The 109657-nt window shown below is 73.2% G+C and carries 118 protein-coding genes, 1 tRNA gene and 1 pseudogene (1 of these 120 cut by a window edge); 59 read left to right on the forward strand and 61 right to left on the reverse strand.

Annotation, left to right across the window (positions count from 1 at the left end; translation table 11 throughout):
- From ABT299_RS10500 to ABT299_RS10535, 8 genes are all read right to left on the reverse strand, one after another.
- On the reverse strand, positions 1–416 hold a 416-nt coding region (locus tag ABT299_RS10500), incomplete at its 3' end, for an STAS domain-containing protein (RefSeq protein ID WP_500250477.1).
- Between the two features lie 71 nt (positions 417–487).
- On the reverse strand, positions 488–955 hold the full coding sequence (locus ABT299_RS10505) for an ATP-binding protein (protein WP_500250478.1): 468 nt from the start codon (positions 953–955) through the stop codon (positions 488–490).
- A gap of 81 nt (positions 956–1036) precedes the next feature.
- A complete protein-coding gene (locus ABT299_RS10510; RefSeq protein ID WP_190850402.1) occupies positions 1037–1264 on the reverse strand; it encodes a hypothetical protein in 228 nt (75 codons plus the stop codon).
- 85 nt (positions 1265–1349) lie between these two features.
- The gene (locus tag ABT299_RS10515) at positions 1350–1730 is read right to left on the reverse strand and encodes a hypothetical protein (RefSeq protein ID WP_190850404.1); all 381 of its coding nucleotides are present in this window, start codon (positions 1728–1730) and stop codon (positions 1350–1352) included.
- 61 nt (positions 1731–1791) lie between these two features.
- Positions 1792–4038: an acyl-CoA dehydrogenase family protein gene (locus tag ABT299_RS10520; protein ID WP_500250479.1), complete on the reverse strand. Its 2247-nt coding sequence runs from the start codon at positions 4036–4038 to the stop codon at positions 1792–1794.
- Positions 4038–4679: a carboxymuconolactone decarboxylase family protein gene (locus ABT299_RS10525; RefSeq protein ID WP_190850428.1), complete on the reverse strand. Its 642-nt coding sequence runs from the start codon at positions 4677–4679 to the stop codon at positions 4038–4040. Before ABT299_RS10525 ends, ABT299_RS10520 begins: the two co-directional genes overlap by 1 nt.
- The gene (locus ABT299_RS10530) at positions 4663–5244 is read right to left on the reverse strand and encodes a VOC family protein (RefSeq protein ID WP_500250480.1); all 582 of its coding nucleotides are present in this window, start codon (positions 5242–5244) and stop codon (positions 4663–4665) included. Before ABT299_RS10530 ends, ABT299_RS10525 begins: the two co-directional genes overlap by 17 nt.
- A 14-nt stretch (positions 5245–5258) precedes the next feature.
- Positions 5259–6782, reverse strand: coding sequence for a class I adenylate-forming enzyme family protein (locus tag ABT299_RS10535; protein WP_500250481.1), 1524 nt, complete (start codon positions 6780–6782; stop codon positions 5259–5261).
- 138 nt (positions 6783–6920) lie between these two features.
- Between ABT299_RS10535 and ABT299_RS10540 the strand changes: the two genes are divergently transcribed.
- The 5 genes from ABT299_RS10540 to ABT299_RS10560 all read left to right on the forward strand — a co-directional run bounded on the left by ABT299_RS10540 (position 6921) and on the right by ABT299_RS10560 (position 12171).
- Positions 6921–7574, forward strand: coding sequence for a TetR/AcrR family transcriptional regulator (locus tag ABT299_RS10540; RefSeq protein ID WP_500250482.1), 654 nt, complete (start codon positions 6921–6923; stop codon positions 7572–7574).
- 23 nt (positions 7575–7597) lie between these two features.
- Positions 7598–8008 carry a nuclear transport factor 2 family protein gene (locus ABT299_RS10545; RefSeq protein WP_190850436.1) on the forward strand — a complete coding sequence of 137 codons (411 nt, stop codon included), beginning with the start codon at positions 7598–7600 and terminating at the stop codon, positions 8006–8008.
- Positions 8005–9336 carry a phosphotransferase family protein gene (locus ABT299_RS10550; protein WP_500250483.1) on the forward strand — a complete coding sequence of 444 codons (1332 nt, stop codon included), beginning with the start codon at positions 8005–8007 and terminating at the stop codon, positions 9334–9336. Before ABT299_RS10545 ends, ABT299_RS10550 begins: the two co-directional genes overlap by 4 nt.
- 69 nt (positions 9337–9405) lie before the next feature.
- Entirely contained in the window at positions 9406–10350 is a 945-nt protein-coding gene (locus ABT299_RS10555; protein WP_190850441.1) for a hypothetical protein, read from the forward strand.
- 234 nt (positions 10351–10584) lie between these two features.
- Entirely contained in the window at positions 10585–12171 is a 1587-nt protein-coding gene (locus ABT299_RS10560; protein ID WP_387024332.1) for a purple acid phosphatase family protein, read from the forward strand.
- 133 nt (positions 12172–12304) lie between these two features.
- On the opposite strand, the gene ABT299_RS10565 is transcribed toward ABT299_RS10560, so the two are convergent.
- The 3 genes from ABT299_RS10565 to ABT299_RS10575 all read right to left on the reverse strand — a co-directional run bounded on the left by ABT299_RS10565 (position 12305) and on the right by ABT299_RS10575 (position 15033).
- A complete protein-coding gene (locus ABT299_RS10565; RefSeq protein WP_387024334.1) occupies positions 12305–12907 on the reverse strand; it encodes a cysteine hydrolase family protein in 603 nt (200 codons plus the stop codon).
- 121 nt (positions 12908–13028) lie between these two features.
- Complete coding sequence (locus ABT299_RS10570) at positions 13029–14003, reverse strand: GlxA family transcriptional regulator (protein WP_500250484.1); 975 nt, start codon at positions 14001–14003, stop codon at positions 13029–13031.
- A gap of 94 nt (positions 14004–14097) precedes the next feature.
- Positions 14098–15033 (reverse strand): hydroxymethylglutaryl-CoA lyase, encoded by a 936-nt coding sequence (locus ABT299_RS10575; RefSeq protein ID WP_500250485.1) that lies wholly within the window; start codon positions 15031–15033, stop codon positions 14098–14100.
- Positions 15034–15056: 23 nt separating this feature from the next.
- Between ABT299_RS10575 and ABT299_RS10580 the strand changes: the two genes are divergently transcribed.
- Together ABT299_RS10580 and ABT299_RS10585 are read left to right on the forward strand one after the other, a co-directional pair.
- Positions 15057–15710, forward strand: a complete 654-nt coding sequence (locus ABT299_RS10580; protein WP_190850450.1) for a GntR family transcriptional regulator — start codon at positions 15057–15059, stop codon at positions 15708–15710.
- Positions 15707–16897 carry a CaiB/BaiF CoA transferase family protein gene (locus ABT299_RS10585; protein WP_500250486.1) on the forward strand — a complete coding sequence of 397 codons (1191 nt, stop codon included), beginning with the start codon at positions 15707–15709 and terminating at the stop codon, positions 16895–16897. Before ABT299_RS10580 ends, ABT299_RS10585 begins: the two co-directional genes overlap by 4 nt.
- 46 nt (positions 16898–16943) lie before the next feature.
- On the opposite strand, the gene ABT299_RS10590 is transcribed toward ABT299_RS10585, so the two are convergent.
- Positions 16944–17366, reverse strand: coding sequence for a lamin tail domain-containing protein (locus ABT299_RS10590; RefSeq protein ID WP_500250487.1), 423 nt, complete (start codon positions 17364–17366; stop codon positions 16944–16946).
- A gap of 193 nt (positions 17367–17559) precedes the next feature.
- Entirely contained in the window at positions 17560–18489 is a 930-nt protein-coding gene (locus ABT299_RS10595; protein WP_500250488.1) for an NADP-dependent oxidoreductase, read from the reverse strand.
- Positions 18490–18573: 84 nt separating this feature from the next.
- Here ABT299_RS10595 and ABT299_RS10600 point away from each other — a divergent pair, with 84 nt between their 5' ends.
- Complete coding sequence (locus tag ABT299_RS10600; RefSeq protein ID WP_500250489.1) at positions 18574–19143, forward strand: TetR/AcrR family transcriptional regulator; 570 nt, start codon at positions 18574–18576, stop codon at positions 19141–19143.
- Positions 19144–19197: 54 nt separating this feature from the next.
- Here ABT299_RS10600 and ABT299_RS10605 read toward each other — a convergent pair whose 3' ends face one another.
- Entirely contained in the window at positions 19198–19959 is a 762-nt protein-coding gene (locus ABT299_RS10605) for an SDR family NAD(P)-dependent oxidoreductase (RefSeq protein ID WP_500250490.1), read from the reverse strand.
- Positions 19960–20036: 77 nt separating this feature from the next.
- Here ABT299_RS10605 and ABT299_RS10610 point away from each other — a divergent pair, with 77 nt between their 5' ends.
- From ABT299_RS10610 to ABT299_RS10620, 3 genes are read left to right on the forward strand one after another with little or no spacing between them, the layout of a single operon-like run.
- Complete coding sequence (locus tag ABT299_RS10610; RefSeq protein ID WP_190850464.1) at positions 20037–20621, forward strand: hemerythrin domain-containing protein; 585 nt, start codon at positions 20037–20039, stop codon at positions 20619–20621.
- 29 nt (positions 20622–20650) lie between these two features.
- Positions 20651–21421: an SDR family NAD(P)-dependent oxidoreductase gene (locus tag ABT299_RS10615; RefSeq protein WP_190850467.1), complete on the forward strand. Its 771-nt coding sequence runs from the start codon at positions 20651–20653 to the stop codon at positions 21419–21421.
- A 59-nt stretch (positions 21422–21480) separates the two neighbouring features.
- Positions 21481–22902, forward strand: a complete 1422-nt coding sequence (locus ABT299_RS10620) for an MFS transporter (protein WP_500250491.1) — start codon at positions 21481–21483, stop codon at positions 22900–22902.
- Between the two features lie 55 nt (positions 22903–22957).
- Here ABT299_RS10620 and ABT299_RS10625 read toward each other — a convergent pair whose 3' ends face one another.
- Positions 22958–23269 (reverse strand): hypothetical protein, encoded by a 312-nt coding sequence (locus ABT299_RS10625; protein WP_387024353.1) that lies wholly within the window; start codon positions 23267–23269, stop codon positions 22958–22960.
- Between the two features lie 88 nt (positions 23270–23357).
- On the opposite strand from ABT299_RS10625, the gene ABT299_RS10630 reads away from it, so the two are divergent.
- From ABT299_RS10630 to ABT299_RS10640, 3 genes are all read left to right on the forward strand, one after another.
- Positions 23358–23846: a S1 RNA-binding domain-containing protein gene (locus ABT299_RS10630; protein WP_387024355.1), complete on the forward strand. Its 489-nt coding sequence runs from the start codon at positions 23358–23360 to the stop codon at positions 23844–23846.
- 11 nt (positions 23847–23857) lie between these two features.
- Positions 23858–24370, forward strand: a complete 513-nt coding sequence (locus ABT299_RS10635; protein ID WP_387024357.1) for a GNAT family N-acetyltransferase — start codon at positions 23858–23860, stop codon at positions 24368–24370.
- Positions 24371–24519: 149 nt separating this feature from the next.
- On the forward strand, positions 24520–25848 hold the full coding sequence (locus ABT299_RS10640) for a carbohydrate-binding protein (protein WP_500250492.1): 1329 nt from the start codon (positions 24520–24522) through the stop codon (positions 25846–25848).
- Between the two features lie 49 nt (positions 25849–25897).
- On the opposite strand, the gene ABT299_RS10645 is transcribed toward ABT299_RS10640, so the two are convergent.
- The 4 genes from ABT299_RS10645 to ABT299_RS10660 form a co-directional block, all read right to left on the reverse strand.
- Positions 25898–26482, reverse strand: coding sequence for a DUF305 domain-containing protein (locus ABT299_RS10645; protein ID WP_500250493.1), 585 nt, complete (start codon positions 26480–26482; stop codon positions 25898–25900).
- A 72-nt stretch (positions 26483–26554) separates the two neighbouring features.
- Positions 26555–26947, reverse strand: a complete 393-nt coding sequence (locus tag ABT299_RS10650; protein WP_190850477.1) for a DUF6153 family protein — start codon at positions 26945–26947, stop codon at positions 26555–26557.
- Between the two features lie 57 nt (positions 26948–27004).
- Positions 27005–28570, reverse strand: a complete 1566-nt coding sequence (locus tag ABT299_RS10655) for an outer membrane protein assembly factor BamB family protein (RefSeq protein WP_190850479.1) — start codon at positions 28568–28570, stop codon at positions 27005–27007.
- Between the two features lie 3 nt (positions 28571–28573).
- Entirely contained in the window at positions 28574–29476 is a 903-nt protein-coding gene (locus tag ABT299_RS10660) for a hypothetical protein (protein WP_500250494.1), read from the reverse strand.
- Positions 29477–29740: 264 nt separating this feature from the next.
- Here ABT299_RS10660 and ABT299_RS10665 point away from each other — a divergent pair, with 264 nt between their 5' ends.
- Both ABT299_RS10665 and ABT299_RS10670 read left to right on the forward strand, forming a co-directional pair.
- Entirely contained in the window at positions 29741–31207 is a 1467-nt protein-coding gene (locus ABT299_RS10665) for an MFS transporter (protein ID WP_500250495.1), read from the forward strand.
- Between the two features lie 155 nt (positions 31208–31362).
- On the forward strand, positions 31363–31965 hold the full coding sequence (locus ABT299_RS10670; protein ID WP_500250496.1) for a dihydrofolate reductase family protein: 603 nt from the start codon (positions 31363–31365) through the stop codon (positions 31963–31965).
- 8 nt (positions 31966–31973) lie between these two features.
- On the opposite strand, the gene ABT299_RS10675 is transcribed toward ABT299_RS10670, so the two are convergent.
- Positions 31974–32585: a TetR/AcrR family transcriptional regulator gene (locus ABT299_RS10675; protein ID WP_190850489.1), complete on the reverse strand. Its 612-nt coding sequence runs from the start codon at positions 32583–32585 to the stop codon at positions 31974–31976.
- A gap of 111 nt (positions 32586–32696) precedes the next feature.
- Here ABT299_RS10675 and ABT299_RS10680 point away from each other — a divergent pair, with 111 nt between their 5' ends.
- A complete protein-coding gene (locus ABT299_RS10680; protein WP_500250497.1) occupies positions 32697–34178 on the forward strand; it encodes an amidase in 1482 nt (493 codons plus the stop codon).
- Between the two features lie 60 nt (positions 34179–34238).
- Here the strand turns inward: ABT299_RS10680 and ABT299_RS10685 are convergent, their stop codons facing one another.
- The 4 genes from ABT299_RS10685 to ABT299_RS10700 all read right to left on the reverse strand — a co-directional run bounded on the left by ABT299_RS10685 (position 34239) and on the right by ABT299_RS10700 (position 38952).
- Entirely contained in the window at positions 34239–36059 is a 1821-nt protein-coding gene (locus ABT299_RS10685; RefSeq protein WP_500250498.1) for a S9 family peptidase, read from the reverse strand.
- A gap of 204 nt (positions 36060–36263) precedes the next feature.
- The gene (locus tag ABT299_RS10690; RefSeq protein WP_500250499.1) at positions 36264–37010 is read right to left on the reverse strand and encodes a hypothetical protein; all 747 of its coding nucleotides are present in this window, start codon (positions 37008–37010) and stop codon (positions 36264–36266) included.
- A gap of 89 nt (positions 37011–37099) precedes the next feature.
- Positions 37100–38023 (reverse strand): RNA polymerase sigma-70 factor, encoded by a 924-nt coding sequence (locus tag ABT299_RS10695; protein WP_190850499.1) that lies wholly within the window; start codon positions 38021–38023, stop codon positions 37100–37102.
- A complete protein-coding gene (locus ABT299_RS10700) occupies positions 38020–38952 on the reverse strand; it encodes an NAD-dependent epimerase/dehydratase family protein (protein ID WP_500250500.1) in 933 nt (310 codons plus the stop codon). Before ABT299_RS10700 ends, ABT299_RS10695 begins: the two co-directional genes overlap by 4 nt.
- A gap of 214 nt (positions 38953–39166) precedes the next feature.
- Between ABT299_RS10700 and ABT299_RS10705 the strand changes: the two genes are divergently transcribed.
- From ABT299_RS10705 to ABT299_RS10720, 4 genes are all read left to right on the forward strand, one after another.
- Positions 39167–39658: a cupredoxin domain-containing protein gene (locus tag ABT299_RS10705; protein WP_500250501.1), complete on the forward strand. Its 492-nt coding sequence runs from the start codon at positions 39167–39169 to the stop codon at positions 39656–39658.
- 357 nt (positions 39659–40015) lie between these two features.
- Entirely contained in the window at positions 40016–40579 is a 564-nt protein-coding gene (locus ABT299_RS10710; protein WP_500250502.1) for a COG4315 family predicted lipoprotein, read from the forward strand.
- Positions 40569–41072, forward strand: a complete 504-nt coding sequence (locus ABT299_RS10715; RefSeq protein WP_500250503.1) for a COG4315 family predicted lipoprotein — start codon at positions 40569–40571, stop codon at positions 41070–41072. The genes ABT299_RS10710 and ABT299_RS10715 overlap by 11 nt, the downstream gene beginning before the upstream one ends.
- Positions 41053–41532, forward strand: coding sequence for a hypothetical protein (locus ABT299_RS10720; RefSeq protein ID WP_190850512.1), 480 nt, complete (start codon positions 41053–41055; stop codon positions 41530–41532). Before ABT299_RS10715 ends, ABT299_RS10720 begins: the two co-directional genes overlap by 20 nt.
- A 56-nt stretch (positions 41533–41588) precedes the next feature.
- Here the strand turns inward: ABT299_RS10720 and ABT299_RS10725 are convergent, their stop codons facing one another.
- Together ABT299_RS10725 and ABT299_RS10730 are read right to left on the reverse strand one after the other, a co-directional pair.
- Positions 41589–42104, reverse strand: coding sequence for a hypothetical protein (locus ABT299_RS10725; RefSeq protein ID WP_190850515.1), 516 nt, complete (start codon positions 42102–42104; stop codon positions 41589–41591).
- A 78-nt stretch (positions 42105–42182) separates the two neighbouring features.
- Positions 42183–42569: a winged helix-turn-helix transcriptional regulator gene (locus ABT299_RS10730; RefSeq protein WP_190850519.1), complete on the reverse strand. Its 387-nt coding sequence runs from the start codon at positions 42567–42569 to the stop codon at positions 42183–42185.
- Between the two features lie 103 nt (positions 42570–42672).
- Between ABT299_RS10730 and ABT299_RS10735 the strand changes: the two genes are divergently transcribed.
- The gene (locus tag ABT299_RS10735; protein ID WP_190850522.1) at positions 42673–43296 is read left to right on the forward strand and encodes an NAD(P)-dependent oxidoreductase; all 624 of its coding nucleotides are present in this window, start codon (positions 42673–42675) and stop codon (positions 43294–43296) included.
- A 40-nt stretch (positions 43297–43336) separates the two neighbouring features.
- Here the strand turns inward: ABT299_RS10735 and ABT299_RS10740 are convergent, their stop codons facing one another.
- Positions 43337–44509, reverse strand: coding sequence for a sporulation protein (locus ABT299_RS10740; protein ID WP_500250504.1), 1173 nt, complete (start codon positions 44507–44509; stop codon positions 43337–43339).
- A 207-nt stretch (positions 44510–44716) separates the two neighbouring features.
- Here ABT299_RS10740 and ABT299_RS10745 point away from each other — a divergent pair, with 207 nt between their 5' ends.
- The gene (locus tag ABT299_RS10745) at positions 44717–45520 is read left to right on the forward strand and encodes an NUDIX domain-containing protein (RefSeq protein WP_500250505.1); all 804 of its coding nucleotides are present in this window, start codon (positions 44717–44719) and stop codon (positions 45518–45520) included.
- Between the two features lie 29 nt (positions 45521–45549).
- Here ABT299_RS10745 and ABT299_RS10750 read toward each other — a convergent pair whose 3' ends face one another.
- On the reverse strand, positions 45550–46647 hold the full coding sequence (locus ABT299_RS10750; RefSeq protein ID WP_500250506.1) for a winged helix DNA-binding domain-containing protein: 1098 nt from the start codon (positions 46645–46647) through the stop codon (positions 45550–45552).
- Positions 46648–46651: 4 nt separating this feature from the next.
- Positions 46652–47077, reverse strand: a complete 426-nt coding sequence (locus ABT299_RS10755; RefSeq protein WP_500250507.1) for a VOC family protein — start codon at positions 47075–47077, stop codon at positions 46652–46654.
- A 112-nt stretch (positions 47078–47189) separates the two neighbouring features.
- Here ABT299_RS10755 and ABT299_RS10760 point away from each other — a divergent pair, with 112 nt between their 5' ends.
- The gene (locus ABT299_RS10760; protein ID WP_500250508.1) at positions 47190–48191 is read left to right on the forward strand and encodes a helix-turn-helix transcriptional regulator; all 1002 of its coding nucleotides are present in this window, start codon (positions 47190–47192) and stop codon (positions 48189–48191) included.
- A 21-nt stretch (positions 48192–48212) separates the two neighbouring features.
- Here ABT299_RS10760 and ABT299_RS10765 read toward each other — a convergent pair whose 3' ends face one another.
- Entirely contained in the window at positions 48213–48818 is a 606-nt protein-coding gene (locus ABT299_RS10765; protein WP_500250509.1) for a LysE family translocator, read from the reverse strand.
- Positions 48819–48952: 134 nt separating this feature from the next.
- Positions 48953–49867, reverse strand: coding sequence for an NmrA family NAD(P)-binding protein (locus ABT299_RS10770; RefSeq protein WP_500250510.1), 915 nt, complete (start codon positions 49865–49867; stop codon positions 48953–48955).
- A gap of 125 nt (positions 49868–49992) precedes the next feature.
- Between ABT299_RS10770 and ABT299_RS10775 the strand changes: the two genes are divergently transcribed.
- The 3 genes from ABT299_RS10775 to ABT299_RS10785 all read left to right on the forward strand — a co-directional run bounded on the left by ABT299_RS10775 (position 49993) and on the right by ABT299_RS10785 (position 53717).
- Complete coding sequence (locus tag ABT299_RS10775) at positions 49993–50412, forward strand: MerR family transcriptional regulator (RefSeq protein ID WP_500250511.1); 420 nt, start codon at positions 49993–49995, stop codon at positions 50410–50412.
- Positions 50413–50514: 102 nt separating this feature from the next.
- On the forward strand, positions 50515–51252 hold the full coding sequence (locus ABT299_RS10780; protein ID WP_190850561.1) for an ABC transporter ATP-binding protein: 738 nt from the start codon (positions 50515–50517) through the stop codon (positions 51250–51252).
- A complete protein-coding gene (locus ABT299_RS10785) occupies positions 51249–53717 on the forward strand; it encodes an FtsX-like permease family protein (RefSeq protein WP_500250512.1) in 2469 nt (822 codons plus the stop codon). The genes ABT299_RS10780 and ABT299_RS10785 overlap by 4 nt, the downstream gene beginning before the upstream one ends.
- Positions 53718–53745: 28 nt before the next feature.
- Here the strand turns inward: ABT299_RS10785 and ABT299_RS10790 are convergent, their stop codons facing one another.
- The 4 genes from ABT299_RS10790 to ABT299_RS10805 all read right to left on the reverse strand — a co-directional run bounded on the left by ABT299_RS10790 (position 53746) and on the right by ABT299_RS10805 (position 57973).
- Positions 53746–54522, reverse strand: coding sequence for a DUF4097 family beta strand repeat-containing protein (locus ABT299_RS10790; RefSeq protein ID WP_500250513.1), 777 nt, complete (start codon positions 54520–54522; stop codon positions 53746–53748).
- A gap of 3 nt (positions 54523–54525) precedes the next feature.
- A complete protein-coding gene (locus ABT299_RS10795) occupies positions 54526–55167 on the reverse strand; it encodes a response regulator transcription factor (RefSeq protein WP_190850567.1) in 642 nt (213 codons plus the stop codon).
- Entirely contained in the window at positions 55155–56429 is a 1275-nt protein-coding gene (locus ABT299_RS10800; protein WP_500250514.1) for a sensor histidine kinase, read from the reverse strand. Before ABT299_RS10800 ends, ABT299_RS10795 begins: the two co-directional genes overlap by 13 nt.
- Before the next feature lie 89 nt (positions 56430–56518).
- Positions 56519–57973, reverse strand: coding sequence for an MFS transporter (locus ABT299_RS10805; RefSeq protein WP_190850569.1), 1455 nt, complete (start codon positions 57971–57973; stop codon positions 56519–56521).
- Between the two features lie 147 nt (positions 57974–58120).
- Here ABT299_RS10805 and ABT299_RS10810 point away from each other — a divergent pair, with 147 nt between their 5' ends.
- Complete coding sequence (locus tag ABT299_RS10810; protein WP_190850570.1) at positions 58121–58447, forward strand: ArsR/SmtB family transcription factor; 327 nt, start codon at positions 58121–58123, stop codon at positions 58445–58447.
- A 28-nt stretch (positions 58448–58475) separates the two neighbouring features.
- On the opposite strand, the gene ABT299_RS10815 is transcribed toward ABT299_RS10810, so the two are convergent.
- Positions 58476–59273 carry an endonuclease/exonuclease/phosphatase family protein gene (locus tag ABT299_RS10815; RefSeq protein ID WP_500250515.1) on the reverse strand — a complete coding sequence of 266 codons (798 nt, stop codon included), beginning with the start codon at positions 59271–59273 and terminating at the stop codon, positions 58476–58478.
- 111 nt (positions 59274–59384) lie between these two features.
- Complete coding sequence (locus ABT299_RS10820) at positions 59385–60413, reverse strand: hypothetical protein (RefSeq protein WP_500250516.1); 1029 nt, start codon at positions 60411–60413, stop codon at positions 59385–59387.
- 119 nt (positions 60414–60532) lie between these two features.
- Between ABT299_RS10820 and ABT299_RS10825 the strand changes: the two genes are divergently transcribed.
- Both ABT299_RS10825 and ABT299_RS10830 read left to right on the forward strand, forming a co-directional pair.
- Positions 60533–60985 carry an NUDIX hydrolase gene (locus ABT299_RS10825; RefSeq protein ID WP_500250517.1) on the forward strand — a complete coding sequence of 151 codons (453 nt, stop codon included), beginning with the start codon at positions 60533–60535 and terminating at the stop codon, positions 60983–60985.
- 170 nt (positions 60986–61155) lie between these two features.
- Entirely contained in the window at positions 61156–61476 is a 321-nt protein-coding gene (locus tag ABT299_RS10830; protein ID WP_500250518.1) for a hypothetical protein, read from the forward strand.
- Between the two features lie 59 nt (positions 61477–61535).
- On the opposite strand, the gene ABT299_RS10835 is transcribed toward ABT299_RS10830, so the two are convergent.
- Positions 61536–62390, reverse strand: a complete 855-nt coding sequence (locus tag ABT299_RS10835) for a helix-turn-helix transcriptional regulator (RefSeq protein WP_500250519.1) — start codon at positions 62388–62390, stop codon at positions 61536–61538.
- Positions 62391–62515: 125 nt separating this feature from the next.
- On the opposite strand from ABT299_RS10835, the gene ABT299_RS10840 reads away from it, so the two are divergent.
- Complete coding sequence (locus ABT299_RS10840) at positions 62516–63511, forward strand: aldo/keto reductase (protein ID WP_387024424.1); 996 nt, start codon at positions 62516–62518, stop codon at positions 63509–63511.
- Positions 63512–63584: 73 nt separating this feature from the next.
- A complete protein-coding gene (locus tag ABT299_RS10845; RefSeq protein ID WP_500250520.1) occupies positions 63585–64373 on the forward strand; it encodes a TSUP family transporter in 789 nt (262 codons plus the stop codon).
- Positions 64374–64390: 17 nt separating this feature from the next.
- Here the strand turns inward: ABT299_RS10845 and ABT299_RS10850 are convergent, their stop codons facing one another.
- Together ABT299_RS10850 and ABT299_RS10855 are read right to left on the reverse strand one after the other, a co-directional pair.
- Complete coding sequence (locus ABT299_RS10850) at positions 64391–65047, reverse strand: response regulator transcription factor (RefSeq protein WP_387024428.1); 657 nt, start codon at positions 65045–65047, stop codon at positions 64391–64393.
- Positions 65044–66240, reverse strand: a complete 1197-nt coding sequence (locus ABT299_RS10855; protein WP_500250521.1) for a sensor histidine kinase — start codon at positions 66238–66240, stop codon at positions 65044–65046. The genes ABT299_RS10850 and ABT299_RS10855 overlap by 4 nt, the downstream gene beginning before the upstream one ends.
- Before the next feature lie 86 nt (positions 66241–66326).
- Here ABT299_RS10855 and ABT299_RS10860 point away from each other — a divergent pair, with 86 nt between their 5' ends.
- Entirely contained in the window at positions 66327–67844 is a 1518-nt protein-coding gene (locus ABT299_RS10860) for a hypothetical protein (RefSeq protein ID WP_500250522.1), read from the forward strand.
- An 83-nt stretch (positions 67845–67927) separates the two neighbouring features.
- A complete protein-coding gene (locus ABT299_RS10865; RefSeq protein ID WP_500250523.1) occupies positions 67928–68440 on the forward strand; it encodes a hypothetical protein in 513 nt (170 codons plus the stop codon).
- A gap of 36 nt (positions 68441–68476) precedes the next feature.
- On the opposite strand, the gene ABT299_RS10870 is transcribed toward ABT299_RS10865, so the two are convergent.
- Positions 68477–69139, reverse strand: a complete 663-nt coding sequence (locus ABT299_RS10870; RefSeq protein WP_500250524.1) for a response regulator — start codon at positions 69137–69139, stop codon at positions 68477–68479.
- Positions 69136–70614 (reverse strand): HAMP domain-containing sensor histidine kinase, encoded by a 1479-nt coding sequence (locus ABT299_RS10875; protein ID WP_500250525.1) that lies wholly within the window; start codon positions 70612–70614, stop codon positions 69136–69138. Before ABT299_RS10875 ends, ABT299_RS10870 begins: the two co-directional genes overlap by 4 nt.
- A gap of 109 nt (positions 70615–70723) precedes the next feature.
- Here ABT299_RS10875 and ABT299_RS10880 point away from each other — a divergent pair, with 109 nt between their 5' ends.
- Genes ABT299_RS10880 through ABT299_RS10900 form a run of 5 tightly spaced genes read left to right on the forward strand, consistent with a single transcriptional unit; the run spans position 70724 to position 74740 of the window.
- Positions 70724–71233 carry a hypothetical protein gene (locus ABT299_RS10880; RefSeq protein ID WP_500250526.1) on the forward strand — a complete coding sequence of 170 codons (510 nt, stop codon included), beginning with the start codon at positions 70724–70726 and terminating at the stop codon, positions 71231–71233.
- 1 nt (position 71234) lies between these two features.
- Positions 71235–72332: a peptidoglycan-binding protein gene (locus ABT299_RS10885; RefSeq protein ID WP_500250527.1), complete on the forward strand. Its 1098-nt coding sequence runs from the start codon at positions 71235–71237 to the stop codon at positions 72330–72332.
- Complete coding sequence (locus tag ABT299_RS10890) at positions 72319–72984, forward strand: ABC transporter ATP-binding protein (RefSeq protein WP_387024444.1); 666 nt, start codon at positions 72319–72321, stop codon at positions 72982–72984. Before ABT299_RS10885 ends, ABT299_RS10890 begins: the two co-directional genes overlap by 14 nt.
- Entirely contained in the window at positions 72981–74162 is a 1182-nt protein-coding gene (locus ABT299_RS10895; RefSeq protein WP_190850610.1) for an ABC transporter permease, read from the forward strand. The genes ABT299_RS10890 and ABT299_RS10895 overlap by 4 nt, the downstream gene beginning before the upstream one ends.
- Positions 74163–74209: 47 nt before the next feature.
- Positions 74210–74740, forward strand: coding sequence for a hypothetical protein (locus tag ABT299_RS10900; RefSeq protein ID WP_500250528.1), 531 nt, complete (start codon positions 74210–74212; stop codon positions 74738–74740).
- 65 nt (positions 74741–74805) lie between these two features.
- Here ABT299_RS10900 and ABT299_RS10905 read toward each other — a convergent pair whose 3' ends face one another.
- A complete protein-coding gene (locus ABT299_RS10905; protein WP_190850614.1) occupies positions 74806–75393 on the reverse strand; it encodes a TetR family transcriptional regulator in 588 nt (195 codons plus the stop codon).
- Positions 75394–75464: 71 nt separating this feature from the next.
- On the opposite strand from ABT299_RS10905, the gene ABT299_RS10910 reads away from it, so the two are divergent.
- The 4 genes from ABT299_RS10910 (at position 75465) to ABT299_RS10925 (ending at position 78422) form a co-directional block, all read left to right on the forward strand.
- A complete protein-coding gene (locus ABT299_RS10910; RefSeq protein WP_500250529.1) occupies positions 75465–76673 on the forward strand; it encodes a cytochrome P450 in 1209 nt (402 codons plus the stop codon).
- 26 nt (positions 76674–76699) lie between these two features.
- Positions 76700–76933 (forward strand): hypothetical protein, encoded by a 234-nt coding sequence (locus ABT299_RS10915; RefSeq protein ID WP_500250530.1) that lies wholly within the window; start codon positions 76700–76702, stop codon positions 76931–76933.
- A 537-nt stretch (positions 76934–77470) separates the two neighbouring features.
- A complete protein-coding gene (locus tag ABT299_RS10920; RefSeq protein WP_190850620.1) occupies positions 77471–77914 on the forward strand; it encodes a hypothetical protein in 444 nt (147 codons plus the stop codon).
- Positions 77915–77996: 82 nt separating this feature from the next.
- Positions 77997–78422: a hypothetical protein gene (locus ABT299_RS10925; RefSeq protein ID WP_190850623.1), complete on the forward strand. Its 426-nt coding sequence runs from the start codon at positions 77997–77999 to the stop codon at positions 78420–78422.
- Here the strand turns inward: ABT299_RS10925 and ABT299_RS10930 are convergent, their stop codons facing one another.
- Positions 78423–78806 carry a GntR family transcriptional regulator gene (locus ABT299_RS10930; protein ID WP_500250531.1) on the reverse strand — a complete coding sequence of 128 codons (384 nt, stop codon included), beginning with the start codon at positions 78804–78806 and terminating at the stop codon, positions 78423–78425.
- Here ABT299_RS10930 and ABT299_RS10935 point away from each other — a divergent pair.
- From ABT299_RS10935 to ABT299_RS10945, 3 genes are all read left to right on the forward strand, one after another.
- Complete coding sequence (locus ABT299_RS10935; protein ID WP_500250532.1) at positions 78784–79170, forward strand: FtsK/SpoIIIE domain-containing protein; 387 nt, start codon at positions 78784–78786, stop codon at positions 79168–79170. The two genes, ABT299_RS10930 and ABT299_RS10935, sit on opposite strands and share 23 nt — an antisense overlap.
- Positions 79167–79394 carry a hypothetical protein gene (locus ABT299_RS10940; protein ID WP_500250533.1) on the forward strand — a complete coding sequence of 76 codons (228 nt, stop codon included), beginning with the start codon at positions 79167–79169 and terminating at the stop codon, positions 79392–79394. Before ABT299_RS10935 ends, ABT299_RS10940 begins: the two co-directional genes overlap by 4 nt.
- 416 nt (positions 79395–79810) lie before the next feature.
- Positions 79811–80176, forward strand: coding sequence for a tyrosine-type recombinase/integrase (locus tag ABT299_RS10945; protein WP_500250534.1), 366 nt, complete (start codon positions 79811–79813; stop codon positions 80174–80176).
- 89 nt (positions 80177–80265) lie between these two features.
- Here ABT299_RS10945 and ABT299_RS10950 read toward each other — a convergent pair.
- Positions 80266–80339: transfer RNA gene (locus ABT299_RS10950), tRNA-Gly, on the reverse strand.
- A gap of 90 nt (positions 80340–80429) precedes the next feature.
- Between ABT299_RS10950 and dcd the strand changes: the two genes are divergently transcribed.
- From dcd to ABT299_RS10970, 4 genes and pseudogenes are all read left to right on the forward strand, one after another.
- Entirely contained in the window at positions 80430–81005 is a 576-nt protein-coding gene (dcd, locus tag ABT299_RS10955; RefSeq protein ID WP_190850633.1) for a dCTP deaminase, read from the forward strand.
- A gap of 186 nt (positions 81006–81191) precedes the next feature.
- On the forward strand, positions 81192–82469 hold the full coding sequence (locus ABT299_RS10960) for a betaine/proline/choline family ABC transporter ATP-binding protein (RefSeq protein ID WP_190850635.1): 1278 nt from the start codon (positions 81192–81194) through the stop codon (positions 82467–82469).
- A 76-nt stretch (positions 82470–82545) separates the two neighbouring features.
- Positions 82546–83358, forward strand: a pseudogene (locus tag ABT299_RS10965) (ABC transporter permease); the annotation flags it as partial.
- Positions 83359–83477: 119 nt separating this feature from the next.
- A complete protein-coding gene (locus ABT299_RS10970) occupies positions 83478–84359 on the forward strand; it encodes a glycine betaine ABC transporter substrate-binding protein (protein WP_500250535.1) in 882 nt (293 codons plus the stop codon).
- Positions 84360–84508: 149 nt separating this feature from the next.
- On the opposite strand, the gene ABT299_RS10975 is transcribed toward ABT299_RS10970, so the two are convergent.
- The gene (locus ABT299_RS10975) at positions 84509–85276 is read right to left on the reverse strand and encodes a ZIP family metal transporter (protein WP_387024467.1); all 768 of its coding nucleotides are present in this window, start codon (positions 85274–85276) and stop codon (positions 84509–84511) included.
- A 129-nt stretch (positions 85277–85405) separates the two neighbouring features.
- Positions 85406–87553, reverse strand: coding sequence for a heterodisulfide reductase-related iron-sulfur binding cluster (locus tag ABT299_RS10980; protein ID WP_190850641.1), 2148 nt, complete (start codon positions 87551–87553; stop codon positions 85406–85408).
- Positions 87554–87867: 314 nt separating this feature from the next.
- Here ABT299_RS10980 and ABT299_RS10985 point away from each other — a divergent pair, with 314 nt between their 5' ends.
- The 3 genes from ABT299_RS10985 (at position 87868) to ABT299_RS10995 (ending at position 90901) form a co-directional block, all read left to right on the forward strand.
- Complete coding sequence (locus ABT299_RS10985; protein ID WP_500250536.1) at positions 87868–88458, forward strand: TIGR03086 family metal-binding protein; 591 nt, start codon at positions 87868–87870, stop codon at positions 88456–88458.
- Positions 88459–88586: 128 nt separating this feature from the next.
- Complete coding sequence (locus ABT299_RS10990; protein WP_500250537.1) at positions 88587–89834, forward strand: NAD(P)/FAD-dependent oxidoreductase; 1248 nt, start codon at positions 88587–88589, stop codon at positions 89832–89834.
- Between the two features lie 125 nt (positions 89835–89959).
- Positions 89960–90901, forward strand: a complete 942-nt coding sequence (locus ABT299_RS10995) for a TIGR01777 family oxidoreductase (RefSeq protein WP_500250538.1) — start codon at positions 89960–89962, stop codon at positions 90899–90901.
- Here the strand turns inward: ABT299_RS10995 and ABT299_RS11000 are convergent, their stop codons facing one another.
- The gene (locus ABT299_RS11000) at positions 90902–91546 is read right to left on the reverse strand and encodes a DUF2867 domain-containing protein (protein WP_500250539.1); all 645 of its coding nucleotides are present in this window, start codon (positions 91544–91546) and stop codon (positions 90902–90904) included.
- Between the two features lie 62 nt (positions 91547–91608).
- Here ABT299_RS11000 and ABT299_RS11005 point away from each other — a divergent pair, with 62 nt between their 5' ends.
- The gene (locus ABT299_RS11005; protein ID WP_387024477.1) at positions 91609–92172 is read left to right on the forward strand and encodes a TetR/AcrR family transcriptional regulator; all 564 of its coding nucleotides are present in this window, start codon (positions 91609–91611) and stop codon (positions 92170–92172) included.
- Here ABT299_RS11005 and ABT299_RS11010 read toward each other — a convergent pair.
- Together ABT299_RS11010 and ABT299_RS11015 are read right to left on the reverse strand one after the other, a co-directional pair.
- A complete protein-coding gene (locus ABT299_RS11010) occupies positions 92169–92732 on the reverse strand; it encodes a dihydrofolate reductase family protein (RefSeq protein ID WP_500250540.1) in 564 nt (187 codons plus the stop codon). The genes ABT299_RS11005 and ABT299_RS11010 overlap by 4 nt on opposite strands.
- 76 nt (positions 92733–92808) lie before the next feature.
- Positions 92809–93069, reverse strand: coding sequence for a GntR family transcriptional regulator (locus ABT299_RS11015; protein WP_387024479.1), 261 nt, complete (start codon positions 93067–93069; stop codon positions 92809–92811).
- 169 nt (positions 93070–93238) lie between these two features.
- Here ABT299_RS11015 and ABT299_RS11020 point away from each other — a divergent pair, with 169 nt between their 5' ends.
- Positions 93239–93529 carry a hypothetical protein gene (locus tag ABT299_RS11020; RefSeq protein ID WP_500250541.1) on the forward strand — a complete coding sequence of 97 codons (291 nt, stop codon included), beginning with the start codon at positions 93239–93241 and terminating at the stop codon, positions 93527–93529.
- A gap of 123 nt (positions 93530–93652) precedes the next feature.
- Here the strand turns inward: ABT299_RS11020 and ABT299_RS11025 are convergent, their stop codons facing one another.
- The gene (locus ABT299_RS11025) at positions 93653–94309 is read right to left on the reverse strand and encodes a class I SAM-dependent methyltransferase (RefSeq protein WP_500250542.1); all 657 of its coding nucleotides are present in this window, start codon (positions 94307–94309) and stop codon (positions 93653–93655) included.
- 35 nt (positions 94310–94344) lie between these two features.
- The gene (locus ABT299_RS11030) at positions 94345–95877 is read right to left on the reverse strand and encodes a nitrilase-related carbon-nitrogen hydrolase (protein WP_500250543.1); all 1533 of its coding nucleotides are present in this window, start codon (positions 95875–95877) and stop codon (positions 94345–94347) included.
- A 134-nt stretch (positions 95878–96011) separates the two neighbouring features.
- Here ABT299_RS11030 and ABT299_RS11035 point away from each other — a divergent pair, with 134 nt between their 5' ends.
- Both ABT299_RS11035 and ABT299_RS11040 read left to right on the forward strand, forming a co-directional pair.
- Complete coding sequence (locus ABT299_RS11035) at positions 96012–97211, forward strand: sensor histidine kinase (protein ID WP_500250544.1); 1200 nt, start codon at positions 96012–96014, stop codon at positions 97209–97211.
- The gene (locus ABT299_RS11040) at positions 97208–97906 is read left to right on the forward strand and encodes a response regulator transcription factor (RefSeq protein ID WP_500250545.1); all 699 of its coding nucleotides are present in this window, start codon (positions 97208–97210) and stop codon (positions 97904–97906) included. Before ABT299_RS11035 ends, ABT299_RS11040 begins: the two co-directional genes overlap by 4 nt.
- On the opposite strand, the gene ABT299_RS11045 is transcribed toward ABT299_RS11040, so the two are convergent.
- Entirely contained in the window at positions 97903–99111 is a 1209-nt protein-coding gene (locus tag ABT299_RS11045; RefSeq protein WP_500250546.1) for an acetyl-CoA C-acetyltransferase, read from the reverse strand. The two genes, ABT299_RS11040 and ABT299_RS11045, sit on opposite strands and share 4 nt — an antisense overlap.
- Positions 99112–99236: 125 nt before the next feature.
- Here ABT299_RS11045 and ABT299_RS11050 point away from each other — a divergent pair, with 125 nt between their 5' ends.
- The gene (locus ABT299_RS11050; RefSeq protein ID WP_500250547.1) at positions 99237–100790 is read left to right on the forward strand and encodes a 3-hydroxyacyl-CoA dehydrogenase; all 1554 of its coding nucleotides are present in this window, start codon (positions 99237–99239) and stop codon (positions 100788–100790) included.
- Between the two features lie 66 nt (positions 100791–100856).
- On the opposite strand, the gene ABT299_RS11055 is transcribed toward ABT299_RS11050, so the two are convergent.
- From ABT299_RS11055 to ABT299_RS11065, 3 genes are all read right to left on the reverse strand, one after another.
- Positions 100857–101879, reverse strand: a complete 1023-nt coding sequence (locus ABT299_RS11055; protein ID WP_500250548.1) for a CU044_5270 family protein — start codon at positions 101877–101879, stop codon at positions 100857–100859.
- A 2-nt stretch (positions 101880–101881) separates the two neighbouring features.
- Positions 101882–102454, reverse strand: coding sequence for a sigma-70 family RNA polymerase sigma factor (locus ABT299_RS11060; protein ID WP_190850691.1), 573 nt, complete (start codon positions 102452–102454; stop codon positions 101882–101884).
- Between the two features lie 87 nt (positions 102455–102541).
- A complete protein-coding gene (locus tag ABT299_RS11065; protein ID WP_500250549.1) occupies positions 102542–104050 on the reverse strand; it encodes an MFS transporter in 1509 nt (502 codons plus the stop codon).
- Positions 104051–104161: 111 nt separating this feature from the next.
- Between ABT299_RS11065 and ABT299_RS11070 the strand changes: the two genes are divergently transcribed.
- Positions 104162–104896, forward strand: a complete 735-nt coding sequence (locus ABT299_RS11070) for a TetR/AcrR family transcriptional regulator (protein ID WP_190850696.1) — start codon at positions 104162–104164, stop codon at positions 104894–104896.
- A 62-nt stretch (positions 104897–104958) separates the two neighbouring features.
- Here ABT299_RS11070 and ABT299_RS11075 read toward each other — a convergent pair whose 3' ends face one another.
- From ABT299_RS11075 to ABT299_RS11095, 5 genes are all read right to left on the reverse strand, one after another.
- Complete coding sequence (locus ABT299_RS11075; protein WP_500250550.1) at positions 104959–106284, reverse strand: hypothetical protein; 1326 nt, start codon at positions 106282–106284, stop codon at positions 104959–104961.
- Entirely contained in the window at positions 106281–106895 is a 615-nt protein-coding gene (locus ABT299_RS11080) for an RNA polymerase sigma factor (protein ID WP_500250551.1), read from the reverse strand. Before ABT299_RS11080 ends, ABT299_RS11075 begins: the two co-directional genes overlap by 4 nt.
- A gap of 155 nt (positions 106896–107050) precedes the next feature.
- Positions 107051–108271 (reverse strand): CU044_5270 family protein, encoded by a 1221-nt coding sequence (locus ABT299_RS11085; protein ID WP_500250552.1) that lies wholly within the window; start codon positions 108269–108271, stop codon positions 107051–107053.
- On the reverse strand, positions 108268–108837 hold the full coding sequence (locus ABT299_RS11090) for an RNA polymerase sigma factor (protein ID WP_433145629.1): 570 nt from the start codon (positions 108835–108837) through the stop codon (positions 108268–108270). The genes ABT299_RS11085 and ABT299_RS11090 overlap by 4 nt, the downstream gene beginning before the upstream one ends.
- 146 nt (positions 108838–108983) lie before the next feature.
- Positions 108984–109657: the 3' portion of a CU044_5270 family protein gene (locus ABT299_RS11095; RefSeq protein WP_500250553.1), read on the reverse strand. 508 nt of this gene lie beyond the right edge of the window; 674 of the gene's 1182 nt are visible here — the last part of the coding sequence; its start codon lies beyond the right edge, outside the window — the gene reads right to left on this strand; its stop codon occupies positions 108984–108986.

A 109657-nucleotide genomic window follows, 5' to 3' on the forward strand; every position in this document is an offset into this window, starting at 1 on the left:
CCCTCCGGCCGGCCCCCCCGGCCCCGCCCCGGGCCCCCCCCCCCCCCCGGCCCCCGCCGGCGGCCCCCCCCCCCCCGGCCCCCCCCCGCGACCGCCTGCTCCACGGTCCCGTACATGTCGAACACCCTCGCCAGGTGAGTGACGTCGAAGACCTCCCGCACCCCCGGCGGGCCGCCCGCGAACACCAACTCCCCGTTCAGCGCGCCCAGCCGGCGCGACACCCCGATGAAGACGCCGAGGCCGGTCGAGTCCAGGAACGTCGCCCCGTCGAGATCGATCACCAGCCGCCGCGCGCCGTCCTCGACGAGCCCGAGCAGGAACACCCGCAGCCCCGGACTGCTGCCGACGTCGACATCGCCCGACACGGCCACGATCGTCTGGTCGCCGTAACGGCGCCGGTGCACATTGAAGTCCACCGTATTTGCCTACCAGACGCGCTGCACCGGCCGAAGCGACCCGGCCGTGCGAATGGCGCGGAAATTCCGCGTCAGCCCGCGAACGATTTCTCGAAATGCACGATGGCCCCGTTGCGCTGGACGCGGTCGAGAATGCGGACCTCCTCCGTGCACGCCCGCATCAACTGCAGCCCGCGGCCGTGCTCGGCGCTCGGCGGCGCCGGCGGCGCCGGCGGCGCGTCCCAGACGGCGCGCGTGGCACCGTCCCGCCATCCGGTGTCACCGGTGTCCGCGGTGCTCGCGGCGGTGCTCACGACGGCCCCGCCGTCGATCACCTCCACGACGCACTTCGTGCCGTCCATCCGGGCCCTGACCTCGTAGTCCTTGCCCGCGGTGGCGTGCTGGATGACGTTCGCGCACGCCTCGCCGAGCGCCAGCGCGATATCGGCGCGCACCTCCGGCGGGACGCCGAGACCGCGCAGAGAGGCGTCGAGCGTATGCCTGACCAATGGAGCGCTCTCGGCGTTCCTCGGCAGGGTCATCTCGAGGACGACCTCCATACCATGCGCCTCCGTTCCCTCGCTAGTGGCAAGAATTCCCAGTACCGCACTCCGGAAACTCCGGCCATCCGGCAAGAGTCGCTAGTCGCCCATCGCGGCCATCACCTTCGCGCCCTCGCCGGCCAGCTCGTCCAGCGGGAACCGGGCCAGATCGTGCCGCAGCACGGTCTCCGCCGCCTCCAGCGCGGCCCGCGCGGTGATCATGCAGTTCCCGGCCCGCTCGATCTCGCCGAGCCCGATGCAGTCGAAGGCGACCTGCGCGTCGTGAATCGTCATCCGCAGCTGCCGGACGACCTCGTCCATCCCCATCCGCGTCCCCCCGTCGGCAGATTCACGCCGCATCCTAGGACGCCCGCCCGCCCGCGATCATGATCGCCGCGCGGGGCGGCGGGGCTCAGCCCTCCTCGACCCGTCCGGCCAGCTCGCGGGCCCGCGCGACCTGCGCCTCGTCCATCCCCTTGTAGTCGCAGTCGCGGTGCCGCTCCTCCTGGTCGTCGATCCACCGGGCGTGCGCCTCCCAGGCGGCCTGCTTGCTGATGCCGAGCGCGGCGCCGATCTGCGACCACGACGCGCCCGCCTCGCGCGCCGACCGCACCGCGAGCTGCCGCCCGTACACCGCCTTGCGGGCGATGACCTCGCCGAGCGCGAGCCGCTCCAGCGCCTCCTCGCGCAGGAGCGGCACGTCGCCCATCGTGTCGCGCACCCACAGCTCGTCATGCCGCCCGGCCGCCGTCAGCAGCGTGAACTCTTTCTCGATCCCGTCAGGAGTGATCATGCACCCACCCTGACGTCAACCCACCCTGACGTCAAGCCCCCCTGACGGACCCGCTCCTCGATCAGGCGGGGTGGTTGAGGCGGAGGCCGGGGTAGGGCCAGTTCTCGATCTTGAGGAGGTGGCCGGTGCTGGAGGCCGTGACGTACGCGGTGCGCATGTCGGGGCCGCCCCAGGTGATGTTGGTGATGCCCGGGTCGCCGTCCACGTCGATGTCGACGAACCGGACGAGGTCGCCCTTCGGGCTGACGATCGAGATGCCCGCGTGGACCATCGACGCGACGCAGACGTTGCCGTGCCCGTCGACGCCGAGCGAGTCGAAGTTGACGTAGTCCGGGGCGGTGTAGAGGAAGTTGCCGCCGCCGGAGCCGCCGAGGGAGCGGCCGCCCTTGATCTCGCCGGGGCCGGTGACCTCCCACCACCAGACGCGGGCCGTGTAGGTCTCGCTGACGTACAGGCGGGTGCCGTCCGGCGACAGGCCGATGCCGTTCGGGCCCTCCATGCCGCCGGCGATCTGCTTGATGGACGAGCCGTCCGCCTTGGCGTAGTAGAGGCGGCCCTTGTCGCCGGTGACGCCGTCGCTCTTGCCGTAGTCGGTGAAGTAGATGCCGCCGTGGGCGTCGATCACCAGGTCGTTCGGGCCGCGCAGCGGGACGCCGGCCGCCTCGGTGTAGAGCGTCTCGACGGACCCGTCGGACAGGTCGACGGCCTGGATGCTGCCGCTGGTGTAGTCGTCGGGGATGCCGCCCGCGAAGACGAACCCGCCGACCTCGAAGCGGCGGAGGCCGCCGGAGTTGGCGATGTAGACGCGGCCGTCCGGGCCGAGCGCCGAGCCGTTCGGGCCGCCGCCGGTCGTCGCGGCGATCGAGGTGGTGCCGTCCGGCTTCACGCGGGTGAGGGTGCCGCGGTGGATCTCGACGACCAGCACGTCGCCGTCCGGCAGAACCGTCGGGCCCTCCGGGAACAGCAGCCCGCTCGCCAGCTTGGTGATCTTCATCTTCTTCCCCTTTCGCGGACGGCCGGCGGCGGCCGCCGTCCCTGTGGTGCCGAGGACGGCTGCCGCGCCGGCGCCCGCGAGGAGCGCCCGGCGAGTGATCCTCACGCCATCGCCTGTTCGTCGCGAGGGGGGACCGACCCCCCGCGCCCCCCGGTTCGCTTCGCTCAAGCTCTTGAGTACGCGGCGGGCTGTGCTCTGGATGTGAACCTCGTCGGGGCCGTCGTACAGGCGGGCCTCGCGGGCGTGCCGGTACATGCGCGACAGCGGCAGGTCGTCGGTGAGGCCGGCGGCGCCGTGCACCTGGACGGCCCGGTCGATGACGTTGTGCAGCATCCGCGCCCCGACGACCTTGATCGCGCCGATCTCGATGCGCGCCTGTTCGCCGGCGTCGATCCGCTCGGCGGCCTGGAGCGTGAGCAGCCGGGACGCCTGGATCTCGGTGTAGGAGTCGAACACGTGCTGCTGCATCAGCTGCTTCGCCGACAGCGGCTCGCCGAACGCGACGCGGGTGCCGAGCCGCGCGCACATCAGCTCGAACGCGCGCTGCGCCTGGCCGAGCCAGCGCATGCAGTGGAAGATCCGGCCGGGGCCGAGCCGGTCCTGGGCTATGACGAACCCATGCCCGCGCGGGCCGAGCAGGTGGTCGGCCGGGACGCGGACGTCCTCGTAGGCGACCTCGTAGTGCCCGCCGTTGAGGCCGAGGACGGGCGTCTCCCGCACGATCCGGTACCCCGGCGTGTCCGTCGGCACGATGATCATGCTGAACGCGCGGTGCGGCGCCGTCCCCTCGGGCTCGGTGCGGCACATGACGGTGGTGTAGGCGGCCTGCGCGGCGCCCGTGGTGAACCACTTGCGGCCGGTGATGATCCACTCGTCGCCGTCCAGGACGGCCTTGGTCTGGAGCTGCGTCGGGTCGGAGCCCGCGTGGTCGGGCTCGGTCATCGCGAAGCTCGGCGACACCTCGCCCGCGACCATCGGGGCGAGGTAGCGGTCGCGCCAGCGGGGGCTCGCGTACTTGTGCAGCATCAGCGAGTCCTGGAGCGTGAACGTGCCGAGGGCGAGCTGCCCCCATTCGCTGCGCCCCTGCACCTCGTTGACGTACACGTAGTCGAGGAACGGCAGGCCGCCGCCGCCCAGCTCCTTCGGGTGGCCGAGCGCCCACAGGCCCTCCTTCTTCGCCTCGTCGCGGAGGCGGAGGAGGGTGTCGCGGTCGCCGGCGTTGAGGGCGGGCTCGGCGGGCTCCACGCGCTCGGTCATGAACGCGTGGACGGCGTCGCGGACGCCCCGCACCCGGTCCGGGACGGGGAACAGCATCAGCTGCCCCCGGTGAGGTCGGCGGAGATGTCGCGGTCGCCGTAGCCCTCGGGCGCGGCGACCTCGACGATCGGTTCGGGACGGTCGTCGAACTCCAGCCGCAGCGCGCGGGACATCGTCGCGTGCATCTCGTACATGCAGGTGATGTAGGTCAGCTGCAGGATCTCCTTGTCGGACAGGTGCTTCTGCAGGATCTCGAACACCCGGTCCGGGACGCGGCCGCCGTCGAGGACGAGCCCGTCGGTGTAGGCGAGGACGGCCCGCTCCAGCTCCGAGTAGCAGTCGGCGGTCTGCCAGTGCGGGATCGACTCGATCTTGTCCTCGGACATGCCGAGCGCCCGCATCTGCTTGCAGTGCTGCGAGAACACGAACTGGCTGCCGCGCGCCCACCCGGCCCGGCACTGGCCGAGCTCGCGCAGGACGGGGTCGAGGGAGGCGTTGCGGTAGAGGGCGAAGCCGCGGACGGCGTGCCGGAACACGTCGGGGTCCTGCGCGAACACCGTCCACCAGTCGCCGGGCGAGCCGGTCGCGGTGCCGTGGTCGACGGCCGGGTCGCGGTCGGGGGCGAACAGGTGGTCGTAGAAGAACAGGATGCGTTCGTCGGTGACCTCGGCGCGGGGGATCTCACGCAGACGCGGCATTGCTCTTCTCCTTGGGGGCGGTGCGGTCGGCGGCGGTCTTCGGCGCGTGCGAGACGTCGGACTCGTCGAAGGCGCGGGTCCAGCAGGCGAACTCCAGGAGGATCCCGTCGGGGTCCTGGAAGTAGAACGAGCGGACGAACACGCCCTCGTCGAACGTGGGCGCGACGCCCCATTCGCTGTCGTCGTGGTTGAGGATCGGGCTGACCTCGACGCCCTTCTCCTGCAGCCGCGTCCGGTACTCCTCGAACTTCTCGACCGGGACGTGGAACGCGACGTGGTTCATCGACCCGACGGCGCTGAGCAGCTCGCCCTGCTCGGGGCGGGTCTTCGGCGCGGAGATGCCGGGGACGCCGTCCGGCGCGTCCGGGAACCAGAAGAACGCGACGCAGTCGCCGCCGCCGCAGTCGAAGAAGAAGTGCTGCCCCATCCCGGCGGGCAGGTCGAGGGTCTTGATCAGCGGCATCCCGAGGACGCCGGAGTAGAAGTCGATCGTGCGCTGCATGTCGGACGAGACGAGCGCGAGGTGGTTGATCCCACCGAGTTCGAACTCTTTGTTCGCGGGCATTCGGGGTGCCTCCTTCAGAGGGGAGCGGCGTAGCGGGCGCGCAGGTCGCGCTTGAGGACCTTCCCCGCGACGTTGCGCGGGAGCTCGTCGACCACCTCGACGCGGCGGGGGACCTTGTAGCCGCCGAGGTGCTCGCGGGCGAAGGCGATGACGTCGCCGGGGGCGGCGGACGCGCCGGGCCGCAGCACGACGGCGGCGCAGACGGCCTCGCCCCAGCGCGGGTCGGGGACGCCGAAGACGGCCGCGTCGGCGACGTCGGGGTGCCGGTACAGGACCTGCTCGACCTCGCGGGAGGCGACGTTCTCGCCGCCCGTGATGATCATGTCCTTGATCCGGTCCACGATGTAGACCATGCCCTCGGCGTCGCGCCGGACAACGTCGCCGGTGCGGAACCAGCCGTCCCGGAACGCCTCGGCGGTCAGCTCGGGCTCGCGCCAGTAGCCGCGCATCACCTGGTCGCAGCGGACGACCATCTCGCCGGGCTCGCCGGGCGGGACGTCGGTGAACTCCGGGTCGACGATCCGGATGTCGGCGAGGTCCATGACGCGTCCGGCGGCGGCGAGCAGGTGGGTCTCGCCGGCGGCGGCGCGGCGGTGCTCGGCGGTCCCGAAGTACAGGATGTTGCCGCCGAGCTCGCTCATGCCGAAGCCCTGGTAGAAGTCGCAGCCGAGGACGTCCATGCCGCGCCGCAGCACCTCGGCGGGGATCGCGGACGCGCCGTACCCGATCGCCTCCAGCGTGCCGAGGTCGTGGTCCTCGATGCCGGGGTGGCCCAGCAGGAACGCGATCATGGTCGGGGCGAGGCCGGTCTGGGTGACCTTCCAGTCGGCGACGAGCCGCAGGAACGTCTCGTTGTCGTAGGAGCGGACGATCCCGACGGTGGCCGAGCGCAGGTGGTTGACGAGGACCGCGTACCCGCCGACGTGGCAGAGCGGGAAGCAGAACAGGAAGACGCTCTCGTCGGGGATCTCCCACTGCGACGCCGAGCTGATCACGCCCGTGATCAGGTTGCGGTGGCTGAGCATGACGCCCTTGGGTGCGCCGGTCGTCCCGCTGGTGTAGACGAGCCAGGCGATGGAGTCCTCGTCGGGGCGGGGCGGCTCGGTCGCGTCCGCCCCGGCGACGAGGTCGGCGTAGCCACGGTCGCCGCCGCCGTCCAGCCCGACGACGACCTTCACGCCGGGCATCTCGTGCCGGTGCTCGGTCATCGCGTCGAGGTACTCGCCGCTGACGATCAGCACGGAGGCCTGCGCGTGCTCGACGAGCGCGGTGATCTCGGACGGGTGGAGCCGGTGGTTGAGGAACGTCAGCGCCATCCCGGCGGCGGGGACGGCGTAGTACAGGTCGACGTACTCGGGCCGGTTGCCCGACAGCACGGCGATGCGGTCGCCGGGCTCGGCGAGGGTCCGGAGCGCGTTGGCGGCCCGGCGGACCCGGTCGCGCAGCTCCGCGTACCCGATCGCCCGGTCCTCGAACCGGAGGGCGGTGCGGTCCGGGTGCTTGCGGGCCGCGTACTCGACGATGTCGCTGATCAGCATGGACGCTCCGGCACGACGCCTCCCCGAAGTTGACTTGACAGTCATATCAAGTTGCTCGATGCTCGGATACTGTTCCTGCGAACATCGGCTTGTCAAGCCCCCGGGCGGGGCGGCGGCCCTCGGCGAAAGGAACCACGGATGGCGGACACGGGTGCCGGCGAGAGCCCGCAGGCGCCGCTGACCGAGCGCGGCGCCCGCACCAGGGAGCGCCTCATCGCGGCGGCCCGCGAGGTCTTCGAGGAGCGCGGCTTCCTCGACACCCGGGTCGCGCACATCGCCCGGCACGCCAAGGTGGCCTACGGCTCCTTCTACACGTACTTCCCGTCCAAGGAGGCCGTCTTCCTGGAGGTCGCCGACCGGCTCTTCGAGGACATGACGCGGCACTCCTTCACCCCCGGCGCCGACTCCGCGCCCGGCACCGACTCCACCGAGCCCGCGGCGCGCGTCCGCCGCGCCAACCGCGCCTACTACGAGGCGTACCGGCGCAACGCGAAGATGATGGCGATCATCGAGCAGGTCTCCACGTTCAACGAGGAGTTCCAGGAGATGCGGCGCAAGCACCGCGCCGAGTCCGTCAGGCGGTCCGCGCGGGCGATCGAGCGCTGGCAGCGCGCCGGGCTCGTCGACCCCGACCTCGACCCGGAGATGACGGCGCGCGCGCTCGCCGCGATGGTCGACCACTCGCTGTACCTATGGCTCGTCCAGGGCGACGACACGTCCGACACCGAGCGGCTCCTGGACACCCTCGACGCCCTCAACGTCCGGGCCCTCGGCCTGCGTTCCACCCCCTGAGAACTCCCCCGAAGGAGACCCGCGTGCACGAGGAACTCGCCGACCGCTTCATCGCCGCCATCACCGGCGGCGACGTCGACACGCTCCGCTCCCTCTACGCGCCCGGCGCGCTGATCTGGCACAACGGGCCCGGCGCCGGCGGCGGCTCCGAGCAGAGCGTGGACGACAACCTCCGCACGCTGCGCTGGCTGTCGCGCAACCTCCGCGACTTCCGCTACGAGGAGATCCGCCGCGACGCGCTGCCCGGCGGGTACGTCCAGCGGCACGTCCTGCGCGGGACGCTCCCCGACGGGACGCCCCTGGAGATGGCCGCGTGCCTGTTCGTCACCGTGGACGGCTCCGGGCGCATCGCGCGCATCGAGGAGTACGCCGACACCCGCGGCAGCGACCCGCTGCGCGACCTCGCCGCCGCCCAGCGCGCGGCCCGCGCGTGACCGCGCTGGAGTCCGCGCTCGCCGCCCGGCTCGGCGCGGACGTCACCGGCCTGCACCGGCTGTCCGGCGGCGCGAGCCGCGAGACCTGGTCGTTCGACGCGGGCGGGCGCGCCCTGATCCTGCGCCGCGACCCCCCGTCGTCGCCCGACCCGGACGCGATGGCGCGCGAGGCCGCGCTGCTGGCGTCCGCCGCCCGCGCCGGCGTCCCCGTCCCGTCGCTGGTCGACCACGGCGACGACCTCGCCGGCACCCCGTTCCTGATCATGGAGCGGCTGTCCGGCGAGACGATCCCGCGCCGGCTGCTGCGCGACGAGGCGTTCGCCGCCGTCCGGCCCCGGCTGGCCCGCGACCTCGGCGGCGTCCTCGCACGCCTGCACACGATGGAGCCCGTCCCCGGCCTGCCGGACGACGACCCGCTCGCCGCGATCATCGCCTACTACGAGGCGTTCGACGAGCCGCGCCCCGCCGTCGAGCTGGCGCTGCGCTGGCTGCGCGAGAACCGGCCCGCCGCGTCCGGCCGCCGCGCGGTCGTGCACGGCGACTTCCGCAACGGCAACCTGATGATCGCTCCGGACGGCGTCACCGGCGTCCTGGACTGGGAGCTCGCCCACGTCGGCGACCCCGCCGAGGACCTCGGCTGGCTCTGCGTGAAGGCGTGGCGGTTCGGCTCCCCGCACCCCGCCGGCGGGTTCGGCTCCCGCGAGGACCTCCTCGCCGGGTACGCCGACGCGGGCGGCACCCCGCCCGCCCCGGAGGAACTGCGCTGGTGGGAGGTCTACGGCACGCTCCGCTGGACGATCCTCTGCCGCCACCAGGCCGAACGCTTCCTCAGCGGCTCCGACACGTCCATCGAGTACGCCGTGCTGGGCCGGAAGGTCTGCGAGCAGGAGCACGACATGCTGCTCGCGCTCGGCCTGACGTCGCCCGTCACCGTCGAGGACCCGCTCGCGGCGGCAGCGGGGACGGCAGCGGGGACGGCAGCGGGTTCGGCGCCGCACGACCGGCCCGGCGCGTCCGCGCTGATCGACGCCGTCGGCGCCTTCCTGCTGGAGGCCGAGCAGCCCGACGAGCGGCTGCGCTTCCACGCCCGCGTCGCCGCGTCCGCCCTGCGCATCGCGCGCCGCGAGCTGCTGCTGGGCGAGGCCCACGGGGCCGCGCACGCCGCCCGCCTGGCGAAACTCGGCTGCGCGTCCGACGCCGACCTGGCGGCCGCCATCCGCGAAGGCACGCTCGACGACCGCCGGGAGGAGGTGGTCGCCGCGATCCGCGCCTCGATCGTCGACAAGCTCGCCGTGTCCAATCCGCGCCACCTCGCGCTTCCCGGCTGACACCGGAAAGTTATCCACATTCGGATAACCCCTTGTGGACGGCCGAGCGGCTCGTGGAGGATTTTCCACGTGACGCCACGAGTGGTGCTCGATCCCGACATTCCCGAGAAGGCCCGCGCGGTGCTCGCGGCCAACGCGCGCCTGCTGCCGCATCCGTCCGTGCCGCCGCCCCGCCCGCGTCTCGGCGGGCGGGGCGCCGGCACGGTCGCGCTGGCCGCGTTCCAGGCGCCGATCTGGGTCTACCTGCCCGTCCTCGCCTGCTGGCAGTACGGGAAGCGCGCGAAGATCGCCGGCATCGTCGCCGAAGCCGTGGTCATCGCCCCGATCGCCGTGGCCGGCTTCTACGGGATGGCCGTCAACATCCTTCTCGGCCTGCCGCTCCAGATCATCGCCTTCATCGCCGTCCTCGTCCTCTCCGGCGAACCCGAACTGCCGAAACTGATCCGCCGCCACAAGGACCGCTACGTCCGCCCCGAGGATCTCAACGGCCCCGCGCCCGCCCTTCTCGGCCGCGCGCAGGCGGCCGTCGACACCGTGATCCGGTCCGAGGTCAACCGGCAGGGCCTCCTGGACGAGGTGCGGAACACGGTGACCCTTCCCCGGCAGCTCTGGGACGTCGCCCGGACGCTCGCCGAGCTGAGCCACCTGCACGCCGAGCAGGAGCAGAAGACGATGGGGCTCACCACGCCGCGCGTCGTCGAGGCGCTGCGCCCCCAGCGCAAGGCCCTGAACCTGGCGACCGAGTCCGTCATCAAGCGCGTCGAGGCGCTCGAACGCTACGCCGCGCGCGCACGGGCCGCCGACCAGGCGCTGCTCGAACTGCGCGCCCTCCAGAACCTGGCCGAAGGCAACGACGCCTACCGCGACCTGCTCGCCCGCACGGTCCGCGACGACCTGGCCATCGCCGAGATCGACGACCTGACCGAGCGGGCACGGCGGATCGAGGAGGCCCTCCATGACAGCGTCGAACAAGCCCGCAAGGCGGGCCTCTCGCTGGTACCCGAAGCGAGCTGACCCCCGCCCCGCCCACCGCATGCCGGACGGGATCACCATCCTCGGCGCCGCCATCCTGACGCTCCAGATCCTCTTCTGGCTCTACGCCATCGCCTCGTAGCGGCCGCTCAGGGCCGTGCGGGCGCCGCGACCTGCGGGGCCTCGCCCAACGGTGATCCTTTCGCCGGAGACCGTACGCCCGGCGTTCATGTCGTGGACGCCCGGGCGCACGAATCGTTCGCCACCCTCACGAACGTGAACACTCCTCGAATGGGCATCCCCCAGCGGCTCGCCGAGCGCATGAGCATGGCGGAGCAGCACGAGTACCTGCAGTCCAAGTTCTCCCGCCGGGGCCTGCTGCGCGGCGGCGCGGTCGCCGCCGGCTCCCTCGCCGCCGGCGGCCTGCTCACCGGCACCGCGAGCGCGTCGGCCCCGGCCGCGCCTCCCCTCCTCGCCCCCTCCCCCGAGCACGTCGACGGCTCGCTCGTCGCGCCGATCGGCCGGCACCTCGCGTTCGGCGCCGACCCGCGGACGCAGATGACCGTGTCGTGGCAGGTCCCCGTCCCGGTGAAGAAGCCGTTCCTGCGCATCGGCACGCACCCGTGGAACCTCTCGCAGCGCATCGCGGCGGAGGTCCGCAGCCTGCACACGCCGGCCGGCGTCGGGTCGAGCCCCGACTTCACCCAGTACTACCTGCACGTCCAGCTCGACCGGCTGCACCCCGGCACGACCTACTACTACGGCGTGGGGCACGACGGCTTCGACCCGGCCAGCTCGCACCTGGCCGGGACGATCGGGACGTTCACCACGGCCCCGGCGCGGTCGTCGAAGTTCACCTTCACCGCGTTCGGCGACCAGGGCGTCAGCTACCACGCGCTCGCCAACGACAGCCTGATCCTCGGCCAGAACCCGGCGTTCCACCTGCACGCGGGCGACATCTGCTACGCCGACCCGTCCGGATCGGGCCAGACGAGCGACACCTTCGACGTCCGGGTGTGGGACCAGTTCCTCGCCCAGACAGAGACGGTCGCCAAGCAGGTGCCGTGGATGGTCGGGTACGGCAACCACGACATGGAGGCCTGGTTCTCGCCCAACGGGTACGGCGGCGAGGAGGCCCGCTTCCAGCTCCCCGGGAACGGTCCAGACCCGAAGAACCTGCCGGGCGTGTACACGTTCGTCTACGGCAACACCGCGGTCGTCTCGCTGGACGCCAACGACGTCTCCTACGAGATCCCCGCCAACCAGGGCCTGTCCAAGGGGAAGCAGACGGTGTGGCTGGAGGCGCAGCTCAAGTCGCTGCGGGCCCGGCGCGGCATCGACTTCATCGTGGTGTTCTTCCACCACTGCGCGTTCTCCACCACCAACCAGCACGCCTCGGAGGGCGGCGCGCGCGACGCGTGGGTGCCGCTGTTCGAGAAGTACCAGGTCGACCTGGTCGTGAACGGGCACAACCACGTCTACGAGCGCACGGACGCCATCAAGGGCAACGCGGTCGGCCGGCAGGTGCCGATCGGCGGCACGGCCCGTCCGGAGAGCGACGGCGTGGTGTACGTGACGGCGGGCGGCGCGGGCAGGAGCCTGTACAGCTTCCCGGTGCCGGACTCCTACGAGGGCAACGAGAAGCCGCTCGACTCCGTGGCCACCTACGTGTGGGACAAGGGCGGCAACAAGGTGCCGGAGACGGTGCACTGGTCGCGTGTGCGGTTCACCGGCTACTCGTTCATCCGGGTGGACGTGACGCCGGCGCCGCGCGGCCGGACCTCGACGCTGTCCGTCCGGGCGCTGGCCGAGAACGGCACCGAGATCGACCGCTTCACGATCGCCCGTCCCTCCCGCGCCTGACGGCCGCACCGGCCTCCGCGCCCCCTCGTCCGGGCGACCGCTCCGCCCGGACGACCGCCCCGCCCCGCCGGCCCGCCCCGGCAAGGCGGGGCCGCTCGACGGGGCAGGGAGCGGCGCCGTCCGGCGCGACCGGTCAGCCGGGCAGGTCGGCCTCGCGGGCGGCGACCAGGCCGAACAGGTCGCCGATCGTGGTGAGCGCGGCGGCGTGCAGGGCGTCCGCCGCGATCGGCGCGCCGTCCGGGCCCGCCAGCGGACGCGTCGCGCACGCCTCCGCCACGACGGTGGGACGGTAGCCGAGGTTGAAGGCGCCCTCGGCGGTGAACTGGACGCACATGTGGGTCATGAACCCCGCCAGCACCAGGTCGGGTCCCGCGTCGAGGCGGCGCAGCACGTCGAGCAGGCCGGTGTCGTGGAAGGAGTTCGGGAACCGCTTCACCACGACCGGCTCGCCGTCCCGGGGTGCGACGGGCTCGGCGACCTGCCCGATCTCTGCGCGGACGTCGTAGGGGGTTCCCTCGCCGCCGTCGTTGACGACGTGCACCACCGGCGTCCCGGCGGCACGGGCGCGGGCGAGCAGCCGGGACGCGGCGTCCAGCGCGCGGTCGGCGCCGGGCAGCGCCATGACGCCGGTCCGGTAGGTGTTCTGGAAGTCGATCATGATCAGGGTGGCGGCGGGCAGCGCGGGCAGCGCGCCGTCCAGGCCGATCACGTCGCGCAGGGTCGTCGAAACGGTCATCTCGTCCTCCTGGAATGCGGGATGCGGGGATGCGGATAAAAGGGAATGCGGAAATCGGGCAGGGCCGAGCACCGGCCTCACCGGCCGGGACGTGGTGAACGGGTAAGGGGGAACAGGCAGGTCAGGCGGCGGTGCGGAACCGCCTCCGGTAGGCCGCCGGGGTCGTGCCGAGCCGCCGCCGGAACGCCCGGTGCAGCGTCTCCACCGAGCCGAGGCCGCACGCGGCGGCGACCCGGTCGAGCGGCTCGTCGGTGCCCTCCAGCAGCCGCCGCGCCGCCTCCACCCGCGTGGCCTCGACGTAGGCCGCCGGGGTGGCGCCGGTCTCCCTGCGGAAGACGCGGGTGAAGTGCCGCTCACTGAGGCACATCCGGTCGGCGAGCGCCGCCGCCGACAGGTCCGCGGCCGGGTTGGCGGTGATCCACGCGCGCAGCTCGTCGATGTCGCGGCGCTCGGCGGGCGCCTGCCACAGCGGGACGCTGAACTGGCTCTGCCCGCCCTGCCGCTTGAGGTACATGACGAGCTGCCGGGCGACCTTCAGCGCGAGGCGTTCGCCGTGGTCCTCGGCGACGAGGGCGAGCGCGAGGTCCATGCACGCGCTGATCCCGGCGCCCGTCCAGACGTTCCCCGACCGGACGTAGATCGGGTCGGGGTCCACGACGACGTCGGGGTGGTCGGCGGCGAGCCGGTCAGCGGTGGCCCAGTGCGTCGTCGCCGTCCGGCCCGCGAGCAGGCCCGCCGCCGCGAGCAGGTGCGCGCCGACGCAGACGGACGCGACGCGGCGGGCGTGCCGGGCGGTGCCGGCGATCCAGTCGACCAGGTCGGGATCGATCACCGGCGCGCCGGCGCGGTCCACGGCGCCGGGCACCACGAGCGTGCCGACCTGGTCGCCGACCTGGTCGAACGTCAGGTCGGTGGCGAGCCGGACGCCGGCGCTGGTGCGCACCTGGCCGCCGTCCGGCCCGGCGAGCAGCACCTCGTAGGGCGTGCCGCCGGACATCTCCCGGTTCGCGACCGCGAACACCTCCGCGGGCCCGGTGACGTCGAGGAGGTCGACGTCGGGGAACACGGCGATGACGACACGGTGCGGAGCGGACATGCCTCCATTGTCACGGGCGGTCGCCATGACCACCATGACCAGGTTCTGGCATATCCGGACATCGCAGGCCCGCGCGGGCGGTCGCGGGGGTGCGTCAGGGGTAGCCGCCGGCGCGGCCGAGGAGGGCGGGGGCGGGCGTGCCGAGCAGGTCCGCGAGCCAGGTGCCGGTCTCGGCGACGGCGTCCATGTCGATGCCGGTCTCGACACCGGAGCGGTGGAGGGCGTAGAGCAGGTCCTCGGTGGCGATGTTGCCGGTGGCGGCGGGCGCGAACGGGCAGCCCCCGAAGCCGCCGGTGCTGGCGTCGAGGGTGGTGACGCCGAGGTCGACGGCCGTGAGCGCGTTGGCGTAGCCGGTGTTGCGGGTGTTGTGGAAGTGGAAGCGCAGCGGCGTGCCGGGCGCGGCCGCGCGGACGCGGGCGGTCAGGTCGCGGACCTGCGCGGGGACGCCGACGCCGATCGTGTCGGCGATCGCGATCTCGAAGGCGCCGGCGGCGTGCGCGCGGCGGGCGATCTCGGCGACGCGCTCCGGGGGCGTCTCGCCCTCGAAGGGGCAGCCGAACGCGACCGCGATGGTGACGCCCGCGGGGACGCCCGCGTCGTGCGCGGCGGCGGCGATGCCGTCCCAGGCGTCCAGCATCTCGGCCATGGTGCTGCCCTGGTTGCGCACGGAGAACGTGTCGGACGCGACGAGCACGACGTTCACCTCGTCCACGCCCGCGTCGAGGGCCCGGTCGAGGCCGCGCCGGTTGAGCACGAGGCCGCTGTAGGAGACGCCGTCGCGGCGCGGGACGCCCGCCATGACCTCCTCGGCGCCCGCCATCTGCGGGACGCGCTTGGGGTTGACGAACGAGACGGCCTCGATGCGGCGGGCGCCCGCGTCCACGCAGCGGGCGATGAAGGCGATCCGGTCGTCCGGGGCGAGCACGCGGGCTTCGTTCTGCAGCCCGTCGCGGGGGCCCACTTCGAGGACTGTTGTATGCAACTCCGCCTCCAGCTTGCGAGTTTCGACCCTGATGTGACTATATTGCATGCAATCGGCATGGAGGAGGGGCGATGGCACGGGCGACCGACACGGCCTACGACGCGGTCCGCCGGATGATCCTCTCCGGCGAGGCGGCCGCCGGCAGCAGGCTCGGCGAGGCGGAGCTCGCCGAGACGCTCGGGCTGTCCCGCACGCCCGTCCGGGAGGCGCTGCAGCGGCTCGGCGCGGACGGGCTCGTCGAGGTGCTGCCGCACCGCGGGGCACGGGTCGTCCAGTGGACGCGGCGGGACCTGGAGGAGATCTTCGAGCTCCGGTCGCTGCTGGAGCCCTACGCGGCGGCGCGCGCGGCCCGTCTGGCGCCCGGCGAGGACGTCCTGGCGGACCTGCTCGGCCAGTGCGACGCGATGGAGGCGGCGGTCGCGGCCGGCGACCTCCCCCGCGTCGCGCAGCTGAACTCGCTGTTCCACGCCGCCGTCATCGACGCCTCCCGCAACCGGCGGCTCCCGGCGATGCTGACGTCGGTCATGCACGCGCCCCTGATCGTCGGGACGTTCCGCCGCTACGACGCCGGCGAGATGGCCCGCAGCATGAACCACCACCGCGAGCTGGTCGCCGCGATGGCCGCCGGCGACCCCGACTGGGCCGAATCGGTGATGCGCGCCCACATCCGCGCCGCCGCGGCCAACCTGACCCACGACGCGAACGAGGCGGAGGAAGAACGATGACAGGTGCGCTGGGAGACCTCCGGGTCGTGGAGATGGGCCAGCTGCTCGCCGGCCCCTTCTGCGGCCAGCTGCTCGGCGACTTCGGCGCCGAGGTCGTCAAGATCGAGCCGCCGGGGGCCGGGGACCCGATGCGCGAGTGGGGCCGGGAGAAGCCGCACGGGATGTCGCTGTGGTGGCCGATCCTCGCCCGCAACAAGAAGTCGGTGACGCTGAACCTGCGCACGCCGGAGGGCCAGGCCCTCGCCCGGAAGATCATCGCGCAGGCCGACGTGCTGGTGGAGAACTTCCGCCCCGGCACGCTGGAGCGCTGGGGGCTCGCGCCCGCCGACCTGCAGAGGGAGAACCCGCGGCTGATCATCACCCGGGTCACCGGCTACGGGCAGGACGGCCCGTACGCGCCGCGCGCGGGGTTCGGCTCGATCGGCGAGGCGATGGGCGGCATCCGGTACGTCACCGGCGACCCCGACAAGCCGCCGTCCCGGGCGGGCATCTCGCTGGGCGACGAGCTGGCCGGCACGTTCGCCGCGCTCGGCACCCTCGTCGCCCTGCACGCCCGGCACCGGACGGGCCGCGGCCAGATCGTCGACTCGGCCCTCTACGAGGCGGTGCTCGCGCTGATGGAGTCGCTCGTCCCGGAATGGGAGATCGCGGGCTACCAGCGGGAGCGCACCGGGTCCGTGCTGCCGAACATCGCGCCGTCCAACGTCTACCCCACGCTGGACGGGCCCGTCCTCATCGCCGCGAACCGCGACACGATCTGGCGGCGGCTCGCCGTGCTGATGGGCCGTCCCGAGCTGGCGGACGACGAGCGGTACGCGACGCACGGCGCGCGCGGCACCAACGCCGAGGAGCTGGACGAGCTGATCGGCGCGTGGACGGCGGGCCAGAGCTCCGACGCGCTGCTGGAGCTGCTGCACGAGAACGGCATCCCGGCCGGGCTCACCTACCGCGCGAAGGACATGCTGGCGGACCCGCACTACAAGGCCCGGGAGGCGATCATCCGGATGGCGCACCCGGACTTCGGCGACTTCCCGATGCACAACGTGTTCCCGAAGCTGTCCGACACCCCGGGCGAGGTGCGGACGCTCGGCCCGTCCCTCGGCCAGCACAACGCCGAGGTCTACGGCGAGCTGCTCGGCCTGTCCGCCGACGAGATCACGTCACTGGAGTCGGCCGGCACCATCTGACCGGCGGGCGCCCCGCCCGGCCCCTGGCAGGCGGGGCGCCCGATCGTCAGCAGTACTTCGACGAGCCGCCGCTCCCCCACGAGCAGGAGTCCGCCAGGGAGCCGCTCGGGTAGCGGAGGTAGGCGGCGTCACCGGTGTTGTTCCAGATGTACGCCTTCGAGCCCCAGTACCGGTTCGTCGCGGTGTTCGTCCCCCGCCCGGTGTGCACGTAGACCGACTTGTGCCCCTTGAGGCTGAACGAGCCGAACGTGTAGGTGTGGCCGGACTTGTCGCGCAGCGTGACCCCCTTGAGCTGCCGCGCCGTCGTGGTCCGGTTGTAGAGCTGCACCCACTCGGCGTTCAGCGACGCGTTCGACCGCGTGTCCTTGCCGGGCGAGTCGTAGTAGACGCGGTAGATCTGCACCGGACTGGCGGCCTCGGCGGGCGCCGCCGCCAGCAGTCCCGCCGCCACCGCTCCGGCGATGGCCACGGCCCCCGAAACAACAAGCCTCTTCACCCCGAGAACCCCTCTCGTTCACCAGCGAATGCCTATTTGTACCGGCATTCACGGACACATGGTTGCGTGTGGCCATGTGTGGGTCTCATGGCAACCGCAGGGCCCTCTCAGGCGTCCCGGCCACCCCGTGTTTTCCCTGATGAAGCCCGAAGTCGCGGGCGGAAGTTCACAGCGTGACCACGATCTTGCCGTGGACGTGGCGCCCGGCCTGGAGCGCCACGGCGTCGCGGATCTTCTCGAGCGGGAAGGTCGCGGCGATCGGCACGGTCATCTCCCCGGCGAGGAGGGCGCCGGTGACGCGGTCCAGGGCGTCCGGGCGCGCGTCGAAGCCGCCGGTCGGGCGCACGCCGCCGGGCGGGTTGGGCCCCGCGGCGATCGTGGAGATCCGCTCGGGCGGGACGCCGAGCGCGAGCGCGGTCTCGGCCGTCTCGGTGCCGAACAGGTCGGTCGCGGCGGTCACGCCGCCGGGGGCCAGCGCCCGTACCCGGTCGGCCAGCCCGTCGCCGTACGCGACGGGCTCGGCGCCCAGTTCCCGCAGGAACCCGACGGTGCCCTCCGAGGCGGTCCCGATCACGGTGGCGCCGGCGAGCCGCGCGAGCTGGACGGCGAACACGCCCACGCCGCCGGCGGCACCGCCGATCAGGACGGTGTCGCCGGACCGCAGGCCGATCGCCGCCAGCGCCGCGGAGGCGCTCAGCCCGGCCACCGGGAGGGTGCTCGCCACCTCGTCGGTGATGCCGTCCGGCGTGCGGGACAGCATCTCGGGCGTCCTCGTCGGCACCGTGACCACCAGGAAGTCGGCGGCGGCCCGGCCCACCGTGCCGCCGTGGACGCGGTCGCCGACGGCGAAGCCCGCGGCGCCGTCGCCGACCTCGTCGACGACGCCCGCGAAGTCGGACCCGAAGCCGGACGGCAGGGCGATGCCGAACCGCTCCGCCGCCTCGGGCCGCGCGGCGAGGAGCCAGTCCATCGGGTTCAGCCCGACGGCGGTCACGCGGACGCGGACCTCGCCCGGCCCCGCGTGCGGCTCGGGGACGTCGCGCACCTCCAGTACCTCCGGGCCTCCGAACGTCTCGTAGATGACGGCTCGGCTCATGGCGGACCTCCTGCGGCAGAGTGATGGGACTTGGTCCTATCACCGTACACGAGTGATGGGACCAAGTGCCGTAGACTGCTCCGCATGGCCCGCTGGCAGCCCAACGCGTCGCAGCGCCTCGTCGCCGCCGCCCTCGACCTCTTCGCGGAGCGCGGCTACGAGAACACGACGGTGATCGACATCGCGCAGCGCGCCGGCCTGACGAAGAGCACCTTCTTCCGGCACTTCCCGGACAAGCGGGAAGTCCTCTTCGGCAGGGACACGATGACCGCGCTCCTCGCCGAGGGGATCGCTGCGGCGCCGGCCACCGCCGCCCCGCTCGAAGCGGTGGCGAACGCCCTGGACGCGGTCGGCCGCGAAGCGTTCACGCCCGCTCGCCGTGAGTTCACCGCCCGCCGGCGGGCCGTGATCGACACCCACCCTGAGTTGCAGGAACGCGAGGCGCTGAAGGGACTCGCCCTCATCGGCGCGATGACCGGCGCGCTCCGGGGGCGCGGCGTTCCCGACCTGACCGCGTGCGCGGCCGCGCAACTGGGCGCGCTCGCCATGAAGATCGCCTTCGAGCGCTGGAGCGACACGGCCAACGACGACGATTTCGGCGACCTGGCGCGGCGGACGCTCCGCGATCTCCAGGCGGCCGTCGCCTCGTGCTGACGCGCCTCCGGCGGGTCGCGACGCAGTGGACCACCCCGTCCGGGACGGGCGGCGTCAGGCTTCTTCGGGGTCGCGGCCCTGCACCGCGCGGCCGCCGTCCACGGGGACGACGGCGCCGTTGACGAAGCTCGCCTCGTCCGACAGCAGGTACCGGACGGCCGCGGCGACCTCGTCCGGGCGGCCGACCCGCCCGACCGGGTGCAGGGCGCGCATCTCGGCCTCGATCCGCGCGGCGGACGCCGGGTCCTGGCCGGCGAGGAACGCCTCGTAGCGGGCGGTGGTGATCGAGCCCAGCGCGACGACGTTCACGCGGACCCCGCGCGGCCCGTAGTCCACCGCGAGGGCGCGGCTGAAGCCCTCGACGGCCGCCTTCGCCGTCGCGTAGGTGAGCGATCCGCGGACCGGGCGCGCCGCCTGGTGCGACGAGACGTTCACGACCGCGCCGCCCGTGCCCGCGTCCAGGAACCGGCGGATCGCGGTCAGCGACCCCACCACGGCGGGGTCGAAGTTCAGCGCCACCGCGTCGATGACCTCGCGCGCCCCCGGGACGTCCACGGCGGCGTCGCGGAACACGGCGGCGTTGTTGACCCAGCCCTTGAGGGTGCCCGCCGCCTCCGCCGCGTCCGCCGCCTCGGCCGTGACGGACTCGTCCCGCACGTCGCCGACGACCGCCGAGACGCCCGGTCCGGTCGCCCAGTCGACGGCGGCCGGGTCCAGCTCGACCACCACGACGTGCCCGCCGTCGGCGATGAGACGTTCGGCGATCGCGCGGCCGATGCCGCGCCCGCCGCCGGTGACGACATACGAGAGCCCCACAAAACGGAACGTACCACCGCGTTTGGGGCGGGTCATGGGGGCAGGGGACCAGCCGACGCACGTTCGAGGAGGAACCGATGGCAGACGTCTTCACGGTGCTGGCGAACGACCACGCCGAGGTCAAGCGGATGCTCACCGAGCTGGAGGCCGGCTCGGCCGACGCGTCGGAGGCGTCCGTCCAGGGCGAGGAGGGCCGCCGGCGGCGCGCGGCGATGGTGGAGCGGCTCATCATCGAGGAGTCCAAGCACGAGGCCGTCGAGGAGGAGTACTTCTGGCCCGCCGTCCGCGAGCTGGTGGAGGACGGCGACCGGCTCGCCGACCATGCCGTCGAGCAGGAGCGGTCGGCGAAGGAGGCGCTCGACGAGCTGATGCGGCTGGAGGCCGGCGACCGGCGGTTCGAGGAGCTGCTCGCGAACCTCATCACCGACGGGCGCGCGCACATCGCCTACGAGGAGACGATGGTGTGGCCGGCGCTGCGCCGGGTCATCGGCGACGAGCGGGCGGAGCGGCTCGGCGAGCGGCTCGAGCGGGCCAAGAGGCTGGCGCCGACCCGCCCGCACCCGCACACCCCGCCGAAGCCCGGCGTCCTGAAGACCGCCGGCCCGGCCGTCGCGGCCGCCGACCGGCTCCGCGACAAGATCACCGGCCGCGGCCGGACCTGACCGGGGGATCGACCGAGGGAGGAGCGGCCATGGCCGACTCGACGCGGCTGGCGCTGGTCACCGGCGCCTCCAGCGGCATCGGGCGCGCGCTGGCGGACGAGTTCGCCCGGCACGGCTTCCACGTGATCATGGCGGCGGAGAACGCGGAGATCACCGCGGCGGCGGAGGCCGTCGGGAACGCGGTGCCCGTCCGGGTGGACCTGGCGCGGCCCAACGGGGTCGAGGAACTGTACGGGGCGGTGGGGACGCGCCCGCTGGACGCCGTCGCGATCAACGCGGGCGTCGGGGTCGGCGGCGACTTCGCCCGCGACAACGCCCTCGCCGACGAGCTGAACCTGGTCGACCTGAACGTCCGGTCGGCCGTCCACCTGGCGAAGCTGGTGCTGCGCGACATGGTGCGCCGGGGTTCGGGGCGGCTGCTGTTCACCTCGTCGATCGCCGCGACGTCCCCCGGCCCGTACCTCGCCACCTACGCGGCGTCCAAGGCGTTCCTGTACTCCTTCGCCGAGGCGCTGCGCCACGAGCTGCAGGGCACCGGCGTCACCGTGACCGCGCTGCTGCCGGGCCCGACGCGCACGAACTTCTTCGAGCGCGCGGGGGTGCTCGACACCAGGCTCGGCAAGTCCGGCAAGGACGACCCGGCGGACGTGGCGCGGCAGGCCTACGAGGCGCTCATGGCGGGCAAGGACCACGTCGTCACCGGGTCCGCGCGCACCAAGGTGCAGACGACGGCGTCCCGGGCGATGCCCGAGCCGGTCAAGGCGAAGATGCACGCGCTGATGTCCAAGCCCGGCACCTAGACCGGGGGCCTCCGGGCCAGGTCACATACCTGCCCCGTGATCGGGCACGACGTCTCATCATGATCCAGGCGCGGGCCCCACGGGTGTGGGGACGGGCGGTCGACGCCCTCACACGGCGGCTCGGCGGCCCCCGCCAGGCCCGCGTCGTGCTGCTGCTCGCCTGCGTCCTCGCCCTGAACACCGCCGACTCCGGCGTCATCGGCGCGATCGTCGAGCAGCTGCGCGCCTCCCTGCACATCGACAACACGCAGGTCGGCGTGCTGACCGCCGCGCCGGCCCTGGTCGGCGCCGTCGCCACCGTCCCGGTCGGCATGCTCACCGACCGCGTCCCGCGCGTGCCGCTGCTCGCCGGCAGCATCCTGCTGTGGAGCGCCGCGATGGTCGTCGGCGGCCTCGCCACGTCCTACGACTGGCTGCTGACGTCCCGGGTCGCGCTCGGCGCCGTCACCGCGACCGCCGGGCCCACCGTCGCGTCCCTGACCGGCGACCTGTTCCCGCACCGGGAGCGGGCCGGCATCTACGGGCGGATCCTCGCCGGCGAGCTGATCGGCGCCGGGTTCGGCCTGGTCGTCGGCGGGAACGTCGCCGCCGCGCTGAGCTGGCGCGCGTCGTTCTGGTTCGTCGCGGTCCTCGGCGTCGCGCTCGCAGCGGCCGTCTGGCGGCTGCTGCCCGAGCCCGGGCGCGGCGCGCAGGGTCCCGCCCGCTCCAGCGCGCGCGCCGGCGGCGAGGCCGCCCAGCAGGCGGTGGAGGAATCGGACGTGCGGCCGCGCCCGGAGAACGTGCTGACCACCGACCCGTCCCGGATGACGCTGCTCCAGGCCGCCGGACACGTCCTGCGCATCCGCACCAACGCGCTCATCATCGTCGCGTCCGCCATCGGCTACTTCTTCTTCGCCGGGCTGCGCACCTTCGCGATCGTCTTCGTCCAGCACCGGTACGGGATCGGGCGCGCCGGGCTGAGCCTGCTCGTCCCCGTCATCGGCCTCGGCGCGCTCGCGGGCGTCCTCACCGCCGGCCGCCTCGCCGACCGCCTCGTCCGGCAGGGCCGGATCGCCGCCCGCGTGGTGGTGCCGAGCGTCGCCTACACCGCGTCCGCGCTGCTGTTCCTGCCCGGCCTGCTGACCACCTCGGCCTGGGCGGCGATGCCGCTGTTCTTCCTCGCCGCCGCCGCGCTGGCCGGCGCGAACCCGCCGCTGGACGCCGTCCGCCTCGACGTCGTCCACTTCGGGCTGTGGGGCCGCGCCGAGAGCATCCGGACGATCCTGCGGATGGCCGGCGAGGCGGCCGCGCCCGTCCTGTTCGGCTGGCTGTCCGGGGTGTTCGCGCCCGGCGACCACTCCGGCACCGGCCTGGACCGGGTGTTCCTGCTCGCGCTGATCCCGCTCCTGGTCAACGGCATGATCCTGCTGCGGGCACGGCGCAGCTACCCGGCGGACGTCGCGTCCGCCATGGAGTCCGAACGGCGTTTCACCGCCGCATGACCCCGGAACGGCGCGCGCCCCGGAACAGCGCGTGACCCCGGGCCGGCGCGTGACCTCAGAACACCAGGCGCCGGGACACCAGCCCGTGCCCCACCTTCTCGCCGTGCCACAGGTCGAACCGGCACCCGGCCTTGAACGCGTCGGGCCCGGCCGTATCCGTCACCAGCTCCATCGTCACGATGTGGTCGACGTCGCCCGGCCGCAGCGGCTCCCCGTCGTCGGTCGTCATGACGACCTTGTGGAACGCGTTCGGCTTGTGCTCCGCGCCCTTCTCGCGCAGCGTGAACGGGCAGCCCTCGGCGGGGAGGTCGGTCCCGATCGCCTGCTCGTCCAGCGAGACCAGCGCCTTGAACTTCGCCAGCTTCATCTCCGTCGCTCCTCCCACCCGGCGGCCTCGTCCTCTCCTTCCATGCTTCCACCGAACGCCCGTTCCATCCCGTGAGACCATGATCGCCATGCCCGGACCGGACGTTTCACCCCAAACCTTCCTTCGTGCCCTGCGTCCGGGCGACCATTGCGGCGGAGTCGTCGCGGACGACGGCCGCCAGGGCGTTTCGGTGGTCCTGGACGGGTTCCCGGCGCGGCCCCTGGGCATGATCGGATCGCTCGACCGGTCCTGGCGCGACCGGCGCGCGCCCATCGAGCCGGGGCGGCGGATCACCGCCGTGGTCCTCTCCGTGGACCTGGACGCCCGGCTGTCGCTGCGCGCGACGCGGCCCGACCCGTTCCGGGCGTTCGCCCGCGGCCACCGGGCCGGGGACGTCCTGGACGGCACCGTGACCAAGGTCGTTCCGTTCGGGGTGTTCGTGCGCGTCGCGGACGGCGTCGAGGGCCTGCTCCGCGACGTGACGGGCGAGGACGTCCAGGTGGGCGAACCGATCGGCGTCGTCGTCGGGGAGATCGACGTCGAGCGGCGCCGGGTGGCATTCTCGGACCGGGCTTGAGGAGGACGCTCATGACGCTGGTGCGGGCCGCGCGCGCGGACGATCTGGAGGGCGTGGCGGCGATCGCGGCGCATTACGTGCTGAACAGCCTGGCCACGTTCGCGGAGACGCCGCAGACGGTCGCGGAGTGGCGGGAGCGGCTCGACGACCTGGAGGCGCGCGGCCTGCCGTTCCTCGTCGCCGAGGTGGACGGCGAGGTGGCCGGATACGCGTACGCGGGGCCGTGGCGGCCGAAGCCGGCGTACCGGTACACCGTCGAGGACACGATCTACCTCGACCCGCGGCATCTCGGCAGGGGCCTCGGGACGGCGCTGCTCGGCGAGCTCGTGGAGCGGGCGGCCAAGGCGGGGATGCGGCAGATGATCGCGGTGATCGCCGACGCCGCCGGCGACGGGTCGGTGGCGCTGCACCGGCGCTTCGGGTTCGTCGAGGCGGGACGGCTGAGCGACGTCGGGCACAAGCAGGGCCGGTGGATCAGCACGATCCTGATGCAGCGGGCCCTCGGCCCCGAAACGGGCGCTTAGGGCCCTTTCCGGGCAGGCCCGGCCGGGTTACCCTTCGCATGGCGTCCGTGCCGGTCGTTTGCGCCTCGACTTGGGAGGGTCCCGTCCGCGGGACGGTTCGGCTCTGACACCGGCTCCTCTGTGTCCCGCTTTACCGAGGAGTCGTCCCGATGCAGTTCAAGCACAAGCGATGGTCCGCGGCCGCCGCCGCGCTGGCCTCGGCCGCCGCGGCGGTCGTCCTGTCGCTCGGCGCGCTGGTCGCGCTGTCGGCGCCGTCGTCGGCGCGGTCCGCCCCGTCGATCGCCTGCACCTACGCGGCGTGGGCGGAGGGCACCACCTACAAGGTCGGCGACAAGGTCACCTACAAGGGCGACGGTTACGAGGCGCTCGTCGCCCACACCGCCTACCCGGGCGCGAACTGGAACCCCGCGTCCACGCCCACGCTCTGGCGCGACCTGGGCGCGTGCGACGCCTCGACGCCCCCGACCACCCCCCCGACCACCCCGCCGACCACTCCGCCGACGTCACCGCCGCCCGGGGACGGGACGTGCGCGGTGAAGTCGCGGCCCGCCGGAAAGGTCCTGCAGGGCTACTGGGAGAACTGGGACGGCGCGTCCAACGGCGTGCACCCGCCGTACGGCTGGACGCCGATCGACGACCCGGCGATCAGGCAGCACGGCTACAACGTGATCAACGCGGCGTTCCCCGTGATCCGGTCGGACGGCACCGTCCTGTGGGAGGACGGCATGGACTCGACCGTCAAGGTCGCCACCCCCGCCCAGATGTGCGCGGCGAAGGCGGCGGGCGCGACGATCCTGATGTCCATCGGCGGCGCCGCCGCGGGCATCGACCTGAGCTCCAGCAGCGTCGCGGACCGGTTCGTCCAGACGATCGTGCCGATCCTGAAGAAGTACAACTTCGACGGGATCGACATCGACATCGAGACGGGGCTGTCGGGCGGCGGCAGCATCACCCAGTTGTCGACGTCGCAGGCCAACCTGATCCGGATCATCGACGGGGTGCTCGGGCAGATGCCGTCGAACTTCGGGCTGACGATGGCCCCCGAGACCGCGTACGTCACCGGCGGCAGCGTCACCTACGGCTCGATCTGGGGCGCCTACCTGCCGATCATCAAGAAGTACGCGGACAACGGGCGGCTGTGGTGGCTGAACATGCAGTACTACAACGGCAGCATGTACGGCTGCTCCGGTGACTCGTACTCCGCCGGCACCGTCGAGGGCTTCGTCAAGCAGACCCAGTGCCTCGACAACGGCCTGACCATCCAGGGGACGACCGTGAAGGTGCCGTATGACAAGCAGGTGCCCGGGCTGCCCGCGCAGCCGGGCGCCGGCGGCGGCTACATGGCGCCGAGCCTGGTCGGCCAGGCATGGAACCAGTTCGGCGGCGCCCTGAAGGGCCTGATGACCTGGTCCATCAACTGGGACGGCTCGAAGGGCTGGACGTTCGGCGACAACGTCCGCGGCCTCCAGGGCCGCTAAGCAGCGGAAGGGGCGGCCGGACGGGGATGCCCGTCCGGCCGCCGTTCCGCTACTTCAGCAGGCCGCGCATCTTGGCGATCTCGGCGGTCTGCGTGCGGACGATGCTCGCGGCCATCGCCTTGGCGTCGGCGTTCTGACCGGAGCGGCCCTCGGCCCGCGCCATCGTCACGGCTCCCTGGTGATGCTCGATCATCATCCGCAGGAACGCCTTGTCGAACGCGGCGCCCTTGAGGCCCTTGAGCGAGGTCATGTCCTTCTCGCCCATGATGCCGGGCATGTCGTGGTGCATGCCGGTCATCGCGGCGGGCGCGCCCCAGTCCTTCAGCCAGCCGGTCATCGTCGCGATCTCCGGCGCCTGCGCGTTCTCGATGCCCGCGGCGAGCGCCTTGACCTGCGCGGACGCGGCGCGGGACGGGGCGAGCCCGGCCATCTCCACGGCCTGCCGGTGGTGCGGGATCATCATCTGCGCGAACATCACGTCCTGCTCGTTGTGCGACGCCTGCGCAGCGGACATGGACATGGGCATGGACGGGGTCGCGGACGGCTTGGAGCCGCCCTTGTCGCCGGAGTCGCCGCACGCCGCGAGGGCGAAGGCCAGGGCGGGGACGGCGATGAGCGCGATTGCGCGTTTCACTGGTCGAACCTTTCGTGTGCCGGTACATGACAGGTCTGCGCGGCACGCCGAAGCGGCGCGCCGGACGGTCTGTCACAGCCGGAGCACGCTCAACCGGTGAAGGGACGGGGCGGGCGGGGAGCGCCCGCCGCGCGGACCGGGCGTCCGGACCACCGGACGCGCCGCGACCGCGGCCCGCGTCACCCGGAGAAGGCCGAACGGCAGCGCGAACAGCAGGGACACGAGCAGCATCCCCAGGCACATCTGCCCGCTCGGATGGTCCGGGTGGTGGTCGCCCGGCGGGTCGCCGACCACCACGTGGTGGTGCTCGGAGGCGCCGGCGCTCGCCAGCGGGGCGGCGGCCATCTCCATCGGGCCGGGGGACGCCTGGAGGCCGTGCATGGCCATCAGCCCGGAGAAGAGCAGCAGCAGGCACAGCGGCGTCCCCCGATGGAGGCGCCGCCGTGCCCGCTGCCGTGGTCCCACCGTCTCCCCGTCTCCGAAGTCCTTCCGGACATCATGCTAGGACGGGACGCGGCGGGGTCAGGACGGGGAGAACGCGTACAGCTTGTTGTTCTGCGCGCAGTCGTAGGTGCCGTCGGAGCAGAGCCCGAACCAGTATCCGGAGCCCCAGTAGACGGTCCCCGCGACGACGGCCGCGCCGCCGATCACGGCGCCGCCGCTGTTGAACCGCCACAGGACGCCGCCGTTCGCGGCGTTCAGCGCGAACATGGTGTCGGCCGCGCCGTTGATGCCGCCGGCGTACACGACGCCGTTCGCGGCGCTGATGAACCCGATGTCGAGCGTCCCGTACGGGTCGCCGACCTGCCAGAGGATCTTGCCGGTGGCGGCGTCGAGCGCCGCCCACGAGCCGCCGTCGACGGTGGTCTTCGTGCCGTCCGCGCCGACGATGTCGTACTCCTCGTGCTCGGCGTTGCCGATGCCGACGTAGATCCGCTTGCCGTCGGTCGCCGATCCCCACTCCATGCCGCCGAGGTCGCTGCCGGGGCCGACCTGGGTGTGCCAGATCTCCTTTCCCGTGGCGGGGTCGAGCGCCCAGTAGATGCCGCTCTTCTGGCCGACGCCGAGGATGCTGCGCAGGTGCCCGCCGTCGGCGACCTGGTACAGGTTCGGCGCGGACCCGAAGTCGAAGTCGGGGCCGCAGGTGTCGCAGTCCTCGGTCCCGACGTCGGCGGTGAGCGTCTTGAACGACCAGTCGACGGCGCCGGTCCGCAGGTCGAGGGCGACGACGGAGTCGGTGTAGTTGTCGTCCGGCCCCTGCTGGCAGTCCTGCTGGCCGGGGCGGGTGCAGACGCCGTCCGGCACCGTGTAGTTGTTGCCGGTCGTCACGAACAGCCGCCCGGTGGTGTTGTCGACGGCGAACGAGCCGCCCCACACCGAGTTGCCGGTGTACCCGTCGGGCGCCATGTACCGCCGCCACCGGACGGCGCCGGTCACCGCGTCGAGCGCCACGACGCTGCCGCGGAACCGCACGGGGTGGCCGTCGCCGAACTCGACGCGGCTCGCCGTCCCGACGTAGACGGTGTCGCCGTTCACGACCGGCGACGTCGTCACCATCGCGGCGGGGTCGGCGTCGATCAGCGTGCTCCAGCGCTTCGCGCCGGTGAGCCGGTCGGCGGCCATGACGCGGGCGCCGGCGTCGGACGGCACGCTGGACACGCCGTCGCCGAACACGATCTCCGTCCCGGCGACGGCCGGGCTCGTCCGGGACACGTCGCCGGACACGCCGCTGTAGTCGGACACCGGGCGCTGCCAGCGGACGGCGCCGGTGAGCGCGTCCACCGCCGACAGCTTGCCGCCGTAGTCGGGGACGTAGACGGTGCCGAGCGACACCGTCGGCGTCGCGGCCACGTTGCCGGCCAGCGTCGCGGTCCAGCGCGGCTTGAGCCGCGAGGCGTTGCCGGGCGAGATGACCGTCTCGGTCGCGGCGTACCGGGTGTTGGCCGCGTTCTGGCCCGCGACCGTCCAGCCGGCGACGTACGGGACCGCGCCGGACGGCGCCGCCGACGCGGACGGGAGCGCGAGCAGCGCGGCGGCGAGGGCGGCGGCACCGGCCAGGGCCCTGCCGCGGATGCGTGCACGGACCATCGCTCAGCCCTCCGCGATGTAGGCGTGGACGATGCCCATCACGTCGTTCCTCGCGGCGGGCGAATCGTAGTAGCTGGTGACGGTCAGCCGGTCGCCGCGCGCGACCGTCGCGAGCGGGTCGCCGGAGCAGGTGCCCATCTTCACGATGGTCCGCATCCCGCCCATCGTGTCGTAGGTGGCGGGGGAATCGCAGATCAGCGTGCCCGTCGTGTCGTCGGCGGCCTTCACGTGTACGCCGCCGGCGTGCTGGTGGCCGTTGGCGAACACGATGCGGCCGGAGACCGTGGACGTCCAGCTCCAGGTGTGCGTGCTCGGCCCGGCCGGGACGCTGTAGTCGGAGGTGAGGCAGCCGCCCGCGTCCAGCCACAGCGACCGCACCGGCGTGGTCGCCCCGGCGGCCGCAATGGTGTACGTGATGGAAATGTAGACCGTCTTCGGTTCCGCCGAGTAATTCATCAGATCGGTCAGCATCGCCCATCGGTCATAGCTTTTCACCGGCAGCCCGTAACCGTCCGGCATGGTCTTCTCGGTGCGCTCGTCGCCGGACGCCCAGATGCGGTCGCCGAGCGGGCTGAACGGGCAGACGGTGTCGTGCGCGGCCAGGTTCGAGATGACGAAGTGGTGCAGCATCGGGCCGCTGTTCATGTCGGCGGTGCTGCCGTCGGCGTACACCAGGTCCGGTTTCTCGCCGACGATGTCGCAGTTGGAGCAGGGTTTCGGCGCCGCCGACACCACGTTCGGCAGCTCGCCGGGACGGTCCATGGTGCCGCCCGGGATCGTCCACGGGCCGTACCTCACCGTCACCGTCTGCGTGGCCGGGGCGGCGGCCAGCGCGTGTCCCGTCCCGGCGAGGGCCGCCAGGAAGGCGACCATCGCCACGATCGTCGTTCGGAGTCTTCGGCGCACTTCGATCTCCCCATTCTGGGCTCGGCGCGAATTCCACCCGGAATTGCGTGCGGCCCGACCGTACGGCCGCCTTCGCGTCCCGCCATCGGCGAAACCACCGGCCTCCCCGCCATTGCGCGGGCGCCCAGCGGGAGGGCCGCCGGAGGCTGCCGCCGCACACCGCGCGCGGCGCGGGTACGGCGAAGGGAAGCCGATGACCTGCCGATTCCCATGACTCCGTCAACTCGAAGTTTGATCGGCGGCCGTTCGGCAATCGGAGTCTCCGTGACAGAGCTACGCACGGAAAAGGGCGTCGTCGACACGGAGATCCCCGCGCGGCTGGACCGGCTGCCGTGGGCGCGCTGGCACTGGATGATCGTCATCGGGCTCGGCACCGTCTGGATCCTGGACGGCCTCGAGGTCACGATCGTCGGCAACCTCGCGCCGCAGCTGGCGAAGCACGGCAGCGGCGTGGCCATCACCGCCGGCCAGGTGTCGGGGTTCGGCGCCGCGATCTACGTGACCGGCGCGTGCCTCGGCGCGCTGTTCTTCGGCTGGCTGACCGACCGGTTCGGGCGCAAGAAGCTCTTCATGATCACGCTGCTGGTGTACCTGGCGGGCACCGCGCTGACCGGGCTGTCGTGGACGGCGTGGTGGTTCTTCCTGTGCCGGTTCATCACCGGCTTCGGCATCGGCGGCGAGTACGCGGCGATCAACTCGGCGATCGACGAGCTGATCCCGAGCAAGCACCGCGGCCGGATCGACATCGTCATCAACGGCAGCTTCTGGATCGGCGCGGCGGCGGGCGCGCTGCTGACGGTCCCGATCCTCGGCGAGTTCCCGGTGGACGTCGGCTGGCGGCTGGCGTTCGCGCTCGGCGTCGTCCTCGGCCTGGTCGTGCTGCTGGTGCGGCGGCACGTCCCGGAGAGCCCGCGCTGGCTGATCATCCACGGCCGGACGGACGAGGCCGAGCGGCTGGTCGGCGAGGCGGAGGGGACCGTCCACGCGGAGACCGGCGGGCGGCTGCCGGAGCCGGGCGGGAGCATCCGCATCCACCAGCGCAAGAGCATCGGGTTCGGGGCGATCGCCGGGACGCTGGTGCGGAGCTACCCCAAGCGCTCCCTCCTCGGCTTCGCGCTGTTCATCGGGCAGGCGTTCCTCTACAACGCGATCACGTTCGGGTACGCCGACATCCTCAAGACGTTCTTCCACATCGACACCGGCACCGGCTACTACTACGCGGTCATCGCGGTGGGCAACTTCCTCGGCCCGCTGCTGCTGGCGCCGCTGTTCGACACCTGGGGCCGCAAGCCGATGATCGCCGGAACGTACGTGCTGTCCGGTGTGCTGCTTCTGCTCACCGCGTGGCTGTTCAACGAGGGGCACCTGACCGCGACGACGCTGACCGCCTGCTGGTGCGTCGTCCTGTTCTTCGCGTCCGCCGGCGCCAGCTCGGCGTACCTGACGGTCAGCGAGGTGTTCCCGATGGAGACGCGCGCGCTGGCCATCGCGTTCTTCTACGCGATCGGCACCGCGGCGGGCGGGATCTCCGGGCCGCTCCTGTTCGCCAAGCTCGTCGGGACGGGCGCGCCCCGCGACACCGCGATCGCGTTCGTCGTCGGCGCCGTCCTGATGATCGCGGCGGGACTGGTGGAGGCGGTCCTCGGCGTCAAGGCCGAGCGCAAGGGCCTGGAGGACATCGCGAAGCCCCTCACCGCGCAGGAGCCCGCGAAGCCCCTCGCAGCGCAGTAGGCGCGCAGTAGGAGCGCAGTAGGAGCGCCTCTCACCGCGTAGTCGCGCGATCCCCCGGAAAAGTTTCCGGGGGCATGTCGAGAAGGCCGCGCGGGCACCGACCAACGGGTGAGAGGCGCCGCAAGGGGCGTCGAGCACCCGAGGGAGACGGTCCCATGAGCATGGTCACCTGCGACATCGCGATGTCGGTGGACGGCTACGTCGCCGGCCCGAACCAGAGCCTGGAGAACCCGATCGGCGAGGGCGCCGAGGACCGGCTGCACCGCTGGATGTTCGAGCAGCCCGAGGCCAACGCCGAGGAGCTGGAGGCGATCACCGCGGCGGGCGCGTTCATCATGGGCCGCAACATGTTCGGCCCGGACCGCGGCGACTGGGACCTCGACTGGACCGGCTGGTGGGGCGACGAGCCGCCGTACCACGCGCCGGTGTACGTCCTCGCCCATCGCCCGCGCGCGTCCGTCACCATGCAGGGCGGCACGACGTTCCACTTCGTCACCGACGGCATCGAGTCCGCCTTGGCACGGGCGCGGGAGGCCGCGGGCGACGCGGACGTGGCGGTCGCCGGCGGCGCCTCGACCGTGAACCAGTACCTCGCCGCCGGGCTGATCGACGAGCTGCGCCTGCACGTCGCCCCGGTCGTCCTCGGCGCCGGCGAGCGGCTGTTCACCGGCGTCGGCTCCTTCGACCTGGAGCCCGTCCGCGTGCGGCACACCGACATGGTCACCCACCTCACCTACCGCCCCCGCCGGGCCGGCTGACCCGCGGGTCAGGGGCGGAGGGCGGCCAGTTCGGCGGCGAAGCCCCGGATGAGGGCGGCGAGACCGGCCTCGAAGGCAAGGTCCCGGTGGCCGGGCGGAGCGTGCAGCATCGGTTCGAGACCGGGCGGGACGTCCTCGCCGGGGAGAGGGCCGCCGGGCGGGTCGTCGAGGACGAGGACGGAGCCGAGCAGGAAGTACTCGACCGCGTGCACCAGCGGCAGCAGCCGGTCCTCGGGCCAGCCCGCGCGGCGCAGGACGGTGAACGCGTCGGCGTAGGCGTGCAGCGCGGCCCGCGACCGGACGGGCCGCGCGGCCAGCAGCGGGACGGCGCGCGGGTGCGCGGCGAAGGCGGCGCGGTAGGAGCGGGCCCAGCCGTCCACCGCCGCCGTCCACGGCGTGATGGACGGGTCGAGGGTCATCTCGCCGACGATCAGTTCGCGGATGCCGTCGACGACCTCGTCCCGGCCGGAGATGTGGTTGTAGAGCGACGGGCCCTTGACGCCCAGCTCGGCGGCGACGCGGTTGACCGACAGCGCGTCGGCGCCGTGCTCGTCGACCAGCGCGAGGGCGGCCCGCATGATCGCCTCGCGGGTCACCAGCCGGCGCGGCGGCCTGCCCATGCGCCCCCCTCCCCCGGTCCGCCCCGAATCCGCCCCTCGACGGCGGTCGGCGGCCAGTGTAGTGTCCCTCCGACGCTAAAACTACGGCTTCTAGTTTTATGGAGGGGTGCCGTGGAGTACGCCGAGTACCGCGCCCGCGACGCGGTCGGGCTGGCCGCGCTCGTCACCGCCGGCGAGACCACCCCGGCCGAGCTCCTGGACGCCGCCATCGCGCGCGCCGAGGCCGTCGACCCGAAGATCAACGCGATCGTCCGGCCCATGCACGACCTCGCGCGGGCCCGCGCCGCCGAGCCGCTGACCGGGCCGTTCGCCGGCGTGCCGTTCCTGGTCAAGGACCTGTCGCAGGACTACGCCGGGCTGCCCACCGGCAGCGGCAACCGGGCGCTGCGCGACGTCCCCGCCGCCGAGCACGCCGAGGTCGTCCGCCGGTGGCTGGACGCGGGACTCGTCGTGTTCGGCAAGACCAACACCCCCGAGTTCGGCGCCAAGGGGATCACCGAGCCCGAGGTGAACGGCCCCACCCGCAACCCGTGGGACCTCGCCCGCACGCCCGGCGGATCGTCCGGCGGGTCGGCCGCCGCGGTCGCCGCCGGGATCGTCCCGGTCGCGGGCGCCAACGACGGCGGCGGCTCGATCCGCATCCCCGCGGCCTGCTGCGGGCTGTTCGGCCTCAAGCCCGGCCGCGGCCTCGTCCCCGCCGGGCCGTCGTACGCCGAGCACCTGCACGGCGCGGCCGTCGACGGCGTCGTCTCCCGGACCGTCCGCGACAGCGCCGCGATGCTCGACGTGCTCACCGCGACCCCCGACCCCGGCGGCCCCTACCTGCCCGCCAAGCCCGACCTGCCCTACGCCGAGCTGGCGCGGCGCGCGCCCGAGCGGCTGCGCATCGGCTTCGCCACCGAGTCGCCGCTCGGCACCGCCGTCGACCCGCAGGCCGTCGCCGCCGTCGAGGACGCGGCGAAGCTCCTGGAGGGCCTCGGCCACGACGTCGAGCCCGCGAAGACCGGCATCGACGAGCGGCGCCTCGCGTTCGACTTCCTGGCGATGTGGTCGACGCAGCTCGCGTACACCGTCGACGAGATCCGCCGCGCGACCGGCGCGTCCCGCGCGGCGTTCGAGCTGGACACCCATCTCGTCGCGGCGGCCGGACGCGTCCAGTCCGCGCCCGCCTACTTCGCCGCCCACGAGCGCTGGAACGCCTACAGCCGGCGGCTCGCGGCGTTCCACTCCCGCTACGACCTGCTGCTCACCCCGACCCTCGCCAGGCCGCCGATCCGCATCGGCGAACTCGACACGCCCGCCCCGTTGCGCGCCATCGGCCGGGCGGCGCTCGCGCTCGGGCTCGCCGGTCCGCTGACGCGGACGAAGCAGTGGCGCGACGCCGTCATCGCCAACCTCGCCCCGGTCCCGTACACGCAGCTCGCCAACATCACCGGGCGCCCGGCGATGAGCGTCCCGACGTACCGGACGCCCGGCGGCCTGCCGCTCGGCGTCCAGTTCGTCGGCCCCCTCGGCGGGGAGGGCGTGCTGCTCGCGCTGGCCGCCCAGCTGGAGGCCGAGCGCCCCTGGTCCCACCTGGAACCCCCGCTCTGACGAGTGGCGGGATCTCGGCGGTGATCGACAGCCCCGCGGACGGCGTGACGGGGCCGCCGGTCAGCCGATGAGGTGGTCGCAGAGGAACCGCGCGATCTCCTCGTAGGCGAGCAGCTCGTTCTCGCGGTCGGTGAACCCGTGGCCCTCGTCGTCGAAGACCCGGTACCGGACGTCGACGCCGCGGCTCCGCAGCCGGTCGACGAGCCGGTCGGACTCCGCGCGGGGGACCCGCGGGTCGCGGGCGCCCTGCAGCACCAGCAGCGGCGCGGTGATCGTGTCGGCGTAGGTGATCGGCGACCGCTGCACGAGGTACCCGGCGTCGGTCTCCGGGTCGCCGAGGACGGCCGCGACGAAGTGCTTCCAGGTCGGCGGGCAGGCGCGGGCGAGCGCGACGAGGTTCGCGGGCCCGCACAGCGACACCCCGGCCGCCCACCGGTAGGGCAGCCTCGCCAGGCACGACAGCGCGGCGAAACCGCCGTAGGACCCGCCCATCACCGCGATGCGGGCGGCGTCGACGCCGGGCTCCGACCGCAGGTGGCAGACCGCGTGGTCGAGGTCGTCCAGGTCGAACCCGCCCCAGTTGCGGTGCACGAGCTTCTGGTGCCGGGCGCCGTAGCCGGTGGACCCCGCGATGTTCGGCGCGAAGATCGCGATGCCCTGCGCGAGAAGGTACTGGTAGAGGCCCGAACGGAGGTACTGGGGCCGTTCCTGCGCCTCCGGGCCGCCGTGGATCGACAGCAGGACGGGGTGCGGCTCCGGCGTGCGCGGCCGGTAGTACAGCGCGTGGACGTACCGTCCCGCCGACGACGGGTAGACGACCGGCTCCGGCTCGACCGGCTCCGCCGTCCCCGCCTTGAACGCGGGCGGCCGGGCGTCGGTGAGGTAGCGGACGCCGTCCGACGGATCGAGGACGGCGACCTCGGCGGGCCGGGTGGCGGTGTCGAGCAGGACGACCAGCGGCTCGGCGCGCGGCGCGAGCGCCAGCGCGGACACGACGCCCGGCGGGACGGCGGGGAGCGGCAGCGGCCGGTCGGCATGGCGCGCGTACAGGACGGAGCGCCCGTCCTCGTTGACCGACCAGACGAGCGTCTCGCCCGCGACCTCGATGCGCTCCACGTCCCAGTCGTGCTGGGCGACCGGTTCGAGGGTCCCGGTGGCCAGCCGGTAGAACGCCCCGGCGACGAACTCACCCCACAGGTCGGTGCGCAGGTAGAAGCCCGTGGAGTCGGCGGCCCACGGGCCCGGCTCGAACAGCCCGTCGCCGTGGTCGGCGGTGACGCACACCGGCGCGGCGGACGCGTTCCCGAGGTCGGTCAGGTACGCGGCGACCCTGGTGTGGGACCGGAACCCGCCGGTCAGCAGCCACCGCCCGTCCGGGGAGATCCCGACCGGCTGGAAGACCACGCCCGGCGGCGGCACGATCCGCCGCTCGGTCTCCTCGGCGAGGTCGCGGACGAGCACGTCCTGGACGGTCTCGTCGCGGTCGTTCGCCGCGTAGACCAGGCGGCGCCCCTCGGCGTCGAACGGCGCGGCGGGCAGGACCCGCTGGCACCGCGGGCCCGCGCCGATCTCGGCGGGGCCGCCCGCGCCCGGCCGGCCGCCGTCGCCGTCCAGGTCGAGGCGGTACAGCCGGTACTGCTCGTCGCCGTCGCGGTCGGCGGTGAAGACCAGGCTCTTGCCGTCCGGGGCCCACGCGATCCGCCGGACGGCCCGGTCGGGCAGCCGGGTCAGCCGCCGGGGCACGCCGCCCGCGACGGGGACCGTCCACAGGTCGAACCGCCCGGCGGCGTTGCTCGAGTAGGCCACGGTGCCCGCGTCGGGAGACAGCGCCAGGGTCGGCTGGAAGCCTTGGCGGGGGACGAAGTCGCGGTAGCCGGGCATGGGAGCCCTCCAGGGTCGACCGGATTACCTGATCCGCAGCGCGGAGGCGGCCGGGCCGGGCCACCGGGGCGCCACACCGGCCCCAGTGTCCACCCGTTCACCTCTGGGCACAGAGAGTAGCCAAGTGGAGCGCGAGCGTGACATGACCGTCCGGGTGAGGTTATTCGGCCGCGCCCGCCTGCGTCATCGAGCCGGCCGGGTCGGTCACCGGATCGTGACGCGGACGCTCCCGTACGCGAAGCGGCCGTCCGCGTCGGCCTGGACCGCGACGATCAGGGCCGGGCCGGGACGCAGCGGCTCGTGGAACGCCTCGTCGCGGCCGTCGGGGCCGCGGATCGCCCCCACGGTCCCGTGCGTGAGCCCGCCCGGCTGCACGGCGACGTACGCCAGTGGCCGGCCGGTCGCGACGCGCATCGCCGGCCGGGCGTCCAGCTTGGCGCGCGCCGCCGGTTCGAGGATGCGGACGGTCGCGCCGGCCACGGGATCGATCCGCCCGTCGGCGGAGCCGTCGGCCCGCGAGTGGACGACGACGGCTCCGGCGGGCCGCAGGGTCCGCTTCTCGACGAGCAGGTACAGGAACGCGCTGGGGGTGCCGCGGCCCTGCGTGATCTCGTCGACGAGCGTCCATTTCGCGGAGCCGTGCGGGTCCGGCGCGAGGCGGCCCAGCTTCGTCCGCAGGCCGCGCGGCGACCCGTACCGCCGCTGCGCCTCGGGCGTGAGCAGCCGCCACGCCGCTTGGGCGTCGCGGTGCGCCGCTGCTTCCTGCCAGTCGCGGGGCACGCGGTCGAGCCCGCTGGTGTCCGGCGGCGGCTTGCAGCCGCAGATGTGGGTCCGGGCGGGCTCGTCCAGGACCGCCACCACCGTCACCACCGCCCCCGCGACGACGATCAGGACCGCGGCGATCACCCAGGGGAGGCGGCCGCGCCGGAACGGCATCTTCCGAACCCTCATCCGGTATCCCCCCATGTGCTCGCCGACGCCCGAGATCAGACGGTCCGTCCAGCCCGCGGGTTCCGCCGGTGAGGGCGCGAGGTGGGCCGTCAGCCGGGCGTCCGGTGCACCCGCGCCGTCTCCCGGACGACCGCCCAGGCGTCCGCGACGGGCCCCACATGCCCGAGCTTGTCCGGGTTGAGCACCGTGCGGATCATCTGGATCCGCCCGTCGAGGATGTCCAGCGACCACGTGTTGACGACCCTGCCGTCCCGGTCGCGGAACACCGCGCCCGGCTGGCCGTTCACCTCGCACGGCTCCACCGCGCCGCCGATCTCCAGGAACGGCCGCACCAGCGTGGCCAGCGCGCGCGCCACCTTCGCGGCCCCGGCGACGCCCTCGCCCCATCGCGGCGCCTTGCCGCCACTGTCGCTGACCAGCTGCGCGTCGGCGGCGAGCAGCTCCCGCAGGCCGTCGACGTCCCCTTCGGTGAAGGCGTCGAAGAAGCGCCCGGCGAGCTCCTCGCGCTCGCGCCGGTCCGCCTCGAACCGCGGACGTCCCGCGTCCATGTGCCGGCGCGCGCGCACGGCGAGCTGGCGGCACGCCGCCTCCGACCTCCCCACCGCCGACGCGACGTCCGGGAAACCGAACCCGAACACCTCCCGCAGCACGAACACCGCCCGCTCCAGCGGGCTGAGCCGTTCGAGGAGCAGCAGGGCCGCCATCGACAGCGAGTCGGCCAGCTCCGCCGACCGCTGCGGGTCCTCGTAGGGGTCCGCCAGCAGCGGCTCGGGGAACCACAGCCCGACGTACTGCTCCCGCCGGACGCGGGCCGAGCGCAGCACGTCGATCGAGATCCGCGTCACCACGGCCGACAGGTACGCCTTCGCCGAGACGGGCCGCGCCGCCGAACCCTCGTACCGCAGCCACGTCTCCTGCACCGCGTCCTCGGCCTCGCTCACGCTGCCGAGGATCCGGTACGCGATCGAGAACAGCAGCGGACGCAGCTCCTGGAACTCCTCGGCCCTGCTCACGCCAGCTCCTCCTCGAAGCCCTGCCGCCACGACGGGTGGCGCAACTCCCAGCCCAGCTCGCGCTTGGCCTTGGCGTTGGAGAACCCCCGCCCCTCCGTCATCATGATGACGGCCTGGTCACCGGCGAGCAGCCGGGCCAGCCACACCGGGACCCGGATCGGCCGCTTCGCCCCCGCGCACGCGGCCAGGTGGGGCAGCCATTCGCTCGCCGGGGCGGGCTCGTCGTCCACGACGTTGAACACGCCGCGCGCCTTGCGCTCCACGGCCAGGACGGTGGCGCTCGCCGCGTCGTCGAGATGGATCCACGAGCTGTACCCGGTGCCGCGCCCGACGAGCGGGTACTGCCGCTTGCGCACCAGCTCCACCTGGTCGTCGATGGCGCCCGGCCCGTAGAACGCCCCGTACCGCAGCACCGCGCCGCCCACCCTGAGGACCGACTCCTCGACGTGCCGCATCGCCTCCATCCCGACCTGCGCCGCCGTCCCCTCGAGCAGGTCGAGCGGGTCGTCCTCGGTCTTCACCCAGCCGCCCTCGCGGATGCCGTTCCAGCTCGCGTAGCCCTGCGCGACGACATGCGGCACGCCGGTCGCCTCGACGGCGGCCAGCAGGTGGTCGGTCCCCTCGGTGCGCAGCCGGTTGGTGAGCGCGAACCAGCGGTCCGGGTGCTTGATGTCCGGCTTGCCGGCGTGCGCCATCGAGATCGCCGTCATCTGGTGGACGACCGCGTCCGGCCGGGCGGCCGCGACCGCCTCGCCGACGGACGCCGCGTCCAGCCCGTCCATCACGACGGGCTCGGCGCCGAGCCGCTCCAGCACGTCGAGCTTGGCGGCGCTCGTCGTCGTCGCCGTCACCTGGTGGCCCCGCGCCACGAGCTGCGGCACCAGCCGCCGCCCCAGCACCCCGCTCCCGCCTGCCACGAACACGCGCATGACCTTCACCTTCCCGCTTCGGGCCCCGACTTTCGGACCCGAGACGAGACAGCCCCGGCCGCCTGTGACACGGCCGGGGTCCGAGGGGGCGGCACGCCGTCGCGCGCAGGGGCTCGCGCCCGCTGGTCGACCTCCGCCGAACCGGGCGTTGACCTGCGGTTTCGGCGACACCCGCACGGTTTGGCCGGGAGGGGCGGCGGGGAGCCCGGCAATTATGAACAAATCCACCATTTCCACCACAGTCGGGGCCGCCCTCCTCGCGGCCGGCGCGCTCGTCCCCGCCGGGGCCGCCCACGCGACCACGAGCCCGAGCCCGAACGCGAAGACCACGACCGTCACCGTGACCGAGAAGGAGTACACGCTGACGCCGTCCATGACCAGCCTCAAGCCGGGCGCCTACACCTTCGTCGCCAAGAACACCGGCACGATGGTGCACGGGCTGGCCATCTCCGGGCCGGGCATCAGCGGCACGAAGATGATCACGGGCGTCAAGCCCGGCTCCACCGGGACGCTGAAGGTCGCCCTCAAGTCCGGGACCTACCAGATGTGGTGCCCCGTCGACAATCACCGGGCGCTCGGCATGCACACCCAGCTGACCGTCGCCGGCGCGGGTGGCGGCGGCGGCGCGCCGGGCAGCCCGTCGCCGACCGGCACCAAGGCGCCGACGTCGCCGGCGCCCACCACGAGCAAGCCCGGCGGGTACTGACCGCCCCGCCGCATATCCGCCGGCGGACAGCGCCGTCCGCCGGCACCGGGCTTGACGGGGACCGGAGGCCGCCACCACCCACCCCGCCAAGCCCCCTTTTTTGGATCGGGATCTTCCGCGTCCGGGGGGCCGGTTCGCCGAGATGTGGGGGCTCACCGAAGGTCCCGACCCGCGCGGCTGAGCGGAGGCGCAGGGCCGTCCCTCAAGGCTTCGCCATGGACTCTCCGATGACCGAGAAAGGGCAGGTCAGCGTCTCGGCAAGTCAGTTCGCCCGCCGCTTCCGCGGGTACGTGCCGAGCCGGAAAGGAAGGCATCGGCTCGACCGGTACCGAGCTCTCCAGGAAAGGACGTCCTGCGATGTCCCGGACGACTCTGCGCAGCACCTCGCACTCGACCCGGCCGTGGCGGAGCCGAGGCGTGCGCATGGCGGTGCCCGTCGCGGCGCTCGCGGCCGCGGCCACCGCGTGCGGCGGCTCGGGCGGCGCCCACGCGCACCGTCCCGCCGTGCCGTTGGCCGCCACGTCCGCGCCGAACACCTCGAACGAGGGCGGAACGATCGCGACGGCGAAGGTCGGCAACCTCGGGCAGATCCTGGTGGACGGCGAAGGCCGCACGGTCTACCTGTTCGAGAAGGACCAGGGCGGCAAGTCGTCCTGCGCCGGGGCCTGCGCGGCGGTGTGGCCGCCCGTCACGACCACGGGCACGCCGCATGCCGGCTCCGACGCCAAGGCGTCCAAGCTCGGCACGACCACCAGAAGCGACGGGAAGAAGCAGGTCACCTACGGTGGGCACCCCCTCTACTACTACACGCCCGACGGCGGCGTGAAGGGCAGCGCCAAGGGGCAGGGGCTCACCCAGTTCGGCGCCGGGTGGTACGTGGTGTCCTCGGCCGGCCAGAAGGTCGAGAAAGGTGGCTCCTGACACGTCGCGCGCGCGGACCGCGCCTCCGCGGTGGTCCGCCGTCGCGGCGGCGGGCCTGCTGGCCGCCGGCTGCGCATTCGCGACGAACTCCCAGGACCCCGGCCGCCAGCAGGTCACGTCGGCCGCCGTGCCGAAGCTCGGACCGGTCCTGGTCGACGGCAAGGGCCGCACGCTGTACGTGTTCGCCGCCGACCCGCCGAACCGGTCCACCTGCTCCGGCGCGTGCGCGAGCATCTGGCCCCCGGCCACGTCCCAGGGACGGCCCGGGACGTCCGGCGGGGCCCAGCCGGACATGCTGACCACGATCGCCCGTTCCGACGGGCCGCGCCAGATCGTCTACGCCGGGCACCCGCTGTACTACTACCAGGCCGACACCGGACGCGGCGACGCCCAGGGCCAGGGCATCACGCAGTTCGGCTCCCCCTGGTTCGCCCTCACCCCGCAAGGACAGATCCAGACCACCGGGAGTGCCCATGGTGGCTACCAGCCCTGACCTCACCGGCACGGGGGCCCTGTCCCCGGCCCTGCTGCGCCACCTGTCGGCGCTGCTGCTGTTCGGCGTCGGCGCGGTGCACCTGTACGAGTACATGGCCGACTACTACCGCGTCATCCCGATCATCGGGCCGCTGTTCGCGGCCAACTTCGCCAGCGCGGTGGTGCTGGGCATCTCCCTGCTCGTACCGCTCGCGTCCATCCCGCTCGTCCGGTCCCTGCCGCTGATCGGCCGCGCTCCGCACGCGCTCGTCGCGCTCGGCGGGATCGTGTTCCTGCTGGGCACGATCATCGGCCTGCTCATCAGCGAGCAGGCCACGCTCTTCGGCTTCCACGAGTACGGCTACCGGACCACCGTGTGGCTGGCGCTCGGCCTCGAATCGGCCGCCGTCCTGACCCTCGCCGGCTACCTGGCCCTGGAGACCCGCCGGATCCGCCACCGCCCGGCCGGCGCCCGTTGACGGACCGCGCGGAAGGTCGCTCGCATCGCCGCGGACCATCACCGCAGGCCGTCGCGTCAATCCGTTTCGGGGGGCAGCCATTCGACTATTCGCGGGAACGGGCAGATGAGGCAGTACATCATCTGGCCCGCCTCCCGGGCGCGGCCCGCCAGGCCCGCCAGGTCGGCGACCGATCTACGCACCTCCGGCAGGTCGAAGAACTCGTTGCCGACGAACTCCTCCGTCTGCGCCCATAACGGCGCCGCCGCGTCCATTTCCGCCTGCGTGGCCTTGGCCAGGGTGTCCCGCACCATGACGTCCAGTTCGACGATGATGGGGTCGTCGTCCTCCGGAGTCAGCAGTTCCGGCTCCGGGACGTCCCGTTCGGGGAAACCGGAGAACAGCACGTCCTCGAAGGTCGCCCGGGACAGCAGGAGGCTGACGAGCCTGCCGAGCATGACGTACGGATCGATGCTCTTCAGCCGCACCGCCTCCGCGTCGGGCAGGGCGGTGTCCGTCCAATACTCGGGGAAGTGCAGGAACAGGGCCGTCGTCCTGTCGGGCGCCCGGAAGTAGTCGCAAATGAGCCTCATGAGCGGACCTCGGGGTGGAAGCGATCACCGTCCGCCCATTCACTCATGGAAAGCCGCCGCCCCGACATCGGAACGTCATCATCCGGTGCGGTCCAGACGGGTGGCGCTGTCGTAGGACTCGCGGGCGTCGAGCAGTTCGTCCCAGTGCTCCTCGGCCCAGGCGCACGCCGCGGCCATCGGCTGGAGCATGCTGCGGCCGAGCGGGGTCAGCTCGTACTCGACATGTGGCGTCGCCCCGGCGTGGACGGTGCGCTCGACGAGCCCGTCCCGTTCGAGAGACCGCAACGACCGGGTGAGGACCTTGGGCGTGACGCGGCTCAGCGGAACGCGCAGTTCGGAGAACCGGCGCGGTCCGTGTTCCAGGCAGCGGATGACGAGCCCCGCCCATTTGTCGCCGAACCGGATCGGATTGAGGGCGGACGGGCACAGCTCGTCGAACATGTCGGCGGGCAAAGGCTCCCTCATGCCCTCACGATAACCGGTATCCCGATGGAAACCACGGCCCCCGTTAACGTCGGCGCACCGGCCGGGCGCACCGATTCCCGGCCCTGGTGAAAGGCGGTTCCCCATGAACATCGTGGTCTTCGGCGCGGGCGGCCGGGCCGGGCGGCAGGCCGTCGCCGAGGCGCACCGGCGCGGCCACAGCGTGACCGCCGTGGTGCGCGACCCGGCGCGCCACGGCGACCTGGCCGGCGCGCGGGTCGTGGCGGGCGACGTCACCGACGCGGCCGCCGTCGGGCGGGCCGCCGCCGGGCAGGACGCCGCCGTCAGCGCCGCCGCGGACCTGGCGGCGCCGCCGCACGACTTCTTCACCGCCTCGTCCCGCGCGCTGGCCGCCGGGCTGGCCGGGGCCGGCGTGCGCCGCCTGCTCGTGGTCGGGCTCGCGTCGATCATGCCCGGGCCGTCCGGCGCTCCGCTGATGGACGAGCCCGGCTACCCGAACGAGTACCGGTCCTTCTACCTCGGCCACGCGGCGGGCCTGGACGAGCTCCGGGCCTCCGACCTCGACTGGACGTACGTGGCGCCCGCGGGCGACTTCGACCACGACGGCGCCCCGACCGGCCGGTACGCCGTCGCGGAGCACGGCGATCCGGCCAGCCGCATCACCTACGCGGACTTCGCGATCGCGCTGCTCGACGAGATCGAGAAGCCCCGCCACCCGCGTGCCGCGATCAGCGTGCGGGAGGCGTGATGCCCGAGGCGGGCGCCGGGCCGCGCGGGGGCGCCTCGGGTCAGTCGTCGCCTTCGTACGTGTCCATCGCGTCCTCGTACGCGTCTTCGTAGGCGTCCTCGTACGCCTGCTCGTAGGCGGCTTCCTGGTAGGCGCTCTGGACGGCCTGCTGGGCGAAGCCGGTGTCGAACGAGTCGTCGTCCCCGCCGTCGTCGTCTCCGCCGTTGTCGTCGTCATCGAGCATCTCGTTGACGACGGCACCGGCGACGAACCCGGCCGCGAGACCGCCGGCCGCGCCCGCGGCCACGCCGCCCCAGCCCGGCCCGTGGCCGCCGTGGTGCTCGCCGTGATGGGCGCCGTGGCCGAACCCCTCGTGCCCGTACTCGTGTCCGCCGAAGCCGTGCCCGCCCCCGTGGCCGCCGTAGCCGTGCCCGCCGAAGCCGTGGCCGCCCGCGTGCCCGGCCACGACCTGCAGCCACGACTCCAGCTCGTGCTCCCACGCCATGTGAAGGGCTTCCTCATGGGAGACGTGGAAGCGCCCGAAGACGTCGTCGCCCTCGGAGAGGAAGGTGTCGCGCTGGTCGGCCTCCAGCACGACCGCCAGGCCGTGCGGGTCGGCGACGAAGGTGAGCTCGACCTCGCTGATCCGTCCCGCGTACTGCGGCGGCGCGTGGAACTCGATCTCCTGGTAGAACGGCAGCTCCTGGTGCAGGCCGGCGATGTGCCCCTGCTCGACGTCGGCGCCCTTGAAGGCGAACCCCAGCGCCCCGAACGCGTCCAGGACGCGCTGCTGGGACGGCAGGGGCAGCACCGAGACCGGGTCCAGGTCGCCGGCGTCCACCGCCCCGGCGACCTCCAGTTCCGTCCGCACGCCCATGGCCATGCCGTGCAGGTGCTGCCCGTAGACCTCGGTGACGGGGAGCTCCCACGGCAGCGGCATCTGGAACGGGATCGCGTGGTACTGCCCGGCGCCCAGGTGGAAGGCCCCGGTGATCGCCCCGCGGTAGAACTCCAGGCCGCCGCTTCCCTCGTGGTCGCCGTGCTCGTACTCGGCGCGGGTGACGAGGCTCAGCACGACCTGGTGGATGTGGACGTCACGGTCTCCGCCCTGCACGCGGACCTCGCCGGACAGGTACTCGCCCGGACGTCCGTGCGGGCCGGCCAGCACCGTCTCGACCGAAGGGCCGCCCACCCCGAAGGCGCCCAGCAACTGCTTGAAGACCATGCCTTCCATCCCCTCTTCTCTTGTACGCCGGAGCCGTCCCGAGGCGCCCGGCCACGGTGAAGCATCGCAGCCCGGCCCCGGTCGTGCTAGCTGCTACAAGTGTAGTTAGAAGCGCCCTCCGGCGGAGTCGGGAACCGCGAACGGGGCCGGGCAAAAATTCGATCGGATGTTCGAGAAACCGGGACGGGCGCCCCTCCGGCTCCTAGGCTCGACGCCGTGACCTCCTCCGAGACCACCGAGCCGTGCCGCGGTTTCTGGGCCGACACCGCCCGCATCAGGGCCGGCTACCTGTCCGAGGTGCCGACCCAGACGCTGGTGCTGAAGCTCGCCGAAGAGGTCGGCGAGGTCGCCGAGGCCTACATCGGGATGACCGGCGGCAATCCCCGCAAGGGCGTCCACAAGAGCAGGTCCGATGTGCTGGACGAGCTCGCCGACGTCATGCTGTCCGCCGCGGTCCCCATGGTCGACCTGGCGGGCGGTGCGGCCCAGGCCGAAGCGCACATGGCCGGGCGTCTCGGGATCGTCTCCGCGCGCGAGGTCGCAGCGCCGCCGGAATGGGACGGGAGCGGCGGCTGGTACGGGTCCTTCGTGGCGCCCCATGTCGTCCTGCGGCGCCATGACGGCCAGGTCCTGATGCTGCGGCGCTACAACACCGGGTACGCCGACGGGTGGCTCTGCCCTCCCGCCGGGCGGATCGAGCCCGGCGAGGACGTGCTGGCGGCCGCGATCCGCGAGGCCCGCGAGGAGACGGGGGTCCGGCTGCGCCGCGAGGACGCCCGTTTCGCCCATGTCATGCACCGCACCGCCGAGACGCTGCCGGGCCCGTGCCACGCGGTCAGCGACTTCTGGTTCCGCTTCGACCGCTGGGAGGGCGAACCGCGCGCCGCCGAGCCGGACAAGGCGTCCGAGGCGGTGTGGATCGACCCGGTCCGGCCGCCCGGCGACGTGATCCCGCACTGCGCGCTGGCGCTCGCCGCGATCATGCGCGGTGAGGCGTTCAGCGTCCACGGCTGGGCCTGACGCGGCGCCCTCCGCGCGGCACGCCCGGCCTACGCCGGATCGGTGATCCGGACGCCGTCGGCGTCGCCGTCGGAGAGGAACGACGCCAGCGACCGCCCCTCCTCGGCGACGGCGGTGCGCTCGGCGCGGGAGAAGCGGCGCAGCGGGGCGACGACCACGGTGCCGGCGTCGGCGCTCCAGGTCGCGGCGGCCCGACCGTCGACCAGCACCACGCGAGCGCCCGTGACGGACAGGCCGCGGTGGTCGTCGTCGATGATCCTGCTGCGGTCGTGGTAGCCGAGGATCGCGTTGTCGTAGGCGGGCAGGAACCGCACGGGAGCGGGCGTGTCGGGGTCGGGGCGCGGCGCGTCGGGGAGGTCGAGCAGTTCGCGGCCTCGCTCGTCCCGGAAGGCGACCAGCTCGTCGCGCATCGCGGCGATCGCGGCGGGCAGTCCCGCGAGCCCGCACCAGGCGCGCACGTCGGCCGAGGCGGCGGGCCCGAACGCGGCCAGGTAGCGCCGCACCAGCACCTGCCCCACCGGGTCGGAGGCGTCCGCGGACGGAGGGTCGGCCTCGCGGCCGAGCCAGGAGGACAGCGGGACGTTGCGCACCCCCGCCCTGGTCCGCCACAGCCCGCGCGGCGGGATCTGCGCATTCGGGACGAGCGCGGAGACGAGCATCTCGCCCAGGGCGCGCGGCGACGGGTCCGGCCACCGTCCCGCGACCGCGCGCGCCAGCTCCGCCATGGTGCGCGGCTCGCCGTCGGCCGTCGCCGCCCGTCCCGCCGCCGCGAGCTCGTCGAGGTCCACCCCGGCGAACTCGCGGCGGTAGACCCCGAGGACCCGCTGGCGCAGCATCGGCTCGTGCCGGGCCCGCCAGGACAGGGCGTCCTCGGCGGTGACGAGGTGGACGGTGCGGCGCATGAGGTGCGTCCGCACCACGCGCCTTCCGGTCAGCAGGTCGGAGAGCTCCGCCGGGTCGAACGCGCGCAGCCGCGACCAGAGCCCGACGAACGGCTCCTGCGGTTCCTGCGCCTGCAGGCCGCAGAGGTGCCCGATCGCGTCGTGAGCCGTGAGGTCGGCGCGGTCGAGCAGCAGCTGCCGGGCGAGCGTCGCGCGGCCCAGCGCCCGGGTGTCGAGGACGGCCATCGGGTCAGGACGCGTCGTAGCCGCTGGCGACGTCCAGGACCCAGATGACGCCGAACCGGTCCACGAGCATCCCGTAGAGCGGCGCCCACTGGGCGGAGCCCAGAGGCTGCCGGACGCTCGCCCCCTCGGAGAGCTTCTCCCAGTAGCCGGTGATCTCCTCGGCCGTCTCACCGCGCACCGAGACGAAGAACGAGTTCTCGCCCCGGTTCCACGGCAGGTTCGACGGCACGTCGTACGCCATCACGCGGAACCCGTTGCCGGCGGCCACCTGGCCCCACATCACCTGGTCCGCCTCGGCCGGGTCCTGGACGTTTCCGGCGTCCTTGTAGGTGATCACGGCCATGTCCCCGCCGAACACGGACCGGTAGAAGGACAGCGCCTCGCGCGCATCGCCTCGGAAGTTCAGGTGCGTCACGGTGTCGACGGCCATTGCGGACTCCTTCATCGCTCGGTTCGGTCGTGCCCGTTTCCTCGGGCCCGGTGTCCACCGTCGCAGGGGTAGCGGACAGGTTGTGGCCGCTTCTTCCGCGAGAATCGGGAGCATGCAGAAGACCTCAGCGCGGCTGCTGGAGCTGCTCTCGCTGCTCCAGGCGCGCCGGGACTGGCCGGGCGCGCTGCTGGCCGAGCGCCTGGACGTCAGCCCGCGCACGGTGCGCCGCGATGTCGACCGCCTGCGCGAGCTCGGCTACCCCATCGCCGCGATCAAGGGGCCGGACGGCGGGTACCGGCTCGCGGCCGGCACGGAACTGCCGCCGCTGCTGTTCGACGACGAGCAGGCCGTCGCCCTCGCCGTCGCCCTCCAGATCGCCGCCGCCTCCGGCGCGGGAATCGAGGACGGCGCGGCGCGCGCGCTGGCGACGATCAGGCAGGTCATGCCGTCCCGGCTGCGCCACCGGATCGACACCTTGCAGGTCACCGCCGTCGAGCGGCCGGTGCCCCGGCCGGGACCGCAGGTGGACGGCGGCGTGCTCATGGCGCTCGGCGCCGCCGTCCACGCCCGCGAGGTCGTGCGGTTCGACTACGCGTCCGCCTCGCCTCCGGAGGCGGGCGGCGGCGCCCCGGCCCCGCCGCGCCGGGCCGAGCCGCACCACCTCGTCACCTGGGGCGGCCGCTGGTACCTCGTCGCCTGGGACCTCGACCGCGAGGACTGGCGCACGTTCCGCGCCGACCGGATCACCCCGCGCACCCCGACGGGGCCTCGCTTCGCCCGCCGCGCCGTCCCCGGTGGGGACGTGGCCGCGTTCGTGGCGGGCCGTTTCCGCGGCTCCGGCGGCTCGGCCGACTGGCCCTGCCGCGGCGAGGTGATCCTTCACCTGCCCGCCGCGGCGGTGTCCCGCTACTCCCGGGACGGGCTCGTCGAGGAGCTCGGCCCGGACCGCTGCCGGCTCGTGCTGGGCTCGTGGTCCTGGCGCGGACTGGCCGCCGCCGTCGGGCGCTTCGACGCCGACTTCGAGATCGTCGGCCCCGCCGAGCTCAAGGACGCCTGCGCCCGCCTGGCCCGCCGCTACACCGCCGCCGCGTCCGCCGGCGGTGCGCGGCGCTGAGAAGGCGCTGAGGAGGCGCCTCTATTTCGCGACGGCCACGAGGCGCACGGCGAGGCCGGTGAAGACGGTGCCGCTGAAGATGTTGAGACCGCGCGCGACACGGCGGCTCCGCCGCAGCAGCCGGGCGAGGCGGCCGGACAGCAGCCCGACCGTCCCGTCCACGGCGAGGCCGATGAGCACGAGCGTCAGCCCGAGGACGAGGAACTGGACCATCGGGTGCCCGAGTGACGGATTCACGAACTGCGGCAGGAACGCGATGTTGAACAGGATGACCTTGGGGTTCAGCAGGTTGGTGACGACGCCCTGCCAGAACGCGCGGAGCCGTCCCGGTCCCGCGGGGGCGGCCTCCTCGCCGGTCTCACCGCGGTCCAGGAACGACCTCACCGCGAGGTAGAGCAGGTAGGCGGCGCCCGCCCAGCGCAGCACGTGGTAGAGCGTCGGCAGGGTGGTGAACAGCGCCGACAGGCCGAGCATCGCCGCGATCGCGTGGGTGAGCGCGCCGGTCGCCACTCCCACGGCGGCCATCACGCCGGTGCCGGGCCCGCCCCGTCCCCCCATGGCCACGATGAACATCATGTCGGGTCCGGGCGTGAGGCACAGGGCGAGCGCGGCGACGAGAAAAGCCACATAAAGGGATGTATCCAACATGCTCGCATCATCGAACGCCGGCCCGCCCCGACGCGACCCCTTAACCGAGCCGGCGCCGGACGGCCCGCGACGACGAGCGCGTCCTCTCGCGGAACCCCACGGGAGGTGTCAGGTCAGGCCGGCAGGTCGGCGCTGCGGACGAAGTCCTCGACGGAGGTCGGCTTGACCTCCGGGTAGCGGTCATTGTCCAAGGCGTCGAACTTGCCCTTTCCGGTGACCATGCACCACTGGTACTGAAGGGCCACGTAGTCGAAGGGGTTCTGCGTCGCCTTGGCGCGGCGCTCGATCTCGGCCCGCAGTTCATCGGCCGTGCCCAGCGTCCGCAAGGTGAGCTTCCGGCCGGTGCCGCGCTCGACGGCCTCGCGGAATTCGCGCATCGAGACGACCTCACCGGCGAAGCGTGCCGTCCCGCCGCCCGCCAGCGCCGGGTCGAGAGCTGCGGCGACGGTGTAGAGGGCCGTGTCCTGGACGGTGGTCAGGTCCATCGGCTGGTCGGGGTCGCCCCAGTGCGACAAGGTGCCCTTCTCCCAGTCGATGAGGTCCATGAAGCCGGTCATCACCTCGACGAACGCGCCGTTCAGCACCGACAGCACGCCCAGCCGCGAGCCCGCGAACAGGGCCGCCGCCCGCCGCCGCCAACCGATCATGACGTTGTCGCCGTCGTCGAGCTTGGTGATGTCGATGGCGAAGTCGGAGGGGACGAACCGGGCCGCGCCGGCCTGCTCGGCGGCCGCCAAGAGGTTCGCCTGACCGTCGATGATGAGCTCCGGGCCGCCCTGGACGGCGGAGACGACGGTCCGCGCCCCGCCGATGGCGGCGGCCAGCCGGTCGGCCGGGTCGGTGATGTCGCCCTCGACCAGCTCGACTCCCCTGGCCCGCAGGGCGTCGAGCGCTCGCTTCTTCTCACCGGCGGCGCCCGGGCGCACCAGCGCGCGCACGGTCACCTCCCGGTCCAGGAAGGCCGACACGATCCGGCCGCCGAGCAACCCGGTCGCACCCACGACGAAAACGTCTGCCTGTGCTGCCATCGTCCTTGATCTCCTTGCGTAGTCATGCCGTACCGCCCCCCCGCAAGGCGAGCTCGCCTCGGGTGGGCGATCACGAAGGTAAACTCTGAAACCAGTTACAAGGTCAAGCGGCGAAGGCGGTTCACATGCGCATCGGGGAACTCGCCAGGCGCACGGGGGTCGACGAGCAGCTCCTCCGCTACTACGAGAAGCAGGGCCTGCTCACGCCCGAGCGGTCTCCCAACGGCTACCGCGACTACGCCGAGGCCGACGTGGGCGCGGTGCGGAAGATCCGCGCCCTGCTGGCCGCCGGGCTGTCCACCGCCACCATCGCCCAGGTCAGCTCGTGCCTGCGCGACGACTCCCTGCCGACTCCCGCGTGCGCGGGGGTCATCGGGCGCCTGCGCGCCGAACGCGCGAGGCTCGACCAGGCCATCGGGGGTCTCCTGGAGGCCCGTGCCGCCCTCGACGACGTCATCGACCGCGGCGAGGGCCACGAGGTCCCGCACGGTGACCTCTCCACCGGCAAGCCCTCTTGGGCGAGCGCGCCGACCAGGCTGGGGTAGCGCTCGCTGCTCGGGCCGGGTGTCACCTGGTGCTGGGTACAGGGTCGAGTCGGGTCTCCGCGTCATGGTCCCGGCAGGGCTCCGGCTTCTACCGTCGAGGCCATGAGCAGCGAAGTCATGGTGCGGATCAGCCGGGTCAGCAAGACCTACGGCCGCCGCGACAACAGGGTGGCGGCGCTGGACGACGTCTCCGTCGCCTTTCCCGGCGGGCGGTTCACCGCCGTCATGGGACCGTCCGGATCGGGAAAGTCCACCCTTCTCCAGTGCGCCGCGGGAATCGACCGCGTCGACGCCGGCGACGTGGAACTGGCCGGGACTTCGCTGAGCGGGCTGAGCGAGGGGGCGCTGACCCGGCTGCGCCGCGACCGCATCGGGTTCGTCTTCCAGGCGTTCAACCTCGTGCCGTCGCTGACGGCCCGGCAGAACGTCGCGCTGCCGCTCATGCTGGCGGGGAAGCGGCCGAAGCGCCGGGACGTGGACGCCGCGCTGGACCGGCTGGGCCTGGCGGAGCGGCGGCGGCACCGGCCCGGCGAGATGTCGGGCGGCCAGCAGCAGCGGGTCGCGATCGCCCGCGCGCTGGTGACGCGCCCGCAGGTGCTGTTCGCCGACGAGCCCACCGGCGCGCTGGACTCCCGCTCGTCGCGCGAGGTCATGACGCTGCTCCGGGACCTGGTGGACCGCGAGGGGCAGACGATCGTGATGGTCACCCACGACCCCGTCGCGGCGTCGGTCGCCGACGAGGTGCTCTTCCTCGCCGACGGCCGGATCGCCGGGAGCCTGGAGGCCCCGACGCCGGAGCTGGTCGCGGCGCGGATCACCGGTCTGGAGGCGGCGCAGTGATCCGGATCGCGCTGGCCACCCTGCGCAGCCGGGCGGCGAGTTACGCCGGGGCCTTCCTGGCGCTGGCCCTGGGCACGAGCATCATCGCGATGATGGCGATCACCCTGCGGGCGGTGACGTCCACCGAGTTCCACGGCCCGCAGCGGTACGCGCAGGCCCCGGCGGTGGTGACCGCGCCGGTGACGGTGGAGCTGAAGGACGACGACGGCGACCCGCGCGCGTTCCCGCTGAGCCGCCCGAGCCCGCTGCCCCCGCAAACCGTCCGGGCCCTGTCCGGCACCGGCCGGACGGTCGCGGACCGGTCGTTCGCCGCGCGGCTTCCCGGCGGCCCGGACGCGCAGGTGGGCCATCCCTGGAGCACCGCCGCGTTCACCCCGTACCGGCTGGTGAAGGGGCACGCGCCGGAGTCGCCGCGCGAGATCGTGGTCGGCGGCGGCGACCCGTCGCTGGTCGGCGGGACCGTCCGGGTCGCGACCGGCTCCGGCTTCGGGGACTACACGGTCGCCGGCGTCACGGCTCCGGTGTGGTTCGAGCACGCCGTGTTCTTCGCCGACGGGGAGGCGGCGCGGCTGTCGCCCGAGGTCGACGCCGTCGTCGCGTACGGCGACGCGGCGACGGTGCGCGCGGCGGTCCAGGGGACGGGCGCACAAGTGCTCACGGGCGACGACCGGCTGCTGGCCGAACGCGACCAGGCCGGCGGCCGCGACCAGCTCCGCGACGCCGAGGGGATGGCGGGCACGTCGATGATGCTGGTCGTCTTCGTCGTGGTCTTCGTCGTCATCGCCACCTTCGCCTTCGTGGTCGAGCAGCGGCGCCGGGAGATGGCGCTGCTGCGGACGGTGGGCGCGACGCCGAGGCAGGTGCGGCGGATGGTGCTCGCCGAGGCGTTCGTGCTGGCCGTCCTCGCGTCGGCCCTCGGCTGCGCGATCGGCGCCCGGTCGACCGGGGTCCTGCGCGCCTGGATGGTGGACCATCGCGTCGCGCCGCCCTGGCTCGCGGTCGACACCCGTCCCGCCCCGCTGGTGATCTCGTTCCTGCTGGGTCTGCTGTCGGCGATGGCCGGCACGGTCGTGGTGTCGTGGCGGGCCGGACGCGTCCGCCCGGCGGAGGCGCTGCGGGAGGCCACCGGCAGGCGCCGGGCGGCGACGCCGGTGCGGCTGGTGCTCGGCGGCGTCCTGCTCGCCCTCGGCGTCTACAAGAGCGCGGGCGCCGTCCAGTCCAACCAGGTCGTGGCGCTCAGCATGCAGAACTACCTGTTCGTTCCCGTCCTGCTGGTGGGCGGGTGCGCGCTGCTGACCCCGCTGCTGATCCGTCCCGTGCTGGCCGCGCTGGCCTGGCCGCTGCGCCGGCTCGGCGCGGGCGCGATGGTGGTCCGCGAGGGCGCGCTGTTCGCCGGACGGCGCACCGCCGCCGTCGCCACCCCGGTGGTGCTGGCCGTCGGCCTCGGCGCGGCGCTGTTCACCGCGCAGGACGCGGCGAACGCCGCGAACGTGGCGGGGTTGCGCGCCGGGAGCAGCGCCGACTACGTTCTGACGGCCGAGGGCGACGGCGGGATCGGCTCGGCCGTCGTCGACCGGGTGCGCGCCGTCCCGGGCGCCGCGGTCGCGGTCTACACCCCCGCCGAAGTGCGGCTGAGCGGGGACGGCGACCGCTATCTGGGCACGCTGTCGGCCTTCGCCGTCGACCCGCGGGCGCTGACCGCGACGCGGCATCCGGACGTCGTGGACGGGTCCCTCGAAAGGCTCGGCGACGACTCCCTCGTCCTGGACCGCGACAGCGCGCGGGAGTTCGGCGTCCGCACCGGGGACCGGGTGCGGGCCTGGCTGCCGGACGGCACGTCCGAGGCGCTGCGCGTGGCCGCCCTGACCCGCACCACGGTCACCGGCGAGATCGGCTACATCCCGGCCGCCTCCACCGGCGGTGGCCGTCCGGCTCAGATCGAGGTGAAGGTCGCGGCGGGCGGCGACGCCTCCGCCGTGGCCGCGGCGCTGCGCTCGGCCGTGCGCGACCGGCCCGTGCGGCTGTCCGCCCGGTCGTCCCTGCTCGACGCGGAGCAGGCCGAGCAGCAGCGCAAGAGCGGGCTCGCCACCGGGAACGTGTTCGGGATCGCGCTGGCGTTCGCCCTGATCGCGATCGCGAACACCCTGGTGATGGCGGCCCCGGACCGCCGCCGCGAGCTGTCGGCCCTCACCCTGGCCGGCGCCGCGCGGCGCGAGACGCTGACGTTCGTGGCCGCCGAGACCGTGGTGGCGACGGTCGCCGGCGCGATCCTCGCCGGCGCGGCGGCGGTCGCCGTCGTGGCGGGCCAGCGGGCGGCGCTGACCGGGCTGGTGGGCGACTTCCCGCTGACCGTCCCGTGGACCTCCGTGCTCACGGTCACCGGGATGTGCGCCGTGGTCGCCGTTTGCACGTCCGTGGTCGCCACCCGCCTTCTCACCGGCGGGCCCGCCCCGCGCGGCGAGTGATCCGTCCACCGATCCCGTGACCGAGCCGTCAGCCGGCCCGCAGCCGCACGTCACCGCTGTTGCTGCGGGCCTCCAGCACGGACGGGGACGCGCCGTCCCCCGGGACGGCGACGTCCCGCCGGCCGGAGATCGTGTCTGCGCTGGTCCGGTACCGGCCCGGGGGGACCGCCAGCCGGATGTCACCGGTGTTGGTCGTCACGGCCGCCCGCTGCGGCGCGGCGGCGAACGCCAGCCCGACGTCACCGGTGTTGGTCCGCGCCTCCACGGCGGACGAGCGCAGCGCCGTGGCCGTCACCTCGCCGGAGTCGGTCGTCGCGCGGACGCGCCCGGCCACGTCCCGGAGTTCGAGATCGCCGCTGCCGGACGTCCAGGACACCGCGCCGGTGAGCCCGGCCACGGTGACGTCGCCCGTGTCGGCGCGCACCTCGACCTCGGTGGCCGCCGGTACCCGGAGGACGTACCCGGCCTTGCAGTGCGTGGCGCGCTCGCCGTTCCCGTCGCGGCAGCCGCCCGCCAGCCGGAGCAGGTCCCCGTCCCAGACCTCCTTGAGGTCGAGGAAGCGCCCGTCACGCGACCGGCGCTCGACGTCGACGCGCCCGCTCCCGCCCGCCGCGACCAGCACGTCACCGCTGTCGAACTCCACGACGACCTTGGTCACCGCGTGGATCCGCGAGTAGCGGACGGTCGGCTGCGAAGGATCGTCCGAACCGCTCAGCCACACCCTCCCGCCGACGGTCCCGGCGCCCAGCAGCGCGACCGTGGCGGCTCCCCCGAGCGCGATCCAGGCCGTCCGCAGGCCCCTCATCGCTCACTCACCGCTGAGGAACCTCAGCACGGCCAGGACCCGGCGGTGCTCCTGCGGCGTTCCGGGCAGGTCGAACTTGGCGAAGATCCCCGCGACGTGCTTGGCGACGGCGCTCTCGCTGACCACCAGCTCCTCGGCGATCCCGCCGTTGGACCGGCCCTCGGCCATGAGCCGCAGCACCTCGTGCTCGCGGGGCGTCAGCCGGTCGAGCGGGCCGTCGCTGCGGCTCAGCAGCTGCGACACGACCTCCGGGTCGATCGCGGTCCCGCCCTGGGCGACCCGCCGGACCGTCGCCAGGAACTCCTCCATGTCCGCGACCCGGTCCTTCAGCAGGTAGCCGAAGCCGGTGGTGTCGCCCCGCAGCAGCTGCGCGGCGTGCCGCTCCTCGACGTACTGCGACAGCACCAGGACGCCCGGCCGCGGCCCGTTCTCCCGCAGCTTCAGAGCGGCGCGCAGTCCCTCGTCGGTGTGGGTGGGCGGCATCCGCACGTCCACGACCACCAGGTCGGGGTCGTGCCCGTCCACCGCCTCCAGCAGGGCGTCGGCGTCGCCCACCGCAGCGGCGACGGTCATGCCGCCGAGCTCCAGCAGCCGGACGAGGCCCTCCCGCAGCAGGAACGAGTCTTCGGCGATCACAATGCGCATGGCAGTTCCACGGTCAGGCGGGTCGGGCCGCCGGTCGGACTGGACAGGGACAGGGCGCCGTCTACGGACGCGACGCGGCGGGACAGCCCGGCCAGGCCGCTGCCGCCCGCCGTGCTCGCGCCGCCGCGGCCGTCGTCGACGACGGTCAGCACGATCCGGTCGTCCCGGCGCGCGAGGGCCACCTCGGCCCGGGACGCGCCCGCGTGCTTGACGACGTTGGTGAGCGCCTCGGAGACGACGAAGTACGCCACCGACTCCAGCGCGGAGGCGGGCCGTTCGGGCAGGTCCACCCTTACGTCCACGGGGATCGGGGTCCGTCCCGCGAGCCCGGACAGCGCCGCGTCGAGGCCCAGCTCGTCGAGCACGGCGGGATGCAGCCCGCGGATGAAGTCGCGCAGCTCGGTCAGCGCCAGCTTCGCCTCCTCATGGGAGCGGGCGACGACGTCCCGGGCGGGCTCGGGCAGGTCCTTGAGCGTCGCGCGGGCGATGCCGAGGTTCATCGCCAGCGACACGAGCCGCTGCTGGGCGCCGTCGTGCAGGTCGCGCTCGATCCGGCGGCGCTCGGCGTCGGCGGCCTCGACCGTCGCGGCCCGGCTCGCCGCCAGCCCGGACATCCGGCGGGCCAGCGCCGCGCGCTCCTGGCGCCGGGTCGGCCCGAGGAACGCGCGCGCCACCGCGAGATCGGCGCGCGCCAGGACGGCGGCCAGCGCGGGGCCGAGCAGGAGGAGGAGCACCCCGGCGACGGTCATCGCGGCGACGGCGAGAGGCGCGCGGGGGTTCCAGCCGAGCGGCCCGTCCGGCGGCAGCGTCCAGGCGTGGACGGGCGCGGTGGCGAGCAGCAGCCCGCCGCTCCAGACCGCGCCGACCAGCGCCGCCATGGCGACCGCGAGCGGTCCGGCCACGAAGTGGTAGGCGACCTGGCGCCAGGCTCCGGCGGTGAAGGGCCACCGCCGCCAGGACGGCCTCGGACGGTCCCCGACGGGATCGGCGCCGGTGAAGGCGGTGATCCTGGAACGCTGCAACGCGGTGCAGCCGCGCACCACGGCCAGGACGACGGCCAGCACCACGAGGGGGGCGACGACCGACCGCGCGAGCTCGATGCCGACCGCGATCGGGAAGGCGACGGCGGCCAGGCCCGCCAGCCCCACCGCACCGCCCGCCGCGACCTGCGCCGTGGCCAGCCAGGTGGCGGCCCTCACCGGCGAACCGCACCACGCCCGGATCCCCTCGCGCGTCGGGGACCAGCGCGGACTCAAGATCACAGGCGTCACGGTATCCGACGTCCGCCGGTGCCGGACCCCGGCCGCCGCCGGCCCCCGTCCAGGTCCCGGACGGGGGGCGGGCGGCGCGGTCAGCCCGCGACGAGGTGTTCGGGGTCGGTGGTGCCGGCCGCGGTCGGGGCGGACGCGCCGGCACGCGGCAGCACGAGGCAGGCCAGCAGTCCGGCGACCATCCCGGCCGCGGTGAGAAGCACCACGACGAGCTCGCCGTGGGCGGTGGCCGCGCGCAGGGCACCCCCGGTCTTGCCGCCGGTGCCGATCTCGGCGAGCGCGGTGAACACGGCCAGGCCGATGGCGTTGCCGATGTTGAGGGTCGTGGAGGCGATGCCGTTGGCGACGCCCTGCTCGTGTGCGGCGGTGCCGGTGGCGGCGGCGATCCACATGGCCGTCCAGACGATGCCCTGGCCGACGCCGGAGACGATGAGCCCGGGCACGAGCAGCCCGTAACCGGCGCCGGCGTCGAACCCGACCGCCATGGCGGCCGTGCCGGCGGCCCCGATCGCGAAGCCGATGAGCAGCGTGGCGCGCAGGCCGATCCGGGTGGTCAGCCGCTCGCCCAGCTGGGTGCCGGTGGCGATCGCCAGCGACGGGACCAGGAAGGCCAGCCCCGTCTGCAGGGCGCTGTAGCCGTGCACGCTCTGCATGAGCACGGTCAGGAAGTACGGCAGCACGCCGAAGGTCGCCATGTAGATGAAGGTGACGCTCAGGCCGATGGTCAGGCTCCGGTTGCGGAACAGCCGGAACGGCATGAGCGGATCGGCGCTGCGCCGTTCGATGACCGCGAACGCCGCCAGCAGCGCGGCGGCCGCCACGAGCGCGCCGATCACCAGCGGGTCCGCCCAGCCCTCCTCCGGCCCCTCCACCAGGGCGAACACCAGCAGCGTCGCGCCCGTGGTGACGGTCAGCGAGCCGGGCAGGTCGAAGCGCCGCCGCGGCCCGCCGGCCGGGTCGGGCGGGATGACCGCCAGCGCGGCGAGCGCCACGAGGCCGGCGAGCGGCACGTTGACGTAGAAGACGGCGGGCCAGCCGAGGTTCTCCGTGAGCACGCCGCCGAGCAGCGCCCCGATGGTCAGGCCGCTGGCGCCCGCGCCGCCCCAGACCGCCAGCGCCCGGTTGCGCTGCGGTCCCTCGGCGAACAACGTGTTGATCAGCGACAGGGTGGACGGCAGCAGCAGCGCGCCGCCGATCCCCTGCACCGCGCGCGCCAGGACGATCGCGGCGGGGGACGGCGCGAGGCCGCCCGCCAGGGACGACACGGCGTACAGGGCCAGGGCGAGCACGAAGACGCGGCGGCGGCCGAGCAGGTCGGCCGCGCGGCCGCCGAACAGCAGGAACCCGCCCGCGAACACGACGTAGGCGCTCACCACCAGCTGCTGCGTCTGGCCGGGGAAGCCGAGTTCGGCGCCTATCTCCGGGAGCGCCACGAACACGATGTTCAGGTCCAGCGCGTAGATCAGTTGCGCGAGCGCCAGCAGGGCCAGGATCCAGCCCAGCCGCCCGGCGGGCTGCCTCGTTACAGCGGACATGCCAAGGACACCCTTCGCGGTCTCTAGGGGGACGGGCGGCGGACGGAGCCGCCATCCGGAGTACGACTGTACGAATACTCGCGTACGGTCGTACAAATATGCAAGGGAACCCGGCGGATCGTTCGACCGTCGCGCTACGGTTGGACCATGAGGTACCGCCACCCGGACCGCGACCAGATCCGCGTCGACGGGGTGCTGTCGGCGCTCGGCCATCCGGTGCGGCTGGCCGCCGTCCGCGTGCTGGACGGCGCCGACGAGCGCAACTGCGGCAGCGTGCTCGCCGAACTGGGCATCACGTCCAAGTCGACGATGACCCACCACTGGCGCGTGCTCCGCGACAGCGGCGTGATCTTCCAGGAGCCGTCCGGCCGGGAGAACCTGCTGACCCTGCGCCGCGACGACCTGGACGCCCGCTACCCGGGCCTGCTGGACGCCGTCCTCGCCGGCGCCCGCACCGACGAGAGCGGCTCCTGACCCCCTTGTCCTGCCGCGTTCCCCGCCGTCAGAGGTCGAGCACCAGAGCCCGGTGGTCGGACACCTCGGGCGCGGTCGCGATCTCGAACCGTGCCACCGCGCCGGGGTCGGAGACCAGCAGGTAGCTCGCGTGCCGGAGCGGCTTCGGGTAGCGGGAGGTCCGGGTGTCGGCGTCGCCGACCAGGTCGGTCAGCCCGAGGTCTGCGAGGGTCTTGAAGGTCGTGCTGTCGGGGAGCAGGTTGAAGTCGCCGCACACCACGGTCAGGTCGCCGTCCTCGCGCGCCCCCTCGACGAGGTCGGCGAGCCGTTCGGCCTGCGCTTGGCGGGCCGGGGTGTCGGCCTTGCCGCGCGGATCGCGCAGGCCGTGGAGGTTCACGACGGTGACGAACCGCTCCGCCCGGCGGTCGTGCACGCGCACGGCGAGCGCGGCTCGGGGCCGGCCGTCGTTCGGCCATCCGTCGCGGTGCTCGGTGTAGGCGCCGTGCACGAACGCGGACCGGACGCCGACCAGGGGAAATGCCTCGGCGACGAAGGTGGCCAGCCCGAAGTCCTGCCGGTGGAACCGCCGCTGCCGATCCTGGACGGGACCCGCGTCGCTCGCGGTGAACAGCCCGTGGTGGTGCGGGAGGCGCTCGCGGACATCGGCCAGGAGGTTCGCCCGCTGGGGCAGCGACCGGTCCGCGTCGTCGAAGCGCGTCCAGCCGCCGAGGCCCGGCGTGTGGGTGACTTCTTGCAGGCACAGGACGTCGGCGCCGCACGCGTCGACCCAGGGGGCGAGGTCGTCGAACATCGCGCCGCCCCAGGCGTTCAGGGAGATGATCCGCACGTGGACCCAATTTAGATCCGCCGCGCCGAGCGGGCCAGTCGCCTGACGGCCGCTCGCCTGACGGCCGCTCGCCGGACGGGCGATGCCCGCCCGGCGAAAGGCGCCTCGCGGCTAGTCCTCGACGGTGAACTCCGTGGTGACCGGGGAGGGGCCGAGCACCCAGGAAGCGGTGAGCTTGACCTTGGTGCCGGCCGGGACCGACGGGTCGACGGAGATCCTGAACTGGGCGCCGGCCTGGTCGGACGGGATGCTGCCGTCGGAGGGCAGATCGCTGAAGTAGGCGCGGACGCCGGGGTTGTCGCTCGTCAGGTTGATCCGGGCGCCGAACGGGTGCCAGATGTCACCGAGGCCGACCGCGCCGAAGTTCTCGACGTTGCCCGGCTGGTGCCGCACCGGCCCGAGGACGCCGATGGAGTACTTCTTGGGCACGCCGATGGCGCCGACGAACTGCTTGGCGGTGCTCAGTGCGGCCATGACGGTCGCGAAACGCGGCCGGTCGTAGGCCGTGACGTCCATGGCGAACGTGGCGCTGGTCGCCCCGGCCGGCACCACCGCGTAGGCCGGGAACGACACGGCCGCGCTCTCGTACGGGATCTTCCGCAGGTCCACGGCGAGCCCGCCGATCGGTGCCGGGGACTTGAGCTTCACCGTCCCGGTGATCTTGCTTCCCTCGACCGCGATGCGCTTGTCCACGGTGAAGGAGGTGACGTCCTGCACCCGCGCGTCGATCGGGTCGACGGTGACGGACGTCTCCGCGACGGAGCCGCCGACACCGGCGGTCAGCCGCGTCACGGTCCCCGGGCTGGTCGCGGACTGCACCCGGATCGGGAAGCTGACGCTGCGCTCCCCGGCGGGCACCGTCGCCCTGTGCTTGGTCGCCTGCCAGTAGGTCAGGTCCTCGTACTCGTTGCCGTCGAGGAGGTCGACGACGACGCCGCCGGCGGGCGCCGGCTCGGCCAGGGTGACCGTCTGGATCGCCTCCTCCCCCGAGGTGATCCTCGACGGCGACACGGTCGTGGACGCGACCGAGACCTCGGCCGCCGACGCCCGCAGCGGGGCGAAGACCGCCGCGGCCAGCGCGAGGGGCAGCACGACGCCGGCGGCACGCCGAACGGAGAAAGCGGAAGTCGATGCGTTCATGGACCCAGTCAATGATCTTCGACGAGCCCCGCACCAGATCGCGCCCCCACACGTTCGATCTCCGTAAGAACTGCCCCCACCAGCGTGACCACCCCGTCACGCGACCCCACAATGCTCGGGTGACCCGCCCCAGGATCCGCGTCGCCGCCTACGTCATCCGGCTCCGCGCCGTCCCCGAACTCCTCGTCTTCGACCACGTCGGCATGCCCCAGGCCGGCACCCAGATCCCGGCAGGCGGCGTCCGCCCCGGTGAGGAGCCGGAGCAGGCCGTCCTACGCGAGGTGCTCGAAGAGACCGGGCTGCGCACCGCTTCCGTGGTCGAGCAACTCGTCGTGGAGGACAAACCCCACCCCGACACCCGCCGGCCGCGCAGAACCACCTACTTCCACCTCCGAGCACCCGCGACCACACCGGACACATGGACGCACACGGTCGACGGCGCCGGAGAAGACACCGGCCTGACGTTCGCCTGCCGCTTCCTGCCGCTCCCCCTGGAACACCCCTTGGCAGACGCCCAAGACGCCTGGCTAGGCCACATCAACCCCCAATGGACCACATCCCACCGCCCCTGACCGTGGCTCCTGGCGCCGCCATCGCGGAGGTCTCGACGCGCTCGTCCAGGACGAGCGGACACCGCAGGTACGCCGCAGTTGGCGCGACAAGCGGTCCGGTGGGAGGAAGGTAGGGTCCAGGGCAGCGACGTGATCACGCAAGACGAGCGCATCACACCGGAGGTGGCGTGGTGAGTGCCCTCGACATACGCCTGCGTCCGGTCACTGAGGACGATCTCGCCATGTTCCGGCGTATTGCGACAGAGCCCGGATTGATCGGCCTGGACTGGACGGGGTTCCGCGACGCGCAGGCCCCGGCGCGGCGCTACGCCTCCGACGGCTACCTGGGCGAGGACGAAGGCAGGCTCATTGTCGAGGCCGACGGCACGGCCGCAGGCTTCGTGAGCTGGTCGGCACGGGGGTTCGGGGTCTCCCGGTACTGGGAGATAGGCCGGATTCACTCTGGAGGGCGTCCTGCGCGCGGTGGAGTTCCGCACCGGCCGGTGGCGTGACGGCTGGATGTACAGCAGATTGCGCAACGATCCGCCCCCGCCGTCCCGGCCGTGACGAGTCATTGGGGCGTGCCGGCCTCAGTGGGGAAGTCTTCGATGCCGAGGACTCGCAGCAGGTCCAGCCGCTCGCGGGTTTCGGCGTCGGCCGGGGTGAGCACCAGCAGCTGCTGACTCTGGTCGGGAGTGACCAGCGTCTCGCAGTCCAGCAGCATGCGGCCCACTCGCGGATGCAGCATGGTCTTGCGGGCGGCGCGCCGGACCGCCACCTCGTGCTCGGCCCAGAGCCGCCGGAAGTCGGCGCTGGCGGCCTGCAAGCGTTCGATGAGTCCGGCGACCACGGGGTCACCGGTGCGGCGGCCGACGGCCGCGCGCAGGTCGGCCACGATCTGGCGGCCGTAGTGCTCCCGCTCCTCGACCGGGGCGACCGCGCGGGCGGCAGGGTCGGTGAACCAGCGGTGGACGATGTAGCGCCGGTCGCCGGAGAAGCCCGTGTGGTCGCCGGTCAGCAGGACGGCCGTCCGGTTCTGGGCGAGGACCTCGCCCAGGTCGGACAGCACCAGCGCCGGGGTCTCGCCCAGCAGGTCGAGCATGCGCATCAGGCCGGCGCGGGCCAGGCGGGCCGTTCCGTCGGCGGGCGGGGGCCGGTGGCCGGCCAGGTGGAACAGGTGGTCGCGTTCGTCGTCGGACAGCCGCAGGGCCCGGGCCAGCGCGCCGAGCAGCTGAGGCGAGGGCTGGCTGCTGCGGCCTTGCTCAAGGCGTACGACGTAGTCCACCGACATGCCGGCGAGCATGGCCACCTCTTCCCGGCGCAGGCCGGTGGTGCGGCGCCGGGGGCCGTCGGCGATGCCGACCTCGGCCGGGCGGATCGCCTCGCGGCGGCGGCGCAGGAAGTCGGCGAGCTGGTCACGTTGCACGACCCCATCGTCCCTCGCGGCGGGCGGGCGTATCCAGGGAGCGGCTCTCCCACGATGAACGCTCCGCTCCCGCACGTTCCGGCTCGGGCGCAGGGTTGGAGGACGACCTCGGGAACGGAGACCTGATGCAGACACGGACACTGGGCGACAACGGACCGGCCACCTCCGCGCTGGGCTTGGGCGCCATGGGCATGTCGGGCGCTTACGGCGCGGCCGACCGCGCGGAGAGCATCGCCACCGTGCACGCCGCGCTGGACGGCGGCGTCACGCTGATCGACACCGGCGACTTCTACGCCATGGGCCACAACGAGTTGCTGCTCGCCGAGGCGCTGCGCGGCCGGGATCGCGACGGCTACCAGCTGAGCGTCAAGTTCGGCATGCTGCGGGGCCCGGGCACGGAGTTCGGCGGGCCGGACGGCCGCCCCGAGGCGGTGAAGAACTTCCTGGCCTACTCGCTGACCCGGCTCGGCACCGACCACATCGACGTCTACCGCCCCGCGCGGCTGGATCCGGCGGTGCCGATCGAGGAGACGGTGGGCGCGATCAAGGACATGATCGACGCCGGGTACGTGCGGTACCTGGGGCTCTCGGAGGTCGACGCGGCGACGATCCGCCGGGCGCACGCCGTGCACCCGGTCGCCGATCTGCAGATCGAGTACTCGCTGATCTCCCGTGCGGTGGAGGCGGAGGTCCTGCCCACGCTGCGGGAGCTGGGCATCGGCCTGACCGCCTACGGCGTGCTCGGCCGCGGCCTCATCTCCGGCCACTGGAGGGCCGGCCGCACCGCGGGTCCCGGCGACGGCCGCGGCTCCAGCCCGCGGTTCGCGGCCGGGAACGTGGAGCACAACCTCGCCCTCGTGGAGGCGCTGCGCCGGGTCGCCGACGCGAAGGGGGCCACCGTCGCCCAGCTGGCCATCGCCTGGGTGGCCGCGCAAGGCCGGGACATCGTGCCGCTGGTCGGCGCCCGCACCCGCGAACGGCTGGCCGAGGCGCTGCCCGCGATGGAGCTGGACCTCACCGCGGACGACCTCGCCGAGATCGAGAAGGCGGTGCCGCCGGGCGTGGCGCGCGGCGATCGGTACCCGTCCGCGTTCATGTCCACCCTCGGTGTGGGGAACTGAGCACCCGCACCGAGCCTTCTCCGTCCGGCCGATAAGGCATGCTTTGCCGGATGACGGCGCCGGCGACTCCCCGATGACGATGACAGGACAGACCGAACTGCTCGGGTTGGCGGCCGGGGCGCTCATCGCGTCGGTGACGGCACCGGTCGGGGTGTCGGGAGCGGTGTTCCTGCTGCCGGTCCAGCTCAGCGTTCTGAACGTGCCCAGTCCGGCGGTCACCCCGACGAACCTCTTGTTCAACGTGGTCGCCGGCCCTGGCGCGCTGGCGCGCTACCACCGTCGCGGGCAGTTGAGCGGTGCGTTGACCCGGCTGCTGGTCCTGGGGACCCTGCCCGGCGTCGTCGTCGGAGCGGTCATCCGGGTCTTCGCCGTCCCCGGTCCGACCGTCTTCCGCGCCCTGGTGGGCCTGCTCCTGGCACCGTTGGGCCTATGGCTGTGCGCCCGCACCCTGCGCCCTCCGCGCGGTGACCGTGCAAGCGCCCCGTCCGAGCGCTTCGTCGTCGGGCTCTCGCTGGCGGTCGGCACGGTCGGCGGCGTCTACGGCATCGGCGGTGGCTCCATTCTCGGGCCCGTCCTCGTCGGCCGCGGCATGCCCGTCGCGCAGGTCGCGCCCGCCGCTCTCGCCTCCACCTTCCTCACCTCGGTGACCGGCGCCCTGACCTACGCCGTGCTCTCGTTCACCGCGCACGGCGACATCGCGCCGGATTGGCCGCTCGGATTGAGCTGCGGCCTCGGCGGGCTGGCCGGTGGCTACCTGGGCGCGCGGCTGCAACCCCGGCTGCCCGAGACCGCCCTCCGCCTGACCTTGGGCGCCTTGGCCACCGCCCTGGCATTCGTCTACCTCGTCCAAGCGGCCGCCTGACCCATGGGGCGCGTAGATCAGGCGAGGCGGTAGCCGATGCCGGGGGTGGTCGTGATGACGGGCGGTCCGCCGAGCTTGCGGCGCAGCCGTCCGATCGTCACGGTCACGGTGTTGGTGAAGGGGTCGGCGTTCTCGTCCCAGACCTGCTCCAGCAGCGCCTCGGTGCTGAGGAAGCCGGGGCTGGCCCGCATCAGCGCGTGCAGCAGGGCGAACTCCTTCACCGACAGGTTCAGGTGCCGGCCGTCGCGGACGGCGGTCCGGCGGACCGGGTCCAGCTCGATCCCGGCCGCGCGCAGGACGCGCGGCCGGCCGTCCGGCCTGCGACGGGCCAGGGCCTGGACGCGCAGGACCAGCTCCGGGAAGTGGAACGGCTTGGCGAGGTAGTCGTCGGCTCCGAGGGTGAGGCCGCTGACGCGGTCGTCCGGCGTTCCGGCCGCGGTCAGCATCAGCACCATCGGACGGTCCCGCCGTTCGCTGATCATCTGGCAGAGGGTGTCGCCGTGCAGGCCGGGCAGGTCGCGGTCGAGGACCACGACGTCGTAGGCGGTGGTATCGAGCCTGGCGGCGGCCCCCAGCCCGTCGTGGGCGAGGTCGACGGCCATCCCCTGGTCGCGAAGGCCCTCGGCGACGACGGCGGCGAGCGACCGGGCGTCCTCGACCACCAGGACCCTCACTCCGCCGCCCCGGCCTGGACGAGCGGGGACGCGGGTGCGGGCGCGCGGGCAGGGGCGGGCGGCAAGGTGATGTCGACCCGCAGGCCGCCCTCGGGCGGGGCGAGCAGGTCGAGCCGTCCGCCGTGCGCCGCGGCGATCGCCGCGACGATCGACAGGCCGAGGCCGGAGCCGTTCTCCGAGCCCGTGCGGTCGTCGCCGAGGCGCGCGAAGGGCTGCGCGAGCCGGTCCACGTCCCGCTGGTCGAGGACGGCTCCGCCGGTCCGCACGACGAGCCGCACGCCGGTGCCCTCCCGGAAGGTCGCGACGCGCACCCAGCCGCCCGGCTCGTTGTGGGTGACGGCGTTGTCGAGGACGTTCTCAACCATCCGGACGAGCAGCGCGGAATCGCCCTGGATGCTCGCGCCGGCCCGCAGTTCGGTCGTCACCTCCAACCGCTTCGCGGCGATCCCCGTGGCGCGGTCGGCCACCGCCCGCGCGACCAGATCGTCGACGGAGACGTCGGCGGCGCCGGCCAGGGCGCCGTGCTGGGCCCGGGCCAGGACGAGGAACCCGTCGAGCAGCCGGTCCACCCGGTCCAGCTCGGGACGCAGCCGGTCGGCGAGGGCGAGCGCCTGCCGCTGCGCGCCCGGCTTGGCGGACGCGACGTCCAGCGACGCCCGCATGGTCGCCAGCGGGGTGCGCAGCTCGTGCGAGGCGTTGGCGACGAACCGGCGCTGCGCGGCGAACGACGCCTCCAGCCGTTCCAGTAGCCCGTCGATGGTGTCGGCAAGGTCCTTCACCTCGTCCACCGGACCGGTGACGGCCAGCCGCCGGTCCAGGTCGTCGGCGGAGATCCGCCGGGTCGCCGCGGTGATCAGGCGGAGCGGGCGCAGCACCCGGCGGGCGAGCAGCCGGCCGACCAGCAGGGAAAGGACCGCCATCACCACCAGCGCGAGCAGCATTCCCGCCAGCAGTTGCCGGGAATGCTGCGCGTTCGTCTCGGCCAACTGGTCCTGAAGTCGCCGGATGTGCTGGTGCGCCGCAGCCGGGTCGCCGCTCTGGGGCGGGGCCTGCCCGCCCACGGGGACGCTCGTCCCCCGGTCGTTGGAGAACAGGAAGGTGAGCGCCGACAGCCCGATCCCGGACACCAGGAACACCGCGGCGTACAACACCGTGAACCGGAGCCCGACGGTCCCCCTGCGCAGCCTGATCATCCCTCCAGCATGCCCGGCCGGACCTAACAGCGGGATGACGAGCACGGTTCGGGTCACGTTACGTCCGTTTCCATAGAAACGGCGGCATGCCACTCAAGGAACTGCTTCGCCGGGAATGGGGCGCCTTCCGGCGTCCCGGACGGCTGATCGCCCTGGCGGCCGCGGCCCTCGCCGTCATCGCCGCCGGGCTGCTCTACGCGTCCGGCAACCACGCGTCCTGCGCCGGGCCCTGCCGCCACGATCCGACCAGCGCGGACGGCTCGGTCGTCGGCGACCGGTTCTGGTTCCTGCACCGCGGTCTCGGCCGGAACGGCGCCATCACCGTCCGGCTGACCGCGATGACCGGGACGATCACCTACCCGCCGCCCCACCACGACAAGATCGTCCCCGGGCTGGTGCCGTGGGCGAAGGCCGGGATCATCATCAAGGACGGCGTCCGGCCGGGCTCGTCCTACGCGGCGCTCGCGATGACCGGACACCACGGCGTGCGGATGCAGTACGACTACCGGCACGACATCGCCGGGAGCCCGGACGGGGTGTCGCCGCGTTCCCCGCGCTGGCTGCGGCTGACGCGGTCCGGCGCCACCGTCACCGGCGCGGAGTCCGCGGACGGGCTGCACTGGCGCACCGTGGGGTCGGTGGAGTTGCCGAACCTCCCGGACACGGCGCAGGTCGGGCTGTTCGCCGCCTCCCCCGGCGACCTCACGCTGCGAAAGGTCGGACTCGGCGGAGCGGTCGAGGAGATCCGCTTCACGCAGGCCACCGGGGTCTTCGACCACGTCACGACGGCGGGCGCGGCCGCCGGCGCGTGGCGCAGCGAGGCCGTCGGCGGGATGAACCAGACCGACTGGGAGAAGTACCACAACGCCTCCGGCGCGATCGAGAAGGGCGGCGCCATCACCGTGAGCGGGACGGGCGACATCGGCCCGAGCGGGGAGGAGGGCGCCACCACCGTCGACAAAACCCTCCCCGGCCTGATGATCGCGCTGATCATCGTCCTGATGATGGCCGCCCGCTACGGAGCCAAGGACGGCACCCGGGACGGCACCCGGCCGGACGCGGCACCTGGACGCCGCCGCGCGGTGGTGATCGCCCGGGCGGTCGTGGTCGGCGGCGCGACCTTCGTGACCGGGCTCGCCGCCGTCGGCATCGTCCTGCCGGTCGGCGTCGCGATCTTGCGGCATAACGGCGTCCCCGTGCAGCCGGTGTCCGCGCTGACCGCCGTGCGGGTCGTCGTCGGGGTCGCGGCGGCGCTCGCGATGTGCGGCGTCCTCGCTTATGGGCTCGGTGCCGTGGTGCGGCGCGGCTGGGCGGCGGCCGTCCTCGCGCTGACGCTCGTCGCCATGCCGTACGCGGTGGCCACGATGCCGCTGCTGCCCGACGCCGTGGCGCGATGGCTGCTGCGCCTCACCCCGGCCGCGGGCTTCGCCGTCCAGCAGACCAGGATCGAGTATCCGCAGGTGGTGGCGCACTACGCGCCGTCCGCCGGGTATTTCCCGCTGCCCCTCTGGGCGGGTTTCGCCGTCCTCTGCGCCTACGTCCTGGCCGTGCTGTGGCGAGCGACGACCCGCGCCCCCTCCCACCGCCCCACCAACTGGCGCTGATCCGATGACAATCCAAGCACCCCGAGCCTTCGTGAAGTTACGCTGGTTCCAGCTGAGCCGTGAGCGACTGACTTCACGGATATATGGGCGAGGTCGAGCCAGTGGGCAACCAGTTCAATGAGCTGTACATGACGAACAGTGCCACCGATGTCTTCTTCGATGTTCTGACGCTGGCAGGGAGTGCTCTAGCCGTTTCCCCGTGGGAACAGAACCTGGTCCTGTATTTCGCCGACGGGCACCGCCACGACAGAGGATTCTCCGGCTTCGACCTCGAAGAGCTACCCTGGACCGACAACTGCACAGAGGAAAAGGAATTCTTCCTGCGGTTGATCGACACGGCTTTGTCGGGCTATGGCTGGGACCGGCTTGCTTACGAGCCTCCACACGTGAAGAAGGACCTGGCCGCCTTCAAGGCGATGCTCGCTTCCTACATCCCGCAACCGGCCGATTCGAACTATCTGGCCGAACCCACCGTTGGGGTAATTCGCCAACCCGACTGGCGAGTGACGCCGAACCCCGAGCAAGTCTCGCCCTGTCCGAAACATGGAATCTTCAGCGGTGAGCTGGGGTGCCGATTGTGCCCTCCGCCGCCTTGAGCAGCGCGAGAGGTTGATCCGATCCCGAACGCGCGCTTAGGGGTCTTTGTCGGATAGGGCGTCGCGGAGGGGGACCAGGCCCTGCTGGAGCCCGAAGATCGCTGCTTGGGTCCGGTCTTGGAGGCCCAATTTGGCGAGGATGCTGGAGACGTGGGTCTTGACGGTCTGCTCGCCGAGCGCGAGCGCTCTGGCGATCTCCCGGTTGGAGCGCCCTCTGGCCAGCTCGGCGAGCACGTCGCGCTCCCGGGGCGACAGTCCCCGCAGCGGGCCGGCCGGTTCGTCCTCGCGCAGCTTCCGCACGAGGAGCGCCGCCACCCCGGAGTCCAGCACGCTGCCGCCGGCCGCGGCGGCCCTGACGGCCTCCACGACCCGATCGACCGCGGTGGTCTTCGGCAGGTAGGAGGACGCGCCGGCGCGTACGGCGTCCACCGCCTGGTCCGCGGCCAGGAAGGAGGTCAGCACGATGACGGCGGGTCCGGAATCCTCGTTCCGGAGGGCGTGCAGGACGCCCAGCCCGTCCAGGCCCGGCATCACCAGGTCCAGGAGCACCACGTCGGGCCGCTGCGCCTGGATCGCCTCGATCGCGGACTGCCCGTCCGGGCACTCGCCGGTGACCGTGATGTCGGGCTCCTGCTCGAGCACGAACCGCAGCCCCTGCCGTACCACCTCGTGGTCGTCGACGATGAGCACCCTGATCATGCCGGGATCCGCACCTGGATGGTCGTGCCCTCTTCGGGCGCGCTCGCCACCTCGAAGGTGCCGCCCAGTTCGGTGACCCTCTCGCGCATCAGCGCCATCCCCATCCCGTGCCGCCCCGCGGTTCCGGCCGGCGGGAAGCCCCGCCCGTCGTCGCTGATCAGGACCATGATCTGCCCTCCGGCCTTGGTCACGCGGAGCTCGATCCGGTCCGGTTCGGCATGCCGGGCCGCGTTGCCGAGCGCCTCCTGGACCACCCGGAGCACCGCCAGCTCGACCGCCGGGGGCAGTTCCGGCGCGTCGATCGTCGCGCTGATCCGGATCCCCAGCCGCACCTCGTAGGCTTGGCAGAGGTCCTTCAGGGTCGCCGCCAGCCCGGCCTCTTCCAGCGCGACGGGCCGCAGCTCCAGCAGCATGGCACGCATCTCCCGCATCGTGCGTTCCAGCGTCTGCTCCATCGATTCGGCCTGCCGTCGCAGGTGCGATCCGGCCGGCAGCGCGCGGCGCAGACCGCCGGCCAGCAGGTTGGCCGAGAACAGGTCCTGGGACACCGAGTCGTGCAGGTCCCGGGCGATCCGGTTGCGCTCGTCACGCCGCGCGGTCACGACGGCCGCCTCGCGCTCCGCCCGGACGGCGAGTTCCAGCCGTTCGGCCATGCGGTTGAAGGCCTGCTCCAGCCGGCCCACCTCGTCGCCGCCCGACACCGGGATCCGCGAGCGCAGGTCGCCGTCCGCCATCACCGCGGTGCCGGCGGCCAGCCGCCGGATCCGGCCGATCAGGCGGCGGGTGCTGAGCAGCCCGAACACCCCGCCCGCCGGAACCAGCATGGCCAGCATGATCAGCCCGGGCAGCAGCATGCTGCCGGTGCCGGGGGCCTTCCGTGTCGCGGCGGCGGCTCTCTTGGAGCCGGTGTCCGGACCGCTCAAGCCGCCCGGGGCCAGCCTGACGTAGGCGATCGCGAAGGTCCGCCTGCTCCCGCCGGCCGTCGTGGTCGTCACCGGACTCGTCGCCCAGGCCGCACCGCCGCCCAACGAGGTGACCTGGTGGGTCGCGGTGACGGCGGCGCGGGGCAGCGTCGAGCCGATCGGCATGACCCGTGGAGCGGTCGTCGTCACCACCCGGCCGTCCAGCCCGGCCAGCGCTTCGACCAGCTCCGGCACCGGGGCCGCGGCGGTACGGCCGAAGCCGGCCTTGGCCGCGGCCGCGAGGAGCACCCGGTCGGAGAGCGAGCCCCGCCCCGCGGCGGCCGCGCTGGCCACGGCGGCGTCCTGGTCGACGATCGAGCCGCTCTTGACCACGCCCGCCTGGACGTCGGCCTGGACCACCCGTGCGTTGGCCTGTTTCACCTGGTGGCGGGCGTTGGCCATGCGCGGGACGAAGTAGGCCAGCACGACCGCTTCGACGATGAGTACGGCCGCCGCGGAGACGGCGACGTACGACGCCCCCATCCGGATTCTCAATCCGAATCTGGACAGCATGGGTTCAGCGTAGGCCGGGTGATCCGTCCGCGGGGTCCCTCGAACGGTGGTGCGTTCACTCCTCTTTTGGGGGATCTGCCCGGCCGCGAGCGTCGCCAGATTGGACGGCATGACTCCACGAAGCGCGTGTGCGGGGCTGACGCTGGCCCTGCTGCTCACCGGATGCGGAGGACACGGCCCGCAGGCCAAGCCCACGTCGAAGTCGAGCGCCGGCGCCGGCGCCGCGATGCTCCGGCTCGCCCAGTGCGCCAGGGCCCACGGCCTGCCCAACTTCCCCGACCCGGTCCAGAATCCCGACGGAACATGGACCTTCCCGTCCACGGGAGGCGGCCAGCGGCTGCCCGCCGCGTGCGCCTCGCTCAAGGCCCAGGCGCCCCACGGCGCCCAGCCGACCCCGGTTTCCAGCGCCGACCTGGCCAAGCTGCGGCAGTTCGCCGCATGCCTGCGCCGGTCGGGCATTCCGGACTGGCCGGACCCCGATACCGACGGCTCCTTCACGCTTCCCTCCCGCCTCGAAGGCATGGGCAAGAGAGCACTGGTCGCGAAGCTGAACCCGTGCAAGCGGTACGGCCCGTCCGGGCGCATCCGTTTCAAGACCCCGCCCGGCGGAGGCCAGTGACATGCGCCGGCTCCTGATCCTCTCCGGCGTCGCACTGGCCGGGCTGTCCGGCGCCGCGAGCTGGACGGTCCTGGACGGCCGCGGTCACGCGGCCGGCGGGCCCGACACCGGCACCATCCGGACCGGCACCGCCGCCGTCGTCCGGACCGATGTCGCGCAGCGCCAGATGCTGAACGGCAAGCTGGGCTACGCGGGCACCTACCAGCTGCAGGCCACCGGATCCGGCGTGGTCACGAAGCTGCCGCCGGTCGGCCGCCGGATCCGGCGCGGGGACGCCGCCTACGAGATCGACGGTACGAAGGTCCCGCTGATGTACGGGACGCGCCCGGTCTGGAGGGCCTTCGAGGTGGGGATGACCGACGGCTCGGACGTCCGGCAACTGGAGACCAACCTCGCCGCCCTCGGCTACGGCGACGGCCTCACCGTCGATGACCACTACTCGTCCGCCACCTACTGGGCCGTCTGGCGCTGGCAGGAGGACCGGCACCTGCCCGAGACGGGCACCGTGCCGCTCGGCCAGATCGTGTTCGCCCCCGGCCCGGTCCGGATATCCGCGCTCGACGTCGCGACCGGCACCAGGGTCCAGGCCGGGCATCCCGTCGAGCACGGCACCACTCCGCGGCAGGCGGTCACCGTGCAGCTCTCGCCGACCGACCTGCCGAACGTGAAGATCGGCGATCCGGTCGTGGTGACGCTGCCCGACCAGACGACCCGGCGGGGCCGGGTCTCCGCGATCGGCACGGTCGCGACGGCCCCGCCCTCCACCGGCGACGGCGGAGGCAACGGGGGCGACACGCCCGAGCAGTCGACGGCCCCGGTCACGGTCACCGTCGACGGGACCATCCACGGCCTGCTCGACCAGGCGTCGGTCCAGGTATCGATCATCGCGCAGCAGGACCGCGGGGTGCTGGCCGTACCGACCACGGCACTGCGCCCGCTGCCCGGCGGCGCCTACGAGGTCATCGTCGTGAGCGGTGCCCTGCGGCGCCATGTCCCGGTCAGGACCGGGCTGTTCGACGAGAGCGCCGCGCTGGTCGAGGTCAGCGGCGCGGGGCTCGCGGAGGGACAGCGCGTGGAGGTGCCCGATGACGGTTCTTGAGCTGACCGACGTCCGCAAGACCTACGCCGGGGAACCGCCGGTCGAGGCCGTACGGGGCGTGAGCCTGGCGGTGGAGCCCGGCGACATGCTCGCCGTCCGCGGCGCCTCCGGATCGGGCAAGTCCACGCTGCTGCAGCTCATGGCGGGACTGGACCGGCCTACCAGCGGTTCGGTACGGCTCGCGGGCGAGTCGGTGCCGGCCATGTCCGATCGGGCGCTGGCGGGGCTGCGCGCGCATCGGGTCGGTGTGGTGTTCCAGCAGTTCTTCCTGCTGGACGCTCTGTCCGCGTTGGAGAACGTCGCGTCCGGGCTCCTGTACCGCGGGACCCCGGCCCGAGAACGCCGTCGCCTGGCGCGGGCGGCACTGGAGCGCGTCGGCCTCGGGCACCGGACCGGCCACCACGCGGGCAAACTCTCCGGCGGCGAACGGCAGCGGGTGGCCATCGCCCGGGCGGTCGTCGGCCGCCCGGCGATCGTGTTCGCCGACGAACCCACCGGCAACCTCGACAGCGCCACCGGCGCCGGGATCCTGAACCTGATCAAAGAGCTCAATGCCGAAGGCACCACCCTGGTCATCGTCACCCACGAGGAGGCCGTCGCGCGGGCGTGCCGCAGCCGGATCGAGATGCGCGACGGGGTGCTGGTCGCATGAGGAGCACCTTGCGGTTCGCCGACCTGCTGCCCACCGGGACCCTGGGACTGCGCTCCCGGCGGATCAGGGCGGTCCTGTCGGGCCTCGGCATCGCGATCGGCATCGCCTCGATCGTCGCGGTGCTCGGCGTCACCCGATCCAGCCAGTCGAACCTGCTGGCCCGCATCGACCGGCTCGGCACCAACATGCTGACCGTGGTCGACGGGCACACCATCGGCGGCACCGAGGCCGAACTGCCCGCCACGGCCGCCCCGATGATCCGGCAGGTCCCCAACGTCCTGTCGGTCGCGCCGACCGCCCAGGTCACCACGGCCGGGGTCTACCGCAACGACCACGTCCCGACCGGGCAGACCGGCGGACGGGCGGTACGCGCCTGCGACGCCTCGCTGCTGACCACCCTGGACGGTTCGCTGCTGACCGGCCGGTTCCTCACCTCGGCGCCGTACCCGGTCACCGTGCTCGGCTACGACGCCGCCAGCACGTTGGGCGTGCGGACCGTCGGCCCCACGGTCCGGGTCTGGCTGGGCGGGCACTGGTTCACCGTCGCCGGGATCCTTCGGCCGCTGCCGCTGGCCCCGGAGATCGACCGTTCCGCGCTGGTGTCGTTCGCGGCCGCCGGGGACGTGCTCGGATACGACGGGCATCCCAGCCGCGTCTACCTGCGCGCCCAGAAGGACCACGTCCCGGACGTGGCCGACCTCCTGGCCCCCGCCGCCAATCCGGCCAACCCCGATCAGGTCGAGGTGAGCCGGCCGTCCGACGCGCTCACCGCGCAACTGGCGGTGAAGGCGTCCGGGCAGGCGCTGTTCCTCGGGCTGGGCGCGATCGCCCTGCTCGTGGGGGCGATCGGGATCGCCAACGTCATGGTCATCTCGGTCCTCGAACGGCGCTCGGAGATCGGGCTGCGCCGGGCACTGGGCGCCGCGCGCGCACACGTCGCGGCGCAGTTCCTCACCGAGTCGCTGGTGCTGTCGGCCTTCGGCGGCGCGACCGGGCTGGCCATCGGGACCGCGATCACCACGGGCCTCGCCTACGAACGCCACTGGGCCGTGTCGATACCGGCGCAGGCGCTGTGGGGCGGGCTGCTGCTGGCCCTCGCCACCGGCGCGATCGCCGGGCTCTACCCGGCACTGCGCGCCGCGCGGATGTCCCCGACCGAGGCCCTCCGAAGTGTCTAGCCGCCAGCGCGCAGCGCGCGCCCCACGCTTGCATAGGCTCTGACCCCATGGCGAGGCTCGACACCGCACGGGTGGTCCAGTCCCTGGCGTCCTCTTGGGCGGACGGGTTGCTGGACAACGACAGTTGGCCGGAGATCGCGAGGATCCTGCTGGCCCTGGGCTGCGACTGGCCGGCCGCCACTGAGCTCGCCGCGATGCCCGTCACCTCGGAAACAGCCGTCCTCGACGCCGTCAAGCGGCTCGCGGAGCAGACCGGCCGGGAGATGGGGGACCTGCCGGCGCTGGACTTCTGGGACGCCGTCTGCGGCCTGGTCGCCCGAGCCTGGCGGTTCGGAGTGTTCGACGAAATCGACGCGGTCTACCAAATGAACAGCCTGTGGTGGCAGATCCGACGTCTGGACAGGTCCCACAGCCAGGGACTCCAGCTCATCTGGCAGGGCATGGGACTCAAGGAGATGCACGACCATCTGGACGTCACCGATGAGGCGGCCGCCATGCTCACCGAGGCCGATCGACTCGTCCCGGCCGATTCGGTGAACGGCCCCCTCTGCGAGACCGTGCTGCACGCCGTCGGCTGACAGCCCCGGGTCCGTCCACGATGAGCACTCCGACCTGGGGACGCGGCTCCGCTTGATCGCCGGTGTCAGCGGAAGATGAGGCGGGCGGCGGTGGCGATGTTGTCGCGTGTCTCCTGGGTGCCGGCGCGGGTGGTGGTGAGGTCCAGGAGGCAGGCGAGCAGGACATGGCCGAGAGTGAGGGCCTTTCCCTCGGTGTCGTCCCAGGCGGGGTCGCTCAGGGCGGCACGGATGAGGGCGGTGAACAGTTCGCGCCAGATCGCCAGGCCGCCGCCGCTGATGTCGGGTGAGCTGACCGCGCTCATCACCGCCGACAACAGCGGCAACTCGGCGGCGGCCCAGTCGATGAGGTCGGCGAATCCCGCGGCCACGCGCTCGGGCACGGTGCCGGTGTAGGCGGCGGCGGTCAGGCCGGCGATGGACTGCTGCGACCAGTCGATCATCAGGTGCAGCAGCAGATGGTCCTTGGAGGGGAAGTAGCGGTAGACCGTGGCCGGGGTGGTGCCCGCTCGCTCGGCGACCGCCCGGATCGTGGTGGCCGGGTAGCCGCCGCCGCAGGCCAGCTCGCGGGCGGCAGACAGGATCTTCTCCCGCCGGGCCCGCTCGGACTCCTTCAGCGGCCGGTTCACGCTGAGCGTGGAACGGCCGCGTTCCACGGCCGGCAACGGATTGTCCAACACCGATCAGCCCTTCCCCGCAGACGATAACGTGAACTATAACGTGTTATATGAAGGCTCCTGTGGTCTCCGAGGACCTGTTCTCCCCCGAAGCGCTGGCCGACCCCTACCCCCGGTACCAGCGGCTGCGTGAGCGCGGCCCGGTGCACCTGCTGCCCGACCTGGGACTGCACCTGGTGGTGGCGCACGAGCAGGTCCTGCGGGCGCTGGAGGATCCGGCGGTGTTCTCCAGCAACCTGGCCGGGCTGCTGGCCGCCGGCCCCGGCGGGACCGACTTCGTGGACATGGGCGGCGCGGCCGTCGATGTGCTGGCGACCGTCGACCCGCCCCGCCACACCGGCCAGCGCGCCACCGTCGCCCCGGCGTTCACCCGACGCACGGTCGCCGAGCTGAGCGGACGGATCCAGGACCTGCTGCACCCGCGGGTGACCGCCCTGGCCCGCCGCGGCGGCGGAGACTGGATGGCCGAGGTCGCCGCCCCCGTCCCGGTGCTGGTGATCAGCCGGATCCTCGGGCTGCCCGAATCCGACGCCGACCGGATCACCGCCTGGTCGGACGCCGCGATCGAGCTGCTCAGCGGCCTGGCCGGCCCCGACCGGATGATGCACCTGGCCGAGCAGATCCTCCAGGTGATGCGCTACCTCGACGAGCAGCTCACCCGCGCCGCCGCCCGCCCCTGCGGCGGCCTGCTCGACACCCTCGCCCAAGACCACACCCTCACCCGGGACGAACGCGTCCAGATGGCGCTCCAACTGGTCACCGCCGGCAGCGAATCGACCACCAGCCTGCTGGGCGCCGCCGCCCGCACCCTCGCCGACGACCCCGCCCTGGCCGACCGGCTCCGCGACGACCCCGACCGGATCGAGGCGTTCGTGGAAGAGACACTGCGGCTGCACAGCCCGTTCCGCGGCCACTTCCGCGTCACCACCCGCGACACCGAACTCGGCGGCGTGCACCTTCCCGCCCGCTCCCGCCTGATGCTGCTGTGGGGCGCGGTCAACCGCGACCCCGCCGCCTTCCCCGCCCCCCACGCCCTCGACCTGCACCGGCCCGCGATCAAATCGCACACCGCGTTCGGCCGCGGCATCCACTTCTGTATCGGCGCCCACCTGGCCCGCCTGGAAGCCGTCCTGGCCGTGCGCGCCCTCCTGGACCAGGGCGCCTTCCACACCACCTCACCCGCCCAGTACGTGCCCAGCCTCATGATCCGCCGCCTCACCCACCTCAACCTGGTCTTCGCCCCCCGCAACGCCGGCTGATCCCCGCCACTGCCAGGGGCATAGGTGTGACGGGACACTCCTGTTCCCATGACCTTCGGCACACCGGCAACCACCTCGCGGCCGACATGGACGTCCCGACCAAGAACCTGATGGCGCGCAGGGGCCATGACAAAGAGCGGGCGGCGCCGCGCTACCAACACAGGTCGGCCAAGGGTGACCGCATCATCGCCGATGGCCTCGATGCGCTCGTCCGCGCGAAACTTGGGAATCAAGCCGATCCGCGCCGTCATAGCGGCTGACCTGGCCTTCGCTCGTACCGCAGGTGTCCGCTGTTGCCCCTTGATCACCCTGGCCAATTGCACGCCACCATAGCCGCTGAGCTGTGCGTCTCGGCCTGCTCGGGACGGCGACAGCACCCGGATCATCCGAGGGCAAGTGGACCCGGAGCGCAGGGCCGGCTGGCCACGGCCCGAGCACCGGAAGCCGCGCGGCGGCGATCGCCCCAACCACGCAACCCGCCTCAGCCACGCAATGGCGATCGTAGGGCTGAGTCGCAGAGCGATTCATGACGAGTCTCACGAGCAAGATCCACACGCGTCCAGGCTCGTCCGCGCGAATGGCGGGACGGTGTGACAGACCGTTACACGCGAACGAGTGCCCTGGCTCGCGGGGTCCAGGGGCGGCGAAGCCCCCTGGTTCGAGCTTGACCAGCCCACAGGCCAATGGGCCGGAACCATGCCGACTACGGCCCCCAAAGCGATGGCCTGCCTTGTGGTCCCCGCCCTCATATCGCATGGGCGATTACGGTCTCCACCGGGTGAGCACTCCGAAAGGCTGTGGGCACCACCATGGCCGACTGCGGATCATCGATGTCGCCGACGCCGCGCCGTGGCCTCGCGGACCTGATCGAACGTCTGGACCGGCTTGATCGTTCTCGGGTACGAGGCGGCGTGATCCATGACAACCTTGAGCACGTGACCATCGGTAGCGCGATCTTCTGGGGTCTCCTTCTCGGCGGATGGCAGCTTCTGGTGCACGACGCTAGAACCCGCCTGTTCTACATCTGCGTGTTCGGCGTCCTGTTCCTAGTTTCACTGGGCTGGGCGGTCTTCGACGCGTCCGGCGATGGGTTCGACCCGGACTTGGCGACGGGAGCGCTCCACTTCGGCATCGCCACGGCGGTGGTGGTCGCCTTTACACCGCTTAGCCGACGCAAGAGGGCCGCGCAGGAAAGGGACGCAGAGACTGTCGCCGGAAAACACTGGCAAGACCTGCCCTGAGCTGCTGGCTCAACCTGGGCGGACGGGCGACGCGGCGCGGCGGGACCGGACCCCGCGGCTAATTAGCGCCTAGGCTGGGCCGATGCCCAGACTGGCTTCCGTTCTCGCCCTGGCATTCTCCGCCCTCCTGCCACTCACCGGGTGCCGACTTGCGGACGTGCAGCCGGAGGTCGAAAGGTCGGAGCTGATCGGGGTCTGGAAGTCCGATCGGGGCGGCGTCATCGACTTCCGGACCGACGGTACTTTCACCGCCCAGAACGTCACCTTCCCCGACCAGTGCAAGGTGACCGGCGGTGAATACGCAGACCGTTACCGCGTGTCCGGCACCGGTACCTGGGTGGTGGGCAATCACAGTGACGAGCCCTACGGCGCGGTGATGGAATTCCACCCGAAGGGCGACCGCCCGATGACGGGCAGCTGCACGGTTTGGGCGCCCCTGGTCCCCGAGGACCACTCGACCATGCACCTGATGTACGACAGCACCGACGAACCTTATCGCCGCGGTTAATTAGAGGTTCCTCGTCCGCTCGTCTATCTCGTCGAGCCTGGCGCTCTGGCGCCGTAGGTGCTCGCGGATCTCTTGGAGCTGGGCCCAGAGGAGTGCGAACTCTTCGGTTGGCCCCTCGGCCTCGTCCTGAGGCTGCTCCGGGGGTTCAACCTGTTCTGGGCGGTCCGTCACGATGCTCGGCGTGCCCTGCCTGCTCATGATGAGGCCCTCTTCGCGCAGGACGGATAGCGCGCGCTCGACCGTGGCGCCGGCCGCACCGAACCGCTCCCCCAACTTCGCTATGGAGGGCAGGGCCTCTCCTGCCGCGTTCCGCCCTGCGGCGATGTCCTCGCGCAGCTCGTCAGCGATGCGGACGTAGACCTTGCGCCGGCCGGCGCTGGCCATCAACCGCAAAGAGTCCGTCGACCTGCTGTCTGACCTCGTCGGCGAGGTCGAGAACCGGATGGCGCTGTGCCGTGGGCACGGTGCCCGCAACGTCTGGACGCTCCCTGAGGCGCTGCGGCCGGTGCTGGTGGTGGACGAGGTTGCCGAGCTGTTCCTGATGGCCGACAAGTTCGAGAAAGAGGAGGTGTCGCGGACGGCTACCGCGCTGCTGCGGGTGGCGCAGCTCGGCCGGGCGTTCGCGGTCTACCTGATCGTCTGCGGACAGCGCATCGGCTCCGACCTCGGACCCGGCGTCACCGCCCTGCGCGCTCAGCACTCCCGCCGGGGTGCCACCGCCTCAACGACCCCGAGACCGCGAACATGACCCTCGGCGACCTCGACCCGGCCGCCCTCGATGCCGCCCGCGCCATCCCCGCCGAGACTCCCGGCGTGTGCATCGTCGCCGGCCAAGACGGCGCCTGGCACCGCGCCCGCTCGGTCTACGTCCCCGAACACGCGGCCGAACACGCGGCCCGTGAGTACGCGCACCTGACGCCGGACTGGGAAACGCTCATCGGCTCCGTCCCGGTCATCTTCCCCGCCGCCTAGGCGCCCCTCCTTCTCTCTTCCGGCTCGGCGTGAGCCCTGATCCGCGCCACGTCCCTACCCGACCCATGCCCGAAACCGCCTCTGGAGGCTGCTCGATGACTGCTCGCATCCGCGTCCTTCTTCCCCGTCCTCGCGCGCCCGGTTCGTCGTCGTCCCGTCCCCGTCCTCCGGCTCGTCCTCGCCGTCCTCGCCGTCCTCGGTGTCGTCGTGGGACGTGCGGCCGGTCGGCGTCGAGTGGGACGAGCTCCTGTCCCTGCACGTCGTCCGCTGCCAGTGCTGCGCCGACTCGTTCGCCTCGTCCCGACCCGGTGAGGTCGACGACTGGGCCGACACCCACCCTGCGACCCCGAGATGGCCGCGCTGCTCGCGCTCGTCGACGTTCGGCGGGCCGCCCGATGCGGCGCATCCTCGCAGCGGTGGCCGAGAAGGGTGGCGATGCCCTCGTCTTCACGGGCATCAAGGGCGGGCCGCTGCGGCGTAGCGGCTTCAACAAGGTCACGCGATGGAAGCCGGTGGTCGAGGCGCCCGGCGTCCCGAACCTGCACTTCCATGACCTTCGACACACCGGCAACACCCTCGCGGCCGACATGGGCGTCTCGCTCCGGAACCTGATGGCGCGCATGGGCCATGACAACGAGCGGGCGGCGCTGCGCTACCAGCACCGGTCCAACAGCGCTGACCGCGCCATCGCGGACGGGCTCAACGCGCTCGTCCAGGCCGGCCAGAAGCGGGACGGCGACGATGACGACGGGGCGGCCGGATCGCTGGTGCCGGTGGCGTAATTGCACGCTAATTGCACGGCGCCTCTCTGAGGCCCCTACAAAGATCAAGGCCCGGGTCGGGATTCATGTCCTGACCTGGGCCTTCGTCGTGGAGCGGGTGACGGGAATCGAACCCGCGCTGTCAGCTTGGGAAGCTGAAGTTCTACCATTGAACTACACCCGCGTGGCGGGTGGTGGGGCCGCCCGCGCTTGGACATCGTACCGGAAAGTCGGGTGCGGCGTGGCGGGGGTGCGGGTGGGATAGCTTTTCGGGGTGCTGCTCTCCGATCGCGACATCAGGTCCGAGCTCGAGACCGGACGGGTGAAGATCGACCCGTACGAGCCGGGCATGGTCCAGCCGTCCAGCGTGGACGTGCGACTGGACCGGTACTTCCGGGTGTTCGAGAACCACCGGTACCCGCACATCGATCCGGCTGTGGAGCAGCCGGACCTGACGCGGCTGGTGGAGGTGGACGCCGAGGAGGCGTTCGTGCTGCATCCCGGGGAGTTCGTGCTGGCCTCCACCTACGAGGTGTTCGGGCTGCCCGACGACCTGGCCGCGCGGCTGGAGGGCAAGTCCAGCCTGGGGCGGCTGGGGCTGCTGACGCACTCGACGGCGGGCTGGATCGACCCGGGGTTCAGCGGGCACGTGACGCTGGAGCTGTCGAACGTGGCGACGCTGCCGATCAAGCTGTGGCCGGGGATGAAGATCGGCCAGATGTGCCTGTTCAGGACCAGTTCGCCGGCGGAGTACCCGTACGGGTCGGAGCGCTACGGGTCGCGGTACCAGGACCAGCGGGGGCCCACGCCGTCGCGGTCGTATCTGAACTTCCACCGGACGAAGGTGTGACGCCCGGCACGTGACACAGATCACCCAAAGATGAAACATCTTCTCGGGACGGGTAGTTTCGAGCGACGCACAGCCTTGGCACCTGGTTGACAGCCTCTTTTGCCTGAGGTGGGTCGACGGGTGCCTGACGGATGAGGGCTACCCGTTTCCGCGCCGCCCCCGGGTGTGGGAACACGGAAGGAGATCGTGTCCATACTCCGCGCGGAAAGCGTCACGAAGCTGTTCGGCCGGAAGGCGGCCGAGGCGCAACGAAAACTCAAGGCGGGCGCGGACCTGAAGGACGTCCGCGCACTGGGCGTCACCCCCGCCGTCGTGGACGCCACGTTCGAGGTCGAGCAGGGCGAGATCTTCGTGGTGATGGGCCTGTCGGGCTCCGGTAAGTCCACGTTGATCCGGATGTTGAACGGCTTGCTGGAGGCCACCTCCGGGACCGTCGAGATCGATGGCCAGGATATCGCGAAGCTGTCGCCGAAGGCGCTGCGAACGCTCCGGCAGAACAAGATCTCCATGGTCTTCCAGCACTTCGCGCTCTTCCCCCACCGGTCCGTCCTGGCCAACGCCGCGTACGGGCTGGAGGTCCGCGGCGTCGCCAAGGAGGAACGAGAGAGCAAGGCCCGGGAGTTCCTGGGGCTCGTCGGGCTCGCGGGCTGGGAGGACAAGCTCCCCGGCCAACTGTCCGGCGGCATGCAGCAGCGGGTCGGGCTGGCCCGCGCGCTGGCGGCGGGCACCGACATCATCCTGATGGACGAGGCGTTCAGCGCGCTGGACCCGCTGATCCGCCGCGAGGTGCAGGACCTGCTGCTGGACCTGCAAGGGCGGTTCGGCAAGACGATCGTGTTCATCACGCACGACCTGAACGAGGCCATGCGCATCGGCGACCGCATCGCGGTGATGCGGGAGGGCCGGATCGTGCAGATCGGGACGGCCGAGGAGATCCTGACGGACCCGGCGAACGACTACGTCGCCCAGTTCGTCGCGGACGTGGACCGGACCCGGGTGCTGACGGCGTCGTCGGTGATGGAGAAGCCGCTGGTCACCGTGCTGTCGTCGACGGGGCCGCGGACGGCCCTGCGGACGATGCGCGAGCACCAGACCGACGCGGCGTTCGTCGTCGGCCGGGACCGGAGGCTGATCGGCAAGGTGAAGGCCGCGGCGGTCGCGGACGCGGTGCAGGAGAACGTCCAGAAGCTGGACGGCCTGATCGACCCGGAGGACCTGGACCCGGTGGCGCCGGACACCCCGGTCGCCGACCTGTTCCAGCGGTGCGCGGAGAGCGACCTGCCGGTGCCGGTGGCGGACGAGGCCGGGACGCTGCTCGGGGTGATCCCGCGGGTGACGCTGCTGGCGGCGCTCGGCGCGATCAGCACGCATGTGGACGAGGTCGTCGAGTCGTCCGGCGAGGACGCCGCTGACGGCGCGGAGCCGGCTCTCGCGCTGACGAAGGAGGGTTCCGTTGACGACTGACGTGCTCGCGAGCGAGGTGCCCCGGGTGCACGTCGGCGACTGGTTCTCCGACCTGGTCGACTGGTGCACCACCAATCTGGGCTGGCTGTTCGACGGGATCGGCTCGGCCATCACGTGGGCGGTCGACAACCTGACGGACCTGCTGAACCTGCTGCCGCCGGTCGGGCTGGCGGTGGTGCTGGCGGTGATCGCGGTGGTGCTGAGCGGCTGGAAGCTCAGCGTCTTCACGCTGCTGGGCTTCGGGCTGATCGACAGCATGGAGCTGTGGGACCCGGCCATGGACACGCTGGCGCAGGTGCTGGTGGCCGCGGTGATCGGGGTGGTGATCTCGATACCGATCGGCATCGCGGCGGGCCGCAGCGCCGTGGTGAGCCGGATCGTCCGCCCGGTCCTGGACTTCATGCAGACGATGCCGGCGTTCGTCTACCTGATCCCGACGATCTTCTTCTTCCACATCGGCGTCGTGCCGGGCGTGGTGGCGACGGTGATCTTCTCGCTGCCGCCGGGGGTGCGGCTGACGGAGCTCGGCATCCGCGGCGTGGACCCGGAGATGGTCGAGGCGGGCGAGGCGTTCGGTACGCCGCCGATGCGGGTGCTGACCCGGATCCAGATCCCCCTCGCCATGCCGTCGATCATGGCGGGCGTCAACCAGCTGATCATGCTGTCGCTGTCGATGGTGGTCATCGCGGGCATGGTCGGTTCGGACGGCCTGGGCGGCGTGGTGCTGGAGGGCATCCAGCGGCTGGACATCTCCAAGGGCTTCGAGGGCGGCCTCGGCGTGGTCGTCCTGGCCATCTACCTGGACCGCCTCACCGGCGCGCTGGGCAGCGAGCGCCCGAGCGGGCTGCGCACGCTCTGGGCGCGCAGGGTGGCCGACCCCGTCGGCTGACCCCGTCGGCTGACCCCGGTCGGCCGACCTCCATGGGCTGACCACCATGGGCGACCGCGCGGGGCGACCCCCGCGCACACGATCTTTCCACCCCCTGCAAGGCGACGAAAGGAAGGGCATTGCGTCCCAAGTTCAAGGTTCTGGCCGCGGCGGCGATGGCGCTGGCGCTCGGCGCGACGGCGAGCGCCTGCAACAGTTCGGACGACAAGAAGAACAGCAAGGATCTGACGCTCGGCGTCGTGTCCGGCTGGGCGGAGGGCGAGGCCGCCACCGCCCTCTGGAAGAAGATGCTGACCGACAAGGGCTACAAGGTCACGGTCAAGGAGCTCGACACCGGCCCCCTGTACGCGGGCATGGCGCAGGGGGACGTGGACCTCTACGTCGACTCGTGGCTGCCGAACACCCACGAGGACTACTGGAAGCAGTACGGCGACAAGCTGGAGAAGATCGGCATCTGGTACCCGTCGGCGCCGCTGACGATCGCCGTGCCGGACTACTCGCCGCTGCACTCGCTGGCGGACCTCAAGGGCAAGGGCTCGCAGTACGGCGGCAAGATCATCGGGATCGAGAAGAGCTCCGGGCTGTACCGGGTGTCGCAGACGAAGATGCTGCCCGCCTACGGCCTGGACAAGGAGTACACGGTCACGACGTCGTCGACGGCGGCGATGCTGGCCGAGCTGCAGAAGGCGGTCAGCGCCCACAAGGACATCGTCGTCACGCTGTGGCGCCCGCACTGGGCGTACTCGAAGTTCCCGATCCGGGACCTTCAGGACCCGAAGGGCGCGATGGGCAAGCCGGACGGCGTGAACACCGTCGCGCGCAAGGGCTTCGGCAAGGACCAGCCGCAGGTGGCCGCCTGGCTGAAGAAGTTCAAGATGGACGACAAGCAGCTGGGCTCGCTGGAGGACCTCATCGCGAACCAGTACAAGGGCAAGCCGGACCAGGCGGTGGACGCGTGGCTGAAGGCGAACCCGGGCTTCGAGCAGTCCATGACGGGCTGATGCGTCGTCCCGTCCCGGAGGGAACGTTCCAGCGTTCCTGAAGGCGTCAGGGGGCCGTCCGGAGATACCGGACGGCCCTCTGCCTTTTCCGGGTCGTTCTGGACCCTTTCAGGACGTTCTGAAGGGCGCCGCGTCCCGCGCGGCCCCGGTCAGCCCGCCAGACCGACGCTGAAGACGACCACGACCAGGCCGAGGCCGGTGGCGCACAGCGTCATCACGCGCGGGTGGCCGCTGTGCGCCTCCGGCAGGATCTCGGCGGCGGACAGGTACAGCAGGACGCCGGCGAACAGCCCGAGGTAGGGCCCGAGGACGCCCTCCGGGACCGTCCCGATCAGAGTGAGCGCGGCCCCGGCGACGGGCGCGACGGCGTCCGCTACCAGCAGCGCGAGTGCGGGACGGCGGTCCCGGCCGCCGAGCGAGGCCGCGGTGAAGGTGTTGAAGCCGTCCGCGAAGTCGTGGGTGATGACGGCGAGCGCGACGAACGCGCCGGTCTGCGTGCCGGACTGGAAGCCGAGCCCGATGCTGAGGCCGTCCACCAGGCTGTGCCCGACGAGCGCGCACGCGGCGAGCAGCCCGGCGCCGCCCGCGCCGTCGCGGTGGCCGTGGCCGTGCGCGTGGCCGTGCGCGTGGACGTGCGGGGCGTACTCGCCCTCGTGGGCGCGGTGGATCGCGACGGACTGCTCGACCACGTGCAGCAGCAGGAACCCGACGGCGAAGCCGATCATCGGGGCGGGGACGCCGAACGGCCGGTTCCGGGACAGCTCCAGCGACTCGGGGATCAGGTCGAACGCGACGACGCCGAGCATCAGGCCGCCGGCGAGGCCGAGGACGAGGTGCCGCTTGTCCCGCACCCGCATCGCCGCGAGCCCGCCGGCGAGCGTCATGAGGAATGCCAGGGCGGACACGAGCACGGCCATCCCCTGGTCTTACCAGCCGTCCCGGCGATCACTCCTCCCGCCGCGTCGATGATCGGCTACAGAACCCTTGACACGGCGAAGGCCCCGGCCCCCGCCGAGCGGGGACCGGGGCCGCGACGCGGGTGCCGGTTACTCGGCGGCCACGGGCTCCTTCTCCTGGGCGGTTCCCTCGCCCTTGATGGAGCGGATGAGCAGCTGGGAGACGTCGACGACCTCCAGGCTCTCCTTGGCGTCGCCGGAGTTCTTCTTCTCGTTGATGGCGTCGCCCAGCATGACCAGGCAGAACGGGCACGCGGTGGAGACGGTGTCGGGGTCGGTGGTCAGCGCCTCGTCCACGCGCTCGGTGTTGATGCGCTTGCCGATCCGCTCTTCCATCCACATCCGGGCGCCGCCGGCGCCGCAGCAGAACCCGCGGTCCTTGTGCCGGTGCATCTCCTGCGTCTTGACGCCGGGGACGGTGGCCATGATGTCGCGGGGCTGCTTGTAGACCTTGTTGTGGCGGCCCAGGAAGCACGGGTCGTGGTAGGTGATCTTCTCCTCGATCGGGGTGACCGGGGTGAGCCTGCCCTCCTCGACCAGGTGCGCCAGCAGCTGGGTGTGGTGGACGACCTCGTAGTTCCCGCCGATCTGCGGGTACTCGTTGGCGAGGGTGTTGAAGCAGTGCGGGCAGGTCGCGACGATCTTCTTCACGCCCGCGTCGTTGAGCGTCTCGACGTTCTGCTGGCCGAGCATCTGGAAGACGAACTCCATGCCCAGGCGGCGGGCCGGGTCACCGGTGCACGCCTCCATCGGGCCGAGCACGGCGAACTTGACGCCCGCGATGTGCAGCAGCTCGGCGACGGCCTTGGTGGTCTTCTTGGCCCGGTCCTCCAGGGCGCCGGCGCAGCCGACCCAGAACAGGTACTCGGTGTCCTCGGCGACCTTGTCGTCGACGACCTCGACCTCGAAGTCCAGCTCCTCGATCCACTCGAGGCGCTTCATCTCGGACATGCCCCACGGGTTGCCCTTGTTCTCGAGGTTCTTCAGCATGACGCCGGCCTCGGACGGGAACGAGGACTCGATCATGACCTGGAAGCGGCGCATGTCCAGGATGTGGTCGATGTGCTCGATGTCGACCGGGCACTGCTCGACGCAGGCGCCGCAGTTGGTGCAGGACCAGAGGACGTCGGGGTGGATGACGCCGTCCTCGCCGACGAGCTCCTTGTCGACCTGCATGGCGAGCTTCTGCTCGTCGGTGAACTTGGCCTGCGCCTCCTCGGAGGCGGTGAAGTAGGGGGCCTTGGCCAGCGCGTGGTCGCGCAGCTCCAGGACCAGCATCTTCGGCGACAGCGGCTTGCCGGTGTTCCACGCGGGGCACTGGGACTGGCAGCGACCGCACTCGGTGCAGGTCGCCATGTCGAGGAAGCCCTTCCAGGTGAAGTCCTCGATCTTGCCGCGGCCGAAGACGTCCTCGTCGGGGTCGGCCTCCTCGAAGTCCAGCGGCTTGCCGCCGGACATCATCGGCTGCGCGGCGCCGAGCCCGTCGGGGCGGCGCTTGAACATCACGTTCAGGGGGGCGAGGAAGATGTGCAGGTGCTTGGAGTGCACCACGAACACCAGGAACACCAGCGCGACGCCGATGTGCAGCAGCAGGCCGATGGACTCCAGGACGTCCAGCGTGTGGTGGCTCAGGCCGTCGAACAGGTGCCCGACCAGGTAGGAGAAGTAGGCGCCCTTGCCGTAGTCGAGGTTGCCGTTGGCCCACTCGACGCCCCGGTAGAAGAACATCGTCCAGATCACGTTGAAGATCATGAACAGCGTGATCCAGGCGCCGGACAGGTGCGAGCCCTTGAACCGGGACTTGCGCTCCAGCCGCTTGGGCGAGTTCTTGATCCGGATCGAGGTGAAGACGATCAGGCCCGCGGTGCAGGCCAGCGCGATGGTGTCCTGGACGAACCCGATCGGGCCCCACGTCTGGAGCCACGGGATCTTCTTGTCCAGGCCGGCGAGCAGCGCGACGGCCGCTTCCAGGTAGACGGTGGCCAGGAGGAAGAACGCCCACATGACCGCGGCGTGCGCGGAGCCGGCCAGCGTCCACTTCAGCAGTTTGCGCTGTCCCAGGACCTCGGTGACCTGGCCCTCGATGTCGGCCTTCTTGTCACGCTTGACCTGCAGCACGCGCTCGGGGTCGGGCTGCCCGGCCATGGCCGTGTTGTACAGGAACAGCACCCGCCGGCCGGCGAGCGCCAAAGCGACCGCCGTTCCGGCGAGCCCAATGACCAACGTGATCCAGAACACTGTTCCGTCCTCCTGGGGTACGGGCGATGGCAGTCAGCGTAGGGCTCGCGACAGACTGCATCTCATCCGGGGCCCGAATACTACTCGGTAGTAGCTTATGTGGTCACACGCGCAGGTCAGCACGCCTCTCGACCGGTCCGCGCACCGGTGGGCCGCGAACTCGCCGTTCCGTCGTCCCATACCTTACGGATCCGGCGCGCCGATGAGTATCGGCCGCTTCCCGAGTCAAAAGGACAGGACGAGGACCCGTCCAGCGCGTTCCCGCCCAGCGGTACGCGGCGGACGGGCCGCACCGACGGAGGAGAGACCGGCCGATGCCCCAGAACCCCGACCTCGCGCCCGCCGCCCGCCGGCTGGCGGACCTGCTCGCCGCCGTGCGCGACGACCGGCTCGGCGCGCCGACGCCGTGCGCGGACACCTCGCTCGCGACCCTCATCGACCACGTCGACGGGCTGTCGCTGGCGTTCGCGCAGGCCGCCGCCAAGGACGTCCCCGAGGGCGGGTCGCAGCCGCCGTCCCCGGACGGCGCCAACCTGACGCCCGACTGGCGCGCGCGCGTGCCCGAGCGGCTCGCCGCGCTCGCCGCCGCCTGGCGCGAACCGTCCGCGTGGGAGGGCACGACGGAGGCGGGCGGCGTGCAGATGCCCGCCGAGGTCATGGGACGCGTCGCGCTGAACGAACTCGTCATCCACGGCTGGGACATCGCGGCGGCCAGCGGGCAGCCCTACGTGTGCGGCGACGACGAGGTGGAGGAGTGCCTCGTGTTCGTCGGGCAGGCCGTCGAGCAGAGCGGCGGCAAGGGCGCGCCGGGGCTGTTCGAGGCGCCCGTCCCCGTCCCGGACGGCGCCTCTCCTCTCGACCGGCTGATCGCCCTCACCGGCCGCGACCCGTCCTGGACGCCCTAGCCACGCCGGTACCCCATGGCGTGCTCCCGGCCGGGCCCGCCGGTGACCGTGGATGACCAGGGCATCGGCGGGCATGACGACCGGGCGAGCGACCGGAGGGGCCGGCGCCGGCCGGCCGAGGGGGGCGCATGATGGCCGAGGACGTCGTCGTTGTCGGAGCGGGACTGGCCGGGCTGGCCTGCGCGGTGCGGCTGCACGAGCGCGGGGTGCCCGTCCGGGTGCTGGAGGCGTCGGACGGGGTCGGCGGCAGGGTCCGCACCGACCTCGTGGACGGCTTCCGCCTCGACCGCGGGTTCCAGGTGTTCAACACCGCCTATCCGGAGGCGAGGCGCCTGCTCGATTTCAGGGCCCTCGACCTGCGGCCGTTCGCGTCGGGGCTGCTGGTCTTCCACGAGGGGCGCCGGGAGCGCGTGATGCTGCCCTGGCGGCACCCGGAGCACGCGTTGAGCGGCGTGTTCGCCGCCGTCGGGACGCCCGCCGACAAGGCGGCGCTGGCGGCGATGACCGCCCGCGACCTCGCCGCGTCCGGCTCCTGGCTGCGCGACGGCCCGGACCGCCGCACCCGCGACGAGCTCCGCGTCCGGGGCATGTCGGACGTGATGATCGACGGGCTGATGCGCCCCTTCCTGGCGGGCGTCCTGCTGGAGCGCGAGCTGGAGACCTCCAGCCGGTTCTTCCACCTGGTCTGGCGGTCGTTCGCGCGCGGCACCATCGCCGTCCCGGCGCTCGGCATGGGGCGCATCCCCGAGCAGCTCGCCGCGCGGCTGCCGGCCGGGACGATCTCCCTGAACACCCCCGTGCGGGAGATCGTCGACGGCGGCGTGCGGACCGAGGACGGCGGCACCGTGCGGGCGAGCGCCGTGGTCGTCGCCACCGACCCGCGCCGGGCGGCCGCGCTGCTGCCCGAGATCGAGGCGCCGGCGATGCGCGCCGTCACGACCTTCTACCATTCGGCCCCGGCCTCGCCGCTGGGCGAGCCGGTCCAGATCGTCGACGCCGACGGCGTCGTCACCGACACGCTGGTCCTCACCGACGCGGCTCCGGAGTACTCGTCCGGCGGCCGCGCGCTCGTCTCGACGTCCGTGCTCGGTACCGGGGCGGACGAGGCGCGCGTGCTGGACCGGCTCGGCGAGATCTACGGCGGCACGTCCGGCTGGCGGCTCGTGGCCGAGTACCCGATCGAGGCCGCGCTGCCCGCGATGCCGCCGCCGCTGCGGATGCGCCGCCCGGTGCGGCTGGGCGCCGGGCGGTACGTCTGCGGGGACCACCGCGACACCGGCTCCATCCAGGGCGCCCTGGTGTCCGGGCGGCGCACCGCGGAGGCCGTGCTCGCCGACGCCGTCCAGCGGAGCGGCGCCACCCTGCACCCGGCCTGATCCGGAACTCCCGTCACCGGCACGGCCACGGGCCGACCCGCCGGCGGCACCGTGACGGCCGTCTCGTTTTTAAACACGTTCAAAAATCTGCGTTACGCTTCCGGGGACACCGGGAGGTGGACGCGATGAAGCTGGTGATCCCCGGCGGCACCGGGCAGGTGGGCACGGTCCTGGACCGCGCGCTCACCGCCGCGGGCCACGAGGTCGTGATCCTGACGAGGCGGCCGGCGCGCGAGCGCGAGCTGCCCTGGGACGGCCGGACCCTCGGCCCGTGGGCGGCGGCGATCGACGGCGCCGACGCCGTGATCAACCTCGCCGGGCGCAGCGTGAGCTGCCGCTACACCCCGGCCAACCTGCGGGAGATGATGGACTCCCGGGTCGAGTCGGCGCGGGTCGTGGGCGAGGCCGTCGCCGCCGCCGCGCGGCCTCCCCGGGTCTGGCTCCAGATGAGCACCGCCACCGTCTACGCCCACCGCTTCGACGCGTCCAACGACGAGGCGACCGGCGTCATCGGCGGCGGCGAGCCCGGCGTGCCGCGCTACTGGTCGTACAGCGTCAGGATCGCCGAGGAGTGGGAGCGGGCGCAGGCGGAGGCCGACACCCCCTCCACCCGCAAGGTCGCGCTGCGCGCCGCGATGGTGATGAGTCCCGATCGCGGCGGCGTCTTCGACGTGCTGCTGCGGATGGCGCGGCTCGGCCTCGGCGGGCCGGTCGCGGGCGGCGTGCAGTACGTGTCGTGGATCCACGAGGACGACTTCGTCCGCGCGGTCGAGTTCCTGATCGGCCGGGACGACCTCGACGGGCCGGTGAACCTCGCCTCGCCCGGTCCCCTGCCGCAGCGCGCGTTCATGCGCGCGCTCCGCAAGGCCTGGGGCATGCCGGTGGGCCTGCCCGCCACGGCATGGATGGCCGAGATCGGCGCGCTCGCCCTCCGCTCGGACACCGAGCTGCTGCTCAAGAGCCGCCGCGTCGTCCCGGGCCGCCTGCTCGACGCGGGGTTCGCCTTCGACCATCCGCGGTGGCCCGAGGCCGCCGCCGACCTCGTCCGGCGGGTGCGGCGCCGCTGATCAGGACCCGGTCGCGGCGCGGGCGCCGCGCTCGCGCCAGGCCCGCTCCCACTGGCGGGTCAGCATCGGGTAGACGATCAGGTAGCGGAACGGCGTGATGACGGCCATGTAGAGGCGTCCGACCAGGCCGTTCGGCCGGACCAGCACCGCCATCCGCAGTTCGTAGCCGCCGTCCGCCGCCGGTGCGGGCGCCCAGCCCAGGTGCATGAGGCCGTGGACGGTGCCGTTCGCGATCTCGCGGACGTCCTCGTCCGGGAGCCGGTAGACGGGGGTGAACGGGGAGCCGACCGGCGCCGAGTCGTCCACGGTGTCGCGCAGGTCGCTCGGCAGGCGGTCGCGCAGTGGCCGGACCCGGGAGCCGAGACCGGTCCTCGGCCGGTCCCAGCCGAGCAGCGCGCCGAGCCCCCAGCGGACCGCGAACAGGAGCTTCACCGGAGCGGCCTGCCGGGCGAGGCCGCCGGACGACCGGATCGCCTCCAGCATCACCGGGAAGTCGTCGGGCCCGGCGCCGGGGGCGCGGACGGACCACACGTCCTCCAGCTCGAAGTCCCGCGCGATCTCGTGGATCCGCCACGGCCGGTCGGTGTGCGCGCTGTCGGGAAGCCGCATGGCCACCGCCTCCGCCAGGTATACGGTTGCGTACAACACTCAGGCTAACCCCAGTTATACGGATGCGTATAGATGGGGACGGAAGTGAGGTGGGGCACATGGCGGGCGCGACCCGCACGCCGCGCGGCCGGTGGGTCGAGGAGGGCCTGCGGATGCTGGCCGAGGGCGGGCCCGACGCCGTCCGGATCGAGGCGCTCGCCAAGCGGCTCGGCGTCACCAAGGGCGGCTTCTACGGGTACTTCGCCGACCGCGGCGCCCTCCTGGAGGCGATGCTGGACGCCTGGGAGCGCGAGAGCACCGACGACGTCATCGACCGCGTCGAGAGCGAGGGCGGCGACGCGCGGACCCGGGCCGTGCGCGCGGGCACGCTCACCTTCTCCTCCGACCGGCTGCTCCCGCTCGACCTCGCCGTCCGCGACTGGGCCCGCCGGGACGCGGCGGTCGCCGAGCGCCTGCGGCGGGTCGACGACCGGCGCATGGCCCTGCTCCGCGAGACGATCGGCACGTTCTGCGACGACCCCGACGAGGTCGAGGCCCGCAGCCTGATCGCCTTCTGCGTCGCGATCGGGCACCACTTCCTCGCCGCCGGCCACGAGGGCCGCACCCGCGCCGAGGTCCTCGCCCGCGCCGCCGACCTCGTCCTCGACCGCCCGGCCCGCTAGCGCCGCGGGCGGTAGCGCAGGTCGACGACCTCGGGGGCGTTCCCGTCCCGCATCAGCTCCCACCGGACGGGGCCGACACCCGGCGCGTCGAAGAGCCGGACGCCGTCGCCGAGCATCACCGGCGCGAGGTGCACGGAGAACTCGTCGATCAGCCCGCGCTCGACGCACTGCCGCGCGACGTCGGCGCCGAACACCTCCAGGTTCTTGCCGCCCGCCGCGTCGAGGCCCGTCTCGACGGCCTCCGCGACATCACAGTCCAGGAAGGTGAAGCCGGAGGCGGGCGGGGCGTCCTGCGGATGATGGGTCAGCACGAAGATCGGCCCGTCCCACTTCCCGCCGTACGGCCTGCGGTTCTCCCCGCCCTCGGCGTCGTAGCCCGCGTCGAAGCCGCGCCGCCCGGCCAGGATGGCGCCGGTGGTCGCGACCATCTCCTCGACGATCCCCGGCGTGAACGACAGACCGGACATCCAGTCCATCGCATGTCCCGGGCCGGCGATGAAGCCGTCCAGCGACATGGTGAGGTGCCACAGCACCTTGCCCCGCCCGGATGAACCCGTCATGGCCCCGCCTCTCAGGTATGAGCTCCTGGAGTTGGGACCCCGAAGGCGCCGAGAACTCATCGCCGCCCTCGGACGGTCAGCCGTCCTTCTCCTCGACCTCCGACGGCTTGGCGATCACGAACGTCCCCCGCCCGTGAACACCCCGGATGAGGCCCCGGTCACGGAGCACCCTCGTCGCCGCCTCCGCGGTATTGACGGACACCTTGAACTCGTCCGCGATGGCCCGCACCGCGGGGATGCGGCGGCCCACAGGGTAGGCGCCGTCCACGATGCGCGCTGTGAGAACACCCGCCACCTGGAGGTACAGGGGCTCCATGCCGTCGAGATCGATACTCACATGGTCACACTAGGTGCCCTGGAGGCACGCTTGGACATATGGGGACATTCAGAATCACCAGGGGACACTGAGTGTCACTGGGTGTAGCGTCCCTAAAAGAAGCGACCCCGGCGCGGTGCGTCACCACCGCGCCGGGGCCTAGGAACCGACCTTGGTGGAGGTCCATTCCATGACCCCTGAGAGTAGAGCGCGGCTTGAGGCGCTGGGCGTGGTTCTGCGCGCGTACGAGCTGCACGCGTCCATGACCGAGGACGGGCTGCGCGTCGTCAACCCGGCGGTGGCGGGGTGCTGCGGGGCGCATCCGTCCGATGTGATCAGCGTCCGGGCGCGGGAGGAGGACGGCGGGCGGGCGTGGTTCTTCACGTCGTGGCGGCATCCGATCGCGGAGGCGGAACGGGTGGTGGACGCGGTGATGGCGATCCGGGACCTGCTCGACGGCGCGCCGGGGGTGGCGCGGTGATCGCGGTGTGGGCGTCGGCCATGTGCGTCGTGGCGGTGCTGGCGGCGTCCGTGACGGCGTTCGCGATGGAGCAGCGGCGGCCCCGGTACCGGGGACGGCACCGGGCGATGTTCTGACCGCGGGTCAGCCCGCGGCGCGGGTGGCGGTTCCGGTGAGGAAGGCGGTGCCGGCCGGGCGGATGGTCGCCGTCCAGCCCCAGGACGCGAGGTCGCGGGCGAGCCGCTGCGGGTCGTGGAAGACCTTGACGACGCGGTACTCGCTGCCGTCGTCGAGGCGGCGGCGCACCGAGGGCACGGCCTGCTCGGCGAGCACGTCCTCGGCCGCCGCCTCCCCCGGCCCGTTGTCGACGAACACCGCGGTGCCGCCCGGGGCGAGGGCGTCGGCGACGGTCTGCCAGAAGCCGGGCAGGCGGTCCGGCGGCACGTGGGAGAGCCAGAAGGCGAAGAAGACGGTGTCGTAGCGGCGGGTCGGGCGCCATGCGAACAGGTCGGCGCACACGAACTCGACGGTCTCGGGCGCCACGCGTTCCCGGGCGATGTCCAGGGCCTCCGGGGAGGCGTCGACGGCCGTCACCGAGCGGGCGCGGGCGGCGAGGCGGCCCGTCCACTGGCCGGTGCCGCAGGCGAGTTCCAGGACGTCCCCGGTGATCGGCAGGTCGTCGACGATCGAGGTGAGGGCGCGCAGGTCGTCGCGCTCGTCATAGACCCGGTCGTACTCGCCCGCGCGGGCTCGGTAGTAGGCGATCTGCTCTTGCACGGTGGCGTCCGCGTCGTTGCCCATACGCCACGCTAACCCGCCGACGATCAGAGCGGACGTCACGCGCGGCGGCTTCTGGCGGCGGCGAGGGCCGCGAGGAGGGGGACCGCGGCGACGCAGAGCCAGGCGAACAGGTCGCCGATCCGGTCGTAGGGCGTGGTGGCGCCGCGGACGGGGACGTCGGCGACGAGCGTCTGCCGGCCGGAGCCGAAGGAGTCGGCGGTGGCGAGGACGCGGCCGCGGGCGTCGAACGCGGCGGAGAGCCCTTCGGCGTCCTGGCGCACCAGCGCGTAGCCGCCCTCGACGGCGCGCAGGCCCGCCTTGTCGGTGTGGGGGCGCCCGTACTCGCGCCAGTCGTGGGCCGGGACGAGCATGATGTCGGCGCGGACGCGCATCATCGCCGGGAAGTCGGCGTCGTAGCAGATGACGTTGGCGATCCTGCCGTACGGGGTGGAGACGACGGGGACGCGGCCGTCCCCCGGCTTGTAGGTCTCGGAGCCGGGGATGGGGTGGGCCTTCTGGTACGTCCACAGCACGGCGCCGTCGGGGCCGAGGAGGACGGTCTCGTCGCGTCCGAAGGCGGGGCCCGCGGTGTCGTAGACGGCGATGCCGATGTCGAGGTAGACGCGGGAGCGGCGGGCCTCGGCGCGGGCGGCGGCGATGACCGCCGGTTCGCGGGCGGCCTGCACGGGGACCGCGTTCTCGGGCCAGACGACGATCTTCGCTCCGGCGGCGGCCTCGCGGCGGGTCGAGGCGAGTAGGTCGTCCTGCGCGGCGGTGGTGGCGGGGTCGACGGCGGCGGGCGGCGCGGCGGCGATCCCCTGCCGTCCCCCGGGGATCCGGGCGAGCGCGGCGTGCTCGGCGGCGACCACGGTCCTGGCCGGGCTCACCCCGGCGATCCGCACGGTCCTTCCGTCGTGAGGGAGCAGCGCGAGCCGCGCGCCGCCTGCGAGGGCGACCGCCGCGAGCACGGCCGCGCAGGCGGCGGCGGGACGGGCCGCCGGGCGCGACGGCTCCTGCCAGAACCCGTTGACGGCGGCGGCGGACCAGGCGATGAGGAAGCCGATGCCGTAGCCGCCGGTGACGGACGTGACCTGGAGCAGCGGCAGATCGCCGTGCTGGGTGACCGCGAGGGAGCCGTAGGCGGTCCCGAACGGCGACAGCAGCGTGATGAGGAACTCGGTCGCGGCGACGGCGGCGGGGAAGACGAGCATGCCCGTCCAGCGGCCGAGCCTTGGGGCCAGCAGGCGGTCGAGGAGGAACGGCACGGTCTGGACCGCGCTGAGCGCAGCGGCACCGGCGAGGACGACCGGGCCGGACCCCATGGCCGACTCGTAGACCCAGAACGCGGCGGCTGCGAGGTGGGCCGCCCACGTCCAGGCGGTGCCCGCCCACGGGCCGGTGGTGCGGGTGAAGCGCAGCAGCAGGACGGGGAAGAGCCACGCCGCGAGCGGGACGTCCCAGCGCCCGCCGACCGCGAACATCATGGCGGCCGTCCCGGCCGCGAGCAGCGCGTACCGGCGCCGGCGCGCGCGCTCGGCGGGGCGTGCCCCGGCCGGAGACGTCGTGTTTTCGAGGAGAGGAATGCCCATGCGTTGGGACGCTAAGTGAGCACCTATATGCGGGGCGTCGCCCGCGCGGCCGAATTCTCCGCGCTCGCGCAACTTTGGATGCGCGCCTTCCGGGCGATGTCCGGGAAGGGAGCCGTTGACTAGCCTCACCTGCTGTGGAGACCGTCGCCGTCACGTCCGTGCTGCGGGGCGCCCGCGCCTGGACGGAGGGCAGGCCATGGCTGTTCGACGCGGTGCTCGGCGGCGGCCTCACCGTGTTCGACGTCGTGACGCTGGCCGCCCGCGACCCCGCGCCCGGCCCTGCGGCACTGGCGCTGTGGGGGGTGCAGACCGTCCCGCTGCTGTGGCGGCGCCGCCGGCCTCTGGCGGTGCTGGCGGCGATGACCGTCGCGTTCATCGCGTTCGAAGCGGCCGATCCGGTTCCGGGCAAGACGCCCGGGCCGTACTTCCTGATCTTCGGGGTCTACGCGGCGGCCCGGTACGCCCCCGCCGCCGCGAGCCTCGCCGCGTCCGCCGGGGCGCTGGCCGGGGCCGTCGCGGTGGACCTGGCGCTCGGCCGGTCCCCCGCGCCGCGCCCCGACTCGCTCGAACCGATCACCGCGACCACGTTCGCGGTGTTCCTCGGCGTCGCGTGGTTGCTCGGGCACGCGCGGCGGCGCATCGACGCCGACGCCCGCGAGCTCCGCGACCTCAACGCGCGGCTGCGCGCCGAGCGCGAGCGCAACGCGCGGCAGGCCGTCGCCGCCGAGCGCGCCCGGATCGCGCGCGACCTGCACGACGTCGTCGCGCACCACGTCAGCGCCATCGCCGTGCAGGCGCGCTCCACCGAGGACGTCGTCCGGGACGACCCCGCGCTCGGCCGCGCCGGGGTGGCGCGCATCGCCGAGACGGCGGACACGGCGCTGATCGAGATGCGCCGCATCCTCGGCCTGCTCGACGCCGGCCGGGACGACGGCGGCGCCGAGCCGTCGCTGCGCGGCCTCGGCCGCCTGGTCGAGGCCGCCGAGGGCGCGGGCTGCCGGGTGCGGGCGGACGTGGACGCCGGGACGGCCGCGCTGCCGCAGGCCGTGCAGGTCTCGGCGTACCGGATCGTGCAGGAGGCGCTGACGAACGTCCTCAAGCACGCCGGGCCGACCGACGTGCGGGTGGCGCTGCGGACGGCGGGCGCCGCGCTGGTCGTCGAGGTCGGCAACGGCCCCGCCGTCCCCGGCCGCGCGCCCGTGCCGGGGTCCGGGCGGGGGCTGGTCGGCCTGCGCGAGCGCGTCGCCGCGTTCGACGGGACGCTGCGCACCGGCCCGTGCCCGGAAGGCGGCTGGCTGGTCCGCGCCGAGCTGCCGGTGGAGGGCGTCCGATGACCGTGCGGGTACTGCTCGCCGACGACCAGGAGATGGTGCGGGCGGCGCTGCGGGTCGTGATCGACCGGCGGGACGGGCTGGCCGTCGTCGGCGAGGCGGCGGACGGCGCCGAGGCCGTCGCCGAGGCGGCCCGGCTGCGGCCGGACGTGGTGGTCATGGACGTCCGCATGCCGGGCGTGTCCGGGGTCGAGGCGACCCGGCGGATCATGACGGGCCCGTGGGAGGGCGACGCGCGGCCGCGCGTCCTCGTCCTCACCACCTTCGACCTCGACGAGTACGTGTACGCGGCGCTGCGCGCCGGAGCGAGCGGGTTCCTGCTGAAGAACAGCCCGATCGACCAGCTCGAACACGCGATCCGGGTCGTCGCGGCCGGGGAGGCGATGCTGGCGCCGAGCGTGACGCGGCGGCTCGTCACGGCGTTCGCGGCGGCGCCCCCGGACCCGGCGCCGCCCGCACCGGCGGCGCCGGGACGCCTGGACGGGCTCACCGGGCGCGAGCGCGAGGTGCTGCTCCTCGTCGCGCGCGGGCTGCCGAACGCGCGGATCGCCGAGGTCCTCGGGTTGAGCGAGGCGAACGTGAAGAGCCGCGTCAACCGGATCCTCGCGCGCCTCGGCCTGGAGAACCGCGTCCAGGCCGCGCTGCTCGCGTACGAGGCGGGCCTGCCGGGCCTGCGGGACGGCGCGGACCCCGGTTAGACGCGCTCGAAGACGGCGGTGAGGCCCTGGCCGCCGCCGATGCACATCGTCTCGAGGCCGTAGCGGGCCTCGCGGCGGTGCATCTCGCGGGCGAGGGTGGCGAGGATGCGGGTGCCGGTGGCGCCGACGGGGTGGCCGAGGGAGATGCCGGAGCCGTTGACGTTGATGCGGTCCCAGTCGGCGTCCTTGACCTTCCACTCGCGGGTGACGGCGAGGACCTGCGCGGCGAACGCCTCGTTCAGCTCGATCAGGTCGATGTCGGCGAGGGTGAGGCCGGCGGCGGCGAGGGCCTTGGCGGTCGACGGGACGGGCCCGATGCCCATGGTGCGCGGGGGGACGCCCGCGCGCGCCCACGAGACCAGCCGGACGAGGGGACGCAGCCCGAGCTCGGCGGCGCGCTCCGGCGTCGTGACGATGCACGCCGCGGCGGCGTCGTTCTGGCCGCTGGAGTTGCCCGCGGTGACGGTGGCCTGGTCGTCGCTCTTGGCGAGGACGGGACGCAGCCTGCCGAGGGTCTCCATCGACGTGTCGGGGCGCGGGTGCTCGTCGGTGTCCACGACGGTGTCGCCCTTGCGGGACGGGACGGTGACGGGGACGATCTCGTCCGCGAAGCGCCCGGACCGCTGCGCCTCCACGGCGCGCTGGTGCGAGCGGACCGACAGCTCGTCCTGCTCCTCGCGGCCGATGCCGTACTCGCGGCGCAGGTTCTCCGCCGTCTCCAGCATGCCGCCGGGCACCGGGTAATTGACGCCGCCCGCCGTGGCGCGGCCCCGCGCGAGCGTGTCGTGCAGTTCGAGGGACGGCCCGCGCAGGCCCCAGCGGGCGGACGTCGTGTAGAACGGCGCATTGCTCATCGACTCGGTGCCGCCCGCGATGATGAGGTCGCTGACGCCGGTCTGGATCTGCATCGCGGCGTTCAGGACGGCCTGGAGGCCCGACCCGCAGCGCCGGTCGACCTGGAGGCCGCCGACCTCGATGGGCAGGCCCGCGTCGAGGGCGGCGACGCGTCCGATGGCGGGGGCGTCGGCGCTCGGGTAGCACTGGCCGAGGAACACCTCGTCGACCGCGTCGCCGGGCACGCCGGTGCGCTCGACCAGGGCGCGGATCACCGTGGACGCCAGGTCGACGGGCTGCACCGTCTTGAACACCCCGCCGAAGCGGCCGATCGGGGTCCGCAGCGGCTCGCAGATCACCGCGGTGCGCATGGCAGGTTCTCCTCAATCCGGGAACGGCGGGCACTCCGCAGGTTATGACCCCGAAGACCGCGCCCCGCGTCCGGGCCCGCGCCCGGTAGCGGGTTGAATGCAGGGCAGGCGAGCGAGGAGGCGCGATGGAGCAGGCCGGGCAGGACTGGGCGGAGCGGGCGGCGACGGTCCGGGTCATCGGAACGGGCGCGATGGGGCGCGGGATCGCGCAGCTCGCGGCGGCCGGTGGGCTGACCGTGGAGCTGGCGGACATCCGGTTCGAAGCCGTGAAGAGCGCCGTCGAGCACGTGGGCGCGATGTTCGACAAGCTGGTCGCGAAGGGCCGGATGGCGGCGGACGACGCGGCGGCGGCGAAGGCGCGGCTGAAGCCGGTCGGCGAGCCGCTGACCCCGCTGCAGGACTGCGACCTGGTCATCGAGGCCGTCCGGGAGGACCTGGACACCAAGCGGGAGCTGTTCGCGGCACTGGAGAGCGCCGCCGGCGAGCGGGTCCTGTTCGCGACGAACACCAGCTCGCTGCCGGTGACGGCGATCGGCGCGGCGCTGCGGGACCCGTCGCGGCTCGCGGGGCTGCACTTCTTCAACCCGGTCCCGCTGATGCGGCTGGTCGAGGTGGTCCCGGGCGCGCGGACCGCCGCCTGGATCCCGGACGCGCTGTCCGCCCTCGTCCGGCGGTTCGGCCACGAACCGGTCACCGCCCCGGACGCGCCGGGCTTCCTCGTCAACCACGCCGGGCGCGGCCTGGTGACGGAGGCGCTGCAGATCCTGTCCGAAGGCGTCGCGGAACCGGCCGACATCGACCGCATCGCCCGCGACGTCCTCGGCCTGAAGATGGGCCCGTGCGAGCTGCTCGACCTCACCGGGATGGACGTCTCGCACCCGGTGATGGAGTCGATCTGGACGGGCTTCTACACCGAGCCGCGGTACCGGCCGTCCCGCATCGGCCGCGCGCGGATGGAGGCCGGGCTCCTCGGCCGCAAGTCGGGCGAGGGCTTCTACCGGTACGTGGACGGCGCCAAGCAGGAGCCGCCCGAGGCCGCCGCCCCGGCCACCGATCCGCGGCCGGTCTGGTTCCAGGAGCCGGAGCACCGGGAGACGCTGGGCATGCTGCTGTCGGAGGCCGGGGTGGAGGTCGAGGCGGGCGAGGAGCCGTCCGCGCGAGCCGTCGTGCTGGTCGACGCCACCACGGACATGAGCGTCGCCGACCAGGTCGCCAACGGCCTGCCGGGCGAGCGGACCCTCGGCCTGGACGGGTTCTTCGGGTTCTTCGGCCGCCTCACCCTCACCGTGCAGCCCGCCCTCGACCCGGACGCGGGCCGCGCCGCGCTCGCCGCCCTGCTCGCCACGGGACGGCCGGTGACCGTCGTGCGGGACGCGCCGGTGGCGGTCGCCCCGCGGCTGCTGGCCTCGGTGGTGAACGTGGGCTGCGGCATCGCCGAGCAGCGGCTGGCCCGCCCGGAGGACATCGACACCGCCGTCCGGCTCGGCCTCGGCTACCCGCGCGGGCCGCTGGAGTGGGGCGACCATGTGGGCGCGGACCGCGTGCTCGACGTCCTCCGCCAGATGCACGAGGCGACCGGCGATCCCCGCTACCGGCCGTCCGGCTGGCTGGCCGAACGGGCGGCGCTCGGCCTGCCCCTCACCGAGACCGGCACCGGCCCGTCCGACCTGCTGGGCTGATCCGCGCCGAGTCGCCGTCACGTCGGTGTCCGTGACGGCGGCTCGCCGCGGATCGGCCGCGCCGGGTCAGGGGAGGGTGGGGACGGCCGGGGGCGTGTCGGTCCAGCCGACCTGCACGTACAGCTCCTTGTCGACCTTGCCGGGCACGTCGGGCACGGTGCGCGACGTGCTCAGCACGAGCGAGGAGCCCGGGTCGATGATCACGGTGTCGGCGACGTCGCGCATGACCCGCACGTGGAGCCCGACCCCCTGGCGGCCGCGCTCGTCGGTGACCTTGCCGATGGCGGTGACCCCGGGCATCGCGGCGAGCATCCGGTAGGCGGCGGCGCGCACCTTCGGCGGCGCGGGGACGAAGCTGAGCAGGTCGGTCACGCAGTTCTTCACGACCTCGTCCGCGGTGCGCCCGGCGGTGGCGTGGGCGCGGGGAATCGCCCGCTTGAGCGCGGCCCTCAGCTCGCCGGGGTCGGTGGGCAGCGCCTGGACCTGCTTGAACGTCATGCCCGTGTCGCAGACCAGGAACGTCTTCGTCCCGGTGTCCTTGTCGAGCCTGGGGGCGACAGGGTTCGGGTCGGGCGAGCCGTCCCGGCGGAAGGCGGGCGCGTCCTTGGCGGTCATGGGCACGGCGCCGAGCGTCCGGAAGCCGCTCCAGGACCGGCCGTCCGGGCGGCTCCACTGCGCGATCAGCTGCCGCCCGAGCATCCAGTACTTTCCGCGGTCGCTGTAGTAGGCGCTCGACTGCACCCTCAGGACGTGCCAGTACTTGCCGGATGCCGGTGCGGCGGCGGCGTGCTCGGCGGCGGTGAGCAGCACGGTCTTCGCCGACATCGGCTGCGCGGGGACGGAGCCGGGACCGTGGCCGGGGTCGGGCGCGCGCGGGGTGGTGCCGGACGAGAGCACGACCGCGCCCGTGACGGCGGCGGCGGTGGCGGCCAGGCCGAAGCCGCTCCACAGGGCGGGACGGCGCCACGCCCGCCGCTCGGCGCGCTCCGGCTCGCGCATCCCGTTGAGGAGGCGGTGGCGGACGGCGTTCTCGCCGTCCTGGGTGGGCGGCTCGTCCAGCATCGTGGCGATCATCTGGAGTTCGTCCATGGTCACGGTCCTTCCGTGTGCGCGGGCAGGGCGGCGCGCAGCTTCCTGCGCGCCCGGTTCAGGCGGGAGCCGACGGTGCCGTACGGGATGCCCAGCACGTCGGCGATCTCCTCGTGGGAGAGCTGGGCGAGCGCCTTGAGCAGCACGACGTCGCGGTCCTTGCGGGACAGCGCGGCGAGCGCGCGGGCCAGCGACGGCTGGAGCCGTTCGGCGGACACCGAGGCCGCGACCCGGTCGTCGTGGCCGCCGGGGTGGCGGTCCACGCCGACCTGCGCGAGCGCGCGGTAGCGGCGGGTCTCGGTCCGGCGGTGCTGGGCGATGAGGTTCGTCGCGATGCCGAACAGCCAGGGCCGGACGGCCCCGCGGGACGGGTCGAAGGCGGCGCGGCGGCGGAACGCGGCGAGGAAGGTCTCGGCCACGACGTCGTCGGCCGCCTGCGGGCCAAGGCGTCCGGCGACGTAGCGGTGGACGTCGGTGTAGTACCGGTCGTAGACGGCGGTGAAGCGGTCGCCGTCGCGGACGGACGCGGCGAGCAGCTCCGCGTCCGTCGGGGCCGTGTCGGGTGGGGCGGTCACTCGGCCGCCCCTTCCATGGGGTCCGGCATCAGGCACCTCCGGGGGGGATGGTCGTCACTTCTACTCCGCTCGCCCCCCGGATCGCTTTCACGCGGGATCGGCGACCTTCTCCACGCCGGCCGGCGTGGAGACGGGGCGGGGCACGCCGCGCAGGACGACCGCGGCGAACAGGGCGGTGGCGAGGGTGGCGCCGCAACCCGCGAGGGAGCCGACGGACACCGCGTGGACGAACGCGTCGCGGGCCTGCTGCGCGAGCGCCGGGTCGCCGATCGCGAGGGCCTCGCCGAGCGAGTGCTTCGCGGCGGCGGGCGCGCCGTGCGGCAGGGCGCGGGCGTACACGGCGGAGATCACGCTGCCGAGGACGGCGACGCCGAGCGCGTTGCCCAGTTCCTGGCCCGCGTCGTTCACAGCGGACCCGACGCCGGCCTCCTCGACGGGGACGGCCGCCATCAGCAGGTCGTAGGCGGGCGGCGAGCCGAGGCCCATGCCGAACCCGACGACGACGAGCCCGGTCATGATCGGGGCGAGGCCGTCACCGGGGCCTTCCATCGCGAGGGCGCCGAACCCGGCGGCGATGACGAGCAGGCCCGCGACGAGGGCGCGCCGCCCGCCGAGCCGGGCTTCGAGGGCGGCGCCGAGGCCGTTGCCGGCCGCCGCGGCGACGGCGCAGGGCAGCAGCGCGAGCCCGGCCTTGAGCGGGCCGTAGCCGAGGACGAGCTGGAGCGTCTGGGTGAGCGCGAACAGCGTCCCGGCGAGGACGAAGCCGAGGACCGCGATGACGGCGGCGGAGCCCGCGAACGCGCGCTGCCGCAGCAGGGCGAGGTCGAGCATCGGCTCGGGGTCGCGGCGCTGCCAGGCGGCGAACGCGGTGAGGGCGGCGGCGCCGACCGCGAGGCCGGCGAGGGTGCGGGCGCCGGTCCAGCCGTGGTCGGGGGCGGAGATGATCGCCCACACGAGCGAGGCCATGCCGACGGTGGAGAGCACGGAGCCGAGGACGTCGGGGCGGCGGCGCGGGCCGCGCGACTCGGGGACGAGGACGAGCAGGCCGACGACGGCGACGACGGTGATGGGGACGTTCACCAGGAACACCGAGCCCCACCAGAAGTGCTCCAGCAGCACTCCGCCGAGGGCCGGCCCGCCCGCGACGCCGATCATCGAGGTGGCGCCCCAGATCGCGAACGCCTTCGCGCGCTCGTCCGGGCCGAACACCTGAGCCATGACCGACAGGGTGCCGGGCATCAGGAACGCGCCGCCGAGGCCCATGACCGCGCGCATGGCGATCAGCTCGCCGGGGTTCGCGGCGAACGCGCCGAGCAGCGAGCCGCCGCCGAACAGCGCGAACCCGGCCAGCATCGCGCGGCGGCGGCCGAAGCGGTCGCCGAGGGCGCCGGCGGTGAGCAGCAGGCCGGCGAAGACGAGCGAGTAGGCGTCGATCGTCCACTGGACGTCGGACATGGTCGCGTGCAGGTCCTTCAGCAGCGACGGGATCGCCACGTTGAGGATCGTGTTGTCGACGGTGACGGCCAGCAGGCTCAGGCAGAGGACGCCGAGGATCTGCCGGCGCCGGGGGTGCGGCGCGGGGGCGGCTGTGTTCACGGGGGACTCCTCGTACAGTGTTCGAGCTGACTCGCACACCGTACGACGCAACTCGCACACTGTTCAAGTCCCGGTACTCTGTACGAGACGGACCGAGCCGGGGAGGGACCGATGGCGGCCAAGGCGGGCAGGGCGGACGGCGGGAAGCCGCCGGAGTCGGTGTGGGTGCGCCCCCGGCGCGCCAAGCGCGAGCAGCCCACGCTCACCCGCGACCAGATCGTGGACGCCGCGCTGGAGCTGCTCGACGCCGAGGGCCTCGACGGGCTCAGCATGCGGCGCCTCGGCACCCGGCTGAGCTCCGGCGCGACGTCCGTCTACTGGCACGTCGCGAACAAGGACGAGCTGCTGGAGCTCGCCCTCGACCGGGTGATGGGCGAGGTCCGCGTCCCCGGCCCGGACGCCGGCGGCTGGCGCGCCGCCGTCGCCGGCTACGCCCGGGACCTGCGCGCGATGATCCACCGGCATCCCTGGACGGTCCCGCTGTTCGGCGCCCGGCCGATGATCGGGCCGAACGCCACCCGCGTCCTCGACGAGGTGATCGGCGCCTTCGACGGGGCCGGCCTCACCGGCCTGGACCTGGACAACGCGATGTCGCTGATCGCCGACTACGTCATCGGCGCGGCGGGCAGCGAGGCGAGCTGGCAGGGCGCCCACGGCACCGCGACCGGCGAGGACTGGATGCGGACGCTCGGCCCCTACCTCGCCGAGATCGCCGAGCGCCACCCGCGGCTCACCGCGCACATCCGCGAGGTCTGGACCCGCGAGACCGCCGACGTGGTGGAGCAGCGCTTCGACTACGGGCTGTCCTGCGTCCTCGACGGCATCGAGGGCCGCCGCCCCCGCTGACGTGCGGCGAGCCGCCCTGGACGCCGCCAGGACGGCTCGCCGCGGTCAACGCGCGGGGCGGATCAGAAGGGGAGCTTCGCGGGCGGCTTCGGCTTGGCGTCCGTCCAGCCGGAGGACCGCACCAGCCAGTAGTTGATCACGAAGCCGGGCGGCTGCGACCGGTAGGCGCCGCCCGGCCTGGTCAGCACGTCACGGCTACCGAGCAGCTGGCCGGTCGCCGGATCGAACATGATCTCCTCGTGGGAGGTGTAGGTCCCCTGCTCGGCGGCCGGGGTGCCGTACTCGCCGGTGACGTGGACGGTCGTGTCGGCGGCCGCCAGCGCGATGCCCTTGCGGCCGAGCTCGTCCGTCACCGCTCCGATCGCCCGCACCCCGGGCTGCGCGGCGAGGGCCCGCATCAGCCCCGCCCGCACCGCCGGCGGGAGCGGCAGGTCCATCATCAGGTCCTCGGCCCTCATCAGCTTGTCGCGCGAGCCGTGCGGGTCCTCCCGCCGGCCCTCGTCGACCTTCTTCAGCATGTCCTGGAGCGACTTGATGGCCGCGGCGTGCTCGGCCCGCTTGGCGGGATCGGCGGGCACGGGTTGCCGCTGCATCTGCGCCAGGGTCTTCCTGATCCTCTCCAGCTTCGGGTCGGAGGCGGCCCCCTTCAGGAAACGCGCGGCCAGGCTCGCGGGGTCGGTGGGCAGGTTCTGCAGGTCCTCGACGGTCATGCCGCCGGACTCCCCGCCGTTCGGGTCCCGGTCGCCGAGCCACCGGCCGCCGCCCTGCGCGTCCGGCCGGTCCGCATCCCACGCCGAGGTGTGCCGGTCGTAGGTGTAGTAGTGGTCGTTCGACCACACGCGGAACGCCGACGGCGCGCCCGCCTTGCGCCACAGCGCCGCGTCCTTCGGCGTCAGCGGACGCGCCGGGATGTCCCGGCCGTAGAACGCCTCGCCCATGCCGCTCCTCACGCCCGACCACTCGAACGTCTCGCTGTGCGCGCCGACGATCGCGTACTCGCCGGTCTTCGGCCGCATGATGTAGGACTGGCCCTGGATCTGGTCGGTGTACCAGTACTTCCCGACGGGCATCAGCGCGGCCTTCGCCGCCGCCGCGAGCACCGCCTGCCTGTTCAGGTCGACACCGGGCGGCGCCTTCGGCGGCTCCTGCGCCCCCTGGCCCGCCGCGACCACGGCGACGGCCGCCGCCGCGCCCACCGCGACGAGGCCCGCGCCGAGCCCGAGCGGCCCACCGGACCGCAGCCGCCGTCCCGCCCGCGGCGTCCGGGCGCGACCGCCGGACATCTCGCGCTCCAGCAGGCCGAACGCCTTCGCGGCCACCTCCGGCGCGGGTTCCGGGGGCTCGGCCAGCACCCGCCGCACGCCGTCCATCTCGTCGATCCCGTTCACGCCGTCGCCTCCTCCGCGATCGCTGCCGTCCGGTCCGTGCCGAGCGCCTCCCGCAGGCGGCGCCGCGCCCGGTGCAGCCGGGACGCGACCGTGCCGGTCTTCAGGCCGAGCGCCTGCCCGACCTCCTCGTACGACAGGTCGGCCAGCGCCACCAGGAGCAGGACGTCCCGCTCCCCGCGCGGCAGCCGGGCCAGCGCGGCCGCGATGTCCGCGCCGGCGTCCCCGGCGGTGACCCGCGCCGCGACCAGGTCGTCGTGCCCGTCCAGGACGTTCTCGGCGGGCGTGCGGGCGAGCGCCCGGTACCGGCGTCCCTCGGCGCGCCGGTGCAGCCCGATCAGCCGGGTGACGATCCCGTACAGCCAGGGGCGGGCCGTCACCCGCGCGGGATCGAACCGGGCGCGCTTGCGGAACGCGATGAGGAACGTCTCGGCGGCGATGTCGTCGGCCGCGTCGGTGCCGAGCCGGCGGGCCGCGTACCGGTGGATCTCGGTGAAGTGGCGGTGGAAGATCTCCGCGAACGCGTCCGGTTCTCGCCGCGAACGGACGATCACCTCCGCGTCGGAGCCGGGCCCGGTGGGGCCCTCCGCCTCCGGCGGCCGGTCGTGTGCCATGGACGAATCCTCGCTGTGGGGGGACGGATCACCCCGTTCTCAACCGATCCCCCGGAACGCCTTCGCCCTCCGCCCGTGAGCTCGGGAGCTCGGGCGGAGGGCGAGGACGGGGGCGGCCGCCATGGGACAACGCAGCGCTCACCCCGGCCGGGGGGTTAGAAGGGGAGCTTCGCGGGGGGCTTGGGCTTGGCGTCGGTCCAGTTCGCGGTGCGGGTCGCCGAGTAGCTGATGACGAACCCGGGCTTCATCGCCGCGTACTCGCCGCCCGGCCGGGTCAGCGTGTCCTGGACGGACAGCAGCGCGCCGGTGGCCTCGTCGAAGACGATCACGTCGCGGGAGCGGTAGGCGCTCCGCCCGCCGTCCGGCCCGTCCGCGACCGCGGTGGTGCGCTCGGGGGAGGCCAGCGCGACGCCGCGGCGGCCCAGCGGATCGGTGACGTGCCCGATCGCCTGGACGCCCGGCTGCGCGGCCAGCGCCCGCATCAGCCCGGCCCGCGCCTTCGGCGGCACCGGCGCGCCGCCCAGCAGCGACGCGACCCGCCAGATCCGGGAGGCCGCGGCCTGCTCGGGGCTCGGCGCCCGGCCGCTCTTCGGGTCCATGCCCATGGCGCGGCTCGCCTCCGCCTGGCTCAGGAACCTCCGGGCGAGCGCCGCCGGGTCCGACGGCAGGTTCCGCAGCTCCTTGGGCGACATGCCGAGGAACGCCCCGCCGCCGCGCGGGTCGGTGCCCGCCTCCGGCCCGCTCGACCGCCACGTGGTCGCCTTAGTGCCGTACGTCGTGAAGCCGCCGTCGGTCCGGACGCGGAAGCTCGACGGCGACCCCGCCTTGCGCCACAGCGCCGTGTCCTGCGCGGTCGCCGGACGGGCCGGCAGGTCGCGCAGGTAGTACGCCTCGCCCGTCCCGGACTTCGCGCCGAACCAGTCGAACGACTCGGTCTGCGCGCCGACGATCGCGTACGGCCCGGTCTTCGCCGGCACGATGTAGGACTGGCCGTCGAGCCGGTCGGTGTACCAGTACCTCCCGGTCGGCGCCTTTTCTGCCTTGGTGGCCGCGGCGAGCACCGCCTGCTTGTTCAGGTCGATGCTCCCGGACGCCCCGGGACCGCCCCGCCTCCCCGGCGAGCCGGGCGAACCGGACGAGCCGACCGTCGCGACCGCCACGGCCGCCGCCGCGCCCGCCGCGACCACGCCGAGCACCGTCCAGCGGACGGGACGGCGCCCCCGTGTCCGTCCCCCGGCGGGCGAGTCGTCGGGGTCGGCCAGGAACGCCCGTCCGAGGTCGCGCTCCCGGCGCGCGCGGGCCGTGTCGGGGTCCGCCGGGGGGTCGAGCTGCTCGGGCCGGGCCTCGGCCAGCGCCTTCATCACGTCATGCTTCATCGGACGACCTTCCTTTCGGGGCTGACCAGGGACGGGCGGGGAGCGGGCGCGCCGTGGTCCGGCGCCCGCGACTCACCGGTCAGCGCGCGCTCCAGCCGCCGCCGCGCCCGGTGCAGCCGCACGTAGAACGACGCCTTCGAGCAGCCGATGACCTTCGCCGCCTCGCCCGGCGACAGCCCGTGCCAGGCGACCAGCGCCAGCAGCTCGCGGTCGCCGTCGGGCAGGGCGGCGAGCGCGCGCAGCATCCCGGCGCGCTCGGCCACCGCCTCGCCGACGTCGCCCGCGGGCGGCTGCCCGGCCGCCCAGGTCCGCAGCTCGCGGGCCAGCGCGTCCTGCCGGTCCCGCGCCCGGTACGACTCGCGCAGCAGGTTGCGGGCGATGCCGAGCAGCCAGGGCAGCGGCTCGGCCGGCAGGTCGCGGACGCGCCGCCACGCGACGCAGAACGTCTCACTCGTGATCTCTTCGGCGGCCTGCACGCCGACCCGGCTCACGGCGTAGGCGTGGACGCGCGGATGGTGCGCGTCGTACAGCGCCGTGAACCGGGCGATGTCTTCGGGGTCCGACAAGGTCCGAGCCCTTCGTCCGGGGGTTCCGTCACCCGGGTAGTGATCGGGAGCCGCCGATTCTTACCGAAGCATTCCGGATCTCGGGGAAGGGGACGGCCGGTCCCCCTCCGCGGCGGACGGGGACCGGCCGCCGCGGAGGGACGGGGTCAGCGGGCGGGGAAGGGCGGCCTCGCGGGCGGCTTCGGCTCGGTGTCCGACCAGCCGGAGCCGCGGAAGGTGTCGTGGTAGATGACGAAGCCGGGCTCGCGCATCCGGTACACGCCGCCGGGCTTGACCAGTTCGTCCTGCATGGACAGCAGCGCGCCGCTGCTCTCGTCGAAGATCAGGACGCTGCGCCAGGTGTAGGTCCCCTGGTCCTCCTTCTTCGTGCCGTACTCGCCGTCGTCCGTGGAGGGCATGGGGTCGGCGGCGAGCGCGACCCCCGTGCGGCCCAGCACGTCGGTCTCGCGGGCGACCGCGTGGACGCCCGGCAGGGCGGCCAGCGCCCGGATCAGGCCGGCCCGGACCTTCGGCGGCGTCGGGGCGGTCAGGAATCCTGACGCGATCCGCATCTTCGCCGCGGGCGTCATCCGGAGCCCCGTCCGCCGGGACGCCCCGGGGTGCGCCTTTCCGAACTTCTTCCGCAGCGCCTCGTCGGACAGGATCATCCTGGTGAGCGCGGCCGGGTCGGTGGGCAGCCCCTGCAGTTCCTCGGCCGACTTCCCCCAGAAGAACCTCCCGCCGCCCTGGGGGTCCAGGCCCACGTTCGGACCGCTCGACCGCCACTCGCCCGCCTTGGTGGTGTAGGTGGCGTGGTGGTCGCCCGACCAGGTGCGGAAGC

The organism is Spirillospora sp. NPDC000708 (assembly GCF_040299565.1).
Classification (GTDB): domain Bacteria; phylum Actinomycetota; class Actinomycetes; order Streptosporangiales; family Streptosporangiaceae; genus Spirillospora.

Bases quoted from the DNA above. Each gene is read 5' to 3' on its own strand.
- ABT299_RS10505 (WP_500250478.1), bottom strand. From the start codon at position 955: ATGGAGGTCGTCCTCGAGATGACCCTGCCGAGGAACGCCGAGAGCGCT.
- ABT299_RS10510 (WP_190850402.1), bottom strand. From the start codon at position 1,264: ATGGGGATGGACGAGGTCGTCCGGCAGCTGCGGATGACGATTCACGAC.
- ABT299_RS10515 (WP_190850404.1), bottom strand. From the start codon at position 1,730: ATGATCACTCCTGACGGGATCGAGAAAGAGTTCACGCTGCTGACGGCG.
- ABT299_RS10520 (WP_500250479.1), bottom strand. From the start codon at position 4,038: ATGCTGTTCCCCGTCCCGGACCGGGTGCGGGGCGTCCGCGACGCCGTC.
- ABT299_RS10525 (WP_190850428.1), bottom strand. From the start codon at position 4,679: ATGCCGCGTCTGCGTGAGATCCCCCGCGCCGAGGTCACCGACGAACGC.
- ABT299_RS10530 (WP_500250480.1), bottom strand. From the start codon at position 5,244: ATGCCCGCGAACAAAGAGTTCGAACTCGGTGGGATCAACCACCTCGCG.
- ABT299_RS10535 (WP_500250481.1), bottom strand. From the start codon at position 6,782: ATGCTGATCAGCGACATCGTCGAGTACGCGGCCCGCAAGCACCCGGAC.
- ABT299_RS10540 (WP_500250482.1), top strand. From the start codon at position 6,921: ATGGCGGACACGGGTGCCGGCGAGAGCCCGCAGGCGCCGCTGACCGAG.
- ABT299_RS10565 (WP_387024334.1), bottom strand. From the start codon at position 12,907: ATGACCGTTTCGACGACCCTGCGCGACGTGATCGGCCTGGACGGCGCG.
- ABT299_RS10570 (WP_500250484.1), bottom strand. From the start codon at position 14,003: ATGTCCGCTCCGCACCGTGTCGTCATCGCCGTGTTCCCCGACGTCGAC.
- ABT299_RS10575 (WP_500250485.1), bottom strand. From the start codon at position 15,033: ATGCAATATAGTCACATCAGGGTCGAAACTCGCAAGCTGGAGGCGGAG.
- ABT299_RS10580 (WP_190850450.1), top strand. From the start codon at position 15,057: ATGGCACGGGCGACCGACACGGCCTACGACGCGGTCCGCCGGATGATC.
- ABT299_RS10585 (WP_500250486.1), top strand. From the start codon at position 15,707: ATGACAGGTGCGCTGGGAGACCTCCGGGTCGTGGAGATGGGCCAGCTG.
- ABT299_RS10595 (WP_500250488.1), bottom strand. From the start codon at position 18,489: ATGAGCCGAGCCGTCATCTACGAGACGTTCGGAGGCCCGGAGGTACTG.
- ABT299_RS10600 (WP_500250489.1), top strand. From the start codon at position 18,574: ATGGCCCGCTGGCAGCCCAACGCGTCGCAGCGCCTCGTCGCCGCCGCC.
- ABT299_RS10610 (WP_190850464.1), top strand. From the start codon at position 20,037: ATGGCAGACGTCTTCACGGTGCTGGCGAACGACCACGCCGAGGTCAAG.
- ABT299_RS10615 (WP_190850467.1), top strand. From the start codon at position 20,651: ATGGCCGACTCGACGCGGCTGGCGCTGGTCACCGGCGCCTCCAGCGGC.
- ABT299_RS10620 (WP_500250491.1), top strand. From the start codon at position 21,481: ATGATCCAGGCGCGGGCCCCACGGGTGTGGGGACGGGCGGTCGACGCC.
- ABT299_RS10625 (WP_387024353.1), bottom strand. From the start codon at position 23,269: ATGAAGCTGGCGAAGTTCAAGGCGCTGGTCTCGCTGGACGAGCAGGCG.
- ABT299_RS10630 (WP_387024355.1), top strand. From the start codon at position 23,358: ATGCCCGGACCGGACGTTTCACCCCAAACCTTCCTTCGTGCCCTGCGT.
- ABT299_RS10635 (WP_387024357.1), top strand. From the start codon at position 23,858: ATGACGCTGGTGCGGGCCGCGCGCGCGGACGATCTGGAGGGCGTGGCG.
- ABT299_RS10640 (WP_500250492.1), top strand. From the start codon at position 24,520: ATGCAGTTCAAGCACAAGCGATGGTCCGCGGCCGCCGCCGCGCTGGCC.
- ABT299_RS10655 (WP_190850479.1), bottom strand. From the start codon at position 28,570: ATGGTCCGTGCACGCATCCGCGGCAGGGCCCTGGCCGGTGCCGCCGCC.
- ABT299_RS10670 (WP_500250496.1), top strand. From the start codon at position 31,363: ATGAGCATGGTCACCTGCGACATCGCGATGTCGGTGGACGGCTACGTC.
- ABT299_RS10675 (WP_190850489.1), bottom strand. From the start codon at position 32,585: ATGGGCAGGCCGCCGCGCCGGCTGGTGACCCGCGAGGCGATCATGCGG.
- ABT299_RS10685 (WP_500250498.1), bottom strand. From the start codon at position 36,059: ATGCCCGGCTACCGCGACTTCGTCCCCCGCCAAGGCTTCCAGCCGACC.
- ABT299_RS10690 (WP_500250499.1), bottom strand. From the start codon at position 37,010: ATGAGGGTTCGGAAGATGCCGTTCCGGCGCGGCCGCCTCCCCTGGGTG.
- ABT299_RS10700 (WP_500250500.1), bottom strand. From the start codon at position 38,952: ATGCGCGTGTTCGTGGCAGGCGGGAGCGGGGTGCTGGGGCGGCGGCTG.
- ABT299_RS10705 (WP_500250501.1), top strand. From the start codon at position 39,167: ATGAACAAATCCACCATTTCCACCACAGTCGGGGCCGCCCTCCTCGCG.
- ABT299_RS10710 (WP_500250502.1), top strand. From the start codon at position 40,016: ATGTCCCGGACGACTCTGCGCAGCACCTCGCACTCGACCCGGCCGTGG.
- ABT299_RS10720 (WP_190850512.1), top strand. From the start codon at position 41,053: ATGGTGGCTACCAGCCCTGACCTCACCGGCACGGGGGCCCTGTCCCCG.
- ABT299_RS10725 (WP_190850515.1), bottom strand. From the start codon at position 42,104: ATGAGGCTCATTTGCGACTACTTCCGGGCGCCCGACAGGACGACGGCC.
- ABT299_RS10730 (WP_190850519.1), bottom strand. From the start codon at position 42,569: ATGAGGGAGCCTTTGCCCGCCGACATGTTCGACGAGCTGTGCCCGTCC.
- ABT299_RS10735 (WP_190850522.1), top strand. From the start codon at position 42,673: ATGAACATCGTGGTCTTCGGCGCGGGCGGCCGGGCCGGGCGGCAGGCC.
- ABT299_RS10740 (WP_500250504.1), bottom strand. From the start codon at position 44,509: ATGGAAGGCATGGTCTTCAAGCAGTTGCTGGGCGCCTTCGGGGTGGGC.
- ABT299_RS10750 (WP_500250506.1), bottom strand. From the start codon at position 46,647: ATGGCCGTCCTCGACACCCGGGCGCTGGGCCGCGCGACGCTCGCCCGG.
- ABT299_RS10755 (WP_500250507.1), bottom strand. From the start codon at position 47,077: ATGGCCGTCGACACCGTGACGCACCTGAACTTCCGAGGCGATGCGCGC.
- ABT299_RS10760 (WP_500250508.1), top strand. From the start codon at position 47,190: ATGCAGAAGACCTCAGCGCGGCTGCTGGAGCTGCTCTCGCTGCTCCAG.
- ABT299_RS10770 (WP_500250510.1), bottom strand. From the start codon at position 49,867: ATGGCAGCACAGGCAGACGTTTTCGTCGTGGGTGCGACCGGGTTGCTC.
- ABT299_RS10775 (WP_500250511.1), top strand. From the start codon at position 49,993: ATGCGCATCGGGGAACTCGCCAGGCGCACGGGGGTCGACGAGCAGCTC.
- ABT299_RS10780 (WP_190850561.1), top strand. From the start codon at position 50,515: ATGAGCAGCGAAGTCATGGTGCGGATCAGCCGGGTCAGCAAGACCTAC.
- ABT299_RS10790 (WP_500250513.1), bottom strand. From the start codon at position 54,522: ATGAGGGGCCTGCGGACGGCCTGGATCGCGCTCGGGGGAGCCGCCACG.
- ABT299_RS10795 (WP_190850567.1), bottom strand. From the start codon at position 55,167: ATGCGCATTGTGATCGCCGAAGACTCGTTCCTGCTGCGGGAGGGCCTC.
- ABT299_RS10805 (WP_190850569.1), bottom strand. From the start codon at position 57,973: ATGTCCGCTGTAACGAGGCAGCCCGCCGGGCGGCTGGGCTGGATCCTG.
- ABT299_RS10810 (WP_190850570.1), top strand. From the start codon at position 58,121: ATGAGGTACCGCCACCCGGACCGCGACCAGATCCGCGTCGACGGGGTG.
- ABT299_RS10820 (WP_500250516.1), bottom strand. From the start codon at position 60,413: ATGAACGCATCGACTTCCGCTTTCTCCGTTCGGCGTGCCGCCGGCGTC.
- ABT299_RS10840 (WP_387024424.1), top strand. From the start codon at position 62,516: ATGCAGACACGGACACTGGGCGACAACGGACCGGCCACCTCCGCGCTG.
- ABT299_RS10845 (WP_500250520.1), top strand. From the start codon at position 63,585: ATGACGATGACAGGACAGACCGAACTGCTCGGGTTGGCGGCCGGGGCG.
- ABT299_RS10855 (WP_500250521.1), bottom strand. From the start codon at position 66,240: ATGATCAGGCTGCGCAGGGGGACCGTCGGGCTCCGGTTCACGGTGTTG.
- ABT299_RS10860 (WP_500250522.1), top strand. From the start codon at position 66,327: ATGCCACTCAAGGAACTGCTTCGCCGGGAATGGGGCGCCTTCCGGCGT.
- ABT299_RS10865 (WP_500250523.1), top strand. From the start codon at position 67,928: ATGGGCGAGGTCGAGCCAGTGGGCAACCAGTTCAATGAGCTGTACATG.
- ABT299_RS10870 (WP_500250524.1), bottom strand. From the start codon at position 69,139: ATGATCAGGGTGCTCATCGTCGACGACCACGAGGTGGTACGGCAGGGG.
- ABT299_RS10875 (WP_500250525.1), bottom strand. From the start codon at position 70,614: ATGCTGTCCAGATTCGGATTGAGAATCCGGATGGGGGCGTCGTACGTC.
- ABT299_RS10880 (WP_500250526.1), top strand. From the start codon at position 70,724: ATGACTCCACGAAGCGCGTGTGCGGGGCTGACGCTGGCCCTGCTGCTC.
- ABT299_RS10885 (WP_500250527.1), top strand. From the start codon at position 71,235: ATGCGCCGGCTCCTGATCCTCTCCGGCGTCGCACTGGCCGGGCTGTCC.
- ABT299_RS10890 (WP_387024444.1), top strand. From the start codon at position 72,319: ATGACGGTTCTTGAGCTGACCGACGTCCGCAAGACCTACGCCGGGGAA.
- ABT299_RS10895 (WP_190850610.1), top strand. From the start codon at position 72,981: ATGAGGAGCACCTTGCGGTTCGCCGACCTGCTGCCCACCGGGACCCTG.
- ABT299_RS10900 (WP_500250528.1), top strand. From the start codon at position 74,210: ATGGCGAGGCTCGACACCGCACGGGTGGTCCAGTCCCTGGCGTCCTCT.
- ABT299_RS10910 (WP_500250529.1), top strand. From the start codon at position 75,465: ATGAAGGCTCCTGTGGTCTCCGAGGACCTGTTCTCCCCCGAAGCGCTG.
- ABT299_RS10925 (WP_190850623.1), top strand. From the start codon at position 77,997: ATGCCCAGACTGGCTTCCGTTCTCGCCCTGGCATTCTCCGCCCTCCTG.
- ABT299_RS10930 (WP_500250531.1), bottom strand. From the start codon at position 78,806: ATGGCCAGCGCCGGCCGGCGCAAGGTCTACGTCCGCATCGCTGACGAG.
- ABT299_RS10940 (WP_500250533.1), top strand. From the start codon at position 79,167: ATGACCCTCGGCGACCTCGACCCGGCCGCCCTCGATGCCGCCCGCGCC.
- ABT299_RS10975 (WP_387024467.1), bottom strand. From the start codon at position 85,276: ATGGCCGTGCTCGTGTCCGCCCTGGCATTCCTCATGACGCTCGCCGGC.
- ABT299_RS10985 (WP_500250536.1), top strand. From the start codon at position 87,868: ATGCCCCAGAACCCCGACCTCGCGCCCGCCGCCCGCCGGCTGGCGGAC.
- ABT299_RS10990 (WP_500250537.1), top strand. From the start codon at position 88,587: ATGATGGCCGAGGACGTCGTCGTTGTCGGAGCGGGACTGGCCGGGCTG.
- ABT299_RS10995 (WP_500250538.1), top strand. From the start codon at position 89,960: ATGAAGCTGGTGATCCCCGGCGGCACCGGGCAGGTGGGCACGGTCCTG.
- ABT299_RS11005 (WP_387024477.1), top strand. From the start codon at position 91,609: ATGGCGGGCGCGACCCGCACGCCGCGCGGCCGGTGGGTCGAGGAGGGC.
- ABT299_RS11010 (WP_500250540.1), bottom strand. From the start codon at position 92,732: ATGACGGGTTCATCCGGGCGGGGCAAGGTGCTGTGGCACCTCACCATG.
- ABT299_RS11020 (WP_500250541.1), top strand. From the start codon at position 93,239: ATGACCCCTGAGAGTAGAGCGCGGCTTGAGGCGCTGGGCGTGGTTCTG.
- ABT299_RS11025 (WP_500250542.1), bottom strand. From the start codon at position 94,309: ATGGGCAACGACGCGGACGCCACCGTGCAAGAGCAGATCGCCTACTAC.
- ABT299_RS11030 (WP_500250543.1), bottom strand. From the start codon at position 95,877: ATGGGCATTCCTCTCCTCGAAAACACGACGTCTCCGGCCGGGGCACGC.
- ABT299_RS11040 (WP_500250545.1), top strand. From the start codon at position 97,208: ATGACCGTGCGGGTACTGCTCGCCGACGACCAGGAGATGGTGCGGGCG.
- ABT299_RS11045 (WP_500250546.1), bottom strand. From the start codon at position 99,111: ATGCGCACCGCGGTGATCTGCGAGCCGCTGCGGACCCCGATCGGCCGC.
- ABT299_RS11050 (WP_500250547.1), top strand. From the start codon at position 99,237: ATGGAGCAGGCCGGGCAGGACTGGGCGGAGCGGGCGGCGACGGTCCGG.
- ABT299_RS11055 (WP_500250548.1), bottom strand. From the start codon at position 101,879: ATGGACGAACTCCAGATGATCGCCACGATGCTGGACGAGCCGCCCACC.
- ABT299_RS11070 (WP_190850696.1), top strand. From the start codon at position 104,162: ATGGCGGCCAAGGCGGGCAGGGCGGACGGCGGGAAGCCGCCGGAGTCG.
- ABT299_RS11080 (WP_500250551.1), bottom strand. From the start codon at position 106,895: ATGGCACACGACCGGCCGCCGGAGGCGGAGGGCCCCACCGGGCCCGGC.
- ABT299_RS11085 (WP_500250552.1), bottom strand. From the start codon at position 108,271: ATGAAGCATGACGTGATGAAGGCGCTGGCCGAGGCCCGGCCCGAGCAG.